At 41.8% G+C, this 84,592-nt stretch carries 75 protein-coding genes, 3 tRNA genes, 1 pseudogene and 1 riboswitch; of the genes and pseudogenes, 33 read left to right on the forward strand and 46 right to left on the reverse strand.

Annotated elements, in window-relative coordinates:
- A partial coding sequence (locus DZ860_RS17140) for a hypothetical protein (RefSeq protein WP_133305453.1) occupies positions 1-202 on the reverse strand: 202 nt, incomplete at its 3' end.
- Between the two features lie 658 nt (positions 203-860).
- Here DZ860_RS17140 and DZ860_RS17145 point away from each other — a divergent pair.
- A complete protein-coding gene (locus DZ860_RS17145) occupies positions 861-1,499 on the forward strand; it encodes a YchE family NAAT transporter (protein WP_120033886.1) in 639 nt (212 codons plus the stop codon).
- Between the two features lie 90 nt (positions 1,500-1,589).
- On the forward strand, positions 1,590-2,435 hold the full coding sequence (locus DZ860_RS17150; RefSeq protein ID WP_120033752.1) for an ion transporter: 846 nt from the start codon (positions 1,590-1,592) through the stop codon (positions 2,433-2,435).
- A 147-nt stretch (positions 2,436-2,582) separates the two neighbouring features.
- On the opposite strand, the gene asd is transcribed toward DZ860_RS17150, so the two are convergent.
- Positions 2,583-3,719 (reverse strand): aspartate-semialdehyde dehydrogenase, encoded by a 1,137-nt coding sequence (asd, locus tag DZ860_RS17155; protein ID WP_120033888.1) that lies wholly within the window; start codon positions 3,717-3,719, stop codon positions 2,583-2,585.
- A gap of 559 nt (positions 3,720-4,278) precedes the next feature.
- Between asd and nhaC the strand changes: the two genes are divergently transcribed.
- Positions 4,279-5,715, forward strand: coding sequence for a Na+/H+ antiporter NhaC (nhaC, locus tag DZ860_RS17160; RefSeq protein ID WP_120033754.1), 1,437 nt, complete (start codon positions 4,279-4,281; stop codon positions 5,713-5,715).
- A gap of 124 nt (positions 5,716-5,839) precedes the next feature.
- On the opposite strand, the gene DZ860_RS17165 is transcribed toward nhaC, so the two are convergent.
- The 7 genes from DZ860_RS17165 to yejK all read right to left on the reverse strand — a co-directional run bounded on the left by DZ860_RS17165 (position 5,840) and on the right by yejK (position 17,001).
- The gene (locus tag DZ860_RS17165; RefSeq protein WP_120033756.1) at positions 5,840-7,087 is read right to left on the reverse strand and encodes an Hpt domain-containing protein; all 1,248 of its coding nucleotides are present in this window, start codon (positions 7,085-7,087) and stop codon (positions 5,840-5,842) included.
- Between the two features lie 183 nt (positions 7,088-7,270).
- Positions 7,271-9,085, reverse strand: a complete 1,815-nt coding sequence (locus tag DZ860_RS17170) for a bifunctional diguanylate cyclase/phosphodiesterase (protein ID WP_165862928.1) — start codon at positions 9,083-9,085, stop codon at positions 7,271-7,273.
- 10 nt (positions 9,086-9,095) lie between these two features.
- Positions 9,096-11,039, reverse strand: a complete 1,944-nt coding sequence (locus tag DZ860_RS17175) for a sensor domain-containing diguanylate cyclase (RefSeq protein ID WP_120033760.1) — start codon at positions 11,037-11,039, stop codon at positions 9,096-9,098.
- Positions 11,040-11,048: 9 nt separating this feature from the next.
- Positions 11,049-11,543, reverse strand: coding sequence for a YfiR family protein (locus DZ860_RS17180; protein ID WP_165862929.1), 495 nt, complete (start codon positions 11,541-11,543; stop codon positions 11,049-11,051).
- Positions 11,540-13,609: a TonB-dependent receptor plug domain-containing protein gene (locus tag DZ860_RS17185; RefSeq protein WP_133305454.1), complete on the reverse strand. Its 2,070-nt coding sequence runs from the start codon at positions 13,607-13,609 to the stop codon at positions 11,540-11,542. Before DZ860_RS17185 ends, DZ860_RS17180 begins: the two co-directional genes overlap by 4 nt.
- Positions 13,610-13,625: 16 nt before the next feature.
- Positions 13,626-15,548: a TonB-dependent receptor plug domain-containing protein gene (locus DZ860_RS17190; RefSeq protein ID WP_120033766.1), complete on the reverse strand. Its 1,923-nt coding sequence runs from the start codon at positions 15,546-15,548 to the stop codon at positions 13,626-13,628.
- Positions 15,549-15,999: 451 nt separating this feature from the next.
- Positions 16,000-17,001, reverse strand: coding sequence for a nucleoid-associated protein YejK (yejK, locus tag DZ860_RS17195; RefSeq protein ID WP_120033768.1), 1,002 nt, complete (start codon positions 16,999-17,001; stop codon positions 16,000-16,002).
- 84 nt (positions 17,002-17,085) lie between these two features.
- Between yejK and DZ860_RS17200 the strand changes: the two genes are divergently transcribed.
- The 4 genes from DZ860_RS17200 (at position 17,086) to DZ860_RS17215 (ending at position 19,676) form a co-directional block, all read left to right on the forward strand.
- Positions 17,086-17,310 carry a YejL family protein gene (locus tag DZ860_RS17200; protein WP_120033770.1) on the forward strand — a complete coding sequence of 75 codons (225 nt, stop codon included), beginning with the start codon at positions 17,086-17,088 and terminating at the stop codon, positions 17,308-17,310.
- A 29-nt stretch (positions 17,311-17,339) separates the two neighbouring features.
- A complete protein-coding gene (locus DZ860_RS17205) occupies positions 17,340-19,142 on the forward strand; it encodes a DUF3413 domain-containing protein (protein ID WP_120033772.1) in 1,803 nt (600 codons plus the stop codon).
- Positions 19,143-19,204: 62 nt separating this feature from the next.
- Positions 19,205-19,281 (forward strand) — tRNA-Pro (locus DZ860_RS17210).
- Positions 19,282-19,585: 304 nt separating this feature from the next.
- Positions 19,586-19,676: transfer RNA gene (locus tag DZ860_RS17215), tRNA-Ser, on the forward strand.
- A gap of 135 nt (positions 19,677-19,811) precedes the next feature.
- On the opposite strand, the gene DZ860_RS17220 is transcribed toward DZ860_RS17215, so the two are convergent.
- A complete protein-coding gene (locus tag DZ860_RS17220) occupies positions 19,812-20,717 on the reverse strand; it encodes a LysR substrate-binding domain-containing protein (protein WP_120033774.1) in 906 nt (301 codons plus the stop codon).
- A 118-nt stretch (positions 20,718-20,835) separates the two neighbouring features.
- On the opposite strand from DZ860_RS17220, the gene DZ860_RS17225 reads away from it, so the two are divergent.
- Positions 20,836-22,395 carry a BCCT family transporter gene (locus DZ860_RS17225; protein ID WP_207890651.1) on the forward strand — a complete coding sequence of 520 codons (1,560 nt, stop codon included), beginning with the start codon at positions 20,836-20,838 and terminating at the stop codon, positions 22,393-22,395.
- Positions 22,395-23,516: a mandelate racemase/muconate lactonizing enzyme family protein gene (locus DZ860_RS17230; protein WP_207890652.1), complete on the forward strand. Its 1,122-nt coding sequence runs from the start codon at positions 22,395-22,397 to the stop codon at positions 23,514-23,516. The genes DZ860_RS17225 and DZ860_RS17230 overlap by 1 nt, the downstream gene beginning before the upstream one ends.
- A gap of 74 nt (positions 23,517-23,590) precedes the next feature.
- Here DZ860_RS17230 and DZ860_RS17235 read toward each other — a convergent pair whose 3' ends face one another.
- From DZ860_RS17235 to DZ860_RS17305, 15 genes are all read right to left on the reverse strand, one after another.
- Complete coding sequence (locus tag DZ860_RS17235) at positions 23,591-24,712, reverse strand: phosphatase PAP2 family protein (RefSeq protein ID WP_243641878.1); 1,122 nt, start codon at positions 24,710-24,712, stop codon at positions 23,591-23,593.
- Positions 24,713-24,867: 155 nt separating this feature from the next.
- Positions 24,868-25,488 carry an OmpA family protein gene (locus tag DZ860_RS17240; protein ID WP_120033780.1) on the reverse strand — a complete coding sequence of 207 codons (621 nt, stop codon included), beginning with the start codon at positions 25,486-25,488 and terminating at the stop codon, positions 24,868-24,870.
- A 14-nt stretch (positions 25,489-25,502) separates the two neighbouring features.
- A complete protein-coding gene (locus DZ860_RS17245) occupies positions 25,503-26,870 on the reverse strand; it encodes a TadE/TadG family type IV pilus assembly protein (protein WP_120033782.1) in 1,368 nt (455 codons plus the stop codon).
- Positions 26,871-26,875: 5 nt separating this feature from the next.
- Positions 26,876-27,430: a tight adherence pilus pseudopilin TadF gene (gene tadF / locus DZ860_RS17250; protein ID WP_243641879.1), complete on the reverse strand. Its 555-nt coding sequence runs from the start codon at positions 27,428-27,430 to the stop codon at positions 26,876-26,878.
- Complete coding sequence (locus DZ860_RS17255; RefSeq protein ID WP_120033786.1) at positions 27,411-27,944, reverse strand: TadE/TadG family type IV pilus assembly protein; 534 nt, start codon at positions 27,942-27,944, stop codon at positions 27,411-27,413. Before DZ860_RS17255 ends, tadF begins: the two co-directional genes overlap by 20 nt.
- A gap of 3 nt (positions 27,945-27,947) precedes the next feature.
- On the reverse strand, positions 27,948-28,769 hold the full coding sequence (locus DZ860_RS17260) for a tetratricopeptide repeat protein (RefSeq protein WP_120033788.1): 822 nt from the start codon (positions 28,767-28,769) through the stop codon (positions 27,948-27,950).
- Positions 28,759-29,634, reverse strand: a complete 876-nt coding sequence (locus DZ860_RS17265) for a type II secretion system F family protein (RefSeq protein WP_243641880.1) — start codon at positions 29,632-29,634, stop codon at positions 28,759-28,761. Before DZ860_RS17265 ends, DZ860_RS17260 begins: the two co-directional genes overlap by 11 nt.
- A complete protein-coding gene (locus DZ860_RS17270; protein ID WP_120033790.1) occupies positions 29,631-30,551 on the reverse strand; it encodes a type II secretion system F family protein in 921 nt (306 codons plus the stop codon). The genes DZ860_RS17265 and DZ860_RS17270 overlap by 4 nt, the downstream gene beginning before the upstream one ends.
- Positions 30,551-31,840 carry a TadA family conjugal transfer-associated ATPase gene (locus DZ860_RS17275; RefSeq protein WP_120033792.1) on the reverse strand — a complete coding sequence of 430 codons (1,290 nt, stop codon included), beginning with the start codon at positions 31,838-31,840 and terminating at the stop codon, positions 30,551-30,553. The genes DZ860_RS17270 and DZ860_RS17275 overlap by 1 nt, the downstream gene beginning before the upstream one ends.
- A 15-nt stretch (positions 31,841-31,855) precedes the next feature.
- On the reverse strand, positions 31,856-33,085 hold the full coding sequence (locus DZ860_RS17280) for a CpaE/TadZ family protein (protein ID WP_120033794.1): 1,230 nt from the start codon (positions 33,083-33,085) through the stop codon (positions 31,856-31,858).
- A gap of 14 nt (positions 33,086-33,099) precedes the next feature.
- Positions 33,100-33,603: a hypothetical protein gene (locus tag DZ860_RS17285; protein WP_120033796.1), complete on the reverse strand. Its 504-nt coding sequence runs from the start codon at positions 33,601-33,603 to the stop codon at positions 33,100-33,102.
- Positions 33,600-34,928, reverse strand: a complete 1,329-nt coding sequence (locus tag DZ860_RS17290) for a type II and III secretion system protein family protein (protein WP_120033798.1) — start codon at positions 34,926-34,928, stop codon at positions 33,600-33,602. Before DZ860_RS17290 ends, DZ860_RS17285 begins: the two co-directional genes overlap by 4 nt.
- Positions 34,929-34,945: 17 nt before the next feature.
- Positions 34,946-35,740 (reverse strand): Flp pilus assembly protein CpaB, encoded by a 795-nt coding sequence (gene cpaB, locus DZ860_RS17295; RefSeq protein ID WP_120033800.1) that lies wholly within the window; start codon positions 35,738-35,740, stop codon positions 34,946-34,948.
- A gap of 9 nt (positions 35,741-35,749) precedes the next feature.
- A complete protein-coding gene (locus DZ860_RS17300; protein ID WP_243641881.1) occupies positions 35,750-36,196 on the reverse strand; it encodes a prepilin peptidase in 447 nt (148 codons plus the stop codon).
- 37 nt (positions 36,197-36,233) lie between these two features.
- Positions 36,234-36,443 carry a Flp family type IVb pilin gene (locus tag DZ860_RS17305; RefSeq protein WP_120033802.1) on the reverse strand — a complete coding sequence of 70 codons (210 nt, stop codon included), beginning with the start codon at positions 36,441-36,443 and terminating at the stop codon, positions 36,234-36,236.
- Between the two features lie 1,122 nt (positions 36,444-37,565).
- Here DZ860_RS17305 and DZ860_RS17310 point away from each other — a divergent pair.
- A complete protein-coding gene (locus DZ860_RS17310; RefSeq protein ID WP_120033804.1) occupies positions 37,566-38,471 on the forward strand; it encodes a glucosaminidase domain-containing protein in 906 nt (301 codons plus the stop codon).
- 169 nt (positions 38,472-38,640) lie between these two features.
- On the opposite strand, the gene DZ860_RS17315 is transcribed toward DZ860_RS17310, so the two are convergent.
- Positions 38,641-40,575, reverse strand: coding sequence for a DNA topoisomerase III (locus DZ860_RS17315; protein WP_120033806.1), 1,935 nt, complete (start codon positions 40,573-40,575; stop codon positions 38,641-38,643).
- An 89-nt stretch (positions 40,576-40,664) separates the two neighbouring features.
- A complete protein-coding gene (locus tag DZ860_RS17320) occupies positions 40,665-41,003 on the reverse strand; it encodes a Grx4 family monothiol glutaredoxin (protein ID WP_120033808.1) in 339 nt (112 codons plus the stop codon).
- Positions 41,004-41,467: 464 nt separating this feature from the next.
- On the opposite strand from DZ860_RS17320, the gene DZ860_RS17325 reads away from it, so the two are divergent.
- From DZ860_RS17325 to DZ860_RS17345, 5 genes are all read left to right on the forward strand, one after another.
- Positions 41,468-41,908 carry a PTS sugar transporter subunit IIA gene (locus DZ860_RS17325; protein ID WP_120033810.1) on the forward strand — a complete coding sequence of 147 codons (441 nt, stop codon included), beginning with the start codon at positions 41,468-41,470 and terminating at the stop codon, positions 41,906-41,908.
- Between the two features lie 12 nt (positions 41,909-41,920).
- Complete coding sequence (locus DZ860_RS17330) at positions 41,921-43,315, forward strand: PTS fructose transporter subunit IIBC (RefSeq protein WP_120033812.1); 1,395 nt, start codon at positions 41,921-41,923, stop codon at positions 43,313-43,315.
- A 342-nt stretch (positions 43,316-43,657) separates the two neighbouring features.
- Entirely contained in the window at positions 43,658-44,242 is a 585-nt protein-coding gene (gene sodB / locus DZ860_RS17335; RefSeq protein ID WP_120033814.1) for a superoxide dismutase [Fe], read from the forward strand.
- Positions 44,243-44,363: 121 nt separating this feature from the next.
- On the forward strand, positions 44,364-44,867 hold the full coding sequence (locus DZ860_RS17340; RefSeq protein WP_120033816.1) for a VC2046/SO_2500 family protein: 504 nt from the start codon (positions 44,364-44,366) through the stop codon (positions 44,865-44,867).
- Positions 44,868-45,125: 258 nt separating this feature from the next.
- Positions 45,126-45,788, forward strand: a complete 663-nt coding sequence (locus DZ860_RS17345; RefSeq protein WP_120033817.1) for an SDR family oxidoreductase — start codon at positions 45,126-45,128, stop codon at positions 45,786-45,788.
- Positions 45,789-45,795: 7 nt separating this feature from the next.
- Here the strand turns inward: DZ860_RS17345 and DZ860_RS17350 are convergent, their stop codons facing one another.
- Positions 45,796-46,251, reverse strand: a complete 456-nt coding sequence (locus tag DZ860_RS17350; protein ID WP_120033819.1) for a low molecular weight protein-tyrosine-phosphatase — start codon at positions 46,249-46,251, stop codon at positions 45,796-45,798.
- 100 nt (positions 46,252-46,351) lie between these two features.
- Between DZ860_RS17350 and cobO the strand changes: the two genes are divergently transcribed.
- Together cobO and DZ860_RS17360 are read left to right on the forward strand one after the other, a co-directional pair.
- Positions 46,352-46,957: a cob(I)yrinic acid a,c-diamide adenosyltransferase gene (cobO, locus tag DZ860_RS17355; protein WP_120033821.1), complete on the forward strand. Its 606-nt coding sequence runs from the start codon at positions 46,352-46,354 to the stop codon at positions 46,955-46,957.
- Between the two features lie 220 nt (positions 46,958-47,177).
- A complete protein-coding gene (locus DZ860_RS17360; protein ID WP_120033823.1) occupies positions 47,178-48,152 on the forward strand; it encodes a DUF6929 family protein in 975 nt (324 codons plus the stop codon).
- Positions 48,153-48,274: 122 nt separating this feature from the next.
- On the opposite strand, the gene DZ860_RS17365 is transcribed toward DZ860_RS17360, so the two are convergent.
- The 3 genes from DZ860_RS17365 to apbC form a co-directional block, all read right to left on the reverse strand.
- Complete coding sequence (locus DZ860_RS17365; RefSeq protein ID WP_120033825.1) at positions 48,275-50,434, reverse strand: AsmA family protein; 2,160 nt, start codon at positions 50,432-50,434, stop codon at positions 48,275-48,277.
- Positions 50,435-50,720: 286 nt separating this feature from the next.
- Positions 50,721-51,362 (reverse strand): uridine kinase, encoded by a 642-nt coding sequence (gene udk, locus DZ860_RS17370; protein WP_120033827.1) that lies wholly within the window; start codon positions 51,360-51,362, stop codon positions 50,721-50,723.
- Positions 51,363-51,588: 226 nt separating this feature from the next.
- Complete coding sequence (apbC, locus tag DZ860_RS17375) at positions 51,589-52,665, reverse strand: iron-sulfur cluster carrier protein ApbC (RefSeq protein WP_120033829.1); 1,077 nt, start codon at positions 52,663-52,665, stop codon at positions 51,589-51,591.
- A 158-nt stretch (positions 52,666-52,823) separates the two neighbouring features.
- Between apbC and metG the strand changes: the two genes are divergently transcribed.
- Positions 52,824-54,896: a methionine--tRNA ligase gene (metG, locus tag DZ860_RS17380; RefSeq protein WP_120033831.1), complete on the forward strand. Its 2,073-nt coding sequence runs from the start codon at positions 52,824-52,826 to the stop codon at positions 54,894-54,896.
- Between the two features lie 187 nt (positions 54,897-55,083).
- Here the strand turns inward: metG and udp are convergent, their stop codons facing one another.
- From udp to moaA, 9 genes are all read right to left on the reverse strand, one after another.
- Positions 55,084-55,842 carry a uridine phosphorylase gene (udp, locus tag DZ860_RS17385; protein ID WP_120033833.1) on the reverse strand — a complete coding sequence of 253 codons (759 nt, stop codon included), beginning with the start codon at positions 55,840-55,842 and terminating at the stop codon, positions 55,084-55,086.
- Positions 55,843-56,160: 318 nt separating this feature from the next.
- The gene (locus DZ860_RS17390) at positions 56,161-58,464 is read right to left on the reverse strand and encodes a zinc/cadmium/mercury/lead-transporting ATPase (RefSeq protein ID WP_120033835.1); all 2,304 of its coding nucleotides are present in this window, start codon (positions 58,462-58,464) and stop codon (positions 56,161-56,163) included.
- A 124-nt stretch (positions 58,465-58,588) separates the two neighbouring features.
- Positions 58,589-60,055, reverse strand: coding sequence for an MATE family efflux transporter (locus tag DZ860_RS17395; protein WP_120033837.1), 1,467 nt, complete (start codon positions 60,053-60,055; stop codon positions 58,589-58,591).
- Positions 60,056-60,172: 117 nt separating this feature from the next.
- The gene (locus tag DZ860_RS17400; RefSeq protein WP_120033839.1) at positions 60,173-60,589 is read right to left on the reverse strand and encodes a CBS domain-containing protein; all 417 of its coding nucleotides are present in this window, start codon (positions 60,587-60,589) and stop codon (positions 60,173-60,175) included.
- Positions 60,590-60,875: 286 nt separating this feature from the next.
- Positions 60,876-61,334 (reverse strand): molybdopterin synthase catalytic subunit MoaE, encoded by a 459-nt coding sequence (gene moaE / locus DZ860_RS17405; RefSeq protein WP_120033841.1) that lies wholly within the window; start codon positions 61,332-61,334, stop codon positions 60,876-60,878.
- Between the two features lie 2 nt (positions 61,335-61,336).
- A complete protein-coding gene (gene moaD, locus DZ860_RS17410) occupies positions 61,337-61,582 on the reverse strand; it encodes a molybdopterin synthase sulfur carrier subunit (RefSeq protein WP_120033843.1) in 246 nt (81 codons plus the stop codon).
- Complete coding sequence (moaC, locus tag DZ860_RS17415; RefSeq protein ID WP_120033845.1) at positions 61,579-62,058, reverse strand: cyclic pyranopterin monophosphate synthase MoaC; 480 nt, start codon at positions 62,056-62,058, stop codon at positions 61,579-61,581. The genes moaD and moaC overlap by 4 nt, the downstream gene beginning before the upstream one ends.
- A 17-nt stretch (positions 62,059-62,075) precedes the next feature.
- Positions 62,076-62,588, reverse strand: a complete 513-nt coding sequence (gene moaB, locus DZ860_RS17420; RefSeq protein ID WP_120033847.1) for a molybdenum cofactor biosynthesis protein B — start codon at positions 62,586-62,588, stop codon at positions 62,076-62,078.
- A 74-nt stretch (positions 62,589-62,662) separates the two neighbouring features.
- Positions 62,663-63,652 (reverse strand): GTP 3',8-cyclase MoaA, encoded by a 990-nt coding sequence (moaA, locus tag DZ860_RS17425; RefSeq protein WP_120033849.1) that lies wholly within the window; start codon positions 63,650-63,652, stop codon positions 62,663-62,665.
- Positions 63,641-63,777, reverse strand: a riboswitch (molybdenum cofactor riboswitch). (Overlaps the previous gene by 12 nt.)
- A gap of 170 nt (positions 63,778-63,947) precedes the next feature.
- Here moaA and DZ860_RS17430 point away from each other — a divergent pair.
- The gene (locus DZ860_RS17430) at positions 63,948-64,832 is read left to right on the forward strand and encodes a YvcK family protein (protein ID WP_120033851.1); all 885 of its coding nucleotides are present in this window, start codon (positions 63,948-63,950) and stop codon (positions 64,830-64,832) included.
- Positions 64,833-64,838: 6 nt separating this feature from the next.
- Here the strand turns inward: DZ860_RS17430 and luxU are convergent, their stop codons facing one another.
- From luxU to uvrB, 3 genes are all read right to left on the reverse strand, one after another.
- Positions 64,839-65,183, reverse strand: a complete 345-nt coding sequence (luxU, locus tag DZ860_RS17435; RefSeq protein ID WP_120033853.1) for a quorum-sensing phosphorelay protein LuxU — start codon at positions 65,181-65,183, stop codon at positions 64,839-64,841.
- 8 nt (positions 65,184-65,191) lie between these two features.
- The gene (luxO, locus tag DZ860_RS17440) at positions 65,192-66,583 is read right to left on the reverse strand and encodes a quorum-sensing sigma-54 dependent transcriptional regulator LuxO (protein ID WP_120033855.1); all 1,392 of its coding nucleotides are present in this window, start codon (positions 66,581-66,583) and stop codon (positions 65,192-65,194) included.
- Positions 66,584-66,854: 271 nt separating this feature from the next.
- A complete protein-coding gene (gene uvrB / locus DZ860_RS17445) occupies positions 66,855-68,885 on the reverse strand; it encodes an excinuclease ABC subunit UvrB (protein ID WP_120033857.1) in 2,031 nt (676 codons plus the stop codon).
- Positions 68,886-69,439: 554 nt separating this feature from the next.
- Between uvrB and DZ860_RS17450 the strand changes: the two genes are divergently transcribed.
- From DZ860_RS17450 to DZ860_RS17495, 10 genes are all read left to right on the forward strand, one after another.
- A tRNA-Asn gene (locus DZ860_RS17450) sits at positions 69,440-69,515 on the forward strand.
- A 414-nt stretch (positions 69,516-69,929) separates the two neighbouring features.
- Positions 69,930-70,511 carry an electron transport complex subunit RsxA gene (gene rsxA / locus DZ860_RS17455; protein ID WP_120033859.1) on the forward strand — a complete coding sequence of 194 codons (582 nt, stop codon included), beginning with the start codon at positions 69,930-69,932 and terminating at the stop codon, positions 70,509-70,511.
- Positions 70,511-71,095 (forward strand): electron transport complex subunit RsxB, encoded by a 585-nt coding sequence (rsxB, locus tag DZ860_RS17460; RefSeq protein ID WP_120033861.1) that lies wholly within the window; start codon positions 70,511-70,513, stop codon positions 71,093-71,095. The genes rsxA and rsxB overlap by 1 nt, the downstream gene beginning before the upstream one ends.
- Positions 71,096-71,103: 8 nt before the next feature.
- On the forward strand, positions 71,104-73,686 hold the full coding sequence (rsxC, locus tag DZ860_RS17465; protein WP_120033863.1) for an electron transport complex subunit RsxC: 2,583 nt from the start codon (positions 71,104-71,106) through the stop codon (positions 73,684-73,686).
- On the forward strand, positions 73,686-74,732 hold the full coding sequence (rsxD, locus tag DZ860_RS17470; protein ID WP_120033865.1) for an electron transport complex subunit RsxD: 1,047 nt from the start codon (positions 73,686-73,688) through the stop codon (positions 74,730-74,732). Before rsxC ends, rsxD begins: the two co-directional genes overlap by 1 nt.
- A gap of 8 nt (positions 74,733-74,740) precedes the next feature.
- Complete coding sequence (gene rsxG, locus DZ860_RS17475) at positions 74,741-75,376, forward strand: electron transport complex subunit RsxG (RefSeq protein WP_120033867.1); 636 nt, start codon at positions 74,741-74,743, stop codon at positions 75,374-75,376.
- A complete protein-coding gene (locus tag DZ860_RS17480) occupies positions 75,369-76,061 on the forward strand; it encodes an electron transport complex subunit E (protein ID WP_120033869.1) in 693 nt (230 codons plus the stop codon). Before rsxG ends, DZ860_RS17480 begins: the two co-directional genes overlap by 8 nt.
- A 114-nt stretch (positions 76,062-76,175) precedes the next feature.
- Positions 76,176-76,811, forward strand: coding sequence for an endonuclease III (nth, locus tag DZ860_RS17485; protein ID WP_120033871.1), 636 nt, complete (start codon positions 76,176-76,178; stop codon positions 76,809-76,811).
- 126 nt (positions 76,812-76,937) lie between these two features.
- The gene (gloA, locus tag DZ860_RS17490; RefSeq protein WP_120033873.1) at positions 76,938-77,354 is read left to right on the forward strand and encodes a lactoylglutathione lyase; all 417 of its coding nucleotides are present in this window, start codon (positions 76,938-76,940) and stop codon (positions 77,352-77,354) included.
- Between the two features lie 107 nt (positions 77,355-77,461).
- The gene (locus tag DZ860_RS17495; protein WP_120033875.1) at positions 77,462-77,899 is read left to right on the forward strand and encodes a DUF2753 family protein; all 438 of its coding nucleotides are present in this window, start codon (positions 77,462-77,464) and stop codon (positions 77,897-77,899) included.
- Between the two features lie 55 nt (positions 77,900-77,954).
- Here the strand turns inward: DZ860_RS17495 and motY are convergent, their stop codons facing one another.
- Positions 77,955-78,836, reverse strand: a complete 882-nt coding sequence (motY, locus tag DZ860_RS17500; protein WP_120033877.1) for a flagellar protein MotY — start codon at positions 78,834-78,836, stop codon at positions 77,955-77,957.
- A gap of 186 nt (positions 78,837-79,022) precedes the next feature.
- On the opposite strand from motY, the gene rnt reads away from it, so the two are divergent.
- Both rnt and DZ860_RS17510 read left to right on the forward strand, forming a co-directional pair.
- Positions 79,023-79,679, forward strand: coding sequence for a ribonuclease T (gene rnt / locus DZ860_RS17505; protein ID WP_120033879.1), 657 nt, complete (start codon positions 79,023-79,025; stop codon positions 79,677-79,679).
- 28 nt (positions 79,680-79,707) lie between these two features.
- Positions 79,708-81,033: a Na+/H+ antiporter family protein gene (locus DZ860_RS17510; RefSeq protein ID WP_120033881.1), complete on the forward strand. Its 1,326-nt coding sequence runs from the start codon at positions 79,708-79,710 to the stop codon at positions 81,031-81,033.
- 220 nt (positions 81,034-81,253) lie between these two features.
- On the opposite strand, the gene bamC is transcribed toward DZ860_RS17510, so the two are convergent.
- Positions 81,254-82,270, reverse strand: a complete 1,017-nt coding sequence (bamC, locus tag DZ860_RS17515) for an outer membrane protein assembly factor BamC (RefSeq protein ID WP_120033883.1) — start codon at positions 82,268-82,270, stop codon at positions 81,254-81,256.
- A 55-nt stretch (positions 82,271-82,325) separates the two neighbouring features.
- A complete protein-coding gene (gene dapA, locus DZ860_RS17520) occupies positions 82,326-83,204 on the reverse strand; it encodes a 4-hydroxy-tetrahydrodipicolinate synthase (protein WP_120033885.1) in 879 nt (292 codons plus the stop codon).
- Positions 83,205-83,558: 354 nt separating this feature from the next.
- On the opposite strand from dapA, the gene DZ860_RS17525 reads away from it, so the two are divergent.
- Together DZ860_RS17525 and bcp are read left to right on the forward strand one after the other, a co-directional pair.
- Positions 83,559-84,101: a glycine cleavage system transcriptional repressor gene (locus DZ860_RS17525; protein WP_120033895.1), complete on the forward strand. Its 543-nt coding sequence runs from the start codon at positions 83,559-83,561 to the stop codon at positions 84,099-84,101.
- Positions 84,102-84,112: 11 nt separating this feature from the next.
- Positions 84,113-84,445, forward strand: a pseudogene (gene bcp / locus DZ860_RS17530) (thioredoxin-dependent thiol peroxidase); the annotation flags it as partial.
- Positions 84,446-84,592 lie beyond the last annotated feature (147 nt).

Raw genomic sequence — 84,592 nt, forward strand, 5'->3', positions numbered from 1 at the left:
TAATTACTTTATCTTCAACAATACCCATACCAGACTCAGCAACCGCTTGTTGAGCAAGAGGAATACGAGCTTGGTTAGCTGCTAGAGATGCTGCACGGAAAATTGCATCTACTTGTTCTTGAGAAAAAGTAGCGAATTCTTCTTGAGCTGCTTTTACGCGAGCTACTAGAGCATCTAGTTCAGCCAGATTAGTTACAGGCATAGGGAATCTCCTAAAATTAACAAATATTAAAAACTTTTTATTAAACCTGTTGGTCTGACAAATTCACTTCATTAGTGACTTAGCAAACAACACACTTAGTAAATTGCTTTCATGGCTGAGTATAATATTTCAGAGTGTGAAAAAAATTGACTCAGATCAGTTCTGAAATACTAAATACCACCAAAGCGGTACGTCAATCAAAAAATAAAAGCTAAGCCATTGATTCACAACCAATTAAACCAAAAATCACACATGCTTAAAAAAAGAGCACTTAGTAAGAATAACTAAAAAACTTACAATACTTTGTAAAAAACTTTCATTTTTAGACAAAACACCGACTTGTATGCGTGTTTTATCGTGCTACTGAGAGTATATGAAAACCCTACTTTCTCTCTATAACTCAACACATAATTTGTCAAAAGTGTGCGAATGTTAACGTTTATAGAAATCAACTCGCTCGCCAATCAATGAATACGTAACAAAATTCGTTATGGATGTTTACTTTTTCATCATTAATAAGAATTTCTCAATTGAAAACGGTGTTATTCGTTAGTTTTTTTCATTCGTTTCTCAAACACTTTTGACTTACATTACGCGCCTGAGAATGTATCCCCCTTTCATTTTTCACTTATTGTGAACGAACATGAGCTATCAGCATATGCAAACTATTGAGCTGGCTATTTTTCTACAATTTTTCTTAGGCCTAGTCGCTGCGGTTAACCCCGTAGGTATTATGCCGGTCTTTGTTTCTCTTACCGGGCACATGGGGTTAGAGGACAAACGTAAAACAGCTGCGACTGCAAGTATTGCTGTTGCGGTAATTTTGATCGTCTCTTTATTAGCAGGGCAAATGCTTCTCGATATGTTTAGCATTTCTTTAGATTCGTTCCGTATCGCAGGTGGCTTGCTGCTACTAAGCATCGCTTTTTCAATGATGAGCGGAAAATTAGGTGAGGATAAGCAAAATAAACAAGAGCAGTCTGAATACGTTAGCCGTGAACAAATCGGTGTTGTACCTCTTGCCATGCCGTTACTTGCTGGCCCGGGTGCAATCAGCTCAACCATTGTTTATGGTTCACGCTACCCAACGGCACTAGACACTTTAGGCATCGCAGTAACCATTATCTTATTTTGCTTATGTACTTGGTTGTTGTTCCGTTCTGCTCCACTGATTGTTCGCTTTTTAGGACAAACAGGGATCAACGTGATTACCCGTATTATGGGTTTGATTCTAGCTGCTCTAGGAATTGAGTTTATTGCCAATGGCTTACGAGGCCTGTTCCCAGCTTTCGCGTAATAGATTCCCTCGTCAGTCTAACAAAGGCGACTTCTAGAATGGCGATGATGGATGTATCATTGAATGACGTTTATCTAATGTCGAAATCATATGACGCATCCATCATTCAAACATCGCCTGTATGTCATTATTTTTGGAACACATACAAAAGCAGGACGCGCTTTTGACATCGCTTTAATTATTGCGATTCTGTCATCCCTAATCATTTTTGTTCTCGAGTCAATCCCATCGATTGGGCCCAAATGGGTTCAACCACTTCGATATTTCGAATACTCGTTTACGGCATTGTTTACAATCGAATATTTACTTCGACTCTACTGCTCGCCAAAACCAAAGTCTTACGCCACCAGCTTTTATGGCGTCATAGATTTACTTGCGATCTTACCGACTTACATCGCCATTTTCTTCCCAAGCGCATCATTTATGGGTGTTATTCGCCTCTTACGTGTTATGCGTATTTTCCGAGTGCTGAAATTGGTTCGCTATCTACAAGATTCAAATATCTTACTACGCTCACTGCTTATGGCGCGTCGTAAGATTTTCATATTTTTTAGTACTGTAGCGATTTTAGTAACCATATTTGGTGCTTTGATCTATGTGATTGAAGGCCCTGAAAATGGCTTCACGAGTATTCCACAAAGTATCTATTGGGCGATTGTGACAATTACAACCGTTGGCTATGGGGATTTAGTGCCCAAAACTCCCCTAGGTAAAGGCCTCGCTTCTTTAACCATGTTACTTGGTTATTCAATATTGGCCGTACCAACAGGGATCATTACTGCAGAATTGAGTAATGAAATGCACTCACATAAGGAATTAGTCAAATGCCCAAACTGCAATCAACCGGGGCATGATTCAGACGCAATGCACTGCAAACACTGCGGTAGCGAACTGGCTGATCCTGATGATAGAGTGGTAACGGGGAAGAAAGGTTAACGCGTTAAGAATACCGCTAGTTTCGTTAAATAGCACCATGAAAAAAGGCTATCGTATTTTACGATAGCCTTTTCTATTTCATTTCAGACGACTCAATTTAATGCCTACAGATCAACGCAGCTAAGTCGCCTAAAATGCACCGTCGCTTTAGACTGCCTGTTTTTCAGCTAAGATAATACGTAGCGTACGACGTAGCGGCTCTGCAGCACCCCATAATAATTGGTCGCCAACAGTAAATGCGTTTAGGAAGTCATCACCCATCGCCATCTTGCGTAGACGGCCAACTGGGATAGATAGCGTACCTGTTACTTTCGCTGGCGTTAGCTCTTGCGCGGTAATGTCACGCTCGTTCGGGATCACTTTAACCCAATCATTATGGGTCGCGATGATCTCTTCGATCTCATCCATAGGTACATTTTGTTTCAGCTTGATCGTCAATGCCTGAGAATGGCAGCGCATCGCGCCAATACGGACACAAGTACCATCAATAGGAACAGGAGCATTCTGGAATCCAAGGATCTTGTTCGCTTCAACACCCGCTTTCCATTCTTCTTTGCTTTGGCCGTTATCACGTTTTACATCAATCCACGGGATCAATGAACCCGCTAGTGGTACTCCAAATTTATCCGTAGGGAATGAGCCACAACGCATCGTCTCTGCGACTTTACGGTCAATATCTAAGATAGAGCTCGACGGATTCGCTAATTCAGAGCTCACTGAGTCATTAATGACACCCATTTGTGAGATAAGCTCGCGCATGTTCTGTGCACCCGCGCCAGAGGCAGCTTGGTAAGTCATCGCGCTTGTCCATTCCACTAGACCTTTTTCAAATAGACCACCGAGGCCCATAAGCATCAAGCTAACTGTACAGTTGCCACCAACGAATGTATTGGTGCCACTGTGAATACCTTGTTGGATTTGAACGTGGTTAACAGGATCCAGCGTAATAATCGAATCTGATGCCATACGTAGTGTGGAAGCGGCATCAATCCAGTAGCCTTTCCAACCCGCTTGACGAAGTGCTGGGTACACTTTTTCAGTGTAGCTACCACCTTGGCAGGTAATCACAGCATCTAACTGTTTTAAACTTTCAATATCAAACGCATCTTGTAGATTTCCCGCATCTTTACCCACCTTACTATTTCCAAACTGGGGAGCAGGAATACCAATTTGCGATGTACTGTAAAATACTGGCTCAATAAAGTTGAAATCACCCTCTTCAATCATTCGTTGCATCAACACAGAACCAACCATGCCACGCCAACCGACTAAACCTACTCTCATCATCTACTCTCCATGTATTTTTTAGAACTGGGTATCCAACCATATTTCAATTTTCACACAAAAATCTCAAGTGAAATATCATCTCTAGCTACAACTTTTGCGATTATTTTAATGAATTCACCATAAAACGGGCATTTTCATCACGATTAACCGCTCTAAGTTACACAATCAAATCTCAATAGACCCAAAAACCACGCGACACATCTGTAACACACAAAAAACACACCACAAAAACCAATCAGCATCATCTCATTAACAATTATTGAAATAATTAACTATATTTCAACCAATTTAAAGCTAGATGCAATACACAAATGAAACACACTCGATATATTCATCCAATTAAGGTAAAGTCCGCACTATTAAAATGGAGTTGACACTCGTATCAATCACTTAGCTTTATCAGAGTTGATCTGATGGCGTACCTAATCAACTAATGTGTACCATCAAATTGAAGCGCTTGTGTTATTTACATGGCCTCTATATTTATTTGTCATACATTTTGTTTAGTTCGCCCAAGCTAAGGAATGAACAGTATTAAATAGCTAAGAGGCTCGCGATGACGCAACGTACACTTCGCCTACCAAGTTTGACGCAAGTATTTGTATCACTTGGTTTATTCCTACTGATGGCATTTTCATTTACCGCCAAGTTTAATTTGCCAATTCAGCTCGCGCTGTACATTGGTTGGTTCATTATTATCCTATTGGGCTTAAGACTTGGTCATAAATACAAGGAGTTAGAGCAAGCTGCTCTTAATGGCATATCTAATGGACTCGGCGCGGTATTGATTCTATTAGCGGTTGGTGCACTGGTCGGAACTTGGATTTCGGGTGGTATTGTGCCGACGATTATTTACTATGGCCTTAAAGCAATCCATCCTTCTATCTTCCTTCTTGCAACCATGGTGATTTGTTCGTTAACCGCTTTAGCAACCGGTACTTCTTGGGGAGCGGCTGGTACTGCAGGTATTGCGATGATGGGGATTGGTCAAGGTCTTGGTGTTCCTGCTCCAATTACCGCAGGTGCTATTTTGTCTGGCTGCTACTTCGGCGATAAAATGTCACCATTGTCTGATTCCGTTATCTTAGCTTCTTCAATGTCGAATGTTGAAGTCGTTGAACATATCAAAGGCATGCTCCCAATTGCGCTCATAAGCTACATTATTACCGGCATTCTATTCACCCTGTTTGGTTTTCATTTTGCGGGTAACATCGATATGTCACAAGTTGACGGCGTTATCGCAGCAATGGAACAACAGTTCTATATCACACCGTACTCTTTTGTTCCTGTATTAATCGTTCTTGGTTTACTGGCTCTTCGTATGCCCTCTTTCCCTGTGATCAGTTTTGGTTCATTACTGGGCATTATTTGGGCGGTAATGATCCAAGATGTAAATTTCTTGACGGCTTTCCAGACAGCATGGGAACCATACTCAATTTTATCTGGTGTAGATTTTATTGATTCAATCTTAAATCGAGGTGGTATGTCTTCTATGCTGGGCTCGGTCGCTGTTATCGTATTTGGTTTAGGCTTTGGTGGACTGCTTGATAAAGTTGGCGTACTAGAAACCGTCGCAAAAATGTTTGAACGCCATGTCAATAGCGCTGGTTCTTTGGCAACAAGCACCATCGCCACTGCATTTATGGGTAACGTATTTGGTTCAGCGATGTATGTCTCTCTGATCCTGACACCGAAAATCTGTGCGAAAAATTATGACCGTTTAGGTTATAAGCGTAAGAATCTATCGCGAAATGCTGAATTCGGTGGCACGTTAACATCAGGTATGGTGCCTTGGAGTGATAATGGTATCTACATGGCCAGTATTCTTGGTGTTGCGACGCTATCTTACGCACCTTTCATGTGGTTGAGCTTCGTTTGTATCTTGGTGACCATCGTGACGTCTTACATGGGTTGGTTTGTTGACAAATGTGAACCTACCGAAGAAGTCGTGGAGACTAACGATACCCAACTCGTTAATCAGCCTGCTAGCTAAATCAAGCAACTCAACGAAATAGCTAAATGACACCGCCAAACAATGAATTGGCAGCTGCATATCTAAAGTAATCACCATAAAAAGAGCGCTTCGGCGCTCTTTTTAAATGCTGACTCTTTTTAACTTAAGCGGTTAGCGATTTTTCTTTTTCCAAAAAGGATTCAGCTTCTTTAATAGCTTGAGTTAAATGCTCATCAAGCTGATCTAATAGTGACGGAATCGCACTGACATCATCTTGAATCGCAACTTCAAGATTTCCCGCAGTTTGTTTCAATGCTTCAGCTCCAAGATTCCCCCCAACACCTTTTAGGCTATGAGCTTTTCGCATCGCCTCTTCAGGGGCATCCGTAATCAATGTTGTGATTTTTGCCACATCGTGTTGATGATCTTGAATAAAGAGATCAAGCAGTAAACACATCGATTCACGATCACCATTCAGTGACTCCAGCATATCGTCAAAATCGATACTCGGTAGAGAGTTTTTCTCTTGGATTTGAAAAGAAGATATATCCCTTTTCTTCGTAAATTCTACTCTATCTGTATTTTCTTCACTCTCACTGGAAATACCCGAATCTTCATCCTGCTTCCAACCTTTTTGACCAAGCGCCCCTTGCCACAAAACCAATTGCGATAGCATCACGACACCGCTAAAAATAATACCCAACAATAATTGAGAACGAATTAAACTGTGGTATTGATCTTCCACTGCTGCAATTTGATCATGTACTGAATGAGTGAGTAGCTTTTCAGTAAAATAACTACCTTGAGCGAATCCCCCAAGGACTTGAGAGGTCTTAGCCAACAAGCGCTGCAAGTCTTGGCGCTGTTTGTCAGGTAAGTCTATAGATAATAAATAGAGAGCATCAAGATCGCGAAATGTCGCAGGACTCATATCATCGGTGGAAAATATGGCTTCAAACACATTGGCACTCAAACGATAATAGAGCTGAGCTATCTCAGAATCGCTTTGATAGACACTTCGGCTAACTTGAATTTGTTTAGCTACTGCCAAAAGCTCTAGATCGTTATCCAAAAGCCCTTGCATTTGCTCAGTAAAACGCTCGATAGTCCAGAGTAGTTGCTGAATATCTGGTGCTAACCAGTTAGCATTATTATCAGATTCAATTTGCATACTCATCGAACGTATAAGTTGCAAATCAAGAGCTTGTAAGTCAGTTGACTGCATTCGATATGGAGGTTCGAGATACAAGGTCCCTTTTAACTCTTCAATGGTATTGCCAAGCTCTTCAACGTGTTCCATTGTCACAGCAATGGAACGATAATTGGTTGTTAGAACCCCTACCCCTAGCAGCCAAACTAGCAGTAATACCCAACCAATCTTGAGCTGAATTCGTCCCATACTCTCACTCATATTCTGTAACGTCCTTAGAATACAAGCATATACTGAATCAGCTTAATCGGAGGCAAAAAGCCGTAAATTCATCCAGCGAACAAAGGATGACTGTCAAAAAATCAGTACTTCATCACGATTTAGCAGTAAGAAACTGGCTATTTACCTAAGCCAGACAAATAGCTCCTTGATAACGGAATTAGACTACGATAAAAGTTGGTTGTTGATTAGTGCAACAAACTCATCTTCCGGAACTGGTCGACTGAAATAGTAGCCTTGGAATTTTTCACACCCTAACGCTCGAATGTAATCTAACTGTTCAGCTTGCTCAATTCCCTCAGCAACACAGCTCAATTTCATGTTATGTGCCATGGCCAAAATGAGTTCTATTACACTGCGGTTTTGTTCATGTTCAATATTACCAACAAAGCTCTTATCTATTTTCAACTCGGTAATGGGCAGTTGTAACAAGTGATCAATTGATGAGAAACCGGTCCCAAAATCATCCAAAGAAAACTGAATTTTATGATCAATTAAATCATCCATACTGGCTCGTATTGCTGCCACATCCTCAAACATAACGGTTTCAGTAATCTCCATCTTAAGATTCTTCACTTCGGGATATTGGGCCAACAACGACATTAATTGCGCCATAAAAGTGGTATTTGAAAAATGTGATGGGCTGATATTGATACTAAAACTCAAATGATGCCATTGATATTGGTTAATCATGCTAATCACCCGTTGAAACAACCAATAGGTGACCATTGGTAACTTACGCATGGTTTCCAACTCATCAATAAACTTGATCGGGGGGACTAATTCACCGGCCTGGTTACGCCAACGAAGTAAGATTTCTCCGCCAACGATGTTCTGCTTTTGATCGACAATAGGTTGAATATAAGCAATAAAGTGTTCGCTCAAGTCCTGTTCAAGACAACGCATTAACTCGCGACGAATCGCAAATCTCTCTCCCATCCATTCTTGATAACAAACACAATTAGGTGCATTTAAACGCTTGGCATGGGAAAGCGCAATATCTGCTAAGTGCAAACGAAACTCTAAACTATCTTCGATCTTACCGTGGTACAGCCCTAATCTAAGATGAAAATCAGGTGAGGCATGAGTGTTAAGACCATAATCCTGAATGTTTGCAACAATGGTTTCACTCATCGCAATGGTGGAGGTTAAGTGTTCTGATTGTTTATCGCGGTCAAAAAACAGAGCCACCACAAATTCATCGGCACCAAAACGCGCGACAATATCTTCAGCGCGTTGAGTTAACGTCAGTAACTGTTGACCGACGAAACATAATAGATTGTCACCAGATTGATGGCCAAATCTGTCATTGATGAGTTTAAAGTTGTCGACATCCGCAGAAATAATAGCGCAGTAAAGGTTAGATTCACTTTGTTCAAGGCGTTGTTGTACTTGCTCGTAGAAATAACCTCGATTAAATACCCCCGTTAAACTGTCTTGAAAAGCCAGCATTCTCAAGGTGCGTTCTTGCTCTATTTGCTCGGTAATATTGAGAATCGCCCCCACAACGCGCAGAGGTTTACCATCGCTATCTCGCTCAACCACATCGCCACTATCTCGAACCAAAATAAACTGATTACCTCGAGTCTTCATCCGATATTGACAATGAAAAGGGCCCTCATCCGCAATGCAGCGCTCAATCGCGCTAATAACAGTATTTCGATCATCTGGATGGATAATATTTAGATAGGTTTCAATGGTATGAATCAATCGATGATCCTTATCATCGATGATTTCTAGCCACTTTTTATTATGTTTGATCGCTCCGTTTTGCAGATTCCAATCCCACACCCATTCATTGATAGCATTTTTTGAAAAATCAAGGTGTTGAATACTGCTACTCTCTTTTGCCAATGTATCGCTATCAAACTCGGTGGTTAAGGTGACGTGACGCTGATTATTCAGATCATCTAACGTTAGATCCATTGCTCTTCTTCTTGGTGGTCTAAGCTTATTTTTTTTCTTTTGATATTCCATCATCTTCCCCTCCCTAAGCCGACAATTCGGTTTGGAAATAGCGAATACAATTTCGTCCTGCACGCTTTGCGTGATACATAGCATCATCAGCCTGCTTCACCAAAGTATCGATATCATCGATACCTGATGACCACATACTGATGCCAATACTTGGTGTAATAGTCACAGAATGCCCTAAACACCAAGCTTCCCCTGAAAGGTGCTCAAGCAAAGTAACGGCGACCTTGTAAGCTTTTTCTGAAGTGACATTGGTAATCAAGAGAACAAATTCATCTCCTCCAAAGCGGGAGACCGTATCATTTGCTCGTGTCACTTCACTTAATCGATTAGCAACTTCTATCAATAAGGCATCACCAACAGAATGGCCTAGGGTGTCATTGACCCATTTAAATCTATCCAGATCGATAAACATAAGCGCAAAACTAGTTGTGTCACGGCGAGCTCGAGCAATTTCAATGTTCGCTCTATCATAAAAAAGAGTACGGTTAGGTAAGCCTGTTAAACCATCATAATGAGCGAGATATTGAATTCGTTCATTTTCTTGTTTAACGTCAGTGATGTCTCGGCTGATGCCAACGTAATTAATAATTTCATTGGCTTGATTTTTCACTGCAGCTATCGATAGCCAAGCGTAGTAAAGCTCGCCATCTTTTCGGCGATTAATTAATTCGCCATTCCAGCGACCATGATTTTTAAGTTCAAGCCACATTTCTTGGTAAAGACCGTGGGGAGTATTACTCGATGCCAATATTGATGGTTTCTTGCCTAATGCATCAAGTTCTGAGTATTGCGTGATCCGACTAAATGCTTGGTTAGTGGAAACTATCAAACCCTCAGCATTAGTAATAACAATGGCATCATTTGACGCTTCAAATACGCTTGCCGCCAAACGCAAATCTATTTCATGACGTTTACGCTCGGTAATATCTAAAATCGTCCCGACTGCACCATTAATTTGATCATCGGCGGTATATAACGGATTCATATCCAACGCCAACCAAATCGAGGAATCACCATCTTGCATACAAAACTCTAAAGGCTCCATCACTTGACCATTTAGCGTCTGAGTCAACATATTTGTCACAGCATCTTGATAGGATTTACAAGCCAATTGAGCGAGTTGTAGTTGCTGATACTCACCAATCGGTCTACGTATCACCTGCCATAACATGCGGTTAGCAAAATTACAGTTGCCATTTTCATCGAACTGCAATACACCCACAGGCACACTCTCAACTAACGTGTTATAACGACTTTCACTTTCAGAGAGTTTGTTAGCGGCACGCAGTTGCTCATCGAGATGGTAACGTTCGATACGCTCTAACATGGTATCCAAGCCGGTGGCGAGTTTACCCAACTCATCACTTCTTTGAATTTTGCTACGTAAACTATAGTTTTGGCTACGCCCAACGTTGGAGACAAGTTGAGATAATGCCGCAATTGGATCAGCTATGTGCTTGAGCAATCGACGCTGCGCTAGCATAGCTAACATTAACACTAATAAACCAATCAATGTCCCCTGAAAAGCTTGTCGCCATAATTGATTATGAAAAGGAGAAAGATCGTAAAACAACACCAGCGAACCTAACTTGTCACCATCAAGAACAACATCAATCGTCAGTTGTTGATAGCTAGTATCAATTGCATAACCACGGTAGTCAGCAAACACCTTTTGTTCGTTGTCGATTAACTTAGCAGCGCGCACCAATGGAGAGGCTTGTAGCGCCATTAATATTTCACTGCCAGTCTTTGCATCCTCAAAATGAAGGGCCATGGCACTATTATCTGCAATAATATTGGCTTGAGTATTTAATCCATCCACCACATACACTTTTGCGAACTCTGCATTACCGCGAATAATAATGGTGGTAGAAAGCACGATGCCCAACAACATCGTCACCATGCCGATTAATTGCAGCTTTCGTCGCACTGGTAGGCTATTAAATAACTTCTTCATATTTCGGCCTTAATAGAGCGTTCGAGCTAAGCGCAAGAAACGGGAATCTAATATCAATCCGGCACGCTTCATGACTCTGACATTAAACTCAAAGTACAAACGTCCCCCCTCTACACCTAACCCCACCATGACATTTTCACGAGCACAACGCCAAGACTCACACACGGAGTAAATCGGAAGTTGAGCCATTTTTTGGCTCCAATACTCCAGCTCCAAAACGGAAATATCCCCAAGATAGAGCACATCGCACGTAGCAAGGTTATTGCTTCGCTCAACTCGCTCTACGATGAGTGGCTTTCCTTTAACAGAAAGACTATTCAATAACGAAAATTGCGGCCATTGCTCATCAGAAACTGCCGCGCAAAAACCAATGTTAGTGAGATTTTCAGGCCATTGAACAAAAGGTAAACTCTTGTTCACAAAAGCGAGTTTATGAGCCATGTCTGCGGCAAGAACCTGAAAGGGTGCCAGCAGCAAAGTAATCATGATTAATAAGGATTTCATAATGCTTGCGTCACTCCCAACCATATCTCTCGACCTCGGCCCGGAAATGCATATCCATACGTGCTGTGTTCAAATTGCTTATCCATCAAATTCGATACGCTAAACAAAAATTCTGGCCCTCTCTGCCAGGGGTGGAACGTCATATGCAGATTAAATAAGTGATAGCCATCCGCGATAGGTTCATTTGGGTAGACCGCTCTGTCTGAGGTATATTGCCATTCAAGAGCCGATGTCAGCTTTTCACTAAAAAATGCGCCATCTATACCTGCTTTAGCTAAGTGCTCAGGATTGTTTAACACCACATCACCGTCACTACTCTCGGTTTTTTGATAGCTGTAATTGGCATAGCCACCTAATCCTGAGGCGTGATGATATTCAAGACTTAATTCAATACCTTGGCTACGTAATGTGGCAGAGTTAATAAATCCATAGGAATCTGGGTCTTCAATAATGCTATCTTTGAGCTCACTTTTAAAAAAGGCGGTATTGATATAGAGAGCGCGATTACGATATTCATAAACCAACTCTTGGCTGGTCATGTATTCGGGTTTCAATTTAACATCATGATTGTTAAGTAATTGACCATGGGCATGTTCAACACCTGCTGGTGTTCGAAATGCCTCACTATGAATTAGCTTAAACGTCGATGACGCATTAGGACTCCAGATTAATGCCAGTCTCGGACTAAAGTTAGCCGCATAATAATCCACCTTATCGACTCGCCCACCAGCAATGAACAACCAATCTTCAGCAAAAGTAAAATCACCTTGAATGAAAGCACCAACACTGGTTCGAGCGGTATTGAGGATCATTGACCAATCTTCTGGTTGCTCTCCATCAAAGATCCAATTTCCTTGCGTATCATCCCAATGACCATTGACTCTGAGTTTATTGAGGTAATCGTTGGTGAGTGGTAAATCTCTGCGCCATTCAATACCCGCCATCCAATATTGGCCTGCGATAGCTTCTGAATCCAAACGCAGTTCACCGGTAATCCAATCACTCGTGGTGGTTTCTTTTGCATCCTCATCGAGGAATTCATCCACGTAAAATTCGGTGTCATAAAGTGCATAGTAATCATCAAAGCGATTGATGTTTCCTAATAACGACAACTCGGTTTTGTTATCCAATAACCAACGATACTGACCGCCCAACATAAACTGCTGATATTTCTGGTTCAAAGACTTGGTGTAGTAATCTCCTCCTCCCGCGGCATGATATTCGTTATCTTTTAGCTGATGATCTGCCAACAACAAATTGATGCTGAAGTTATCCCCTACCCATTGACCCATCGCTTTGGTGTGGCGGCCACCAGCTGAATAATCAGAGCCACTGGTTTGGTATGAATACTTGCCTTGATCGGTATAAGAGAGCTGCGTCATCCATTGCATCCCTGAATCAGTTTCACCACCACTGATTTGAGATGCAGAAAAACCCTGATTAGAACTGCTCGCGACTCGCAATTCTGCGCCATCGATATGTCGCCCAGTACGAGTAATAATATTCAATACGCCATATAACGCATTACCACCATACATCAATGCGCCAGGACCTTTGATAAACTCGATACGTTCAATAGCGTGTATATCAATAATGCCCTCATCGCCTAAAAATGCCTGATCGTAATAGCCATCATTAATACGATGACCATTCACCATTAATAGAAAACGCGAGTTATAGTTTGCACCATCACTGTTCATGCCGCGCACACCAGCATAGTTAAAGACGTTATCTCGAGTGATAGCGATACCAGGTAAACGGGCTATTGCCTGAGATACATTTCGATAGCCATAGCGTTTAATATCTTCAGCTGTCAATACCGAGACGGTCCCTGGAGCTTCACTGATTAGTTGACGAGATTTAGAAACTCCCACAACTTCCGAGATCAATAAATCTTCGATAGTGGCATCAAATAACGCATCATTGGTCGCATTTGCATTCGCCATAAAAACGCCGCCAATGATGAACGCCAACACGTTAACTCGAACAGAGAAATTCATAAACAAACGCTCTTTTTCGGCATGGATAGCGAATGGCATTGTTGAACCATTAGCTGAACTCGCCAAGAAAAACTCAACTTCATTACCAAACCTGAGTTATCCCAAACCATAGTTCACGACTTCGGCCAGGGAATTCAAAGGAGTAGGCGCTTACACCGTAGTCATCATCCATGACATTGATAGCTTTAAATGACAACTCAGGCCCTTTGTTCCATGGGCGCATCGTCATATAAAGATTTACAAGGTGGTAGGCATCTGCCTTTGGGCTCTCACTTGCGACTTCTCTTTCCGACGTATATTGCCACTCCAATGCTGAGGTTAGACGATTCTCAAACCACGAGCCATCAATGCCCACTTTGATCAAATTTTCAGGGCTATTCATTACTGGAGTATTATCTTTACTGGAAGTATCCTGATAGCTGTAATTAGCATACCCACCCAAGCCAGAGTTATGACGATAATTGAAGGCAAGCTCAATACCTTGACTCGTTAGTGTCGAGGTATTGATGTATCCTGCATCGATATTTTCACCGATACCATCTTCCAACTGGTTATGATAAATAGCGACACTTGTTAATAATGCTCCCTGACGATATTCATAAATCAGCTCTTGGCTCTTCATATGTTCTGGTGTGAGTTTTTCGCCAAAATAATTCGCCTCTGCACCATACCCAAACTCAATGGCTGATGGAGTTCGAAAAGCTTCGCTATGGATTAACTTCAATGTGGAAGAAACTGTCGGTGTCCATATGACGGATAGTCGCGGGCTGAATTCAGCGTCAAAGTACTCTATTTTATCAATGCGCCCTCCAGCAACCACCATCCAATCCGTTGCCAATGAAAACTCACCTTGGATATAACCACCTACGCTAGTTCGATCAACATCAAGAAAGTAAACATCGGTTGGGTTTTCCAATGGTTCATACCAATATTTATTATCAAGCGGTAAGTCTCTTCGCCATTCAATCCCCATCGTCCAGCGCTGCCCCTCAATTGCTTCGCTACCAAGGCGAAGTTCACCGCTAATCCAGTCACTATTACTCACATCGCGATACCAAAGCTCACCAAAGTCATAACGAGAGAAATCATCATGGAAGCGACTAATATTGCCTAAAGCTGTGATATGCGTTTTATGACCAATTTTCCAAATATATTCTCCACCTAACATGAGCTGGCGGGTTGTTTCTGGAATATCTGAAACGTAATAATCGCCTTGATAAGTCCAGACTTCACTGTTTTGCAGTTGATGCTCAGCGAGCATCATAGTGATATTGAAGTTGTCCCCATTGAGTTGACCCATTGCCTTAGTATGGCGGCCTCGAGCGGAGTAATCGCCATAAAGGTTGCTTTCATCATGCTTGCTTTCTTCTGTATGAGAAACCTGAGCCGTCCACTGTAAACCTGAATCTGTCTCGCCGCCGCTGATTTGTGAAACCGAATACCCCTCATTTGAAGCCGCAGCCATACGAAGTTCTGTTCCATCGATTTGGCGTCCACTGCGAGTCAAAATGTTGATGACACCATAAAGTGCATTACCGCCATACATAATGGCACCGGGACCTTTAATAAACTCAATACGGTCAATTGCGTGAATATCGATAATACTTTCATGACCGACAAGGGCCTGATCATAAAGACCATCATTAATACGATGACCGTTGATCATCAAAAGGAATCGAGAGTTATAGTTTGCGGCATCGCTAGTCATACCACGTACGCCACCGTAGCTATAAGTATTGTCTCTGGTGATTGCCACACCTGGCAAACGAGAAATTGCTTCTGCAACCGTTTGGTAACCATAACGAGCAATATCTTCTGCGGTAATAACCGTAACGTTCGCTGGAGCTTCACTAATCAACTGTTTTGTTTTCGAAACCCCAACTACTTCTGTGGCTAATAAATCTTCTAGAGAAGCATCAAATAAATCATCTTGAGCAAGAGCGGGATACGCTAGAGTCGTAGCAAGGGCAAAAACAAGTGATTGGGTTCTATATAAGGTCGGCATATTCAAACAAACATCCAAGCGGTTATGGCTGTAAAGCAGTTATTTTTAAATTGTGGGTAGGTACATGTTAAGCTCATGCAACGAAATGGTATGCCGTACTAATAATTTTTGTAAAGAGCTTAAATCAAATACTTAGAGTGACCACGAACTTTGAGCAATCGAATGCGTAATGAAAGTGAAAAGCTTTAGAGATACTGAGAAATGAAGCAAATCCCTCTAGTATGTGAACTTAAAAATAGTGGTTTATATTAGGAGTATTGAAAGAGAGGCTCGAATACAACAGAAGAAAAAATAGGATGCTATCCCTATCCAGATAAGCAAACGGTCAAAGTTTGCCAAAGAAAAAGTAACTGGGAGCTGGGAGCTGGGAGCTGGGAGCTGGGAGCTGGGCATGATTTAAGTGGCGAAAATAAACATAAAAAAATAGGCAGGTATCAAACCTGCCTATTTTTTATCGATTTCGCGTCAACTGCTCTTTTAAGTTTGGCGGCGTTCCCTTAATGGTTAAGGTGTCCGTTTCTGGATCGTAAAAAATACGCTCGCCAAGTAACATACTGTCAAAGCTAACATTCAAGCCACCACCTGCACCAACATATTTAGTGAGCTTACGTACCGTAGAACGATCCGCTGGGAAGCTATCTTCTAATTGATAACCATGATCTTGGGTGTAATCAAAAAAGCTAGTTCCATCTTGAGCTGCTGGCAACTCACCTGACAATTCGCGAATTTGAACTTCATCACCAGACTTTAGTTGGTCCGAACAATATTCAAATACCTGTTTCTTATAGCTGTTAGCTTCTGATTTTTCGAGTTTTGAATCAGAACAAAAATCTTCAACTGCCTGCATTAGCACTTGGTTTTGTTGTTTTGTATCTAAACCCACTTCAGCTTGTAAGAAATCAAGGAAGAAATCCGCCACTTTACGGCCAACTCGCCCTTTAATATAAGCTAGGTAACGATTTGATTCTTTGTTCGTTTCATAGGTAGAAAGATCGAAACGAGCCGCGATATCCATCTTGCTAAGATCTAAGTAATCCGTCGCACTGATATCCAAACCTTCCGTTACTTTCAGACTCTGATTTGATGGGATAATACCCACAAACAAATAATCAGTTGCCAGTGACTGGTATTCCGCAATCACCAAGATACCTTCATCAGCAAATGGGTACTTTGCTAACTCATCTTTTAATCGTGTTGCACTCAATTGTGAGAAAGCGTAGAAATTTTGCTCTCCAGCACGCATTTGTTGCAACCAGACCTGAAATTCGCTGTCTGATTTAAAGCTGCCAAAGCCTTTACCTGCTTTCGAATTGAACACTCGATGGAGCTCAGCCACTAAGTTTTCACTCGAGGTATCGTTTTCTAGAGATTCGGCACGGAAGTTCACAACCAATTCGTCAGAATCGTTTTTGTGAAGCTGATGTAGGATTACGTTTGAAAGATGAAGACTCATGGTGAAATTTATCGTCGTCTAGGTTTCAGTTGCGTGGCATTGTAGGTTATCATAAGCCGCTTTACTATCACCATTAGAGTCTTTATGCCGATTACATCTAAATACAGCGACGAAAAAGTAGAAAACATCTTGGCCGAAGTAGCCGCAGTGCTTGATAAGCATGGCGCAGGTCCAGATTTGTCGTTAATGATCGCAGGTAACATTGCGACCAACGTAATCAATAAAAATGTCGCAGCGTCTCAACGCAAAGCGATCGCAGAGAAATTTGCTCAAGCACTGTTATCTTCAATTAAAGATAACATTCACTAAGAATAAGAACCGGATAATAGATACAATACATGGTAGACAACGGAAATACATACGGTGAACGCGTATCGCGTTTAGTGGGATGGGGGCATTGGTTTGCCTTTTTCAACATTATCGCAGCGATGCTGATCGGTACCCGTTACATTACTCAGTCACCATGGCCTGAAACATTGCTAGGGCAAGTTTACCTTGCTCTATCATGGGTTGGTCACTTTGGCTTTCTTGTCTTTGCTTTGTATCTGCTCATTCTATTTCCTCTAACGTTTGTTATTCCATCACGGAAACTATTTCGCTTAGTTTCCGTGTGTTTTGCCACTGTTGGCTTAACGGTCTTATTGATCGATACTCAGGCTTACCAGAGCATCAATCTCCACCTCACCCCTGTGGTGTGGGAAGTGTTGTTCAGTGACGAAAGCAGTAATGTGACTGCTGACCTGCAACATCTCTTTGTCGTAATGCCATTAATTTTCCTTGTCGAACTTGCCCTTGCTGAGTGGGTTTGGCGAAAACAACGTAAACTATCGCACAAGCATGTGGGTCGCCCTATTGCTGCGATCTTCTTTGTCAGTTTTATTGGTAGCCATCTAATTTACGTTTGGGCTGATGCTTACTTCTATAGCCCAATCACAGCGCAACAAGCCAATTTCCCAGTCTCTTATCCAATGACGGCCAAGTCATTTATGGAGAAACACGGTTTACTTGATCGTGAAGAATACTTAAAACGTCAAGCAGAAAGCAAAGGCGGAGCGGAACTGGTTCGTTACCCATTAGAAAAAATTGAGTTTAGCCGCAGAGCAAACTCTCTAAATGTCCTCATTGTTAATGTAAACAACCTGCGTGCAGATGCATTAACGGCTGAGCGCATGCCAAATACTTTTAAGTTTGCAAGCGAGAACCTCACGTTCAAAAACCATTATAGCTCAAGCAATGACTCATTTGGCGTGTTCGGCTTGTTCTATGGTTTACCAAGCAGCTATGCCAGCAGTATCAAGGCTCAATCATCTCGACCAGTCATGATTGATACTTTGCTTGATCAAGGCTATCACTTCGGTCTTTTTAGCGGTAACGACTTTGAAGAACCTCTCTATCAAGAGAGTATTTTTGTGGATATGCCAAAACAATCTTTTGACCTCGATGCTGGCAACAGTTCAGACATTCAAGCAATTAATGATTGGAGTAATTGGGTTATCGAGCAAAGTGATTCCCCATGGTTCAGCTATATTGAGCTCACCACCGTTGACAACTTCAGTGATTACGACACGAAAGCAAAAGGTAACACGACCGAAAAGCTCTCGATTAACTACTATGAATCGGCAACCAGTGCTGACCGCCAACTTGGCGTTATCTATGACCAAATTAAGGCTCTAGATCTTGAAGAAGATACGATTGTGGTTGTGACATCCAATCATGGTACTGAATTCAATGAAACTCGTACAAATAGCTGGGGCGCAAATACAAATTACAGCCGCTATCAACTACAAGTACCAATGATCATTCACTGGCCGGGTAAAGTGGCAGCAGAATACACCCACAAAACTAGCCATCTTGATTTCTCTGTCACTATTTTACAAGACTTGCTAGGCGTATCTTCAAACCCGAGTGATTACGCTAGTGGCCGTAATTTATTTACAGAGCGCCCTCGTAAATGGATTCTTGCTGGTGATTCTCGTGAGTTAGCGTTAATTACTGACACCAATACTACGGTGATTGATAAGTTTGGTAACTATAAGCTATACGACAGTGAATACCGTCGTTTAACCGATGAAAATCCAGCACTGCCGGTGCTAATGCAAGGCTTAACTGAATTACAGCGCTTTTACACCAAAAGCAATTAAATCATAGTGTTAGTGCTACTAAGCATTGATCTATTCGATTAATCTGTATACATTATTCGTATCGGACTGTAGCGCAGCTTGGTAGCGCACCGTCATGGGGTGTCGGGGGTCGGAGGTTCAAATCCTCTCAGTCCGACCATACACCTTAAAAGGAGAGCTTAATGCTCTCCTTTTTCATATCGTCTCTACTCTATTTCACACTTAAATAGAATGCTCATACTTAGTCTTGATATCACTCCCCATTACCTCACATTAGGATTAGCGGCGTTCTCTGACGTTTCTCATTTATATGGTTCTCTCGACGCTGCGCTATCGTTAATGCACATGAAAGCATAACAAATGAGCATTTGAACTATTATTTACGCCGAAACGCTCATAAATAGAGCAAACAGTAAAAACAGGGGTTTACAAGATATCAGAAGCTCTATAATATGCGCGTCAACGGAGAGATGGCTGAGTGGTTTAAAGCACCGGTCTTGAAAACCGGCGTGGGTTTATAGCCCACCTAGGGTTCAAATCCCTATCTCTCCGCCATATTAGAAGAGCCCGCTGATTTCAGCGGGCTTTTTGCTTTTCATCAAACTCATCATTATAGCGATTTATAATGATGAGAAGCTTCAATCCTCTCACCACATATTCATCATCACTTTAACCACACACAAAATTACGTCACTGAATGATTTGTGCATGCAGATATTTAATAAAGGCGACCGCTTCTTTTGAGAGCTGGCTATTTTTACGGGTTAATATGTAATAAGCGCGATGATGACGAACATGCATCTCTGCAAATGGCATGATTAAAGTATTGCTCTCTAAATGCTGCTGCACTAACTCCTGCCCACATAAAGCCACTCCTAGCCCTGCCATCGCCATCGACATTACAACGTCAGACTCTCCGGCAACATGCCCCTTTTTGGTATCCATGCCTTGAATGGGATAATGTTTATGCCAGTATTTCCAATCACTTGAATCACGTTCATGAAGTAGCACTGCTTTGGCAAGATCTGAGGGAGCCAGTAGGTTGTTCTCTTGCGCATATTGCGGTGAGCAAACAGGAACATAATTTAACCCAAATAAAAACTGAGCATCAAATCCCTCCCAGCGTCCCTCCCCCCACTTTATCGCGAGTTCCGTTTCCGGCAAAAAATCCAGATGATGCGTGGTTAACACTTGGCGAACTAAGACATAATCCAACTGCTTTAAAAAACCCGGCAAATACTGGCTAATGAAAAGCCGACTAAATACCGGTTCTGTCTCGATATTTAAGTTATAACTGTTCGACTTATCATGGAATTCATCCACCACATTAAGTAATGCGTTAAAAGGCATATCAATTTGGTCATATAGACGTTGGCCATCCTCCGTCATGATCACTTTTCTTGAACTTCTAAAAAATAACTTCGTTTTTAAGAGTGATTCGAGTTTCGACACCTGTTGACTGACGGCCGGCTGAGTGAGATGCAAGTCACGGCTTGCTAACGTAAAACTCTGCCTATCAGCAACGGCCTTAAACGCCATAAACCAAGCAAGATGGGGAACTCGTGATACGTGGTTACTATTGGAATGCTCTATCATAAGAAAACGTTATAGATGAATAATAATTTATTGCTTTATGGTACGAAGTTTCTGCTAGAAAATCCATTTCAAACGAATATCCCTACAATCAATAACGTATATTTATATGAGGAACATTATGCATAATGAATCAGCCGTCTTGCCTAGTACCCCTAGGCAAAGTGCAAAGCACGATAAAACTCTCATCTCCATTAGTTTAGTTTTCGTCTTTATTACTATCGGTTTACTGATGATGTACCCAACGGGTTCACAGGAAGCGGCAAAATCGATGTTTAGTGGTTTAACCAATAGTATTGGCTCTGTTGTTCAGCTATTTGGTTTTGCGGCAGTGTGTATTGTGCTCTACGTGGGCTCAAGTAAATTTGGTGATATCAAGCTGGGTGAGGGTGATCCGGAGTACACCAATACAAGCTGGTTATTCATGTTCATTTGTGCAGGGTTGGGCTCTGCAACCATGTACTGGGCCTTTATGGAATGGGCATACTACTACAATGGTATCGGTCTGAATATCCCAGCACAAAGTAATGAGGCTCTACGTACCAGTCTCTCCTACGTGTTCTTCCATTGGGGGATCACGCCTTGGGCTATCTATGCATTAGCATCAGTAACTATGGCCTACCACTTCCATATTAATCGCTCAAAAGGCTTAAATCTTTCAACTCTGGTTTCATCAATTCTGAATCTAGATGAGAACAGTACAGCAAGCCGTGTAATTGGCCGAGTTTTAGACCTTACTTTCCTTTTTGCTACATTTGGTGGTCTTATCCTTACAACGACAGTAACGATCGGTACTGTATCGACGGGGTTCGCTTCACTGTTTGGCATCGAAAACTCTTTCTTACTTAAAACCGGGTTACTTGCACTGGTTACACTAACTTTCACTCTAAGTTCATACATTGGTATTAGTGAAGGACTGCAAAAGATCGCTCATATGGCGTGTGGCATGACGTTCGTATTTGGCCTAATCGTATTGGTGCTGGGTGATACTACTTTCATCATTGATTTCGTAGTGAATTCTCTCGGTTTAACCCTGTCAAACTTCGTTGAAATGAGCCTATTTACCGATGTCACTAATGATGGCACGTTCAATAAAGACTGGACGGTTTTCTACTGGCTATATTGGATCACTTACACTCCTGGCGTTTCAATTTTCGTGACGCGCATTTCAAAAGGCCGAACTATCCGTCAAGTTATTTTCGGTTTAATCGCTGGTGGTTGTGCTGGTTGCTGGTTCTTCTTCGGTAGTTTAAGTGGCTACGCGGTTGATATGTTCGCATCAGACATCATCAACGCACCACAAATTCTCACTACCATCAGTGGTGACTATGCTGTCGCAGAGTTGATTGCAAACCTGCCTATGGGCTCATTCTTATCAGTATTCTACTTTATATTGATGATGGTATTCCTAGCATCACATTTGGATGCAACGGCTTATACCGTCGCTGCGGTAAGTACCAAAGGTCTTAAACAAGGTGAGGACCCTGAACGCTCACTGCGCCTATTCTGGTGCGTCATGCTTAGCTTACTTCCATTAGCAATGCTGTACATCAACGCCTCTCTAGACACTTTAAAAACAGCGGTAACCTTAACGGCCGCGCCATTCATCGTCGTACTTCTTCTTTGTATTGTTGGCTTAAAGAAATTCTTGTCTAGCCATAAATTTGTGGAAAATAAATAATGAAAATTACTGATATTGAAGTAATTCACCTACGTGTACCTAGTCAAGATGAGATTTGTACTTGGGGCGAAGATGCTGTCATCGTAAAAGTGATTACCGATTGCGGAATCATCGGTGTAGGCGAAGCTGACTCTTCTCCAATGGTGGTAAAAGCGTGTATTGAAACGCCAAACTCAAACCTATACTGCTATGGCTTAAAAGCACTATTGGTTGGTGAAAACCCACTAGAAATTGAGCGTCTATGGAATAAGATGTACTGGGCTTCTAACTACATGGGTCGCCGTGGTGCAGGTATTCATGCTATCAGTGCTATTGATATCGCACTTTGGGATATCGCAGGACAATATTACCAAGTGCCAACTCACACTCTGCTAGGTGGTAAATATCGCGACAAAATCCGTGCATACGGCACTTTTATTCCAGCAGACCGTCCAGAAGATAACCGCGAAATTGCAACGAATCTTGTGAAACAAGGCTTCACTAGCATTAAATTTGGTGGTGGTGTCTTTGGTGATGACCCAGACACTGACTACGAAATTGTTCGTCATGTTCGTGAAGCGGTGGGTGATGATATCGAAGTGCAAATTGACTTAGCATCTAAATGGGCCACATGTGGTCATGCGATGGAAATGTGTCGTCGTCTTGAAAAGTTCAATTTGAACTGGGTAGAGGAACCTGTACTTGCAGATTGCCTCACTAGTTATGCAAAACTATCAAACAAAGTCTCTCAAAAATTAGCTGGCGGTGAGTCTCTAACAACCCGTTTCGAGTTCGCTGACTTTCTTGAGAAGTCGCATGTCGATATTGTTCAGCCAGACATCACTCGTTGTGGTGGTATTACCGAAATGAAGAAGATTTACGACATGGCACAAATGCATGGTACTCGCTTGGTTCCACACGGTTTTAGTACCGGCATTTTACTCTCAGCTTCAGTGCATTTTTTAGCCTCGTGTGAGCACGGTACCTTGATGGAATACTCACAAAGCGACAGCCCACTATTTACCGATTTAGTATCAAATCAGCTGCCGTTCGAAAATGGTTTTGTACCGGTTTCTGATGCGCCGGGATTGGGAATAGAACTCAACGAAGATTTAATCGCGAAATATCGCGTTGAGATTTAATCAGTCGTAAGTAGGACTGATGATATTGCCCCCCAAAAGGGATGCTATGCATCCCTTTTTCAATAGCCACAAGTCTATGAATAGTTAGGTTCGATACGAATCTCTGAAGATCTCGTCCACTGGCGCCGTGCCAATTTTCCCGATAAATACCAAATCAAACACGTTAATGGGATACTTACTAAGCCATCAACTGCATAGTGCCAACCAAGTGCAAAAGACCCAATAAAAATAATGACTAGATAAACCCAGAAAAACCAGCCCAACTTTCTATTTACGCTACTAACACTTAAAGCCATTTGTGTCGCAATCGAAACATGCATACTTGGCATCGCTGAAATACCACTACCTAGCATCTCTTTATCTTGGATATATGCTTGCCACAAGTTTTCTTGAGTTTGCACTGCAAATATTCCGAAAGAACCTTGCTCCTTAAGCCATATGTCATGATTTTTAAGTCGCTCCATCAGTTCAGCATAAGTCTGATTGCTAGGTTCAAGATTTTCTAAGAATGCAGGCCCTGCCGATGACAAAAGCATTGCCATTATAGTACCAATAAAAAACCAGCATAGTATCCAACTCAGAATGGCTTGTGTGCGATTATTACTTGGGGGAGCGAGCAAGAAATAACACAAACAGCCCCATAGCAGAAGAAACCACACATTATAGAAGCAATTAAGTATCATGATGTGATATGGGGAATCAAAGACGCTATGAACTAATTCCCATGGAGAGTGACCAAAGAAAAACCATAAATCCATCTCATAGAACAAAGTGTCATACTGAAAAGGCTTAACCAATGGAATTAAACCTTTCATCGTAGAGAAGCTAGAAATAACTAAACTTAACGCTGTTAGCAGAAAAAAAGACGCTATAATTCTAGCTCGGCATTCATATATAGCTAGTAGCTTATTCCTATAACATAGAAGCGGCCTAGGCTCTCTTCTACAAGCCAAAACAAAAAAATAAATCGTTGCCGAAATCATGATTGAAACAGGTACTACAAGAATAACCCCAGACATATAAGAAAATAGAGAAAGGCGACTAGTGTGTCCATGTAGATATGCAAATAAAGCAACACCTAATACGACCACACCCATTATAATATAGAGGAAAAAATCACACTTTATATAACTAGCAATGTCTTTCCCCTCTTTTTTTAGACTACTATACCATTTAAATTCTAGAATTCTTCCCATATAATCACGCCAACTCGCTCACTTAGTTATAGTTATAGTTATAGTTATTAATGTTTTTTATTTCAGGGCGAAAACATGTGTAAATAGCCAATACAACATACTCTTGTATCGGCTATAGTTAATTACTTATGACACCTTACTTTGGATTAACTGAACTATAAAGTTCCAATTTCCACTCGGCGATTTTTCTCTCGCCCTTTCGCATCATTATTCGAAGCGATAGGCTTAGTTTCACCAAAACTAGTCACTTTCACTTTCTCTTTATCCACACTCTGATCCACTAAGTACTCTTGTACCGATTCAGCACGTTTCAAACCGAGAGAAAAATTATAACCTTTCGATCCAATCGAATCGGTATGCCCTTTTAACTCAATTTGCTTTGGCGATAAGCGAATTTTTTCAATTAAAGAGTCTAATATTGCAACCGACGTCGGGGTGAGTCGGGCACTGGCAAAATCAAAGTACACTCGACCATCAACAGCATTTAACGCACCTTGAGAGACAAAGTACTCGACACACTCTTTCTGAATACCCAAATTTTGCATTTCTGAGGCTAATACCTGCTCTGGCGGAAGGCCTCCTTTTGACTCAACTCTCAGAGCGCCACCTTGCAATAACGAAACTTGTGTTGAACTATCAATCGTTACTTCTTGCTTGATGCTTACGTTAGGCTTTCCACATACCGTGATTAACTTATCATTATCAACTTGTGCGTAGGATAAAGTAGAAAATAAACACAACATCACCCCTGAGGCGTTGACTAACCGACTTGTCATAAATATTCCTTAATCTATTTAAGATGCCCGATTTCTTCTGCAATCAGGGATAGTATTTTATTGAGAATTTCTTGTTTGTTTTCAGCATAAAGGACATTATCTGGGCCTACACACCTATCAAGAGCGATATTCGTGTCTCCCTGTTCATAATCAAAACCGATAACATACATAGTAGTTTCAATGCCATTTTCTGATAAATCATTCTTAATTATTTCACATAGTCCATTTTCCATGACTAGCTTCTTTCCGATCGTTTCATAAGTTCGACTAGAATAGCGTGTACCTTGAGGGCCTTTTTGCCCAATCGGGGTATGCTCAGCACTATCTACGCCATCGGATAAAATGACTAATAGCTTTTTCTTGTTAGAGCCAGTTTTTAATATTTTATAGGCTTCTATCAAACCGAGATAAGATGCCGTCCCTCCTAGAGGTTTAAATTTTTTAATTTGAGAAGTGAATGCATTATTACTATTACCTGGCAGAATATCATCGGTTAATGAGATGCTATAAAAATTTGCTCCTCTTGTATTGCTCGTATCAACCGCACACCGACTGTCATTAGCGTAACTCATCGATTTCAAATCATAGATAGTATTTAAATAATTAACTTGACCATTATTATAATTAAAACGTAGATGTTCTACATTACCTATTCCATTTATCACTGTGTAATTTTGTGGGCAATTTTTTTTATCTTCTTTTCTCCGAGCATAGTGGCTATAGGGAGCAATTCCTATGGTATTAATTTTATCGGGTATTTTTAAATCATTAAAATTATCCAATTCAATCGCCACATCTTCAATAATATCAAGTAAATCTTTATATTTAGCTCGAGAACCGCCTCCCCATGGCTTATCCATAGAACCAGAAAAATCCGCAGCAAGAACCACGTCAATAGAATTACTTTGGTATTTTCGAGCGGTACTTGCCCCTGCCACTTCGATTTCATCACCAAAACCAACAATGACATCGTTACCCGGGAACCAAGCATCATATTTCAATGAAACTTGAATATCATATTGGAAAAAACGATGTCCATCCGGGGTGCAGTCTGGTACTTGTTCACAACTTTTCCTGATGATCTTTAAGTTACTGAGATCAGCAGGCGTGTTTATCTTTTCTTCAGGGAAATAGGCCGATATAAAGTCTGTTGCAATTTTCCTATTCACTTCACTGCCTAAATTACCCTCGCCTTCTGACTCATTTTGGTCTGCATGAGCAGAGATCGCCAAAGCCGCAGCTTCTGTCGCATCTTGTAAACGTGCTTTTTGTTGCAATGCTCGGGCACCATCGCTACCTAGCATAAAAACACCAAACAGCACAGGAATGACCATCGCAAATAAAATAGAGGCATGACCTTTCTGATAACGTTTAACTGTCATTTTCCTTACCTCCCAATAATCACGGCATGAGATTGAACGCGAGAAAACTCCATTCCAAGAAGATCACCAATCCAGTTATCCGTGTCATAGCAAAGAGTGACTCGATACAAGGTCGATCGTCGCCCCCATGTGGTAATTTTTGACAAATGCGTCATTTCATTAAGTGGTTGATGGGCTGTGCATTGCAGTCCAATTGAAGTACCACCGGCATAAGGAAAAACTCGATACGTGGGAAATTGTCGCGAATCAAATGTGACAGCTTCTACTAAGTACCCAAATTTTTTCGCGTCAAACTGACTGATGGTTCTTGCTAGCGATGAGCGAGCAATGTTAATAACCGTATTGACGTTATTTTCAGTTAACTCATAGTTTTCATCATAAAGTTGAGTGCGCTCTTTGATGATATCGACCATTGAATAAGAGAGACGGTCAAGCTTACCTTTATAAGATAACTTGATAATCACATCACCGCTAAATACAAATAATAAGCTAAACACAAGGCCAATAATGGCAAACTCAACGGTAAAATTCCCTCTCTGCTTAATAGCTGAATTTGTCACGTTCATACTCCTGTATCACGATCACTTCACGAGAAAATAATTGGTCTTCATTAATAAAATAATTAAACATTGGCGAATGTTTATAGTTAATTCGATAAATAGCAATCGCACTATCTTTAGCGGTACCACACTCACTTTCTGACTCCCCCTCAGCAATAGGACAATAGTCATCATTCAATTGTTCTAAATCTGTGGGTGTTTTTAAATACTGGATCGAAAAAACAAATTTAGCCGGATCAATAAATTGAGCCCATAAAGAATCACTCTTATTCAACGCGTTACGAAATTGTTCAGAATAACTACTCGAACAGTTATTACCTGTACAAACTTCTTCAACGGAATCATCAAGCCGAGTCGAACGAGAAGCTTCGCTCACTGCCAGATCTGAAACTGCCGATATATACGACATATAACTGATTTCAACCCAGGCCATACACATCCACCAAAACAGCATGAAGCCCATGACAAACTCAATCATTGCAACCCCTCGCTGCTTACTTTTGATTCGTTTCATCAATTACTCCACAACCGTTCCATTGGCCACGGGAGCTATAGTTTTATCTCTCTTAGATAACGCTTCTTTATTTGAATTAAGAGATAAAACTGAACTGCTCTTTAAAGCTTGATAAATCTGCTCGGCCTGTGTTTCAGTTAATGATTTATCCAAACCATCAAAAACAAACTCTCTTTGACCATTTTTTGCCATTATTAGCATCAAGTTCGCTTTTAACTGTGGATCAGTTTGCTCATCAGACAACAAGACCGCCAAACGCTGTAGTGCTTGCAAATTATCGCCCTCGAGCATATCCAACAAGGCTAGGTTGTTCTTCACTTTGATATCGTCATAAAAACTTGTTCGAGCGGACTCAAACATTGTTCGAGCTTTAGCTAACTCACCCTGCTCTGCGTAAATAATACCGAGTAAATTGGCAACTTCACCGCTGCGTTGTTCACCTGGCAACGCTGCAATAAGAATCGCTTCAGCATTTTGGTAGTCCCCCATATCCATATAGGCTTTACTGGCGATAATATCGCTTTCCAAAGAGGTATTCGGCTTATCTATCAGAGGACGAATAGTAAATAGAGCCGATTCAGGATCTAAGTTACTCAAATACGTTTTGGCTAGTTTTTGACGAAACTCTGTCGATTCTCTCTCTTTAAGGTGGCTCTTATAGAACTCGATAAGCCCCACTTGGTTGTTCGCTGCCAACAATATTTTTTCTTGTGTCTCAACATTAAGTGGGGCCGATTTAGATTGAGGTATAGCGCCCGATGTGACGCACCCTTGAATCAAAACAAGTAACAATATTGATAAAAAACGACGGTTTTTAATAATCACCGGCAAACATCCTCATCACACCTGGTACGGCAATTAATATCACAATCGGGATCATGATAAACAGAATCAAAGGAATAGACATTTTAGCCGCCAATTGACCAATTTTTTCTTCAATATGCAGCATGGTGACCTTTCGAATATCAGAAGATAAGGTTGTCAAAGTCATGTATATCGAAGAGCCATATTGCAGACTCTGTTTTAATGTCATCACAAAACTGCGCATCTCTGGCGTCGGAATATGCGCATAAAGCTCATCTAACGCTTTATCCAACCCCACAATATGTGCGCGTTCGTTAGTTCGTTCCAAAAGTCGAGCTAACTTAGGATCAAAGCTTTTCATTTCTGAAGCCAAATACGCCATGGATGATTCAATCGTCATCCCGGTTTGTACACATACTGCTAATAAGTCGATCAAATAGGGCAATTGACGAGTCATATCAGAGCGATATTTTTTGACTCTAGAATCCAAGACCGAGTCAGGCACAATCAATATTAGAATGACCCAGATTGACATAATCGCGATAAGCGTCATGGGTTCCACGGTTTCATAACTCATAAAAGTAATGATACCGCCACCAATAAAAAGTACCGCAAACTTTAATGGTAAATATAGATGTGCATATTTAAACGAATAAACCCCAGCATCTGAGAGCTTTTGAGTAACCTCTGCATTATTGGCCGCAAGTACATTTGGTATCGCGTTATCTAACCAATCGATAAATTTCTCAGGCTCTTTATCTTTACTTTTTGGTGCTAGGTATTTGTTTATATATTTACGCTGTTTCTCTTTACGCAAAGAAACCAATAATAAGGCCACACCAAAGAAAATGAAGCACAGTGCAATAACAGATGATTGTCCAATCACGCTTCCACCCCCTTCATCAGTCGCCACACGATAAACATACCGATACACTCACTCACGATCACATAATATAAGATATAGCGACCATCTGGATTAAACATGACGTACTCATAGTTTTCCGGGCTAAGAAACTGCAACAAAAACAAGAAAATAAAGGGTATTGCACCTACAATTTTTGCAGATGCGCGAGCCTCAGCCGTTAAAGCATATTTCTTTTTATCTACAGCCCTGGCGTCAAACATTAGTCGATTAAGGCGTGACATGACATCCTTAAGCTGACCACCTCGTTGCATATTTGCACGCATAGTAATGATAAAAAAGTAAAACGATGGAAATGGAAAACGCTTACAAGCTTTACGGAAAACCGCGTCAGGTGATTCTCCCATTTGCAACCGCTCGCCCATGAGCTTAAACTCAGCGCCTACTTCACCATCTAAGGTTTTCCCTACATAAACAATTGCATGAGTCAAACTCTCACCTGAACTCACGGCACTCGTCAGCATATTTAGGGCATCTGGAAAAGCACTATCAAATGCGGCTCTTTCACGATTTTGTAGCCAAACGTACCCCAGATACAAACCGGCTATCTCAATTAAAAGCACGACAGCCCAAAGGTGAGTACGCACAAAATTATTATTGATATAAATAGACAAAAAGCCGAGTAGAGCAATAAAAGCAATTAACTTAATAACAGCTCCAGAACCAAGCTGTCTATTTACATTACGAGCCAAGCGCAGCACTTTTTGTCGCCATGTTTCATTAGATAACGAATTTAGGTTAATCGCTTTACCTTGCCCAAGATCGCGAGTCGACTCCCCTAACTTCATTTGCTTGAGGTAACGTTTCGTGGTCTTTTTATATTTAGGCGTAGCTACATATAACAGTAGCAATCCACCAAAAATTAAACTCAGCCATGCCATTAGTCAGCTCCTGAGAAGCCAAAAATTGAGTTCAAATTCCCTTCTAGACCAAAAAAGCGTGCTTTTTCGACTAGAACAGAACGTTTCATTAATCCTGAGGATAAGAAATTGCCGGTAATTTTATCGTCACCTTCCCTAATCGGAGCAGGCTCAAAGCGAAAAATCTCTTCCATCACAACACTAGAACCCTCCAAGCCAACGACTTCGGATATGCTCATTACTTTTCTGGACCCATCGTGTAAGCGACTAATTTGAATCACTAAATCTACCGCACTAACAATGGTTCGACGAATGGCCTCGAGTGGGAGATTGCTGTTTGCCATCATCACCATAGCTTCAACACGAGCTAACGCATCCCTGGGCGTGTTCGCGTGTAATGTCGACATAGAACCATCATGTCCGGTGTTCATTGCTTGCAACATTTCAAATGCTTCACCACCACGACACTCCCCGACAATAATTCGGTCTGGACGCATACGAAGAGAGTTAATCACTAGATTTCTTTGATCAATAGCCCCTGTTCCTTCAATACCTGAGGTTCGTGTTTCCAATCGCACCACGTGGGGCTGAAGTAACTTAAGTTCTGCCGCATCCTCAATCGTCACAATACGTTCTTTCTCTGAAATAAATTGAGAAAGGGCATTGAGCATGGTGGTTTTCCCTGAGCCGGTACCACCAGAGATCAGGATATTCAAACGACAACGAGCCACAATCATCAGCACTTTTGCCATCTCTGGGCTCATAGCGCCAAACCCAACCAGCTGTTCAAAATCGATACTCTGTTTTTTAAACTTACGTATTGATACCGATGTCCCATCAATGGCAATGGGAGGAATAACAATATTGACACGGCTGCCGTCTTGCAAACGGGCATCACAGGTCGGTGATGAATCATCAACACGGCGACCAACACGTGCAGCAATGCGTTTTGCGATTTGAAGCAGTTGGTCTTCATCAATAAAAGTAATGGATGATTTTTCTACCAAACCATTACGTTCAATAAAGACATTGTTATGCCCATTAATCATAATGTCAGAGATGCTTTCGTCATCCATTAGTGGTTGTAATGGACCTAGGCCAAGTAATTCATCAATCAGGCTCTTGACATATTCACGTCGAACAACGGTTGCGACAGAATAATCTTGACGCTCAATCAATACGTCAATCGCCGTCGTGATTTGATCTGTCAGTTGCTCTCTTGTCAGTGTGTTAACGACATCAGCTTCAAGGGCATCATATATTTGCTGACGTAAGACAATAAAAATACTACGCGACTGGTGTTGAACCATGAATAACCTCTAAACCTAACGCTTACGTGAAAACCAAGCTGCAATACCCGTTTTTCTTGGCTTAATACTTTCACCTAGAATCATGGAAATCAGTTGTAAAATAGGTCGAGCAATGGGTAAACGAGAATTGAACAATGACCCACCATCCAGCACATGCTTTAACATGCTCGGTTCAAAAGGGATTTCTACATCTATCTTTCGTTCTAAAACCACTTCGATTTCTTTATTAGAAAGCGGCTCGGCCTTAGTTGGTTGAATATGATTTAACACGATAATTTTACGTGTATTTTTACTCTGCTTATCAAGCAGTTCGAGCACCTTTTTAAGTTGACGAACACTTGAAACAATCGGTGTAAACACCAAAACCGCGGTATCAATTTTTTCAGTCAGATATTGATAATCAATATTGGTCTGGCAACTTTTCGACATATCTTCAACAATAAAGTTATGTTGTTCGGCCAATAGTTCTTCTAATGAGCGCGTATACTCTTTCAATTCATGAGTTTGATGGACGTCTGAACCGACTGAGAGTAACGATAACAAATCGTTGACTTTTCGCGTCATACTCAACGCATAAGTCTCATCAAGATCATTACCAATCCCAGATATCGTCGCTGGTTTTTTTTCAAAGCCATCAAGCTTCAACAAAATGTCCAAGTTACTGGCATAGTAGTCGTGATCAACCAAAAGGCACTTGGCATGATGCTTATCCGCCAGACCAAATACTATCTCTGTCGCAATAACGGACGTACCAACGCCACCTTTGCAGCCCCAGACTGAAATGTTTTTTGCGACACGTTTTTTACCTAAGCCTTGCTCTCTTTGGCGGTTATTACGGACATTCTTTACGAATTCAATTAGCTCTTCTTTAGATACTGGCCAAAAAAGATAATAAAAACCCATCTCTTTTAAATTTCGGATCGTCGAAATCGCATCTTCCTGACCAATAACAATCACAGAGGCACTATTTGGGAGTAAATGACTGATCCGACGCATATCTTCGGTTACATTTTGCGACTGATTTAATTCAACCAGAGCAATTTCGACGTTCGCTTCTCTAACGTAAGATTGGATATCCGCATCTTTATTAGTCACAAAGCTAGGTAAAGGGATCCCCTCAAACCGGAAAGCATTCTCAATTAATAAACGGCACTCTTGAGTTTGCGTAAATGCGACACAAGAGAAACTAATGATCTCTTTTGACTTTTTTTCAACTTTATTTAGAGAGTCTAAAATATCTAACATTTACCACTTCCCGATTAGTCTTGGAGTTGATTGGTGCTACCCAACGCATCCTGTGGGTGTGTCATTGAATGCCAAAGGTTGCTGTTAACAGCACATCCCATGGGTTGTTTTTGAAAGTGACCAACAATCATTGGATTACATATAGGGGTGACTGTTTTGTATGAGAGTATTTGAACTCGCATATCAAATTTGTTGAGATCTTTTTTCTCTTCCAAAAAAACATTATCTCTTTCCGCTCCGCGTTTAATTAACGCGTTGCGCCAATCTATTGCCTTATTCTTACCGGTACTATTGGCATAAAAGAACGTCACAGATTGAGTTAGCAAAAGATCTTGATGCTGCTTGCTAAAACGTTGCCACTCTTGCTGAGCCGCTTTCATTTTTTTCTTATTTAACATCAGTGACATTTCATAACGAACTGGATAAACGTCGACAGTAACCCCAGAGTTTTCAGGGGCCAATGGTGCACACCCTAGAATCAAGAATGTCATCAAAGCTAGCGTAATAAATCGCATCATTTCTTAAACCCTCCTGTTGCCAAAATATCGTGAGCACGCTGCTCAACGAGCGGCGTATAATCATTCGATATGCCTAAATAACGAGATAAGTTATAAGTTCGAATCATTGAGGGAAGTTGAACCTGACTTGGCTCTACCGGTTTCACTAAATTCACCGTTGCCACTATCACCAACTCTGTTTTATTACGTGAAGTTTCGGTATGACGAAATAGCGAGCCAAGAATTGGAATATCACCGATGTAAGGCACCTTTCTCAATAATTCGACATCTTCAGAACTGAGCAAACCAGCAAGAACGAAGCTTTGTCCATTACCTAATTCAATCGTCGTTTTCGCACGACGAGTTTTCAATGCAGGTAGACTAAACAACTCATCAGCATACTGTGTATCAAGTGAGCTGACTTCCGGCTGCAGCGACAACTTAATTTTGTCATCACGAAGTACTTTAGCCACCATATCGAGACGAATACCAAACTCTTTAAACTGTACGTTGGTGCCGCCATCAACCACTGTTACGACGGGAATTTCACCACCAACTAAGAATGAAGCGCTCTCACCAGAGATAACGGAAAGATTCGGTTCGGCAAGAATTTGTCCAATCGAGTCATCCCCAACTGCCGTTATAGTTGCTAGCAAATCATTCGCACTAAAATCAAAAATAGGATTAACAAAAACACCCGCGGTGCGGCCAGCAGAACCGTACTGAACACCAAAATTTTCCATGAAACTTTGAGAAACTTCTGCAATTGAAAGCTTAACATTGACCTGTTTTGTCATTGCGATTTCAATTTGATTGACGATTCCTGCGTATTTACGCTTAGTCATAAAGTCAATGACTTCATCTTCACCCTCATCTTTAGTCCAGACATGAGTGGTTTTTTCGACATCTTTCGACAGCAATTCGCCAACTAAATCATTAATACCGTCTTTCTCTGCCGCCGTAGCCACAGTACCTTTCAATACGACTTGCTTACCGATATTGCTCACTGTGACATTAGAGCGAGGAAAATGCAGACGCACTTGCTGAATAATTTCGTCAAAGCTTTGGTTTACCACTAGTTTCTTACTTACTAAGGTTTGAGCATTCTCATCAAACAACATTAAACTTGTGGTACCAATTTTTTTACCAAAGACAACAATCTTGGTTCGGTCGATAACCTGATAATCAGCCACACTAGGATCAGAGATAAAGACCGTATCGATAGCTTGACTGGTTACTACCGGTTTTGCTTCCCCTTCCATCAAATAGATTGAGCCACTTGCACTGACTGAGAATGCAAGAAAACTGAACATTAGGCTAAAAAGGCTCGTAAACAAGCGTTGCATGTGAGTAATCCTTACCGTTAATTTACAACAATATTTGCAGCTCTTAACTCTTTAATGGCTTTAAAGTCAGGTAAAACATCACCCGAATCTGCTTGTATTTCGCTTGGCTTGTAATTACCAATCGATTTATGAATTTCGATTTGTGATATTTTCTTCGCAATCGTTAATACCGCGACTTGCTTTCGGTCTAACTCTAAAATCAGATAATTCTCCAACTGATTTTTGTTAGCAGAACCGCTCTTGATTTCTCTTTTCTCAACTTTAAGTACTTTGATATTAGTGAGAACCGCCGTTAAAGAAATTGTCTGTTTTTTTCTCTCACTTAATTCTGAATCAAAGCCACCAACTCCTGTTAAAGCCAACACATCGACATGAGTTCCAGCAGATATAATCCCACCAACGATTGAGTCTGGTGACACTTTAACCGGATAAGGCACATTATTTTTCGAGATGATCAAATCGATATATTCTGGGCTTGATGGTGGGATCAGGTTCGATGGGTAAACGGTTTGGTCTTGAAGCATGTCGTTTCGATAAACTGAACCCGGCTCATATTCAAATAAAGCATCGCTGTTGATTCCAAGCTTATTCGCTTCAACCTCTTGGAGACTAACAATCTCAAAGTCACTCATTTTAACCACTTGACCTTGAGTTACCTTTGGCTGTGAAATTCTATAAATTTTATAAAAAACCTGCGGCGCTTCCGTTATTTTATTTTCGATCGTTGGAAGTGTTTTATTTTGAAAAAACACCCCAAACAATCCGGCACCAATAGCCATAATGGCGATAAATATGAACAACTTCGAACGCATATTTTGTCCTTAGAGTGATGCGGCAACACATAATAGACCGGATAGGCAGACTGGAATTCCGTAAGGTAAGCCTTTGCTCCATACCTTGCTCATATCTGTTAGATAGCCATACAATAAGTAGAACCCAGCGAGAACCCCTCCAGACAATCCTATTAAAACAAGGAATAACAACAAGTAATTCTCTGAAACTGCAGGTAGAAATGCGAGACACAGCTTAAGATCGCCCCCACCCCAGAAATTAAATCGGTAGAGCAATAGACAAACTACTACCAAGGCCGAAGCTTTTGCTATCCAAGTAAAACTGTAAGGTACTGAGCTAATTAAAAAAGCAATAACAAAAATGGCAACACATACTCGATTCGAAATCGTTCGATATCGAACATCACCTACTACTGAAATAATCGATAGGATGGCTAAACTTAGCCATCCTATCAGTAGAAAACTAGTATTAATCAAAAATTAAATCGTCAATTTGAGCTGCTCGTTTTCTCTATTAATTTGCTTTAGAAATATTACCAGAGATAGTGCTCACTGCACCTTTCAACGCTGATTCCAGGCTATTTTCTTCTCCAGAGAACACCACTAGAACGATCGCTGAAATAGCCACGCCAATAATCGCGTATTCAATCGCCGTAACACCACGACGATCGTTAATAAAATTTTCTGTGCATAATTTTGCTTTAACATAAAGACCAGTAAACATAATAAACTCCAAAGAATAGGTATGTATAAATTGCAATTCTGAAATTCACATTAAATTTAGAATTGTGGCGATTATATTCACCGTCAAAACATTGTCAAATCTGGTCCAGCAACTTATTTTATCGCTACATACAAGATTATCAATCTCATATTTAAGGCAAAAAAAATCCGAAAAAGCGTTTGCTATGTGAAGTGCATCACATCAAAAAATCGTGATATTTAATTTCCCACCCTCAGTTTTTCCAATTTTTAAAAAATACAAATTTTAATAAAATTAATTTTGCGACGCATATCAATAAAAATAACATTAAAGTATTTCATTAAAGTGATGTTTATTTTCATCGCGAATTAACAGAGCTAAATTTACATTATCTCGCCAATTTAACAAATAAAGAACGAAATTTAGCCTACAAGTTATAATTCCTAGCTCGTAACCATTGATTTTATAAATAATCAAACAAAAGCACTATCAACCGAATATCAAACACAATGTAGATGAACAATAAATAACCCATAAATAAAACTGGTAATAAAATATGGCGTTTAATTAATCGCTGATGAAAACAGCAGATAATACACAAAAATCTTATGTCTAACGTAATAGACCATAAAGTCTAGATTCCAATCACTCGACCTTTGAGCAATAAAGGTCCTTGCTCCTCAATAAATACACCTCCGTCATTTAATTGACTCAACTATCAATTAAACTCATTCGCTCTTGTATAACTAAATTTACTCTCTGAAAAAGCAAACAAGATGTTTGTCTTTATACTCATTCAAGCTGCTTTAAATAATTGATTGGCGGCAATTTCAGTGAATCACAAATTGAACTAGTCGGCGTGCTGTTAGAAACACAAGTACTGACCGTTAAACAAGTACTATCAATCGTAAAATATTCTTTTGCTTACCTATACCCAGTAACCTCAAGGTGCTTGGTTCAGAGAGAATGACTTAGCTTGCAGACAAGGTAACGAATTGAAGATCTAGTAGCTCTAAATCAAAATTCGTTAATGACGTATGCGAGCCAAGACAACCAACCCTTTGGGAGTTTGGGTATATATCAGCTATCAACTTAACGCTATACTTGCGGGAAATAATCACATTAACTGGGAGATACTCCTTTATGTCTCTATTTAAAAAGAGTCGAACTGTTGCACTGTGCCTCGTATTAATGACCTCTTCTTATACGATGGCTTCTTCTTTACCATTATCGCCAGAGAAGATTCAGCAGCCTTATCCTAATGTGTCAATTACAACACTCCATTCAGCCAAAACGCTAATCAGCGAATTCGATCGCCACTATTACCAACTCAATAAAGTTGCTACTAGTAATTCGTTGCCCGCTTTTTTTGTAGAAAATCTGCCCGATAACTTAAACTCACTGCCTGTCGAACAAAAAACCTCTGGGTTTATTCGTTTGCTATTACCTACAATTAGCGACGTCAATACTCATATTCTTGAAGTGAGAGACGCTCTGATTGCGATAGCTAAAAAGCCCAAACATGATTGGTCTCACTCAGAGCAAGTATGGGTCGACAATCTAATCAAAGAATACAATGTGAAATCGGGAGAGATTCAAGACTTGTTGATGCATGTGGATATTATTCCCGTCGGAATGGTTTTAGCGCAGGGTATTGATGAAAGTGGGTGGGGAACCAGCCATTTTGCTATTGAAGGCAATAATCTTTACGGTGAGCACCTGCCGTCAAAAGGTGGAAAATACCTGACTACACCGGGAGGTCACGTTAAGGTGGCAGCATTTGACAACTTATTTGCAGGTACTGCGAGTTATATGCATAACCTCAACACTACCGAGGCATATAAAGAACTTTGGCACCTTCGCCATAAACTGCGTCAGCAAAACAACCTAACGGGTCACGAACTAGTGCAAGCTTTGTCACATTACTCGACACGTGGTCAAGCTTATGTTGATAACCTACGTGCATTAATTAAACACCACCAACTTGACCGATTTGATCATGTCCATCTTGATGATGCCAATACTGTAAGAATCCGCTTTACTAAATAGAGTATTACCAAGTGTCAAAGACTTGAAGATGAAGATGGGAATAAGCGGCTAGCCACGCATCTTTATCAAACTCGATACATGTCGGGGAGAATGGATAACCATCTCCCCGACTTCAGCTTTCAGCGGCTTGAGACTAAAGGGGAAAGAAGTAAATGTTGACCTATTTTCGTTATTTCGCTTTTTTCTTAGCGAAGCTACGCTTCTTTCTTTTAAATGCGGGACGCTCAACTGGAGGAAGTTGCCTCAATGAGTCTGGCACGGGTTCCGACTTCACTCGCTGCATCAATCCATCGATGCGTTGTTGCAGAGCTAACATAAACGGTTGATAAGCTTGATTGCGCTCTGCCATTCCTTGTAATTGATGCTCCCAATGAGCTGTCATGTCTGGGTAGGTAGAATCGCTTGGAAGCGCATGTATTAGTCCTCGCCCAGCCGGCGAACTCAAAATAGCTTTACCCTGCCTTTTTAATAACTGACGCTTAAATAAGGTATCTAAAATACCGGCTCGCGTCGCTTCAGTTCCTAAGCCATCGGTATCTCTCAGAATTTTCTTCAGCTCTTTGTCTTCAACAAAACGCGCAATCCCCGTCATGGCTTGTAGCAATGTGGCTTCGGTAAAGTGGCGTGGTGGTTCGGTTTTCTTATCGCTAATCACACTCTCCCGACAAGTCAGAACCATACCTTTACTTAAAGGTGGTACCGCATCAACTCCCGTATCCTCTTCTTCTATTTTGCCTAACAGAGTTTTCCAACCAGGAACGGTCAGTTGTCGACCTTTGGCAATAAATAAACCACCAGCAATCTCAAACTCCAGTTTTGCTTCTGCATAGAGCGCCGCTGGATAAAACTGCATTAAATATTGGCGAGCAATTTGGCTATAGATCTTTACTTCATCACCGGAAAGTCCATTAGCTGAAGATTTCTTGGGTGTGGGAATGATTGCATGGTGCGCATCAACCTTGCTGTCATTCCAAGCTTTGGATTTCAACGACAAATTAGCACCATTAACCGCAGTAAGCAGATCTTTAGCGTTAGTTGCTATTGCTTCGCAAACGCTTTTTGCTTGAGTGTAGTGTTCTTGGGGTAAATACCGACTATCTGAACGAGGATAAGTAATAAGTTTATGCTTCTCATACAAAGATTGGCAGGTATCCAAAACTTGTTGAGCACTCATTCCAAAGCGTTTTGCCGCATCAATTTGTAAAGCTGATAAAGAATATGGAAGCGGAGCGGACTGCTTAGTTTGTTTCTGTTCAGAGTCCGTAACTGTTGCTGGTTGATTTTTAATTCGTTGCGCTACATTTTCAACGAGTTTTCTATTGAGCACTCGCCCCTCATCATCTTGCCAAGGCTGACAAGCTTCACTCGGTTTCCAACGAGCTCGAATATCAAAACTAATACTTCCCTCTTGATAAGGGATCATCGCATGCAACGTAAAGTAATCACGTGGAATGAAGTTCTCGATCTCTTCATCCCGGCGCACCACTAAGCCTAGAATCGGAGTTTGAACGCGACCAACCGATAAAACCCCCTGATAACCCGCTTTTTGACCAAGCAAAGTATAAGCACGAGACATATTCATACCATAAAGCCAATCGGCACGAGAACGAGCAAGCGCAGAAACCGATAAGGGTACAAATTCACGATTACTGCGCATTTGAGAAAGAGCACGTTTTACCGCTGGTAAGTTCAAATCACTGATTAATAATCGCTGGACCCTCTCTTTCTTTGCTTTGCTGACTTTACAATAATCCAGCACTTCATCGACCAAGAGCTGCCCTTCTCTATCTGGGTCACCGGCATGGATGATTTCTGTCGCGTCTTTGAGCAGTTTTCGTACCACTGTCAGTTGCTTACTCGCTGATTTTCTTGGGCGTAGTTGCCATTGCTCTGGAACGATCGGCAGATCAGCAATATTCCACTTTTTATATTTATCATCATAAACATCGGGCTCGACTTGCTCGAGCAAGTGTCCGATACACCATGTCACAATATCGCCATTGCCACAGCGGATAAAACCTTGATCTTTCTTTTGAGGATTAGGAAGAGCAGCAGCAATTGCACGCCCCAAACTGGGCTTTTCTGCAATAAAGAGTCGTGACATAAATAAGGCGGTCGTAAAAAAGAATAAGGGCCACATTATCTAATGTGGCCCTTACAATGCAACTAAAACTGTATATTTACACAGTTTAATTATGCTTCTTCGTTACCTGCTGCGCGAGCTGCTGCTTCTTTAATCAGAGGCTGAAGTTCACCTTTTTGGAACATCTCAATGATGATATCGCAACCACCGATTAGCTCACCTTCAACCCAAAGCTGTGGGAAAGTTGGCCATTGCGCGTACGCTGGAAGTTCTGCGCGAATATCTGGGTTTTGTAGAATATCTACATACGCAAATTTTTCACCACAACCTACTAGCGCTTGTGCTGCTTGAGAAGAGAAGCCACAGCTTGGTAACTTAGGAGAACCTTTCATGTAAAGAAGGATTGTGTTTTCAGCGATTTGCTGTTTGATTTTATCGATTGTTTCCATTGCTTCCTCTTAAATTCGGCTTACTGCAAATTGTTCCCCATTTTAAACCATTAACGGAGAATAAAAAGCACAGATTAAGTAAGGTTATGTATCGTGAGCTTGATGACTGAAATCACATCTGCCAAATAAACCTAAATAGGCTTGTGATGGATGGTAACGAAGCCATCTGAGCATAAGAGAAGTATCGACTATCTAACACGCTAACACTATACCCAAGCCACTTGGAAACGCGGAGCACAACCTCAACCATCCCACCAAAGATAAGCCATGCTTAGGGGCTTACGTTTAATTTGCTAGTGAGCTCACATATTTACGCCCGGTACATTACTCGAATATTAATGACCCCTATCACACTTAGGAATCGGTGATACAAAAGTATAGTGATTGGCTTTTTTTTGCTATTTAAGAATATACGTTGATGAATTAATTTTAACGCATTACTTCAGTACCCAATGAGTTAAAAAATGATCACACAATTAACTAATACAAATTTGATTAAACATAATTTACAAGCAAACTCAAAAAAAGAAGTTTTCGAAGAATTAGCACAAATGCTATTTGAAAATAAAAGAGTCACTAGTAAAGAAGATTTTTTAGCTGATATTGAAATCCGTGAAGCGGTAAGTGTGACATCAACTGACGGCATCGCATACCCTCACTCAAAAAGCAAAGCTGTTATAGAGCCTGCAATCGCTGTTGGTGTAAAGCCTGGTGGCATTGAGTACGGTGATGAAGACGGTATCAAACCGAGCGTGTTCTTCATGATTGCGTCACCTGACAACGGTGCTGACCATCATATTTATGTACTACAAGAATTATTTGGTAAATTCAGCGATGAATTTATTGAAGATATTAATAATGCAAAAGACGAACATCAAATCCTTGATATTTTAATCAATTCATAAGGTGTAAAATATATGAGCACTATTACCGCTAAAGCGGAAACTAATAATAGCGATTTCAAAAAAACGCTAAGTAAATTAAAAGGCCACTTATTATTTGGCACTTCACATATGTTGCCTTTCATCGTTGCTGGTGGTGTGTTACTTGCACTAGCTGTAATGGCTTCGGGTAAAGGTGCCGTTCCAGCAACTGGTATTTTGGCTGACATTTCAAATATTGGTATTAAAGGCTTAGTACTTTTCCCTATCATCCTAGGTGGTTTCATTGGTTACTCAATCGCGGATAAACCTGCGCTTGCTCCAGCAATGATCGCTTCAGGTATCATGGCGGACATGGGCGGTGGCTTCTTAGGCTGTATCGTTGCTGGTTTTATCGCAGGTGGTGTTGTTTTCCAACTTAAGAAAATCCCTCTATCAACTAACATGACTGCGCTTGGTGCTTACTTTATCTACCCACTAATCGGTACGCTTATTTCAGCTGGTATCGTTCTATGGGGTATTGGTGAGCCAATCAAACTGTTCATGTCATCAATGAACGAATTCCTAGCTTCTATGGCTGGTGCTTCAAAAGTCGTTCTTGGTACGATTCTAGGTGGTATGACTGCGTTTGATATGGGTGGCCCTATCAACAAAGTAGCAACGCTATTCGCTCAAACTCAAGTTGATACACAACCTTGGTTAATGGGTGGTGTTGGTATCGCTATCTGTACGCCACCTCTAGGTATGGCACTAGCAACATTCCTATTCAAGAACAAGTTCTCTAAAGAAGAACAGGAAGCGGGTAAAGCTGCGGCAATCATGGGTTCTATCGGTATCTCTGAAGGCGCAATCCCATTTGCAGCAAATGACCCAATGCGCGTTCTACCGTCAATCGTAGCTGGTGGTATCGTAGGCTGTGTGTTCGGTTTCCTAACTGACATCCTATTGCATGCACCGTGGGGCGGCCTAATCACAGCACCAGTATCAAGCAACATCCCAATGTATGTTGTGGGTATCGCACTAGGCTCTCTAACTACAGCTCTTATTGTTGGCTTATGGAAACCTGTAGCAACTGAAGAAGAAAAAGAAGAGCAAGCAGCACCAGTTCAAGCAGCAGCACCTGCTGCTGGTGAAGGCGAGTACGATATCGTAGCGGTAACTTGTTGCCCATCAGGTGTTGCACACACATTCATGGCTGCAAAAGCACTAGAAAAAGCAGGCTTAGCTGCAGGCATCAAAATTAAAGTTGAAACTCAAGGTCAAAATGGTATTCAGAACCGCATCACTGACCTAGACGTAGCAAATGCGAAATTGGTAATCCTAGCACATGATATTCAAGTGAAAGATGCTCAACGCTTTGCAAACTCAAAAGTGATTGAGTGTTCAACGAAAGAAGCAATGAAGCAAGCTGCGACATTAATTCAATCGTAAATCACCCAGTTTCACGATTATAGAGCCCTCATTTATGAGGGCTTTTTTGTACTTTAAAAACGATAACAAAACGGCTGAGGTTCTCTCCTAACAACACTACAGCAATAACTACGACGCGACGCTCACGATACGTGTTCAGCAGCCTTGCACAAGCAAACTGAGCGTGAATATAATGAAATGCAACGAAAAAACACTTTGTCTCTTTTAATAAAGTAAAAACTTGCTAAACTAGACCGCAGTCAGTCAAATCGACATTGGGTAAGTGCATTCTTACCTGATAATAATAACATTGGAAGCAATCGAAAGAGATCACTCTTTCATACCTAAACGGAGAATCGAGCAATGGCATTTGAACTACCAGCTCTTCCTTACGCGAAAGACGCGCTAGAACCACATATCTCAGCTGAAACACTAGATTTCCACCACGGTAAACACCACAACACTTACGTTGTTAAGCTAAATGGTCTAATTCCTGGCACTGAGTTTGAAGGTAAAACTTTAGAAGAGATCGTTAAAACTTCTACTGGTGGCGTATTCAACAACGCAGCTCAAATCTGGAACCACACGTTCTACTGGCACTGTCTAGCGCCAAACGCGGGTGGCGAACCAACGGGTGCAGTAGCAGAAGCTATTAATGCTGCATTTGGTTCATTCGAAGAATTCAAAGCGAAATTCACTGATTCTGCAATCAACAACTTCGGTTCATCTTGGACTTGGTTGGTGAAAAAAGCTGACGGTTCTCTAGAAATCGTTAATACGTCTAACGCAGCAACGCCACTAACAGAAGCTGGTGTTACACCACTTCTAACGGTTGACCTGTGGGAACACGCATACTACATCGATTACCGTAACCTTCGCCCTGATTACATGAATGGTTTCTGGGCACTAGTTAACTGGGAATTCGTAGCAGAAAACCTAGCTAAATAATTGAGTTACTATACTCTTTGATTAAAAGGCCTGCCAAATGCAGGCTTTTTTGTTTTTAACGATATTTTATTTAAAGTTTCTCGACAACTCGCCGCTAAAAATGCATCAAGCGAGGACATCGATGCAAATTCATACTCTTAACAAAGCAGCTATTATCAACGAACTTCAGTTCGGCGTGGGAATCAACCATGCTGTTCAAGATGGGCGTCGAGCTGACTTTGCTTTGATTTTATCGATGTTTTCAGAAGATGTGAGAGACAATACCCCTGTCGAACATATCGATCGTGTAGAAATAACCGAAGAATCACTACGCCAGCGATTTGAGTTACCTGATCCGCAAGAGCTTCGTTCAGATCAAAGCGCCTACGCTATTTCAGCCAAACAAGCGGAATTATTTCACTCCTCTGGCTTACCCAGCGCTAAGCTCAGCCACTATCTTAAACCTGAAGTTCTGACCTATTTGCCTGAAGATACACATGGTTTTCCGGAAGATGTCTATCACAGTTTATCTGCTCATCAGCATAGAAAACTGGGAGAAACTGAGCCGAAAAAACTGATGCCCGTTGATCTATACAATCATCTCATTCAAGCTCAACGTTCATATCAAATTCACGCCCAAATCTAGTTGCCCAAATCTAGTTACCCAAAAAACGCTAGATTTAACACTCAATGCCCTTTCAGCAAATTCTGTTTTACAAACAACATTCAATTTCAGAAATAAGATCTCCATGGTGATTCGCATATAAATGTGAATAACTGCAAATAATGGAACATTTACACCCCTCCCTCATAGGTTATTTGATTTTATTCACACCTATTTAACAAGTAATCAACCATGCTGTCTGGACTAGTATTTTACATACGCTATTTCGGGGGAATGAGTATGGATATAAAAAGTGCATTGGTGTTGGTTTCGTCAGCTGGCTCAAAAATTGGTCGAACCTTAGCCGCGCACTTCGCTTCACTTGGAGCGACCGTTGTGATTTGCGATAAAGATTCTCAAGCACTTGAAGAAACCTATCTTCAATGTCTACGCATCTCAACCCAAGTGATCCAATGCCCACTGCCTAACTACTCTATTCACTCCATCAATCATCTTTTTGAGTTCATAGACCAAAAGGCACAGCGTTCACCCAATATTTTGATCAATACGCTCACCACTGAAGCAATGCCAGATATATTCGATCAACAAGCGAATGAACTCTATTCTCAAAGGCTTTCACAAGTAGCGACAACGCTATACAGTTTTGGCCAAGTCACAGCACAGCGTATGCGCAATAACAACAGTCACGGCGTGATCGTTAATGTGATAGGTCATGATGATTTATACGATTCAGAACGCCACGACAATACCGCTTTTATGGTCGCTGGGTTCACTCAAAGTTGGGCAAAACAACTTTCAGAATTCAACATTCGAGTTGGCGGAGTCGTGCCTTGTAATGAGCCCAACGGTATGCATTGGGCTGAGATACAAGACGAACTCATCAGAAACACTGAATATATCGTAACCAATGAGTATTTTAGTGGTCGAGTCGTTGCCGCTTAAATCCCATTTATTGGGTAACCATAGAATCCAGTAAGAGATCGGATGCTTGTTCGATAAGATCAAGTACAGTTTCAAAGCCCTGATCACCACCGTAGTACGGATCAGGGACTTCACCACCAGCAGGGAGATAGCTTAAAAATAGTTTTATTTTGTGCTGATATTGAGTAGGACAGAGCGAACGAAGATCCGCCACATTCGCTTCATCTGCTGCAAGAATAATATCAAAATTCTCAAAGTCATCGATTTGTACTTTACGCGATCGAATCCCTGCAAATGAATATCCTCTTCTTTCTCCAGCTGCGCGAGCTCGAGGATCTGGCTCATTACCTTGGTGATAGCCGATCGTACCCGCAGAATCAATCATAAGGTCAAGGCTACGCTGTTTTGCTTTCGCGCGTAATATCGCTTCGCCTGTTGGAGAGCGACAAATATTTCCCATACAAACCACTAAAATTTTTTTCATTTAACCCTCTCAAATTGAATGGTTTTTGAGTTCTGCTTGATGCGTTATCATAGCCAAAAAGCTCACCATTAAAAAATAACTGCTCAAAAAGGATTTCCCTATGACCGCCGAGACAAACAAAGACGAACGTCACAAAGCGAGACAGCAAAAAGTTAAAGAACAGGTCGATGCTCGCGTCGCTGCCGCACAAGAAGAAAAAGGCTTGTTGCTGATTATAACGGGTAATGGCAAAGGAAAATCTACGTCCGGGTTTGGGACGGTTGCTCGAGCAGTTGGGCATGGTTTGAATTGCGCTGTTGCTCAGTTTATTAAAGGTACGTGGGATAATGGTGAGCGAAATTTACTGGAAAAACTCGGTGTTGAATTTCAAGTAATGGCAACAGGGTTTACTTGGGAAACACAGAATAAAGAAGCGGACCGAAAAGCGGCGCAAATAGTATGGCAAGAGTGTAAACGCATGCTTCAAGATGAGGCGATAGACGTCATTCTCTTTGATGAACTGACTTATATGGTGAGCTATGGATATATTGACCTTGATGAAGTCGTTGATGCGCTCAATCAACGTCCAAAAATGCAATCTGTAGTTATTACTGGTCGAGGTGCTCATCGTACTTTAATTGAAATGGCGGATACGGTTTCAGAAGTTAAAAACATTAAGCACGCTTTCGAATCAGGTGTAAAAGCACTTAAAGGTGTGGATTGGTAGTCCAATTCTCCCATGCGTTAGGGTGAGATATTTCGCCCTACATACCCGAATTTCTCTTTGGTATCCTTTTTCCTTAACACGTTAATTCACAAATAAAAATGACAGATTGGTGATTTACTGACGCTCTGGAAGCTATTTCAAAGTTATCTATTCCGGTCGCATTTTATAAACTTATATGTGCTAACTTGCCTATCAATCAAGCCCGTATAAGGAAATATAAATGAAACGTACTATGTTAGGCCTTTGTTTTAGCGCATTATTTTCATGCTCACTCTCTGCTCAGACGATGGATTTTGATTTTTCTAATCGAACTCTCAACAAGGATCTACCATCCGCTTCTGGCCTGGTTGTTAACAACAATCAGCTTTTTGCTGTCGGCGATGATTCACCTTGGTTTTATCAACTTAATGACGATTTTACGATTGCTCAAAAAGATCTCATCAAAGAGTATCCTGTTCGTGACAACGGCCGCATCGTAAAAAAAGTAAAACCAGATTTTGAAGCATTAGACAACATTCAAATCAATGGTAAGCCAGCATTTATCCTCATAGGTTCAGGCAGTAAACTCGATGTTCGCGAATGGGCATTTATTATTAGCCATGATCAGGAGCTAAAGATTGAGCGTTCATTAAAACCACTCTACAAAAATCTACGTACAGCCGCGGGTTATAGCGCCGATCAAGAGATCAATATCGAGGGCCTAGCAACTTCGGAAGATTCCGCTTTTGTTATCAACCGTGGCAATGGTGGCTCCAATGTCATCTTTGAAATCCCTCTAGAGACATTCCATGACTACCTAGTCGGTACGTTAGCGACAGTATCAGATGTGAAAGCCTACCATATTGAATTACCGGTTGTTGAGGGCTTTGAAGCTGGACTTTCCGGTGCTGAATATTGGAAAGAAGACGACAGCCTTGTCGTTACTGCTTCTATTGAAGCCACTGGAGATGCATACAATGATGGTGAGATCTTAGGAAGCTTTGTGGGTGTCGTGAAACTTGATGATCTCGATACCGATAAAACCGTTGATCTATCAGCAAATTTATTACCGCTACTAGAGAATGGCAAACGAGTAATCACTAAAATCGAATCGGTCGCATTTACCAAGCAAAGTAATAATAAACTAGCGGGTGTATTAGCGAGTGATAATGACGATGGTACCAGTGAATTTTTCAACTTCACACTAAGTAGATAAGTACTAGCAAGTAAACACTTTTACTTAAAGCTGAACGTGATTTATTGCATTGGTTCATAAAAAAAGCCCACTTCAACGTGGGCTTCAGCATCAATAGATTCAATACAATGTTCAAAGATAAGCTAGTTAAATAGACCTTTAATCAAACCATTAATCGCTTCTTTGGTTTTTTCATCTTTGATTTTTTCGCCTAACTTCTCATCGAGTTTCTTCAAACCACGATCTAGCTCTTTTTGTGCTTTTTGTTTGAGTACATCATCAAACACCAGCTTGAACTTTGGCTTCGCCCACTCACCAGACACATTGATTGGAATGGTCAGATCTTTCAGTTCATCGATGTCTTTACCACCTTGGCCTTTCAGTGAACCTACTATCGATGTACTGATTGTAAAATCAACGGTTTCATTTAAATAATTAGCACTACCATTACCGCGGATCCGTAATAGTGGTGACTGCGCATGAAGGTTGTTAGTCGAGACAATGCCCTTGTTCAACGTCAATGTTGCCGTCATAGCACTGAAATCTGTTTTTTGAACTTCATCTGCAACTTGAGTTTTTTGTCCTTTAAACTTGGCATAATTTTCACGAATCAACTGCGCAATGTTAATACCATTAACAGCGCCATCAGCGAAATTAATCACAACGGTACCTGCCAAGTTTTTCTTAATACCCGTTGGCGTTAAACTCTTACCTGTCACATTTACGTCAATGTTACCCGTACCCTCTAACTTATCGTTATTGGCGACATCAACTAACAGAGGTTGGATTTTCACGCCCACGATTTGCTTACTGACTTTGTACGTTGCAGGGGTCTTACGAGCATCTAGCTGTGCAGTTGCTTTAACTGAACCACCATACAAATTGGCACTAAACGAATTAAGGTCAACCATACCTCGGTTAATCGTAAATTTAGTATTCACATCCTGCATTCGGGCATTATTCACTTTGAACTTATCAATCAGAATGTCACCTTTAACATCCAGTGTTTTCAGCGCTGACAGATCCGGTTCCACTTCAGCTTTAGAGCTTGCTTGTGGAGATGAGGACTGATTTTGTTCGGACGTAGCTTGTTCTGACTTAGTCGCCGCTTGTGAAACCGCATCACTCGATGTGCCTAAAAACTCATCCAAATCAATACTTGGACTATGTAGTGAGAAACGAACTTTGGGAATATCACCTAGAGTTACGTCTGCTTTACCATCTAGAGCGATTGCATTAGCCGTCAATTTCTCCAAGACAAAATTTAGGTGACTCTTATTCAAATCAAATGAAACATCAGATGTCATATCCACTTTCATTGGCGATTGTGGCAGCGTATCTCCTGTAAAATTTGCATCTAAAGTCAAATTAGAGAGTGTTATTTGACTTATTGCCTTGTCGACATTTAAAGACCCTGCGCCTTTTAAGTCGATATCAATGCCACTCGCTGCCCCTGTTACGGCATACGTTAATGCGTTTGGCTGATCGAATACAAACGTCTCTAATCCAATATTGGCTGATTCAATCTGATTTGTTGCATCATTGAAGCTCGCTTCTACACCAATATTGCGTAGTGCGTAATCTTTAAACCCTTGATCCAATTTAAAGTCTAACTGTCCAGTCGCAGTAAACTTCTGCTGATTACTCTCCCCTTTCACTGCAAATTCAGCGTTGGTCCATTGATTGAACGCAAACTCAGAGAGATTAAATGACATGTCATAAAGTTTGGTTAGAGTACCTGTTTGCTTATCTTGTAGTTCTACTGAAGCATTGGTCACTGTCACACCTGCTAAATGAATCGTCCAATCAGAAACTGGCGCATTCGATACCTTTTTTGATGATTCCGTATTCGCCAAGTCACCGTTTGATGAGGTTGAAGTATTACTCTCACCTTTAGATGCCGGAGCCGCCTCTTGAGTTAGTGCATCAATATTCTTGCGCCCATCACTTAAGGTTTCGATGAAGAATTCAGCCCCATCTAATGAAACATTGCCAATTTCTAGTTGGTTATCCAAAAGTGGTGACACAGCAATATCAATGCCAACAGAATCTACTTTGAATAAGTTCTCTTGGCTAAACCCTTGCGGGTTTCTTAGCGCCGTTTTTCCTAATTCAAATCCAATTGATGGGAAAAACTGCCAACTGATGTCACCATCAATGACGAGATCAAGCCCTGTTTGTTTTTTTGCTTGTTCGACGATGAGCGGTTTAAATTGGTTCGGGTTCACGAATATGACCAAAGCCAAAATAGCAGCGATGACAATAGTGATGGGAATGGCAATAAATAGGAGTATTTTTTTCATTAGCAGTATCCTTGCACTCACCCCTATGCGGGCATGTTTATCATTATCGACGATCTCAATCTAACAATCGGCATGTCGAAGAAATATGACGCTAAACTTAGCAAACAATCGCCGTATCACACATAGTTTCACTATGCATAACAATTAAGACTGTTTAGTTCAGAGTGTTAACTATTGGTATTTTAAGTATAAATCTTTTTGTGAGATAAACTTAAGACATAAAAAAAGTGGCACTAAAAGTGCCACTTCTACAATAAAAAATAAAGCGTTAAATGCTAAGTTATCGTTAAGATTTCAGCAATTTAGCAATATGAGCTTTAAGTACATCGATCGCAATTCGGTTCTTACCACCACGTGGGACGATAATATCGGCATGCTGTTTTGACGGTTCAATGAACTGCATAAACATAGGACGAACAGTTTGTTGGTACTGCTTTAGTACCGAATCCATAGTACGGCCACGTTCTTCCACATCACGCTTAACACGACGCAATAAACAGATATCAAGCGGGGTATCCATAAAGACACTAGCGTGCATCAACTTACGTAAACGAGGATCAGTCAGAAGTAAAATACCTTCCAAAATGATCACTTTTTTAGGCGTTAGTTGAGTCGTATTAGAGGTACGAGTGTGCTCTGTGTAACTGTACTCTGGTACTTCAACCGCTTCACCTTTGATCAACTGCTCTAGGTGTTCACAAAGAAGATCATGATCGAGAGCATTTGGGTGGTCATAATTCGTTTTTACACGCTCTTCCATGCTGAGGTGACTTTGATCGTTGTAGTAGCAATCTTCCGTAATCACACCAATTTGATGGTCGCCTACTTTTGCACGAAGTTCATTGTAAATCGTACTAGCAATTAAGCTCTTACCAGAAGCAGACGCGCCAGCGATACCGACGATGACACATTGACTATTATCAGACATTATTCTTGCACCCGATGAATTTTGGTGGGGAAACTAGGTAAACCGCCCGATTATAGGGAGTTCACTATCGATATACTAGTCAAGAAGTAAGATAATCGCCAAGCTCAATAAAAATGGAATAAGATAAATTAACGCAAACGTTTAGCAAGCATAAAAACCCTATCCCATTGTCTTTGATGTCCTAATTACTCTCGTCGAACACGCATCTCGACGTGACTTAGGTGTATCAATCTACCAAGGTAAAACTGATTGCTTCAGGCTTCACCGTTCCGCGCCAAAATAATCGTGCACAAACCGATTCCGCTAATGCCAAATATTCTTCTGTATGCTCAGATTCAGGTCTTGCTACTACTGTTGGGCAACCATTATCAACATCTTCACGTACAGCAATATGTAATGGGATCTGAGCTAATAAGTCTAAACCGTATTCAGCCGACATTTTTTCCGCACCACCAGCGCCAAAAATGTGTTCTTTTTCTCCGCAATGGCTGCAAATGTGGTAGCTCATATTTTCAACTAAACCAACAACTGGCACATCCATTTTACTGAACATTGCCGCACCTTTACGTGCATCTGCTAACGCAAGATCTTGTGGTGTCGTGACAATTACCGCGCCAGTCACTGGAATTTGTTGACCCAGCGACAATTGAATGTCACCCGTACCCGGTGGCATATCGACGATAAGGTAATCCAAATCTGGCCATTCAGTCTCATTGACAAGTTGCCCTAATGCTTTTGCTGCCATCGGGCCACGCCAAATTGCAGCATCATCTTTTGAAATGAGGTATCCAATAGAATGCGTATAAATACCGTGAGCAAAGATAGGCTGCATCCATTTGTTATCACGAACTTCAGGGTGCGCATCCAGTTGACCTAACATAAGCGGAACGGAAGGGCCGTAAATATCCGCATCAAGCAGTCCGACAGTTGCTCCAGACTGAGCAATCGCCAATGCTAAGTTAACGGATGTTGTCGACTTACCTACGCCACCTTTGCCAGAACTGACAGCAATAATATTTTTCACCCCTTTTAACGCAGAGGTTGCAGGTGTTTCTAATGCTTTAGGCACTACCTTAATTTGGTAATTAAATGCGGTCACTTGTTGAGAAGCTTGCTGAGATTGAATCCATCCATTCAGGGCAGCAACTAAATCATTTGCTGCGTACGGGATCTCAATTAAAAAATACCCATTTGGGTCAACCGTGACGAGATTAGGCTCATCAGCCCAACCAGGGGTTAAATTTGGGTGACGAAAATCGTCTAACCAATCACAAAAATCTTGCTTTGAAGTAAACTGACGCATAGGCCCTCCTTATTCCCCCATCGTACCACCTCGTCAACAACGACAGAACCCCAAAAAAACTAAGGTAATGGCCCAGTAGACACCTTGGAGTTAGAGGTTTCATGGGTTAGTATTATCCATCAAATTTTTATACCTATCGAGATAAGCGAATATTAAGTATGGCAAACGATCCAAGACTCTCTACTCCAAGGAAATTATTGGTAACTTGTGCCCTTCCGTACGCTAACGGTTCGATTCACCTAGGTCACATGCTTGAGCATATTCAAGCTGACATTTGGGTTCGTTACCAACGCCTACGTGGCAACACGGTTAACTTTATCTGTGCTGATGACGCTCACGGCACACCTATCATGCTTAAAGCGCAACAGATGGGTATCTCACCAGAAGAGATGATTGCGGCTGTAAGTGAAGAGCACCAAAAAGACTTTGCCGGCTTCGATATTAGTTTCGACAACTACCACAGCACACACTCAGATGAGAACCGCGAATTGGCTTCTCACATTTACCTTGAACTGAAGAAAAATGGCTTTATTTCAAGCCGTACAATCTCTCAGTTATTTGATCCTGAAAAAGAAATGTTCTTACCTGACCGTTTCGTAAAAGGAACTTGTCCTAAGTGTAAATCTGAAGACCAATACGGCGATAACTGTGATAACTGTGGCGAAACCTACAGCCCAACAGAACTGATTAACCCGAAATCAGCGGTATCTGGCGCAACTCCAATCATGAAAGATTCGGAGCACTTCTTCTTCGATCTTCCTCAATTTGAAAGCATGCTAAAAGAGTGGACTCGCTCTGGCTCACTTCAAAATGAAACTGCGAACAAGATGCAAGAATGGTTTGAATCAGGCCTACAACAGTGGGATATCTCTCGTGATGCGCCTTACTTTGGCTTCGAGATCCCTGGTGAAACCAATAAGTTCTTCTACGTTTGGCTAGATGCTCCAATTGGTTACATGGGTTCATTCAAGAACTTATGTGATAAACGTGACGATCTAGATTTCGATGAGTACTGGAAGAAAGACAGCACAACTGAGCTTTATCACTTCATCGGTAAAGACATCGTTTACTTCCACAGCCTATTCTGGCCTGCAATGCTAGATGGTTCTGGTTTCCGTAAGCCAAACAATGTATTCGTACACGGTTATGTAACGGTGAACGGCGCAAAAATGTCTAAGTCGAAAGGGACATTTGTTAAAGCAAGTACATACCTACAACACTTAGATCCTGAGTGTCTACGTTACTACTACGCAGCAAAACTAAACAGCCGCATCGATGACCTAGATCTTAACCTTGAAGACTTCACTCAGCGTGTAAACGCAGACGTAGTGAACAAGATTGTTAACCTAGCATCTCGTAACGCTGGCTTCATCGCGAAACGTTTTGACGGCAAGCTATCTGCAAACTTTGCAGAACCTGAGCTCTACAACGAATTCGTTGCAGCAGCAGAGCGAATTGGCAATCTCTACGAAACACGTGAATTTGGCCGTGCTATTCGTGAAATCACTGCACTAGCTGACAAAGCAAACCAATATGTTGATGAAAAAGCACCTTGGGTTGTAGCGAAAGAAGAAGGTAAAGACCAAGAGCTTCAGGAGATCTGTTCTGTTGGTATCAACTTGTTCCGCGTACTGATCGCTTACCTAAAACCAGTTATGCCAGAATTAACAGCACGTACTGAAGCGTTCTTAAACGAAGAGTTAACTTGGGAAAGCATTGCTCAGCCATTAACTGACCATGAAGTGACTAAGTTCAAAGCTCTATTTAACCGTATCGATCCTAAAAACATCGAAGCGATGATCGAAGCATCTAAAGAAGATGCGGCGGCAGAAATGGCAGCAAAAGAACAAGCAGAAGCGGCTAAATCAGCAGGTGCAACTGAGCTAAGTAAAGATCCTATCGCTGAAGAAATCGAGTTTGATGACTTCGCGAAAGTAGATATTCGTGTTGCTCGCATCATCTCATGTGAAGCAGTACCAAAAGCTGACAAGCTATTAAAATTCCAATTAGATATTGGCGGTGAAACACGTCAAGTCTTCTCTGGCATTAAGTCAGCGTACACACCTGAAGAGTTAGAAGGTAAGTTAACTGTTATGGTTGCTAACCTAAAACCTCGTAAGATGAAATTTGGTATGTCTGAGGGTATGATCCTAGCAGCAGGCCCTGGTGGTAGCGAGCTTTGGATTCTTGAGCCACATGACGGTGCTCAACCTGGCATGCGCGTAATGTAATAACGGCTACAGTCTAAAAATCCTCGCTTCGGCGGGGATTTTTTTCATCTGTTGCTCTCAGCGTCATGCTCAAAATGAAACAGGCCCGAACCTCAAACAAAGTTAGCACTGCCAAGTTAACACCAACAAAAAAGTCACCTAATAAATAGGTGACTTTCTAATTCAAATCAAGCGATGCTAGTGAAAGTTAAAGCATCTTGCGCGCTGCTTCCACGACCACTTTAATTGAACGAGCTTCTGTCTCTTTTAGCGTGGCATGATCTGGGATCTCTTTTTGAGTACGGTTAATTATTACGCCTGCTACACAACCTGCTTTTAAACCCGAACTTGCACACATAGTTAAAAGCGTTGCTGATTCCATCTCAAAGTTCAACACCCCCATCTCTTGCCATTCTTTCATTGACCCTTGGAAACGATGCACAACACGGCCTGTAAAAGTGTCATAACGCTCTTGTCCTGGGTAGAAAGTATCACTCGAAGCGGTAACGCCCATATGAACCGTCGCACCTGATTCTTCCACTGCCGCTTTCATTGCTGTTGCAACAGAGAAATCCGCGACTGCTGGGAACTCCATTGGAGCGAAATGCAAGCTTGCACCGTCTAAACGTACCGAACCGGTAGTCACAATCATGTCACCAACGTTAACATGAGGTTGGATAGCACCCGTTGTGCCAACACGTAGGAACGTACGTACGCCTAACTGAGCCAATTCTTCTACCGCAATCGACGTTGATGGTCCACCAATACCAGTAGAACAAACGACAACCGGTTTACCATCAAGCTCTGCACGGTAAAGCGTATATTCACGATGGCTAGCAAGAAAAACAGGGTTATCCATCTCTTCGGCAATTTTTTGAACACGCGCCGGATCACCCGGAATAATAGCTAATGTTGCGCCAGCAAGATCGACTTCAGTAATACCAAGGTGAAAAACAGCTTGAGACATAAAATGCTCCTTAGGTTCGGCGAATAACGCTATCGAGTTGATTAGGTTTCGCTCAATTAATTCATGGGGTACACAATCACTGTAACGAAGTTGCCTGAACTCATTAGTGATCAAATTCACATTTAAAAAGGTAATGATTTAAAGAATTACACGAACAAACGGTTGGCATCACATTATCTTAACTCTCAAATGAATCTATATGCACACCCATCGTCGTAATAACCATTCATTGCAACTATCGCAACAGCCATGCCAGTAACAAAGCCACTACATCAAAACGTAGTGGCTAAATTGAGCTCATTAATGATAGAAGATAATTTATTCTTTAGGTTTGAACTTGAGCAACCTTAACGCATTAAGTGTCACAATAGCCGTCGCTCCACTATCCGCTAAAACAGCAACCCATAATCCAGTAATCCCCATTAAGCTCGTTACTAAGAAGATCCCTTTCAACCCCAGTGCCAATGCGATATTTTGGCGAATGTTACTCAATGTCGCGCGAGACAATTCTATCATCACCGCCAATTCCGCAAGACGATTATGTGTTAGAGCGGCATCTGCGGTCTCTAGAGCGACATCAGTACCGCCACCCATCGCAATACCAATGCTCGCAGCTTTCATGGCTGGTGCATCATTGATACCGTCACCGACCATGGCAACATTTGCTTTACTCGACAAGGATTCAACATAGTGCACCTTGTCTTGTGGTAATAAACTCGCTTTATAATCAATCCCAATCATGGTGCTCATTGCCGCTGCACTTCTTGGATTATCCCCTGTCAGCATCAATGATTTGATACCCAGTTTTTCTAGCTGCTGTACCGCTTCAGCCGCACCCTCACGCAAGGTATCTCGCCAAGCGATAATACCAATCACTTGTTTTTGTTCCGCTAGAGCAACAACGACGGTTTTCCCTTCATTTTCGAGTTCTTGAACCTGATTTTGCCAATCTAATGGTAGCTCTATGTCTAACTTACTCGGCGCGACAACACGATATTCAACGCCATCAATAATGCCACTAACACCGCTACCAATCATGGCTTGCTTATCCATCGCTTCAGGCAATACGAGTTGAAGTTCTTTTGCCTTACGCACTAGAGATACTGCGAGTGGATGACTAGAGCCGACTTCAATCGCCGCGGTTTTTGTCAATAGCTCATCTTGAGTTAAGCTTGAAATCGCAATGATATCGGTCACTTCTGGTTTGCCCATGGTTAAAGTGCCAGTTTTATCAAAAGCCACCATCTCCACTTTACCCAGTTGCTCTAATGCAGCCCCCCCTTTGATTAAAGCACCACGACGTGCTGCTGCTGCTAACCCGGAAGTAATCGCGGCTGGTGTTGAGATCACTAACGCACATGGACACGCAATTAAAAGTAATGCTAAACCTCGGTATACCCAAGTTTCCCATGGCTGTGCAAAAAGCATCGGTGGCACTAAAATAACGAGTAGAGCAACCAACATCATTAACGGTGTGTACCAACGGCTGAATCTATCCAAAAATCGTTCTAATGGTGCTTTACGAGATTCGGCCTCTTCAATCAAATGCAAAATACGGTCAATCGCATTTTCACCTTGCTTGGATGTAATCGTAAAACGCACCACTTTATCTACGACCACGGCACCAGCCATAACCGCATCACCATCAAATCGTTCAACAGGAATAGATTCTCCTGTCAAAGCACTTTCATCAAAACTAGCTGTACCACTGTTTAATCGACCATCTGCTGGTAAACGCGCCCCCGGAGCAACTTCGATAACGTCGCCAGGGTTAAGCTCACTTGCTGCGACTTCAACACGCTCACCATTGACTATTTTGATTGCAGATTCTGGCACTAACTCCATTAGCGCCTGTACACCGCTCCTTGCTCGAGATGCGGCGAAAGCTTCGAGACGCTCACCAATGAGAAAGAGTAAAAGCACCATGGCAGCTTCAACTGTTTCACCTAAATAGAGCGCCCCTAAAGCCGCGACACTCATTAGAGTTTCAATGGCAAATGGTGTACCTGATTTTGCCAAAACAATGGCTTTTTTTCCGATAGGATATAGACCAGCCAAACAGGTCAAAACAAACAGCCATTCACTCACTTGAGGAACGATAGGTTTAAGCAACGCCGCGATTGCCATAGCAGAAGCGATAGCGATAATTTGCGCGTTTTGTCGGAAGATAGCTTTCCAACCTAACGGGGCATTTTTCTTACCTTTAGAAGCGGGATCCGAGTACGTAAACCCAGTATCGAGAATGGTTTGTTCCACAAGGGGAGCGACGGCGGCATCATTACTTTGAATGACCAATTTTTCGGTCGCAAAAAGAACTTTAGCATCGAGAACACCAGCAACTTTGCGTACTGCTGTTTCAATTTTTTTGGCACATGATGGGCAATCCATCCCATCAATCTTCCAGCTTTGAGTAAATGTACTGTTCGATAACGCTGGGGAGTCACTTTCCTCATCGACAGGGTCACTATGAGAACCACAACCGTCAGAGGCACAACAACCCGCTTCGCTTGTTGTTACTCCCGCCATTTTAATCGACGTGATTTTTGGCATTGCACAAGAATCTTGGGCATTCTGTGGCGCTGTTACTTTAGTTGAACAGCAATCTTTGTGTTTTGAACACATAATACTATCTCCATGTTTTGATGGACAAACGAAGTCAGAATTCGCGTTTGAACATCATGCTATCTATGTTATTTGAGACAAGCATAAACCTTGGAGTCTACTCCAAGGTCAACATGTTTTTGAGCTAATTTTTTTGTTCAACAGGAGACAAGGTTTCACTACTCGCTAAGACCTCATCAATCAACACTGCGTCATGAGTACAAAATGGAGGAGCATTCACACAAGTAATTGATGGGTCCTCTGCTTCGACGTCCATTTGTGCTCCTTGCATCAGATCAGCGATATGTTTGCGTAACACAATAAAAGCAATCACACCAAATACAACCGAACCTAAAGCTTGCCCATAAACCACCCCTAACGCACCAAACCACTGTGAACCAAAATAGACAAACGGCAACGTCCCTAAGGTCGCTTTCCCTAAATTCAGAGCCGTTGAATACAAAGGTTTTCCTAAGTTGTTGAACGAAGTGTTTGCAACAAATTGCACTCCATTGAAAATAAAACTCGCCGCAACATAAGTACAAAATGCAGCGACAATAGTGGCGGCATCCCCTTGCAGACTGAACCCTTTAATCACTAGATCTTGAGCAAAATACAAGGTTATGCAGACTAACAAGGTATAGATGGTTGTAACAATCAGTGAGTTATAAAGGGTTTCTCTAACCCGATCAAAACGCATTGCACCAAAGTTCTGGCCAATAATCGGCCCAACCGCGCCGGACAACGCAAATATCACAGCAAAACAAACCGGGGTTAGACGTCCAATAACGGCAAACCCAGCAACAAAGTCTTCGCCATATTGAGCAATAGATGTTGTCACTATGGCGTTACCAATAGGCGTTGCTAAGTTGGTAATAATCGCTGGAATCGCAATGGTTAAGATCGCTTTAATATTAAAGCGCCAACCGACAAAGGAGAGTGGTGCGAGTAACTTATGAACTCGAATGAGAGGATAGAGGGAGAAAAACAAAACGGTAAATCTTGAAAATACAGAAGCAATCGCAGCGCCTTCAACATTCCAGCCAAAGCCAAAAATGAATAAAGGATCCAAAATAGCATTCACAATGCCGCCAAATAATGTTGCCCACATCGAACGCTTTGCATCGCCTGCCGCTCTTAACCCTGCTCCTGCCGCCATAGCTAGCGCGATGACAGGACCACTTGGTAACAAAATACGTAAATAAGCTTCCGCTCGCTCTGCAGCAAAACCTTTCGCGCCGAGCATCGCCAATAACTCAGGAATAAAAACGTACATCAAAGCACTGACCACGCAACTAATGACAAATGCTGTCACAAGTATACTGGTGCTCATCCCCCTAGCTTGATCCCATTGTTTAGAGCCAATCGCTTTTGAAACAAGAGCGCCCATTGCGATAGAGGTACCAATTGAAATTGATGTAGAGAAAAAGACTAAAGTCCCCGCAAAACCAACCGCTGCCGCTAACTCTACCTGTCCCAACATACTAATAAAAAGCATATCAAGTAAGTCGACTACGAATAAAGCCATTAAGCCAATCGAACCCGCCCCTGACATCACTAAAATATGACGCATGGTTGAGCCTTCAATAAACTTGGCACTAGGGTCAGACATACTCACTCCATATTGAGATTGCTGTGATGAATAACGTTTCTCTTATCATGCGTTCATGAAACCCCATAAACACAAGAGGCGCAAACTGCGCCTCTTTTTTCTGCTGAGTGATTCAATTTACACTGGATGCTTAAAGCAATCATTAATGCTTTTACCAATCGCTCTTAATACATCTCGTCGTGTGATGATCCCCACCAATTTTCCATTATCGAGCACTGGATATACTTTTGGTTTTCCAACTTTCATCATATCCGCTAACTCAATAATCGAAGTTTCCGGTGATACAGAAAGCACATCAGGATGCATACAATCACTCACAATGTGGGTGTCTTGGCAAAAATAGCTTACCTTAACCAGCTTATCGAGCAAGTCTTGCTCTGATAGAAAACCAATCACTTGCTCCTGCTCATTAATCACAGGGCCACCAAGATGAGTTGAACTCATCACCTTATCCAGAGCTGCACTTAATGACATTTCCGGTTTAAAAGTAACCGCCTGTAGTGTCATGTAATCTCGGACTTTTAACGATTCCATATTGAACTCCTTATGATGCAACTGACGATATAACTAAGCGACTAAGCAACACTCTTATTTAATAAATCATTGAGTTTTTGTCAGGCCTATAAGATAAGTGTCGTCTAATTTCTTGATTTTACTAAATGGAAATAAGCAATTAATGCCATCGTTCAAAACTATCAATATAAGAAAATAGCACCCTATCTGCAATCTCCCCCCAAGCCGCATAGGGCTACAAGGAATGGATTACAGGAGCTTTAAACAAAAAAAAGTTCTCTAATCGAGAACTTTTTATTAACTATTTTTATTCGCTTTGCCAACGCTCTGCAGCTTTGGCATCAGAATCACGAGATTCAACCCATCGCGTCGCTTCGGTTGTTCGTTCTTTTTTCCAAAATGGTGCTTTGGTTTTAAGATAATCCATAACAAACTCACAAGCCTCGAAAGCTGCACCACGATGCGCACTAGAAATACCAACAAAAACAATCTGGTCACCAATATCCATATCTCCGATACGGTGGATCACTCTCATACCTTGAATTGGCCAACGCTTTTCGGCTTCATTGCAAATTTCGCTTAACGCTTTTTCTGTCATGCCTGGATAGTGCTCTAGAGACAAACCAACCACGTTATCGCCTAAGTTCATATCACGAACTTTACCGATAAAAGTCACAACAGCACCCGTTGAAGTCCCGGTCGATAGTGCCGCATATTCATCGTTAACCGAAAAATCTTCAACTTGGACTGAAACACGTAAATCCATGATTAACCGCCTGTAACCGGTGGAAAGAAAGCCACTTCATCGCCATCTTGCACCGCTTGCTCCAAAGGAACAATAGACTGGTTTACAGCAGCAAGCAGTTTACCTGGCTCTAACGCAAGATCCCATTTACCCTCTTGCTGAGCAAGATAAGAACGAATCTCTTCAACGCTAGAAAAGTTACCATCAAGTTCGATAGAATCCAGCCCGACTAATTCTCGGGTTTGAGCAAAGAAAAGAACTTTAATCATGATTCAACCTTAAAGTGACCTGACTTACCGCCTGTTTTTTCAAGCAGGCGAATTTGACCAATCACCATATCTTTTTGAACAGCTTTACACATATCATAAATAGTTAGTGCTGCGACTGATGCTGCTGTTAATGCTTCCATTTCTACACCAGTTTTACCCGCTAGTTTACAAACAGACTCAATACGGACCAGATTTTCAGCTTCGATAGCTTCAAGCTGCACTTCCACTTTTGAAAGCAGTAAAGGGTGACACAGTGGAATTAAATCCCAGGTTTTCTTCGCTGCTTGAATACCAGCAATACGAGCCGTCGCAAACACATCACCTTTATGATGCTGGCCTGAAACGATCAACTGGAGTGTTTCAGGAGCCATATGAATAAAGGCCTCTGCACGTGCTTCTCGAACAGTTTCAGTTTTACCCGAAACATCAACCATGTTTGCTTCACCAGAAGCATTGATATGAGTAAATTGGTTCATCATCTTCCCTCTACTTTTTATACCGACAAATGTGGCATAAAGTTGCAAGGACGATGGCTTGCATCAAGTTGTTGCTTAATGATTTTTGTCCAACCGGTACGACATGCACCTGTTGAGCCTGGCATAGCAAAAATAACCGTGTGGTTAGCAAAACCAGCAATCGCACGAGACTGAATGGTAGACGTGCCAATTTCATCATAAGAAACCAAACGGAACAGCTCACCAAATCCTTCCACTTCTTTGTCGAAAAGAGGTTTTAATGCTTCAGGAGTACTATCACGAGAAGTAAAACCAGTTCCGCCAGTGATCATTACAGCTTGTACGTTTTCATCAGCAATCCACTGTGAAACAATCGCACGAATTTTGTACATATCATCGATAACAATTTGCTTATCAACAACGTTATGACCCGCTTCTGCCGCATGTTCTGCAAGATAGCCACCTGATGTGTCATTCTCTTCAGTGCGAGTATCTGAAACTGTTAGTACTGCGATATTTGCTGCTTGGAATTTACTTTCTGCGTGACCCATTTGTACACCTATCTAATTCACATAATTTTTTTTAGCTGCCAAGTTGAACTCTTGGCATAGTTTGTTCTGTTTTATCAACCGCCGATCGAAGCGAGATTTGGCGTCATACCTGTATTACCATCATGAAGAAAATGGCTAACAGACTTGGTCTGTAATTGTTCTTGTATGCGCTGAATCAAAGCCTCTTCTTGGTGATCTTCTTGTAATAGATCGCGTAGTTCTACGCCGTGATCACCAAATAAGCACAAGTGTAACTTGCCGAGCGCAGAAACACGCAGGCGGTTACAACTTTCACAAAAATTCTTTTCATACGGCATGATAAGGCCGATCTCACCCTGATAATCTGGATGAATAAATACTTGAGCTGGACCATCATTTTCAGCACGAGCTTTTAGTAACCAACCGTTGGCAATGAGCTGATTACGAATTGCGACACCCGAGACATGATGCTTATTAAATAGATCGTCCATCTCACCTGTTTGCATCAACTCAATAAAACGCAATTGGATTGGACGGTCTTTGATCCAATTTAAGAATGCCGGCAATTGATGCGAGTTAACATCTTTCATCAACACGACATTTACTTTGATCTGCTCGTAGCCAATCTCAAATGCGCGTTCTATGCCATTCATCACTTGGGTAAAACGATTCTCACCCGTAATTTGATGAAACATTCTTGGATCCAAACTATCCACGCTCACATTAATATTGGTCAAGCCCGCCTCTTTCCAGTCAGCCACATGCTTTTCCATGCGGTAACCGTTGGTGGTGGTTGCGACCTTATTAATACCGGGCGTCGTTGCAACAGTATGAATAATATCCGTAAAATCTTTACGTAAACTCGGTTCACCGCCAGTAATACGTACTTTTGACGTACCACAGTCAGCAAAAGCGCGAACAACGCGTTGTATTTCAGGTAAGCTTAAAAAAGACGAGTTTTTCTGCCCCGACGGTTTATAACCATCAGGTAAGCAATATGTGCATTTGAAGTTACATACATCTGTAACAGAGAGACGCAAATAATAAAATTTGCGGTGAAATCTATCTTCGAATTGTTGCGCCACGGAACACCTTTCCAAACACGGGAGGCACAATCATTTCTAATCATGCCCTTGTGACAACGTGTCACTGGCTTCATTTCGCCTATTCCACTGAACTTAGCTAAAAGAGCTCGGAGTTATGGCAACTGCTGACTTTATTGTGCAACAGTAGCTTTTTTTAAAATACTTAATAATGAAATTGGAATCTACCCTAAGCTATAAAAAACCTGCGAATTCCGCAAAAAAAAGCCTTATGGTTAGTTATTCTTAATGCGATACTCTAAATTATAGCTGGATATTGCAATATAAGAAAAACGAGATGACACTCTACTCACAAAAAAAAGTGGTCGCCATCGGCGGTGGTCATGGCCTTGGACGAATGCTTGCTGCATTATCTGATTTTGGTGCCAATGCAACGGGAATCGTAACCACAACCGATAATGGTGGTTCAACGGGACGTATCCGTGATTGCCAAGGTGGCATTGCATGGGGAGATACCCGAAATTGTGTCAATCAGCTCATCACCGAACCCTCTATCAGTTCGATGATGTTTGAGTATCGATTTAAAGGCGCAGGGGAGCTTAATGGCCATAATCTTGGCAATTTAATGCTTACTGCTCTCGATAACCTCTCAGTCCGTCCTCTGGATGCGATCAACCTGATTCGCAACATGCTCAAAGTTGATATTAACCTTGTACCAATGTCAGAGCATCCCTCAGATCTCATCGCTCTTTCTGTTGATGGCAAACTAGTCACTGGCGAAACAAGCGTTGATGAGATGGAAGAAAACCTTCAACGTCTCGATTTAGATCCTGAAGTCCCAGCAACGAAAGAAGGTGTTATAGCAATTGAAGAAGCCGACATGATTATTCTTGGTCCCGGAAGCTTTCTTACCAGCATAATGCCACCACTTTTACTCTCAGAGCTCGCTCGTTCTATCGCGAAAAATACGCAAGCAAAACTCGTTTTTGTTGAAAACCTTTCCCCTGAATTCGGCCCAGCAGGAAGAATGAGCTTAAAAGAAAAACTTGAATGGTGTGAGAGAGCTTGCCAAGGCAGACAAATCGATTACGTTTTAGGTGATACACCACATCCTGAACTATCAGAATGGAATTGTATTACCACCGATTTAGCATCTCCAAATCGTGATTGGCGCCATGATAGAGCTAAACTACAGGGCGCTATCGAAGAGCTGCTCAAATAACGACAATCAGTCCGATGCCAATAATTTGTGATAGCACTGTTGGGTTTCTCTCAAAAGTGCTATCAGTTGAACTCTGTGTTCTCGATACTCAGAACGCTGACCTAGCTTCGCCGATGTATCAATTTCAATCGCCATTGCACATAACTTTTCCGCGCCAAAACTAGCCGCGCTGCTTTTTAGTGCATGACAAATATCTTTTAGGTATTCATTGTTACTGTCGTCAGTTTGCATGCTCAATGTATCGATATATTGCGCTAGCTCACTAAGAAAAATATTCAGCAAAATTGGGACATTCTCCGCCCCAATTTCATGACTTAATTGCTCCAGCTTGGCTGAGTTTTGTATTTTCATCACTGTGTTTATGCTTCCTTCGCATTCCATGCCTGCAATTTACGATATAAAGTCGATGGACTGACATCTAGATAACTTGCCGCCTTAGGCACGTTACCATCACACGCCCTAATCGCTTGCTCTATTGCATTTTTTTCCGTCAACCATAAAGGAAAGATATCCTGTACCGAAAATATATCGTGGTCTTGTACAGTAGATTTAATCACCAACTCATCTTGTTTATTCAAAGGCGGTGGTAACATATCTAACGTGATGTTTTGTCCATTATTTAATACCACAACATTACGTAATACATTCTGCAACTGACGAACATTTCCAGGCCACTCAAAGCGAGCGAATCGCTCAACGACATCTGGCGCTAAACGAACGAAATCTTTACCTTCTTCTTTCGACATAAAGCCGAGTAGTGAATATGCAATTTCTATGACATCTTCTCCGCGCTCACGTAATGGTGGTAAATGAAGCGGTATTACATAGAGTCGATAGTATAAATCTTCACGGAATCGTCCTTCTTGTACTTCTTTCCATGGGTCTCGGTTGGTCGCACAAACAAAGCGAACATCCACACTTTTCATCTTAGAGGAACCCACTTTCTGAAAGGTACCTGTTTGAATAAATCGCAGTAATTTTGTCTGCAATTCTAGGTCCATTTCACACAGCTCATCCAAAAATAGCGTGCCACCATCTGCTAACTCAGCTGCGCCTTGGCGATCAGATGCGGCACCGGTAAACGCGCCTTTAACGTGACCAAACAACTCACTTTCGATCAAGTCTTTTGGAATCGCAGCACAGTTGATAGCAATAAATGGCTTGTCTCCACGCTTACTTGCCGCATGGATTGCTTCTGCACAAACCTCTTTACCCGTTCCACTTTCACCCGTAATAAATATACTCGCTTTACTTGCCGCCGCGGAATCGATGGTGCGATAGACCGCTTGCATAGTTAAGCTACTGCCAATAAAACCTTGATAACTTTGATTACCAGGGTTATTCGCTTCATTCTTTAATTTTGTCGCTTTACGGATGGCATTGTTAACGGTGATGCGTAGGCGATCAGCCTCACATGGCTTAATCAGAAAGTCTTGCGCACCCAAACGCATTGCTTCAACCGCTGTATCAATCGAACCGTGAGCTGTCATAAAAATAACAGGGACATCAGGATTTTGTTGTTTCACCGCATGGAGTACATCCATACCCGTCATATCAGGGAGACGTAAATCCAATAAAATGAGATCTGGAGTTCGAAACTCTAAACTTTCGAGCGCCTCTCTACCGGTACCGACGATGTTAATGTCTATACCTAGAGGCGTAAGATAAGAGCGGTATAATGCTGCAACAGATGCAGTATCTTCCACCATTAAGAGATATTTTACTTTTTGTATAAACGCAACACCTTGCATAACCCAGCCAATTATTTATTTTGCATTTTGTCTAAATAATTGCATTGCGCTTTGCATTTTGCAAACTCAATTTGTAATCAACCTAAAATTCATTGAATTTCCGTCGTATTTTGTAAATCTTTTTTGGCATGTTTTCTGCAGCATGAAACTTGACCCTCATGGGTCACCTAGCCAACTGACGTTGTTAGTGAACTTAGTATTCACAAATTACAGCCAATAGACGATTTCTATTGGCTATTTTTTTGCCTTAATTCGGGTATGACTCGTTCTATCAACTATTCAAGATAAATTGCTGGCGCAGTGTGCCTATTTGATCTCGAATTTGTGCCGCCAATTCAAACTCTAAATCTTGAGCATGTTGATACATCTGTGCTTCAAGCTTACTAATCTCTTTCTCAAGATCTTTAGCTGATAATGATTGATAATTTTGAGATGGCTCTGCCACTTTGGACAAGGGCACCTGTTTATTGGTGCGTTGTTTCTTACTTTTTGCAATATCGCCAAGTTCCATAATATCTTTGATATTGCGTTTTAGTGCCTGCGGTTTTAAACCATTCTCTTCATTGTAGGCATGCTGCTTTTCTCTACGACGTTCTGTCTCATCAATTGCCTTTTTCATCGATCCGGTAATTCGATCACCGTACAGAATCGCCTTGCCCTCTAGATTTCGAGCTGCACGCCCAATGGTTTGAATCAAAGAACGTTCTGAACGAAGAAAGCCCTCTTTATCTGCATCTAGAATCGCCACCAGCGAGACTTCAGGCATATCCAAACCTTCTCGAAGTAAGTTGATACCAACGAGCACATCAAACTCACCTAAACGCAAGTCTCGAATAATCTCGACTCGCTCAACCGTATCAATATCCGAATGTAAATAACGAACTCGAACATCATGTTCTGCCAAATATTCAGTTAAATCTTCAGCCATACGCTTGGTAAGCGTGGTCACCAATACCCGTTCATTTTTGACCGCACGAATTCGAATCTCAGATAGAAGATCATCAACCTGCGTTGCAACCGGGCGAACTTCAATTTCAGGATCCAAAAGACCAGTTGGTCGAACCACCTGATCGGCGATATCACGTCCAGACTTTTCTAATTCATAAGGCCCAGGAGTAGCAGAGACAAAAATGGTTTGCGGTGCAATTGATTCAAACTCATCAAACTTTAGTGGGCGATTATCTAATGCCGATGGCAAACGAAAACCAAATTCCACCAATGTTTCTTTTCGAGAGCGATCGCCTTTATACATCGCGCCAATTTGTGGAACTGTCACGTGTGATTCATCAATAACTAACAAACCATCGGCAGGTAAATAATCAAATAAAGTCGGTGGCGGCTCACCCTCTGTACGACCGCTTAGATAACGCGAATAGTTTTCTATGCCTGAACAGAAACCAAGTTCGTTCATCATTTCAATATCGAATTGAGTTCGTTGAGAAATGCGCTGCTCTTCTAACAATTTATTATTATCTAGTAGATATTGTTTTCTATCGGCCAATTCGACTTTAATGTTTTCGACCGCTTCTAATATTCGCTCACGCGGAGTAACGTAGTGGGTTTTCGGATAAACAGTAAAACGAGGCAAGTCTCTTTGTTTTACTGCCCCAGTCAGTGGATCAAAAATACTGATATTGTCGATTTCATCATCAAACATTTCAATACGCACTGCATCTTGATCAGATTCCGCTGGGAAGATATCAATAACTTCACCACGAACTCGAAATTGGCCTCGTTCAAACGCGACATCATTACGGCTATATTGCAGCTCCGCGAGACGACGTAAAATATCTCGCTGATCCATAATATCGCCACGACGTATATGAAGCATCATCTGTAGATAGGCTTGAGGATCTCCCAAACCATAAATGGCTGAAACAGAAGCGATGATAATGGCGTCTTTACGCTCTAGCAGTGCTTTTGTTGCAGAAAGTCGCATCTGTTCAATGTGAGCATTCACCGAAGCATCTTTTTCAATGAAGGTGTCTGTCGTCGGGACGTAAGCTTCAGGCTGGTAATAATCGTAGTAAGAGACAAAAAATTCGACGGCATTGTTGGGAAAGAATGATTTCATCTCACCATACAATTGAGCTGCCAGTGTTTTATTTGGTGCAAGTAGAATGGTTGGTCGCTGTGATTTTGCGATCACATTGGCTAAAGTAAATGTTTTACCAGATCCCGTCACCCCAAGTAGAGTTTGGTGAGCAAGCCCAGAATCAAGCCCATCAAATAGCTTGTCGATAGCCGCCGGTTGGTCACCCGATGGCTGATAATCAGAAACGAGATCAAAATGTTTACTCATACTTACCCCAAATTACTTAACTCAACTTATTACTATTTTGTCTGTATATATATACAGACTCAAGTACTATGACTGAAATTAATCCCTATTTATTTAAATTGGCGATTTAGGATCTAGATCCTAACAAAAGATCCTGTTATCATCCTCCGCCCTGCACATATTTCATTCGAATATTGTCTATTTTTCACTCACAGCTTATTCACAAAATAGCTTATTTTTTACTCTTTCCTATGAAGATCAATTTTATCAACAGATCTTTTTAAACGATCTCTAAGCGCACAAAAAACCAGCAAACCTTTTATTTCTCTAGTGGTTAAAAAGAAACCAACTTGATCTTTTTCATTTCTCTGCACTTTAAATTCCACTGTTTGAATTTTGCTCAAGTTTCATTAACACACTTATCCACAATTTTGGTGGATAAGTAAACAGAGACCAATTGGCTCAAGGCCTACAGAAAAGTAAAGTTATTTTTAGCCTATTATTTTTACTTTTTTCGTTACTCCTATATTGACACGAATCTGCCCTATCGTTACCATTCGAACCGCTTATGCAATTCCCCCTTAGTTCAGTCGGTAGAACGGCGGACTGTTAATCCGTATGTCGCAAGTTCAAGTCTTGCAGGGGGAGCCAAATTAGAAAAACCGCATCTCAGGATGCGGTTTTTTGCTTTCTAATCATCAGAGTTTTCTGAACCAAGACGACTTGAAGATTTTAGTCGGCAAAAAAAGTGTACCCAATGAATCTATGTCATTAGGTGAGCAAATGTAGGTAATACCGCTGCCATTTCAAGTAGGACAGGTATATGAATTTCAGCCCTTAGACCCCATAAAACGGCAAAAAGATAGTCACTTACACTGATTGCTTGGCACTCACGTGATGACTTTCTCTCTCAACTAAACCCCTATCGTACTCATCAAACCATCTATATTTTCTTTAATTGCGTATAATTTTTACTCGGCAACGTAAAACCTTAGCTTTCCTTGGTTGTTATTGAGTCAGCAAAGCAGGATAATATTAGGATCGGAATTTCTTAACTATATAACTATGACCGAATATTTTTTGTTATTGATCGGTACCGTACTGGTCAACAACTTTGTACTGGTAAAGTTTTTAGGCTTATGTCCATTTATGGGCGTGTCCAAAAAACTGGAAACTGCAATTGGTATGGGCTTGGCCACCACGTTCGTGCTGACCTTGGCCTCTGTTTGCGCCTATCTAGTAGAAAGCTACATTCTTGTGCCACTCGGCTTACAATATTTGCGAACGATGAGCTTTATTCTGGTCATCGCCGTCGTTGTACAATTTACTGAAATGGTCGTTCACAAAACCAGCCCAACACTCTATCGTTTGCTCGGTATCTTCCTGCCTCTCATCACCACTAACTGTGCGGTGTTAGGTGTTGCACTGCTGAATATTAATGAAAATCATAATTTCATTGAGTCCATTATTTATGGGTTTGGTGCTGCGGTAGGCTTTTCTCTCGTACTGATTCTTTTTGCTTCTATGCGAGAACGAATTAATGCTGCCGATGTTCCGGGGCCTTTTAAAGGTGCCTCTATCGCGATGATCACCGCGGGTCTGATGTCACTGGCATTTATGGGCTTTACAGGTTTGGTGAAGTTGTAATGAGTTCTATCTTAATCGCTATTATTGCTATCGCTGCCTTAGCGGCAATCTTTGGCGCCATTCTTGGGTTCGCATCTATTCGCTTCAAAGTTGAAGCTGACCCAATCGTGGATCAAATCGACAATATTCTTCCGCAAACGCAATGTGGGCAATGTGGCTACCCTGGATGTCGCCCTTATGCTGAAGCGATTGCGAATGGTGACGCAATAAATAAATGCCCTCCAGGTGGTCAAGCTACCATTGAAAAACTTGCAGATTTAATGGGAGTAGACTCAACAGAATCTGCTCACGACCTCGATAACGCTGTTAAGAAAGTCGCCTTTATTCATGAAGATATGTGTATTGGTTGCACTAAGTGCATTCAAGCATGCCCAGTAGATGCTATCGTCGGCGGCACAAAAGCATTACACACTGTGATTAAAGACGAATGTACAGGTTGTGATTTGTGTGTATCACCTTGCCCTACGGATTGTATTGAAATGATTCCTGTAGCAACGACTACAGCAAGTTGGAAGTGGCAACTGGACGCCATTCCTGTTGTTGATATTACCCATTCTGCTCAGTCGCAGAATAGCGGGAATTAAGGACCGGTATGTTGTCACTTATTGAACAAATTAAATCTGGCGCACTTTGGGATTTCCCAGGTGGTGTGCACCCAGCAGAAAATAAAGCACAATCAACTCAAGTTGCCGTGTCTCGTAGTGCCATTCCTCAAGAACTTGTATTACCTGTAAAACAACACATTGGTAAGCCGGGTACTATTATCGTTTCAGTTGGTGATTCAGTCCTAAAGGGACAGCCATTAACTAAGTACGACACCAGCTTTATGTTGCCATTGCATGCGCCGACATCAGGCATAATTACTGCTATTGAGGCTCGTACTACGGCTCACCCATCAGGGTTAGCTGAAACCTGTATCATCATTACACCAGATGGACAAGATCAGTGGATTGAGCGCCAGCCTATTGCTGATTTTACTCAACGTACTCCTGATGAACTGATCGAGATAATCCGTCAAGCGGGCGTATCGGGTATGGGTGGTGCTGGTTTTCCAACCGCTAAAAAAATCCAATCTGGGTTAGCTCGCACTGATATTTTAATTGTCAATGCCGCTGAATGTGAACCTTACATCACGGCTGATGACGTACTAATGCAACAGTACGCCGAAGATATTATCCGTGGCATTGAAATCGTAGAGCATATTCTTAGCCCAAAACTTACGATTATCGGTATTGAAGACAATAAACCTGCTGCCGTTCGCGCTTTAGAAGCGGCAACTCACCACAAAGCAGATATTGTGATTCGAGTTATCCCAACCAAATATCCATCCGGTGGTGAGAAGCAACTGATCAAAATCCTTACCAACAAAGAAGTGCCTAACGACGGCATTCCTGCGGATATTGGTTTATTAGTTCAAAACGTTGGTTCCTTATACGCCATTAAGCGCGCTGTTTGTGACGGTGAACCACTCATCGAACGCATCGTAACGCTAACCGGTAACACATTCGCTCAGCCACGTAATGTTTGGACTCTAATCGGAACGCCTGTTCAGGCTTTGCTCGATGAGTTTGATTACCGCGCTGACAAGAAATTACCTCGTCTAATTATGGGCGGTCCAATGATGGGATTCACATTGCCTCATGTGAATGTACCCATAACCAAAACAACCAACTGTATTCTGGCGCCTACTCGCAAAGAAATTGCACCTCGTGAATTCGAAATGGCCTGTATTCGTTGTGCTCAGTGTGCTGACGCCTGTCCTGCATCTCTTCTTCCACAACAACTGCAATGGCATGCAAAAGCCGAAGAGTTCGATAAGTGTGAAGAGTTGAATATTAAGGATTGTATTGAATGTGGTGCTTGTGCCTTTGTCTGCCCAAGTGAGATCCCTCTTGTCCAATACTATCGCCAAGCCAAAGCAGAAATACGCTCCCGTAAAGAAGAAGCTGAATCAGCAGAGCGAGCAAGACAGCGTTTTGAAGATAAAAAATTGCGTCTCGAGCAAGACAAAATACAACGCGAGAATCGCTTCAAAAAAGCAGCGGATGATCGCCGCAACGAGATGAAAGCCAGCGGTGGCGATGATGCAATTGCAGCCGCGATTGCTCGTGTAAAAGCACAACAAGCAAATACAACATCGACTGAAGCAGCAGTAAAACCTGCTGTTGCTGCAGCTATCGCTCGAGCGAAAGCTAAACAAGCACAAGCGCTTCAATCCGGACAAGTTGAACCAGATAACTCTGAAATGGTTAAACTTCGAGAAGAACGTAAACGCTTAGCCCGTGAACGCAAAGCGGAGAAAGAGCAATTAAGTGTCGAGCCAGCAACCAATGCTGTCGATTCTGATAATAAGAAGCAAGCTGTCGCAGATGCGATTGCCCGTGCTAAAGCTCGTAAAGCTAAAACAGAGCAAGCTACAACCTCAAGCGATGTAAGTCCAAGTGACGCGTTAGCTGACACTAACGAAACTGGAAGTACGGACGTCGCGGTTGACCCGAAAAAAGCGGCGGTTGCTGCTGCAATTGCTCGTGCTAAAGCTCGTAAAACTAAAACGGAGCAAGCTATAGCGTCAAGCGAGGCAACTCCAAGCGAAGCGTTAGCAGACACTAACGAAGCTGAAAGCACGGACATCGCGGTTGACCCGAAAAAAGCAGCAGTTGCTGCTGCAATTGCTCGCGCTAAAGCTCGCAAAGCTAAAACGGAGCAAGCTATAGCGCCAAGCGAGGCAACGCCAAGCGAAGCGTTAGCAGACACTAACGAAGCTGAAAGCACGAACGTCGCGGTTGACCCGAAAAAAGCAGCGGTTGCTGCTGCAATTGCTCGCGCTAAAGCTCGCAAAGCTAAAACAGAGCAAGCTACAGCATCAAGCGATACAGCTCCTAGTGAAGCGTTAGCAGACACTAACGAAGCTGAAAGCACGAACGTCGCGGTTGACCCGAAAAAAGCGGCGGTTGCTGCTGCAATTGCTCGCGCTAAAGCTCGCAAAGCTAAAACAGAGCAAGCTACAGCATCAAGCGATACAGCTCCTAGTGAAGCGTTAGCAGACACTAACGAAGCTGAAAGCACGGACGTCGCGGTTGATCCGAAAAAAGCAGCAGTTGCTGCTGCAATTGCACGCGCTAAAGCACGTAAAGCTCAACAAGAACAAATAAAACAATCTGAGGAGAACGAGTAGTGGCCTTTTTCATTGCCAGCTCACCACATGCGCATAGTCGTCGGAGTACTCCTGACTTAATGAAGCTAGTTGCGCTATGCGCTCTACCTGGACTCGCAGCTCAAAGCTACTTTTTTGGATGGGGAACACTCATTCAATTAGTTTTCGCTATCATCGTCGGGCTAAGTTTAGAAGCCGGCGTGATGCTATTACGCAAACGCCCGATTAAATCGGCGCTTCGCGACAATAGTGCGCTGGTAACGGCATGGCTTCTTGCTGTAGCCATACCGCCGCTATCTCCTTGGTGGCTAATTACCATTGGTCTTATTTTCGCCATCGTAATCGCCAAGCACTTATACGGTGGTATTGGTCAAAATCTATTTAACCCAGCAATGATTGCTTATGTTGTACTGTTAATTTCATTCCCAGTACAAATGACCAGTTGGATTTCGCCAGTTTCACTGCAAGCAACACCTGTTTCATTCGCAGATGCGATCTCTTTGATCTTTACTGGCTTCAATATGGAAGGCTTGTCACTACAACAGATCCGAGCCGGAATTGATGGTATTACCATGGCTACGCCGCTGGATGCTTTTAAAACGGCACTGCATACAGGCAACACTGCTACTGAAGCAATGAGACAACCTCAATTCGGTGCCTTTGCTGGTATTGGTTGGGAATGGGTAAACATTGCCTATCTTGCCGGCGGTTTAATGCTAATTAAACTGCGAGTCATCAGCTGGCATATTCCCGTCAGCTTTTTAGGCGGCCTGATTGTAATGAGCGGACTATTTATGCTGTTTGCTCCTGGCGAAACAGCTTCACCATTAATGCATCTACTGTCTGGTGCGACCATGTTAGGTGCATTCTTTATTGCAACTGACCCTGTCTCTGCGTCAACAACAGTAAAAGGCCGATTAATCTTTGGTGCTTTTATTGGCGCAATGGTCTTTATTATTCGTAGTTGGGGTGGCTTCCCTGATGGTGTCGCTTTTGCGGTGCTACTCGCTAATATGTGTGTACCGATGATCGACTACTACACTAAACCTCGAACATACGGTCACTAAGGAACAAAATGTTAAACGCAATACGTAAAAATGGTGCGATTTTAGCTTTGTTTGCTTGCGCATCTACAGGTCTAGTGGCTCTAACGCAATATTTGACTAAGGACCAAATTCAACGCCAAGAACAAATTCAGCTCTTGTCCGTTCTTAATCAAGTAATACCAACAGAGATACACGATAACGATCTTTATAAATCATGTACCTTAGTAACGGCACCGTCTTTAGGCACCGATACCGCAATGCCAATGTATGTGGCAACGCTTAACGGTGAGCCAAGCGGTCTCGCCATCGAAGCCATTGCTCCTGATGGTTATAATGGTGCTATAAAAGTCATCGTCGGTATCGACAAAAATGGCGTTGTGACCGGAACGCGAGTTCTTTCTCATCAAGAAACACCTGGACTGGGTGATAAAATCGATCTACGTGTTTCCGATTGGATCTTAAGCTTTGCGGGTAAATCGTTAACCGATCAAAATGCTGCGTCTTGGCGTGTACGTAAAGATGGCGGTCAATTTGACCAATTTACGGGCGCGACCATCACACCACGAGCAGTGGTGAAATCTGTTCGCAATACCTTAGATTATGTCAATAAAAACCGCGATACATTGTTAGCACAACCGTTTAACTGTGGAGGTAGCAATGACTGAACATAACACTCTGATGAAGAACGGGATGTGGAATAACAACCCAGCACTTGTTCAATTACTTGGCCTTTGTCCCTTACTTGCGGTTTCATCAACGGTAACGAACGCTCTAGGATTAGGTATTGCCACCATGTTGGTACTGGTTGGTTCTAATGTCACTGTCTCTTTGGTACGTGATTTTGTACCTAAAGATGTTCGTATTCCTGTATTTGTTATGATCATTGCTTCACTCGTTACGTGTGTGCAATTACTGATGAATGCTTACGCTTACGGCTTGTATTTATCTCTAGGTATCTTTATCCCGTTAATTGTAACCAACTGCATCATCATTGGCCGAGCGGAAGCATTCGCATCGAAAAATAATCCTATCGCATCGGCACAAGATGGCTTTTGGATGGGAATGGGCATGACCAGCGTACTGGTTGTTCTTGGTGCGATGCGTGAAATTATAGGCAACGGTACACTATTTGATGGTGCCGACCTGCTGCTTGGACCTTGGGCTGCAGCACTACGCATTGAGATATTCCAGTTCAATAGCAGCTTCTTACTGGCCCTACTTCCACCCGGTGCATTTATTGGTGTCGGTTTACTTATTGCGCTCAAAAATGTCATCGATAAACAACGTGAAGCTCGCCAACCAAAAGAACATAAGCCAACAATAGAAAGAGCCCGCGTCACCAATCAATAAACTTATTTGGCTCTGATTATGCTCCTTTGTAAAAAACGATGCTCACATAGCTGTTGATACAAAGGAGCCATTCATATTTTAATAAAAACATAAGCCAAGGAAGCCGTCAGCCATATGAATAATCAAAAACGGGTCGAAATACTTACTCGGCTCAGAGAAAACAATCCCCATCCACAAACTGAGCTCAATTGGAGCACACCTTTTGAATTGCTCATTGCTGTTTTACTTTCAGCTCAGGCAACTGACGTTAGCGTCAACAAAGCGACCGACAAACTTTACCCAGTTGCAAATACCCCACAAACCATACTGGATCTTGGTGTAGATGGCGTCAAAGAGTATATAAAAACCATTGGTTTATTTAACTCAAAAGCTGAGAACGTCATTAAGACTTGTCGCATATTGCTCGAGAAACATGGCGGTGAAGTACCAGAAGATCGAGAAGCACTAGAAGCACTACCCGGTGTCGGTCGCAAAACAGCGAATGTTGTCCTTAACACCGCTTTCGGTTGGCCTACCATTGCTGTCGATACCCATATTTTTCGAGTTTCGAATCGTACCAAGTTTGCGATGGGGAAAAATGTTGACCAAGTCGAAGAGAAGCTTTTAAAAGTCGTCCCGAAAGAGTTCAAGTTAGATGTGCACCACTGGTTAATTCTCCACGGTCGCTATACTTGTGTCGCGAGAAAGCCTCGTTGCGGAAGCTGTATTATTGAAGATTTATGTGAGTTTAAAGAAAAAACCGATGTGTAATCAGTAGTGTAACTATTAAATAAACACTTCAATCGTTGCGCAGAAACAATCAAATTTTAAACCAACATGCTAAAGTTTTACGTTAGGTTAGAAACTCAATAATTAACCCTAATTCTGGAGCACATAATGTCAAACGGACGTATTCTACATACAATGCTACGTGTCGGTGATTTAGACCGTTCAGTCAAATTTTATACTGAAGTCATGGGGATGCAGTTACTGCGTACTAATGTGAATGAAGAGTATAAATATACTCTTGCGTTTCTCGGTTATGGTGATGAATCACAAGGTGCTGTGATTGAACTGACTTATAACTGGGGGACCACCGAGTACGAGATGGGTTCAGCATTTGGTCATATCGCGATTGGCGTTGATGATATCTATGCAACTTGCGATGCCATCAAAGCAGTAGGTGGCAATATCACTCGTGAAGCGGGGCCAGTAAAAGGCGGTACTACTCATATTGCTTTCGTTAAAGATCCTGACGGCTACATGCTAGAGCTTATCCAAATGAGCCATGCTAGTGCCGGTCTTGAGGGCTAAATTATCCCCTTCCCCATAAGGCAGCATTAGCTGCCTTATTTTTCACCTTTACCTGATAATGATTATCATTTATATTAATGTAATTCTGAAATAAGGAGGTAAATCAGATGGGTATACCTGAGTGGGAAAAACACACATTATTGGCTGACAGTGCGCTCCAAAAAAACGATCACCTAAGAAGTATTCTTCACTACCAACAAGCTCTTACACTAAGCGATGAAATCGGTCATTCACGTAATATTGGTATTGAAGATCGCCTCATGATTTCCGTCATTTCATGCCACAACATGGCCGCTTTTTGGCGCACGATAGGCGAAACAAAATATGAGCTCGAGTACTTGCAACTTGCAACAGAAAAAGCCCTTACCCTTGTTCCCCAATGCCCTCATTCACAGTGTGATTCCTTTATTGATTCGATTGGATGTTGCAAGAAAGCCCTAGTTGAATTTATGCGTCGTCATCCGAATCCTGCTATCGCTCAGATGGTTCAAAATATCGATAACGCCACGAACTGTAACTTGATTGCCAAGTTCCACCTCAATTAAAAAAACCAGCATAAATGCTGGCTTTAAGTGCTCGTTGATTCCAATTCAATGCATCTTATATTTGCGTTCGACCAAGAGAAATAACGACACGACGGTTTTTATCTTTACCCAATGGCGAAGCATTATCTGCAATAGGACGGCGTTTACCATAGCCCTGGACCTGTATTCTATCTTCCGGTAAACCAAGAGAATGAAAGTAGTCTCGTAAAACATCTGCTCGTTGTTCAGACAAATGCTGACTATTGGTTTTTGAATCTTCACTATCGGTATAAGTAGAAACCAAGACCAAATCAATATCTGAATTATAACGAATGTATTCTGCAATCTGCGCTAAACGTTTCTGAGATGCCTTATTCAACTGAACGCTAGAACGATCATAATGCAAAATAGTAAAAGCGATATCTTCAAAGCTATAAGGTAATAGATTAGCGATACAGCCACTGAAAACATCATATTGCTGTTGAAAGAGAACCGAAGAAAGAGCGACTTCAACACGCTGATTCCGACTTTGCCAATCTTGATAACTAAACGTCGGATAACGCCCCTGCTCTAATTCACTTAATAAACTCCAAGCCGTTTGACCACCAATATAACCATCAAATTGTTTAAAGAAACGAATTTGAGTCATTCGCTCAGCACCATCACCCGGGCGCCATGCTGGCGGCATAGAGACTAAACTAACATCACGAGTTTCACCCATCGGACGGTTCATCTTTAATTCAAAATCGAGATTGATTTTCTTACTCGCATGGGACGAGAAAACTGCATCACCATAATTAGGAATAGGATGTACTAGACGACATTCTAGTGGCGTATTGGCGACCATCTTCCACATTGATTGCTGAGGCGTTGCCACATACTGCTTATCAGCCGAATTCGCATTCGGAACGATAGCTATTGCTGACAAAATTAAACTGGTCACTCGCCACTTGCTCATAATTTCTTATATCTCTCATCGTGTTGTGTCTCCGGCAACGTGTTGCCGAACTCACTATTATTCGTTAAAGAAGCAAAAATCCCGCCAAGTCTGATAAAACGCAGGAAAATAATTCTCTTCATCACAGTATTTCTTCCGTAGAGAATCTGCAATAATGCCCGCTTCATCACAAAACTTTAGGCTAACATGACTGTAGAAAATGAAGCATTGACGCTCAAAAAACGCTTTCGCGGCTATTTCCCCGTGGTTATTGACGTTGAGACCGCAGGTTTCAATGCTCAAACTGATGCACTTTTAGAAATCTGTGCTGTGACGTTGAAAATGGATGAAAATGGCGATTTACATCCAGCCTCAACGATTCATTTTCATGTTGAACCTTTTGAGGGTGCCAATTTAGAACAGGAAGCACTCGATTTTATCGGTATTCGCGACCCGTTCAGCCCGTTACGTGGTGCTGTCAGTGAATCAGAGGCTCTTAAAGAGATTTACAAACTGGTTCGAAAAGAACAAAAAGAGCAAAACTGTAGCCGAGCAATTATTGTGGCTCACAATGCGCAATTTGATCACAGCTTTGTAGCTGCAGCAAGTGAACGCTGCAAGTTAAAACGTGTTCCATTTCATCCCTTTGCTACGTTTGATACTGCCGCCCTTAGCGGCCTAGCTTATGGCCAAACCGTTTTGGCTAAAGCTTGTAAAACTGCGGGTATGGAATTTGATAACAAAGAAGCCCACTCAGCATTATATGACACACAAAAAACCGCTGAGCTTTTCTGTGGCATCGTCAATAAGTGGAAAGCTCTTGGTGGCTGGCCTCTAAGCGATACTCAGGAAGAAAAACAATAAAATGTAAACACAACCAAATGAGAATGTTATGAACCCTGTTGTAATTTCTGTATGCGTAATGCTCGTACTAGCATTAATGCGGGTGAATGTCGTGGTTGCCCTGACATTCAGCGCCATGGTAGGTGGTCTTGTTGCTGGCATGAGCCTCAACGATACGGTTGCTGCTTTTGAGAGTGGATTAGGTGGTGGTGCAACAATTGCACTAAGCTATGCCATGCTAGGTACGTTTGCCGTTGCCATTTCTAAATCAGGCATCACTGACTTACTTGCCAACAGTGTAATCAAACGCTTAAACGGAAAACAAGATGGCGCGAAAACGACGGGCCTAAAATATGCGGTTCTCGTAGCTCTTGTTCTCGTAACCATGTCGTCACAAAACGTGATTCCTGTCCATATCGCATTTATTCCGATTTTAATTCCACCACTACTTGGGGTGTTTGCAAAGTTAAAACTGGATCGTCGAATGGTCGCTTGCGTACTCACATTCGGCCTAATTACTCCATATATGGTCCTCCCGATTGGTTTTGGCGGTATTTTCCTAAACAATATTTTGCTGAAGAATTTACACGATAATGGACTTGGAGATGTGGTAGCTAGCCAAATTCCAACAGCGATGCTACTCCCAGCTGGCGGTATGATTTTTGGTCTACTCACTGCTATTTTCTTTTCTTATCGAAAACCACGTGAATACGCAGAAACTGAACTGACACAAACCAGAAGCACAACAACCGAAATTAATAAGAAAAATATTGTCGTTGCGGGCTTAGGTATCTGCGCCGCACTTGCTGTGCAGCTTAGTACAGGTTCAATGATCATTGGTGCATTAGCTGGTTTTATGGTCTTTACCTTTGGTGGCGTTATTGCCTGGAAAGAGACTCATGATGTGTTCACCAAAGGTGTTCATATGATGGCTATGATTGGCTTCATTATGATTTCTGCAGCAGGCTTTGCTGCTGTAATGAAACAAACTGGCGGCGTTGAAACCCTCGTGGCCTCTCTTGCAACAAGCATTGGAGATAATAAACCTCTTGCTGCGCTACTAATGCTAGTTGTAGGTCTATTAGTGACGATGGGCATTGGTTCTTCATTCTCAACCATTCCAATCATCGCTACAATTTATGTTCCTCTAGCCGCTGCGTTTGGTTTTTCGCCAATGGCAACTATTGCACTTGTAGGTACCGCAGCAGCGCTTGGTGATGCAGGTTCTCCAGCTTCAGACTCAACATTAGGGCCAACATCAGGGCTTAATGCAGACGGCCAGCATGAACATATTTGGGAAACGGTAGTACCAACCTTTATCCATTATAATATTCCTTTAATTGTCTTTGGTTGGATTGCGGCAATGGTTCTTTAAAACCACCTTATCCATTTATTTGGTTCAACGTGATGTGCTCTTTGAATTATGATCAAAGAGCATACAAAACCACGACCAGATAAGATGCACTCTCTAAGACTAAAGTGATTGAGTACTGACAATAAAAAAGACCAACCTTATCGGTTGGTCTTTTTGTTTTGACACTAAGAGCTAAAGTATCGAACACTAAAACATCAAGTTTTAACGTAACGATGCATTGTTACTTTTCAGCAACAGCGGAAAGTACTGGTGCCATATCTTTCAATAATGCTTCTTCAACTGGCTTACCTTTGCTGTCGGTCACGTTAATTGATGTTCGGTTGCCCAAATCACCAAATAAGAACGTATATGTACCAGACTTCAGCTCCAATGGTTTAACGCCAATCTCTTGCCAAAACTCATCATCTGGTGCTGCGTATTTCGCTTTCACCGTACCTTGAGATTGATTTAGTTCTTCCAAGGTAAAGCCCATTTCCGGCAAAATTGTCGGTAGACGCTGCCAAAGAACATCATACGGTGTGCGAGCGATGATCACAGGTAAACCAGAACGGTCGCTACCCATAGAAATAGGGATATGCTTAACCAGTTCTTGAGCTTTCTTAGCCGCTTCCGCACGCAAATCTGTATCATAGCGAGCCGTAATTAGGTTGGTAACCAATACGGTATAACGTTCATTTTCTGTCGCAGTAACTGCAACATCTTGACCGCCTTTGCGCCAATCAATCAGAGTAACCTGAACGCCATGACGATTGTTTGCCTCGACACGTGATAATTTGTATCGCGCTTCAATCGTGACATCTTCATCTTCTGAGGTCCAATTCACCCAATCGGTTTCTAATTCATTGTCTGACTGTTTCGTCAAACCAATGTTATTTGAATCGATCATCGACTTCGCGGTATCCCACACTTTCGCTTGTTCAGTGGGCTGTATTAACCAAATCGTGACTTCACCATCTCTGACTTCAGTACGCGCACCTGGAATCAATGCAAGAACTTGTTGAGGAGGACGAATATCAACCTTATTCCCAACACCACCTTTATAATCTCCAATGGGAATATTATAGTTTTGGTAAAACTGAGGAGTTGAGCCCTCTAGCTCTTTCCATTCCATAAGAGGTGCAGTATTAAGGTACTCAAAATCGTTTTTTGCTTGGCGACGTTGAGAGGCATCCCCTGAACACGCGCTCAAAACAAAAACAGCTAGTGAACTGACGACTAGCTGGTGTGTTAATTTCATTCAAACTCCTGATAAACAAATGCTGAAGCTTTATAGCTTCAGCAATCCATTAGAATTAGTAGATGCAAGCTTCTGTCATTGCCTGAGCAACAATCGGACGAGCCGCTTCTGACAATTCCGTCAACGGAAGACGAATATCACCATTCGCAATTAAGCCCATCTTATGAGCAGCCCATTTCACTGGGATTGGGCTCGACTCAACAAATAAGTTTTTGTGCAATGGCATCAATCGTTGGTGAATGATTTCTGCTTCATCAAATCGACCTTGTAGAGCAAGGCGCATCATTGTAGCCATATCTTCAGCTGCGATATTATTCGTTACTGAAATTACGCCTTTGCCACCTTGACGAATAAAATCAAGGCCAGTCGCATCATCACCACTTAGTAAGATAAAATTTTCGCCACAAAGTTCACGGTGAACTGCAATTCGGCTGAGATCACCCGTCGCATCTTTTAGTGCAACAATATTTTCAATTTCAGCTAAACGTGCGACCGTTTCAGGTAGCAAGTCAACCGCAGTACGACCTGGTACATTGTACAAAATCTGTGGAACATCACTTTCTTGTGCAATAGCTTTATAGTGCTGGAACAAACCCTCTTGAGTCGGTTTGTTGTAGTACGGAGTCACACTTAGGCAACCAGCAATACCAGAATTATTCAATAAACGACTGAACGTTACGCACTCATGCGTTGCATTGGCACCTGTGCCTGCAATGACAGGTAAACGACCATCTGCAAACTCAATCGTTTTTAAAACGACTTTGACATGCTCTTCTGGTGTCAGTGTTGCAGACTCTCCGGTGGTACCGACAGCTACAATGCCATCTGTGCCAGCCGCGACATGATAGTCAACCAGCTGTTTCAGGCTCACGTAATCCACTTCGTTATCTTGAGTGAATGGTGTAATTAACGCTACGATACTTCCTGAAAACATGTCTTTCTCCCTAAATTAGTTACTTTTTGCATGGTACTGTAAGGTAATCAAAAAATACAAGCGAATAAGTTCGCCCAACACGTCTAATTGAATGAATATTTGTCAGATGTTATACCTATGTCACTTCAAGACAAACACAAGAGTAAGCGTTCACTCATCTTAGAATCAGGCGAAAATACGCTATCTCGTCTCTAACATGTCAATGACAAGTAAAGAAAAGAAAACGGTTTGAAATAAGGCTTGTTTTATTAATCTGGTTTTTACGTTTAATAAATGAACGAACACACCATTTTTATCGTCTTTAACTGTGCTAAGCTAGCTGACCATAATCATAACAATGATCGAAGTGATATTATGACTCAACATCTCGTGATCACAGCGGTAGGAACAGACCGCCCAGGCGTATGCAACCAAATAGTAAAACTGGTTACACAAGCTGGATGCAACATTGTTGACAGTCGCATTGCACTTTTTGGCAATGAATTCACCCTTATTATGCTGCTTTCTGCGAACAATGCCTCCATCACTCGTGTAGAAACAACCCTACCACTATTGGGTCAGGAACATGAACTCATCACTATGATGAAGCGTACATCTCAACATGCTCAGCCTGACAATAGCTATACGGTAGAAGTTTTCATCGAGTCTGATGATAAACCGGGGATTACCGAAAAATTCACACATTTCTTTGCCTCGAAGAACATAGGACTATCATCGTTAAGTGCTCAAACGATCGATAAGAACAAACTTCAATCACAACAAAATCAATTTCATATTGCCCTAACAGCGCTCGTCGACTCCGAATGCAATTTAATGCAAATCCAAGAAGAGTTTAATGCGCTTTGCTCATCACTGAATGTTAAGGGTGCATTGAACTTTATAAAAAATAGTCTTTAAAAGGAACCATAATGGACACGTTAACTGCAGGCGCTCCTGCTCCTGAATTTTCTTTACTTGACCAAGATGGCAACACAGTAACGCTTGCCGACTTTGCAGGCAAAAAAATACTTTTTTACTTTTACCCAAAAGCCATGACCCCGGGTTGCACTGTGCAAGCTCGCGGTCTGCGAGATGTCAAAGCTGAATTAGATGCGCATAACGTTGTGGTACTCGGTGTCAGTATTGATCCGGTAAAACGTTTAGGAAAATTCATTGAACGTGATGAACTGAATTTCACTTTATTGTCTGATGAAGATCATGCGACAGCAGAACAGTTCGGTGTTTGGGGCGAGAAAAAATTTACCCTTGGAAATTTTTCATGACAAAAAACCTTGATATTTTTTTATGACAAATCTATCTTTGATATGTGGGTAACATATCGAGGGTTGTTTTGTGATAGAAACACATGAAGAAAAATATTCTGATGCTTATGATGACTACCGACTTCT

The organism is Vibrio sinensis, from assembly GCF_003605645.1.
GTDB classification, from domain to species: Bacteria; Pseudomonadota; Gammaproteobacteria; order Enterobacterales; family Vibrionaceae; genus Vibrio; species Vibrio sinensis.

Coding starts and splice junctions, on each gene's coding strand:
- DZ860_RS17145 (WP_120033886.1), top strand. CDS start 861: ATGCAAACTATTGAGCTGGCTATTTTTCTACAATTTTTCTTAGGCCTA.
- DZ860_RS17150 (WP_120033752.1), top strand. CDS start 1,590: ATGACGCATCCATCATTCAAACATCGCCTGTATGTCATTATTTTTGGA.
- asd (WP_120033888.1), bottom strand. CDS start 3,719: ATGAGAGTAGGTTTAGTCGGTTGGCGTGGCATGGTTGGTTCTGTGTTG.
- nhaC (WP_120033754.1), top strand. CDS start 4,279: ATGACGCAACGTACACTTCGCCTACCAAGTTTGACGCAAGTATTTGTA.
- DZ860_RS17165 (WP_120033756.1), bottom strand. CDS start 7,087: ATGAGTGAGAGTATGGGACGAATTCAGCTCAAGATTGGTTGGGTATTA.
- DZ860_RS17170 (WP_165862928.1), bottom strand. CDS start 9,085: ATGATGGAATATCAAAAGAAAAAAAATAAGCTTAGACCACCAAGAAGA.
- DZ860_RS17175 (WP_120033760.1), bottom strand. CDS start 11,039: ATGAAGAAGTTATTTAATAGCCTACCAGTGCGACGAAAGCTGCAATTA.
- DZ860_RS17180 (WP_165862929.1), bottom strand. CDS start 11,543: ATGAAATCCTTATTAATCATGATTACTTTGCTGCTGGCACCCTTTCAG.
- DZ860_RS17190 (WP_120033766.1), bottom strand. CDS start 15,548: ATGCCGACCTTATATAGAACCCAATCACTTGTTTTTGCCCTTGCTACG.
- yejK (WP_120033768.1), bottom strand. CDS start 17,001: ATGAGTCTTCATCTTTCAAACGTAATCCTACATCAGCTTCACAAAAAC.
- DZ860_RS17200 (WP_120033770.1), top strand. CDS start 17,086: ATGCCGATTACATCTAAATACAGCGACGAAAAAGTAGAAAACATCTTG.
- DZ860_RS17205 (WP_120033772.1), top strand. CDS start 17,340: ATGGTAGACAACGGAAATACATACGGTGAACGCGTATCGCGTTTAGTG.
- DZ860_RS17220 (WP_120033774.1), bottom strand. CDS start 20,717: ATGATAGAGCATTCCAATAGTAACCACGTATCACGAGTTCCCCATCTT.
- DZ860_RS17225 (WP_207890651.1), top strand. CDS start 20,836: ATGCATAATGAATCAGCCGTCTTGCCTAGTACCCCTAGGCAAAGTGCA.
- DZ860_RS17230 (WP_207890652.1), top strand. CDS start 22,395: ATGAAAATTACTGATATTGAAGTAATTCACCTACGTGTACCTAGTCAA.
- DZ860_RS17235 (WP_243641878.1), bottom strand. CDS start 24,712: ATGGGAAGAATTCTAGAATTTAAATGGTATAGTAGTCTAAAAAAAGAG.
- DZ860_RS17240 (WP_120033780.1), bottom strand. CDS start 25,488: ATGACAAGTCGGTTAGTCAACGCCTCAGGGGTGATGTTGTGTTTATTT.
- DZ860_RS17245 (WP_120033782.1), bottom strand. CDS start 26,870: ATGACAGTTAAACGTTATCAGAAAGGTCATGCCTCTATTTTATTTGCG.
- DZ860_RS17255 (WP_120033786.1), bottom strand. CDS start 27,944: ATGAAACGAATCAAAAGTAAGCAGCGAGGGGTTGCAATGATTGAGTTT.
- DZ860_RS17270 (WP_120033790.1), bottom strand. CDS start 30,551: ATGGCATGGCTGAGTTTAATTTTTGGTGGATTGCTACTGTTATATGTA.
- DZ860_RS17275 (WP_120033792.1), bottom strand. CDS start 31,840: ATGGTTCAACACCAGTCGCGTAGTATTTTTATTGTCTTACGTCAGCAA.
- DZ860_RS17280 (WP_120033794.1), bottom strand. CDS start 33,085: ATGTTAGATATTTTAGACTCTCTAAATAAAGTTGAAAAAAAGTCAAAA.
- DZ860_RS17285 (WP_120033796.1), bottom strand. CDS start 33,603: ATGATGCGATTTATTACGCTAGCTTTGATGACATTCTTGATTCTAGGG.
- DZ860_RS17290 (WP_120033798.1), bottom strand. CDS start 34,928: ATGCAACGCTTGTTTACGAGCCTTTTTAGCCTAATGTTCAGTTTTCTT.
- cpaB (WP_120033800.1), bottom strand. CDS start 35,740: ATGCGTTCGAAGTTGTTCATATTTATCGCCATTATGGCTATTGGTGCC.
- DZ860_RS17305 (WP_120033802.1), bottom strand. CDS start 36,443: ATGTTTACTGGTCTTTATGTTAAAGCAAAATTATGCACAGAAAATTTT.
- DZ860_RS17310 (WP_120033804.1), top strand. CDS start 37,566: ATGTCTCTATTTAAAAAGAGTCGAACTGTTGCACTGTGCCTCGTATTA.
- DZ860_RS17315 (WP_120033806.1), bottom strand. CDS start 40,575: ATGTCACGACTCTTTATTGCAGAAAAGCCCAGTTTGGGGCGTGCAATT.
- DZ860_RS17320 (WP_120033808.1), bottom strand. CDS start 41,003: ATGGAAACAATCGATAAAATCAAACAGCAAATCGCTGAAAACACAATC.
- DZ860_RS17325 (WP_120033810.1), top strand. CDS start 41,468: ATGATCACACAATTAACTAATACAAATTTGATTAAACATAATTTACAA.
- DZ860_RS17330 (WP_120033812.1), top strand. CDS start 41,921: ATGAGCACTATTACCGCTAAAGCGGAAACTAATAATAGCGATTTCAAA.
- sodB (WP_120033814.1), top strand. CDS start 43,658: ATGGCATTTGAACTACCAGCTCTTCCTTACGCGAAAGACGCGCTAGAA.
- DZ860_RS17340 (WP_120033816.1), top strand. CDS start 44,364: ATGCAAATTCATACTCTTAACAAAGCAGCTATTATCAACGAACTTCAG.
- DZ860_RS17345 (WP_120033817.1), top strand. CDS start 45,126: ATGGATATAAAAAGTGCATTGGTGTTGGTTTCGTCAGCTGGCTCAAAA.
- DZ860_RS17350 (WP_120033819.1), bottom strand. CDS start 46,251: ATGAAAAAAATTTTAGTGGTTTGTATGGGAAATATTTGTCGCTCTCCA.
- cobO (WP_120033821.1), top strand. CDS start 46,352: ATGACCGCCGAGACAAACAAAGACGAACGTCACAAAGCGAGACAGCAA.
- DZ860_RS17360 (WP_120033823.1), top strand. CDS start 47,178: ATGAAACGTACTATGTTAGGCCTTTGTTTTAGCGCATTATTTTCATGC.
- DZ860_RS17365 (WP_120033825.1), bottom strand. CDS start 50,434: ATGAAAAAAATACTCCTATTTATTGCCATTCCCATCACTATTGTCATC.
- udk (WP_120033827.1), bottom strand. CDS start 51,362: ATGTCTGATAATAGTCAATGTGTCATCGTCGGTATCGCTGGCGCGTCT.
- apbC (WP_120033829.1), bottom strand. CDS start 52,665: ATGCGTCAGTTTACTTCAAAGCAAGATTTTTGTGATTGGTTAGACGAT.
- metG (WP_120033831.1), top strand. CDS start 52,824: ATGGCAAACGATCCAAGACTCTCTACTCCAAGGAAATTATTGGTAACT.
- udp (WP_120033833.1), bottom strand. CDS start 55,842: ATGTCTCAAGCTGTTTTTCACCTTGGTATTACTGAAGTCGATCTTGCT.
- DZ860_RS17390 (WP_120033835.1), bottom strand. CDS start 58,464: ATGTGTTCAAAACACAAAGATTGCTGTTCAACTAAAGTAACAGCGCCA.
- DZ860_RS17395 (WP_120033837.1), bottom strand. CDS start 60,055: ATGTCTGACCCTAGTGCCAAGTTTATTGAAGGCTCAACCATGCGTCAT.
- DZ860_RS17400 (WP_120033839.1), bottom strand. CDS start 60,589: ATGGAATCGTTAAAAGTCCGAGATTACATGACACTACAGGCGGTTACT.
- moaE (WP_120033841.1), bottom strand. CDS start 61,334: ATGGATTTACGTGTTTCAGTCCAAGTTGAAGATTTTTCGGTTAACGAT.
- moaD (WP_120033843.1), bottom strand. CDS start 61,582: ATGATTAAAGTTCTTTTCTTTGCTCAAACCCGAGAATTAGTCGGGCTG.
- moaC (WP_120033845.1), bottom strand. CDS start 62,058: ATGAACCAATTTACTCATATCAATGCTTCTGGTGAAGCAAACATGGTT.
- moaB (WP_120033847.1), bottom strand. CDS start 62,588: ATGGGTCACGCAGAAAGTAAATTCCAAGCAGCAAATATCGCAGTACTA.
- DZ860_RS17430 (WP_120033851.1), top strand. CDS start 63,948: ATGACACTCTACTCACAAAAAAAAGTGGTCGCCATCGGCGGTGGTCAT.
- luxU (WP_120033853.1), bottom strand. CDS start 65,183: ATGAAAATACAAAACTCAGCCAAGCTGGAGCAATTAAGTCATGAAATT.
- luxO (WP_120033855.1), bottom strand. CDS start 66,583: ATGCAAGGTGTTGCGTTTATACAAAAAGTAAAATATCTCTTAATGGTG.
- uvrB (WP_120033857.1), bottom strand. CDS start 68,885: ATGAGTAAACATTTTGATCTCGTTTCTGATTATCAGCCATCGGGTGAC.
- rsxA (WP_120033859.1), top strand. CDS start 69,930: ATGACCGAATATTTTTTGTTATTGATCGGTACCGTACTGGTCAACAAC.
- rsxB (WP_120033861.1), top strand. CDS start 70,511: ATGAGTTCTATCTTAATCGCTATTATTGCTATCGCTGCCTTAGCGGCA.
- rsxC (WP_120033863.1), top strand. CDS start 71,104: ATGTTGTCACTTATTGAACAAATTAAATCTGGCGCACTTTGGGATTTC.
- rsxG (WP_120033867.1), top strand. CDS start 74,741: ATGTTAAACGCAATACGTAAAAATGGTGCGATTTTAGCTTTGTTTGCT.
- DZ860_RS17480 (WP_120033869.1), top strand. CDS start 75,369: ATGACTGAACATAACACTCTGATGAAGAACGGGATGTGGAATAACAAC.
- nth (WP_120033871.1), top strand. CDS start 76,176: ATGAATAATCAAAAACGGGTCGAAATACTTACTCGGCTCAGAGAAAAC.
- gloA (WP_120033873.1), top strand. CDS start 76,938: ATGTCAAACGGACGTATTCTACATACAATGCTACGTGTCGGTGATTTA.
- DZ860_RS17495 (WP_120033875.1), top strand. CDS start 77,462: ATGGGTATACCTGAGTGGGAAAAACACACATTATTGGCTGACAGTGCG.
- motY (WP_120033877.1), bottom strand. CDS start 78,836: ATGAGCAAGTGGCGAGTGACCAGTTTAATTTTGTCAGCAATAGCTATC.
- rnt (WP_120033879.1), top strand. CDS start 79,023: ATGACTGTAGAAAATGAAGCATTGACGCTCAAAAAACGCTTTCGCGGC.
- DZ860_RS17510 (WP_120033881.1), top strand. CDS start 79,708: ATGAACCCTGTTGTAATTTCTGTATGCGTAATGCTCGTACTAGCATTA.
- bamC (WP_120033883.1), bottom strand. CDS start 82,270: ATGAAATTAACACACCAGCTAGTCGTCAGTTCACTAGCTGTTTTTGTT.
- dapA (WP_120033885.1), bottom strand. CDS start 83,204: ATGTTTTCAGGAAGTATCGTAGCGTTAATTACACCATTCACTCAAGAT.
- DZ860_RS17525 (WP_120033895.1), top strand. CDS start 83,559: ATGACTCAACATCTCGTGATCACAGCGGTAGGAACAGACCGCCCAGGC.